Here is a 113289-nt window from a genome sequence, read left to right as displayed (position 1 = left end):
CATAGTCCGCCGTCAGGAAGAACCAGCTGTCGCCGCCCTGTTTGACCAGCGCACCGCCGGTGCCGACGGCAAGAGCATGGGTGTCATAGGCCCAATGGAAGCCGTAGGGCGAACAGGCCTTGCCGGTGAGATCCGTCGTCGCTGCACCAGTGACGATATCAACCTTCTTCTTTTCCTTGGCGATAGCCTGCACCGCAAGCGCCACGGAAGACGTCGTCAGTTCCATGATGGCATCGACCTGTTCGGTGTCATACCACTGGCGAGCAATGTTGGAGGCGACATCAGGCTTGTTCTGATGGTCGGCATCGACGATCTCGATCGGCATGTCGAGCACTTTGCCGCCGAAATCCTCGACTGCCATCTGAGCAGCTGCGACGGAGGACTTGCCACCGAAATCGGCGTAGACGCCCGACTGGTCGTTCAGAATGCCGATCTTGACCTTACCATCGGAAATTGCTGCGCTCTGGGCAAACACGGCGGTGCTGCTTGCAAGCAAAAATGCAACGGAAGCAATGAAATTCTTTCGCATAGTTCTCTCCTCCCAGAGATTGGCCAGATTGCGAATCTGTTCAAATTTGGCGACCCGCCCTCCTCAAAGCGGCCGCTCCGTCCCTACGATCACGGAATTTCGTCCATGAGGCAACTGGCGGTTTACATCTAATTCCAAACAGTATCTGTTCGTTTTTGAACAGAACCTGTCATAAGGCCGCTACAGCGACAGTCAAAGCGCTCTCCTTTGCAGGCCGCATTAGACCAAAGACGTAGACGGATGGGCGATACCGATGAGCCACGCTTCGCAATTTACTTGGGACGATCTGCAGTTTTTTCTAGCCGTTGCCCGCACTGGCCAGCTTTCGACGGCGGCGCGTCAACTGCGCTCCAGTCACGCAACGGTCTCACGGCGCATCGACCGGCTGGAATTTGCGCTGAAGGTAAAGCTTTTCGAGCGAAATCCGCGTGGCTACGTGCTCACTGCCATGGGCACGCGCTTCGTCGAAACGGCCGAGAAGATGGAGCAGGAAACGGAACGGCTGCGGGCCGATCTTGCCGACGGTTCGCTCAGCCAACGCGGTCTCGTGCGGCTCAGTGCACCGGAAGGTTTCGCCAACTTCTTCTTTGCGACAGTCTTGCCGAAATTTGCCGCTCGCCATCCGCATCTCGCGCTCGAACTCGTCACCATTCAGCAGATCATGTCGCTCTCGCGCAAGGAGGCGGATATTTCCGTCGTCCTCGACGAGCCGAAGGGCGGGCCCTATTTTGCGGAGAAGCTTACGGATTACCATCTGCAGGTCTACGCTTCCCGCGACTACCTGGCGCGCGCCGCGCCGATCAGGACGCGGGACGACCTGCTGAACCACCCTTTCATCAGCTACATCGAAGAAATGATCTTCGCGCCGGGGCTCGATTATCTCGGCGATGTGCATCCGCGCATCAAGCCGCAATTCCAGAGTTCCAGTATCTTTGCCCAACTGACAGCGACCAGAAACGGCCTCGGCCTCGGCATTCTGCCCTATTTTTTTGCCTGCCGTTATCCCGAACTGGTGCGCGTGCTGCCGGATGACGTCGATCTCAAGCGCCATTACTGGATCACCTGCCATCGAGATCTCAAGCAGGCGCCGCGCGTGCGCGCCGTCATCGACTTTCTGCGGGAAGCCGTGCGCAGCGACGAGGCGTGTTTCATCCCGCCCTATATTACTGCGACCGGCGTAGTGAGAAAGGCGAAGACCGAAACCTGATTATTTCAGGAATTCAGCGCGGTGTGGGGTGAACGTGTCGATCAGCCGGCCCTTTTCCAGTGCCTTGACGCCATGGACGAGATTGGGCGGCACGATGAAGCTGCCGCCCTGCTTCAGCACTTCAGTGCGCCCGTCGATCGTCACCTCGAAACTGCCTTCGGCAACATAGCTCGCCTGGATATGCGGGTGGGAATGTGCGGCCCCGACGGCACCTGGCTCGAAGGCGACTTCCACCATCATCATCTCGGGCAGATAGGTCATGACGCGACGAGTCACGCCCGGCTCTGGATTCACCCATTCGGCGCCCTCGGCCGAGACGAAAAGATCGCTCGATGACATGTCTGCCTCCTTACCCCAGAATCTATCTGGCCAGAATCCATCGCGCGCAAACTGGCGCAGCGGCCGTCATTTGAAAAGATGACTTCCGCATCATTGGTGCAATAATCGCTTCAGTTGACGTCGTCGGCTGGCAGGTCTATGGCGGCCTTAAATCAGGTATGCCTCAACAATGGCGCCTGGAAAGCGGTGAGGAGACTGGACATGCAGCATACGCGCGAGGTTTTCGACTGGGTTGATCCCTTCCGGCTCGTGGAGCAGCTGACCGACGAGGAGCGCATGGTGCAAGAAACCGCCCATGCCTATGCGCAGGAAAAGCTCGGCCCGCGCGTCCTCGAAGCCTTCCGCCATGAGAAGACGGACCCGGAAATCTTCCGCGAGATGGGCGAGCTCGGCCTTCTCGGCCCGACGATCGATCCGGAATACGGTGGCGCCGGTCTCGGCTATGTCGCCTATGGTCTCATCGCCCGTGAGGTCGAACGGGTCGACAGCGGCTATCGCTCGATGATGAGCGTGCAGTCCTCTCTCGTTATGGTGCCGATTGATGCTTTCGGCTCCGAGGAGCAGAAGAAGAAATATTTGCCGAAACTAGCAACCGGCGAATGGATCGGTTGCTTCGGCCTTACTGAACCCAATCACGGTTCCGATCCCGGTTCCATGGCGACTCGGGCGAAGAAAGTCGATGGTGGGTATAGCCTGACTGGCTCCAAGACCTGGATTTCGAACGCACCGATCGCCGATGTCTTCGTCGTATGGGCGAAGACCGAGGATGGGCTCATCCGAGGCTTTATTCTGGAGAAAGGCGAGAAGGGCCTCTCGGCGCCGAAGATAGAGGGTAAGGTCGGGCTACGTGCCTCTATCACCGGCGAAGTCGTCATGGACGATGTCTTCGTGCCGGAAGAAAATCTGCTGCCCGGCGTCAGCGGCCTCAAGGGGCCTTTCACTTGCCTCAACTCGGCCCGTTTCGGCATTGCCTGGGGCGCGCTCGGTGCAGCCGAAGCCTGCTACGCGACGGCCCGGCAATACACGCTCGACCGCCAGCAATTCGGGCGGCCGCTGGCTGCCAACCAGCTCATTCAGAAGAAGCTCGCTGACATGGCGACCGAGATTTCACTCGGCCTGCAGGGATGTCTGCGCCTTGGCCGCATGAAAGAGGAAGGCCATCCGCCGGTCGAGCTGACCTCGATCCTCAAGCGCAATTCCTGCGGCAAGGCGCTGGAGATTGCTCGCGCCGCCCGCGACATGCTGGGCGGCAATGGCATTTCGGATGAGTTCGGCGTTGCCCGCCACCTCGTCAATCTCGAAGTGGTCAACACCTATGAGGGAACGCATGATATTCATGCGCTGATCCTCGGCCGCGCCATTACGGGTATTGCGGCCTTTTCCAACTAGTTCGGTCGCTCACGAGGCGAATTGCAACGAAGTTAACAATGTGCAACTTTTCCTCTACCGCGGCAGCAAGCCAGCGGTTCAAGGGGGATTTGCCTATGTTTTTGCTATTCGCACTCCTCATCGGCATCGTTGCCGGTTTTCGCGCCATGACTGCGCCGGCTGCCGTCGCCTGGGGCGCGGCGCTCGGTTGGTACGATCTCTCTCAGACGCCGCTTGCTTTCATGGGCTATCGGTGGACGCCGTGGATTTTCACAATACTCGCTGTCGTTGAGCTCATCACCGATCAGTTGCCCACCACGCCGTCGCGCAAGGTGCCGGTCCAGTTCGGCGCTCGCATTGTCATGGGTGCGCTCAGTGGCGCCGTGATCGGCGCGGCCAGCAGCTTGCTCTTCGGCGGCCTGATCGCCGGCGTGATCGGAGCCGTTATCGGCACCTTCGGCGGCGCGGCCGCCCGCGCCAGACTTGCCGCCTCTTTTGGTCAAGATCGCCCGGCAGCCCTGATCGAAGACGCAGTCGCCATCATCGGCGCCATCATCATCGTGGCGGTAAGCTGATGGAAACCTTTGACGCAATCTTCATCGGCGCCGGCCAGGCCGGTCCGTTCCTCGCCGCCCGCATGGCGGAAAAGGGGATGAAAGTGGTGCTGATCGAACGCAAGTTCCTTGGCGGCACCTGCGTGAATGCCGGCTGCATGCCGACAAAGACGCTCGTCGCAAGCGCGCGCGCCGCCCATGTGGCGCGACGCGGGGCCGACTACGGGGTGCAGATATCAGGCGAAATCGGCATCGACATGAAGACCGTGCGCGGTCGCGCAGAGGCGGTCATTCTGAATGCCCGAAATGGTCTGAGCGGCTGGTTCGCCGACATGAAAACCATGACCGTTATCTACGGCCACGCCCGCTTCACCGGACCGAAAGAGATTGTCGTCAATGGCGAGACGCTGACGGCACCGAAGATTTTCCTCAATGTCGGCGCGCGCCCTGTCATCCCTGATATGCCGGGCCTTGCCGATATCGACTATCTCACCTCTACCGGTATCATCCATCTCGACAGCCTGCCTAAACATCTCGCCGTCATCGGCGGCAGCTATATCGGCCTTGAATTTGCGCAGATGTACCGGCGCTTCGGCTCGGAAGTGACCGTCATCGAGCGCGGCCCGAAGCTCGCCTCCCGCGAAGACGAGGATATCTCCGACGCGATTGCCGATATCCTGAGCTCCGAAGGCATAAACATCCATACCGACGTCAAGGATATCAGCTTCGCCAGGAATGGTGATGGTACGACCGTTACCATCGACTCCAAGACGATCCGGGCAAGCCATGTGCTTGTTGCAACCGGTCGCGTACCGAACACCGACGATCTCGGACTCGATGCAGCCGGCATTGTGACCGACAAACGCGGCTACATCACCGTCGACGACCGGCTTGCCACGAATGTGGACGGCATCTGGGCGCTTGGCGATTGCAACGGCCGCGGAGCCTTCACGCATACGTCCTACAATGACTTCGAGATCGCCGCCGCCAATCTGCTCGATGGCGGAGACCGCAAGCTTTCAAGCCGTATTCTCGCCTATGCTCTCTATATCGACCCACCGCTCGGCCGCGTCGGCATGACGGAAAAACAGGCCCGTGCCACAGGCCGCAAGATCATGGTCTCGACCCGACCGATGAGCCGGGTCGGCCGCGCCAACGAGCGCGGCGAAACCAAGGGCTTTATGAAGGTGATCGCCGATGCCGCAACCAAGGAAATTCTGGGAGCGGCGATCCTTGGCATTGAAGGCGACGAGGTGATCCACGGCCTTATCGATGCGATGAATGCCGGCACGACTTATCCGGAGCTGCAATGGTCCGTGCCGATCCACCCGACGGTTTCGGAACTGATCCCGACGCTGCTCGGCGACCTGAAGGCGGTCTGATCGGTATTGCCGACAGATGCATAACAATCAGGCGGAGACCGGCCATTGAATATCGAACTGCTGATCGGGAATTATGGCCTTCCCGCGCTCTTTCTCGGCACCGCCTTTGAAGGTGAAACCGCCGCCTTCCTGGGCGGCGTCATCGCGCATCGTGGTTTGGCAACCTATTGGGCGGCCTCGATGGTCGCCTCGGCGGGGTCCTTCGCTGCCGATCAGATGTGGTTCTTTGCCGGTCGGTATGCGGCCCAATGGAAAATTGTGCGCCATGTGATGGAAACGCCGGCGCTGGCGCGTGTCACGCAGCTTCTCGAAAAGTATCCGACCGGATTCATCTTCGCGTTCCGCTTTCTGGTGGGATTGCGGACGATCAGCCCGATCGTCATCGGCACGACGCGCATATCGGCGCAAAGGTTCCTGGTGCTGAACCTGCTTGCAGCACTCGTCTGGGGGCAGCTTTTTACCGCACTCGGCTATGTCTTCGGCCAGGGAATTTCCCAGATCTTCGGTCGCCTTCCGCTGCACCACCATCTGCTGATCGCACTCGGCGCCGCAGCCGTCATCACGGGCGCGGCGCTGGTGCTTCGCAAGATGAAACCTGGCCTGAGGAAGCCGTAAGGGCCTATTCCATCACGATCTGCAGCTTGACGTCATCAGGTCGTGCCTCGACCGCGCGATCGAAGGCCTTGATGGACTCCTCAAATGTAAAAGTCTCTGAGATCAGCGGCTTCAGGTCGACGCGGCCCGATCCGAGAAGTGCGATCGAGCGTTCATATTGGTGCGCATAACGGAATACGGTCTCGATGCGGATTTCCTTGGTCGAAGCCGTCGAGACGTCGAAACCAACAGGATTGACCGGCAGACCGACGGCGACGATGACACCGCCCGGCCGCGGCAAGGCCATGATCGTCTCCCAAGCCTTCGGCGAGCCGGAGCATTCAAAGACCACATCCGCGCCCCAGCCATCGGTCAGCCGGCGGACTTCCTCGGCGAGGTTCTTCTCGCGGATATTGACCGGAATAACGCCCTGGTACTGCGCAGCAATATCGAGCTTCGGCTGGGCAAGATCGGCGACAATTGCCCGGGCGCAGCCGCCGGCAAGTGCCGCGATCGCTACCATGGTGCCGATCGGACCGGCGCCGAGGATGACGGCGGTGTCGCCAGGTGCTATCTTCGCCTTGGTCGCCGCCTGCATGCCGACCGCGAAAGGCTCGACCATTGCGCCTTCGGCGAAGCTGACATTGTCGGGCAGCTTGAACGTATAGTTGGCCGGGTGCACGACCTCAGGCGTCAGCACACCGTGGATCGGAGGCGTCGCCCAGAAGGTGACGGCCGGATCGACATTGTACATGCCAAGCCGGCTTGCCTTGGAATTGGGATCCGGAATACCGGGTTCCATGCAGACGCGATCACCGACCTCCAGATGCGTGACACCGGCACCGACCTCGACGACCGTGCCCGCCGCCTCATGACCGAGCACCATCGGCTCGTTGACGATGAACGGGCCGATCTTGCCGTGCGTGTAATAGTGGACATCCGAGCCGCAGACGCCGACGGTGTGGATCTTGATCTTCACCTGCCCCGGTCCAGTCTCCAGAGGCAGATCGATATCGCGAAGCGCAAGCTCATGCTGGCGCTCAAGTACCAGCGCACGGACTTTGGTCATAACCGGTTTCCTTCCCTATGGCTCCCGCGATTCATGGGGCGCCGTTGCGGCGACTATAAGACCGTAAGGCGCAGCAGTTCAATCATATCAAACAAGCTTTTGCTCAATATATGACGAAATGCTCACACACTTATCACCCGAAAGATAAGTCCGCCCTAGACGTCTGTATGATTTCGCCACGGTGCGCCGAGGACTACACTTTTGCGTAAGGATGACGGCGAAATAGAAGGAGAAAGCCATGAGGCACGACAACGACAATGTCGGCAGGAACCCGATCTCCTACTCGCGGACGACAAGACAGCTCCGTGAATTCTGGCGCAACCTCTTGAATGAGACTGTCGCCGTATTCCAGCAATACCGCCAGCCGCAGCCCCTTCACCAGCCGGTGCAGGTTGTCGCACGCGTAAGGGATCGAAATCACCCCTCACGGCGTTATTAGGCATGCGCCAGCATGGCGCGGCGGGGCATGACGCTCCCGGCACCATGCGGACGGCAATATAAGGAAGACCGTCATGAAATCGATCGTGTCATTCTGCCTGTTCGCATCCATCCTCTTTGCCGCAAACGTGGCGTCTGCGGCGATCGAGGAAGCATCCCTTCCGCCGCCCCAGCAGGAAGAAAAGCTGGTGCCGGCCAATCTTGAACTTACCTTCACCGGCCCGATCGATCTTGCCCGCTCGACGGCGATTCTGCTCGATGCCCAGGGCCTGGTGCTTCCTACGGGCAAGCCCTTCCTCTCTGGTCCTGAAGGATCGGTCTTCAAGGTCCCGCTCGATCCCGCGATGGCCCCTGGTGTTTACACGCTCAATTGGCACGTCCTCTCCATGGATGGCCGCAGCGCTGAAGGCCACTATCAATTCCGGGTCGATCCCTGAGCCCTTATGTTATTGGGTTACCTGATGTTGCGCCGTGCTCACCGGGCACGGCGTTTTATATCGGCCCGCAGTCGACGCCGGAATTCCGGCTTTGCGCACAAAGGCGTTTATAAGATTCTTATATTGATGCTTCCCGCCCAATCTCGAACCTTTATGCACTTTAGCCGCATATTAATGTCCGAGAGATCGGAAAGATCATCTCCACGCCAGAAAGCATAAAAGGTGCCAACCCGCCGGGATGGCGCCCTTTGTCTTGTCTGACTCCAAGAATAACAAACCGGAGTCAAGATCGATGATGGATATAATTCTACTCGGCACTGCAATCATATTTTTCGGGCTTTGCTTTGCCTACACGTGCGCCTGCGACAGGCTGTGACAGGAGAAACATTGATGACCCTCGATTATGTCTTGAGTGGTGCCGTGACCGTGTTTCTCACCGTCTACCTCACCTACGCTCTCATCCGCCCAGAACGTTTCTGAAAGAGCCGGCGCTTTTGATTGAAGCAGCCGGATACTGAAAGTTTCCTCCCATGACCCTCAACGGATGGCTTCAGATCCTGCTCTACTGCGGGATCATCCTCGTGCTCGTCAAACCGCTCGGCGGTTACATGACGCGTGTCTTCAATGGCGAGCGCACATTCCTTTCACCGGTCCTCGTTCCAATCGAACGGGGACTTTACGCCGTTGCCGGCACCAGCGAGCACGAAGATCAGCACTGGACCTCCTATGCCTTCGCCATGCTGATGTTCAACCTGCTCGGCGTCATCGTGCTTTACGCGCTTATGCGTCTGCAGGGCGCGCTGCCCTATAACCCGGCCGGCATGGCCGCGGTGCCTGAGCAGCTTTCATTCAATACCGCCGTCAGCTTCGTCACCAATACGAATTGGCAGAATTACGGCGGCGAAAGCACCATGTCTTACCTGACTCAGATGATGGGCCTTACGGTTCAAAATTTCGTGTCGGCTGCGACTGGCATGGCAATCGCCGTAGCCTTCATCCGCGCCTTCTCGCGCGCATCGGGCAAGGCGATCGGCAACTTCTGGGTCGATGTGATCCGCGCCACCCTCTATATCCTGCTGCCAGTCTGCATTGTGCTGACGCTTGCCTATGTCTGGCTCGGAGTTCCGCAGACGCTCGGCCCTTATGTTGATGCGACGACGCTTGAAGGCGCCAAGCAGACGATCGCTGTCGGCCCCGTTGCCTCGCAGCTCGCCATCAAGATGCTCGGCACCAATGGCGGCGGTTTCTTCAATGTCAACTCCGCTCATCCTTTCGAAAACCCGGATGCGTTCTCCAACCTCATCCAGATGGTCTCGATCTTCGCGATCGGCGCGGCACTGACCAACGTCTTCGGCCGCATGGTCGGCAACCAGCGTCAGGGCTGGGCGATCCTGGCTGCGATGGGCGTCCTCTTCATCGTCGGCGTCGGCATCACCTATTGGGCAGAGGCTGCCGGTAACCCGTTGATGCATGCCTTCGGCCTGCAGGGCGGCAACATGGAAGGCAAGGAGGTCCGCTTCGGCGTTGCCATGTCCTCGCTATTTGCGGTCATCACTACGGCCGCATCTTGCGGCGCAGTCAATGCCATGCACGGTTCGTTCACCGCACTCGGCGGCCTGATTCCGCTCATCAACATGCAGCTCGGCGAAATCATCGTCGGCGGTGTCGGTGCCGGCTTCTACGGCATTCTGCTCTTCATCATCGTTGCCGTCTTCGTGGCAGGTCTGATGGTCGGCCGCACGCCGGAATATCTCGGAAAGAAGATCGAGTCGAAGGAAATGAAGATGGCCGTTCTCGCCATCCTCTGCCTGCCGCTCGCGATGCTGGTCTTCACTGCCATTGCCACCGTGATGCCTTCGGCTGTCGCCTCCGTCGGCACCGACGGCCCGCACGGCTTCTCCGAAATCCTCTATGCCTACACGTCGGGTGCGGCCAACAACGGTTCGGCTTTCGGCGGTCTGACGGGTAATACGCCCTGGTACAATATCTCGCTCGGCATCGACATGCTGATGGGTCGCTTCCTCGTCATCATTCCGGCGCTTGCCATTGCGGGCTCACTGGTTGCGAAGAAGACGGTTCCGGCCTCGGCGGGCACCTTCCCGACGGACGGCCCGCTCTTCGTCGGACTGCTCGTCGGCACGATCCTGATCGTTGGCGGCCTCACCTTCATGCCGGCGCTGGCTCTCGGGCCGGTCGTCGAGCATCTCGTTGGCCTTGCGGGCCAAACGTTCTGAGGGCTCAGCCAATGCTCGTGCGCCACAGGCTGCGAAAAGCCTTCCATCCACGTCCCGGTCTGCCGGGGCGTGAAGCCCAGCGGATGCCGCGCGCTTCCGACATCATCCTGGTGATGATGGCAGGCCTGCTCGTCGTCGTCTGCGCAGTCAGAATTTTACAGGGCTGACCGGCCGGCCGGTTCGCCATCCTCGTTTCAAAGCTGGAGTCTCTTATGAGCCAGGCAAAATCCGCGAGCATCCTTGATTCTCGCATTCTCATTCCGGCGGTGGGTGCCGCTTTCACCAAGCTCAACCCGCGCACCCTCGCCAAGAACCCGGTCATGTTCGTCGTGGCCACGGTCTCGGCACTGACCACAGTCCTGTTCCTGCGCGATCTCGTTTCAGGTAGCGGCAATCTCGGCTTCTCCTTCCAGATCAACCTCTGGCTCTGGTTCACCGTACTCTTTGCCAACTTCGCCGAAGCGGTAGCCGAAGGCCGCGGCAAGGCGCAGGCCGACTCGCTACGCAAGGCGCGCACCGAAACCCAGGCGAAGCTCTTGACCGCCAACAACGGCAGCGGCTACCGCATGGTGCCGGGCACGAGCCTGAAGGTCGGCGACGTCGTTCTCGTCGAAGCCGGCGATATCATCCCCTCGGACGGTGAAGTCGTCGAAGGCGTCGCCTCGGTCAATGAAGCGGCCATCACCGGTGAGTCCGCGCCAGTCATCCGCGAATCCGGCGGTGACCGCTCAGCTGTCACCGGCGGCACGCAGGTTCTCTCCGACTGGATCCGCGTACGCATCACTGCGGCCGCCGGCTCGACCTTCCTCGACCGCATGATCTCGCTCGTCGAAGGTGCCGAGCGCCAGAAGACGCCGAACGAAATCGCGCTCAATATTCTGCTAGCAGGCATGACGCTCATCTTCGTGCTCGCCACGGCGACGATCCCGAGCTTTGCGGCCTATGCTGGCGGCTCGATCCCGATCATCGTGCTCGTTGCCCTTTTCGTCACGCTGATCCCGACTACCATCGGTGCGCTGCTCTCGGCGATCGGTATCGCCGGCATGGACCGCCTCGTCCGCTTCAACGTACTCGCCATGTCCGGCCGCGCCGTCGAAGCCGCCGGTGACGTCGATACGCTGCTGCTCGACAAGACCGGTACGATCACGCTGGGCAACCGCCAGGCAACCAGCTTCCGCCCGGTCCGTGGCGTCTCCGAACAGGACCTCGCAGATGCGGCCCAGCTTGCCTCGCTCGCCGACGAAACGCCAGAAGGACGTTCCATCGTCGTACTCGCCAAGGAAAGGTACGCTATCCGCGGTCGCGATATGGCGGGCCTGAAGGCCACTTTCGTGCCCTTCACCGCTCAAACCCGCATGAGCGGCGTCGACCTCGAAGGCTCCTCGATCCGCAAGGGTGCCGTCGATGCGGTGCTCTCCTATGTCAATGGTGACGCTTCCTCGAAGAACGGCGCCGAAGTCGTTCGCGAATTGCAGTCGATCTCCGACGAGATCGCTAAGGCCGGCGGCACGCCACTTGCCGTTGCTCGCGACGGCAGGTTGCTTGGCATCATCCAGCTCAAGGATATCGTCAAGGGCGGCATCCGCGAGCGTTTCAACGAGCTGCGCCGCATGGGCATCCGCACCGTCATGATTACCGGCGACAATTCGATGACGGCAGCGGCAATTGCAGCCGAAGCCGGCGTGGACGACTTCCTCGCCCAGGCAACGCCTGAGAACAAACTGCAGCTGATCCGCGAGGAGCAGGCCAAGGGCAAGCTGGTCGCCATGTGCGGCGACGGCACGAACGATGCGCCGGCTCTCGCTCAGGCTGACGTCGGCGTTGCCATGAACACCGGCACCGTTGCAGCCCGAGAAGCCGGCAACATGGTCGACCTTGACTCCGACCCGACGAAACTCATCGAGATCGTCGAGATCGGCAAGCAGCTGCTGATGACTCGCGGCGCGCTGACGACCTTCTCGATCGCCAACGACATTGCCAAATATTTCGCCATCATCCCCGCGATGTTCCTGACCTTCTATCCGCAGCTCGGCGTGCTCAACATCATGGGTCTCGCCACGCCGCAGAGCGCCATCCTGTCGGCGATCATCTTCAACGCGCTGATCATCATCGCGCTCATTCCGCTCTCACTGAAGGGTGTCCGTTACCGCCCGATCGGGGCCGGTGCGCTGCTCTCCCGCAACCTGCTGATCTACGGTCTCGGCGGCATCATCGTCCCCTTCGTCGGCATCAAGGCGATTGACATCGCCATCACCACTGTCGGCCTCGCCTAAGGAGATATCCAATGCTTAAAGAACTTCGCCCGGCAATCGTCATGATCGTTGCCACCACGGCCATCACCGGTCTCCTCTATCCGCTCGCCATGACGGGAGTCGCCCAGGCGCTCTTCCCTTCTCAGGCGAACGGCAGCCTCATCGAAAAGGACGGGCAGGTCATCGGCTCCAGACTGATTGGCCAGGCCTTCACCAGCGACAAATATTTCCACGGCCGGCCGTCCGCCGCCGGCGATGGCTACAATGCCGCCGCCTCCTCCGGCTCCAACCTCGGCCCAACCAGCCAAAAGCTGATCGACCGTGTGAAGGGCGACTATGAAGCTGCCAAGGCAGCCAACCCCAATGCCGAGGTTCCCGCCGACCTCGTCACTGCTTCGGGCAGCGGCCTCGATCCGCATATCTCGCCCGATGCCGCCTACTTCCAGGTTCCGCGCGTCGCCAAGGCGCGCGGCGTCGATGAAGCCAAGGTCAAGGCGCTGGTCGATGCAGCCGTCAGCGGCCGCGAACTCGGCGTGCTCGGCGAGCCGACCGTCAATGTTCTGGCGTTGAACCAGAGCCTTGATGCTTCTATGACTCAGTAAAGGTTGAGAGCCCCGGAGCGCTGCAGGCGGGCCGGGGCTTGCTCGTAAAGAAAGACCGAACTGCATGCCAGACGACAACCGCGACCAGGCCGGCAGGCCCTCGCCCGATGCGCTCCTCGAAAAGGCCCGGGCGGAGTCGCGCGGGCGCCTCAAGATCTTCCTCGGCGCTGCACCGGGCGTCGGCAAGACTTATGAAATGCTCGTCTCCGGCCGCGCCAAGATGTCCGATGGATTTGATGTCGTTATCGGTGTTGTCGAGACCCACGGCCGCAAGGAAACCGAGGCGCTGCTCGCCGGGTTCGAGATCGTTCCGCGTGTGAAGATCGCCTATCGCGGCCAGTCGCTCGAAGAGATGGATCTCGACGCCATCCTTGCCCGCAAGCCCGACCTCGTTCTTGTCGATGAGCTTGCCCATACCAATGCCGAAGGCAGCCGCCATCCGAAGCGCTATCTCGACGTCAAGGAACTGCTTGACCGAGGCATCGACGTCTATTCGACGCTGAACATCCAGCATGTCGAAAGCCTGAACGACGTCGTTTCGCAGATCACCCGCATCCGGGTGCGCGAAACCGTACCGGATTCCGTGATCGACATGGCCGACGATATCGAAATCATCGACCTGACGCCCGACGACCTGATCAAGCGCCTTCATGACGGAAAGGTCTATGTGGCAAAGACCGCCGAGCGGGCGCTGACGAACTACTTCACGCCCGGCAACCTGACCGCATTGCGCGAACTTGCACTGCGAAAGACCGCCCAGAGGGTCGACGACCAGCTGCTGACCCATATGCAGGCGCATGCCATTTCCGGCCCATGGGCTGCCGGCGAACGCGTGCTGGTGTCGATCGACGACCATCCCCGCTCCGCCTCGCTCGTGCGCTACGCCTCACGCATGGCTGCGCGCCTGCGCGCTCCCTGGGCAGCCGTCTACATCGAGACCAACCGCTCCATCAATCTTTCAGAAACGCAGCGCGATACGATCGCCGCCACTTTGAGGCTGGCTGAGCAGCTCGGCGGCGAGGCCATCACCATTCCCGGCCGCGAGGTGACCGAGGAACTGGTGCGCCACGCCACCGCCAACAATGTTACCCACATCGTCATCGGCGCACCAAAGAAGCCAACATGGCGCGAATGGTGGAGCCGCTCGACGACCGACGAGCTCATCCGGCAGGCCGGCGATATCAGCGTCCACGTCATCTCCGGGAACGAGAAAGACACGGCTTCGCAGCGCGGCGTCAAGGCGGCCCCGAGCGTCCCGACGCTGAATTTCAGGGCCTATCTCGTCTCGACAGCCTATGTCGCGATTGCGCTGGCTGTCGGTGTGGTGCTCGATCAGGTGCTCGACGTGCGCAATCTTGCGCTCGTTTTCCTGATGGCGGTTCTGACCTCAGCCGTCATCCATGGCCTACGGCCGGCACTTTATAGCTGTATCCTCAGTGCCCTCTCCTTCAACTTCTTTTTCCTGCCGCCGCGCTACACGCTGACGATCAGCGATCCAGAAAGCGTGCTGGCGCTCTTCTTCTTCCTCGGCGTCGCCATTATCGCCTCAAATCTCACGGCGACGGTGCAGCGTCAGGCGGCGGCTGCCCGTCAAAGGGCGCGGACGACCGAAAATCTCTATCTCTTTTCCAAGAAGCTCGCCGGAACCGGCACACTGGATGACGTTCTCTGGGCGACCGCCTTTCAGCTCGCCTCCATGCTCAGGGTGCGTGTCGTTCTGCTCCTTCCCGAAGAAGGCTCCATCGCGGTCAAGGCCGGCTATCCGCCTGACGATACGCTTGACGATGCCGATATTGCCGCGGCTCGTTGGGCGTGGGAGCACAATCATGCCGCCGGGCGCGGCGCCGATACGCTGCCGGGCGCCAAGCGCCTCTATGTGCCGCTGCGCACCGGCCGCACGGCGGTCGGCGTCATCGGCCTCGACAGCGACCGTCGCGACGGCCCGCTACTGACGCCCGAGCAGCAACGTCTTCTGGATGCCCTGGCGGATCAGGCAGCGCTCGCCATCGAACGCGTACAGCTCGTCGCCGATGTCGATCGCGCCAAGCTTGCGGCGGAAGCAGATCGCCTGCGTTCGGCCCTGCTGACGTCCATCTCGCATGATCTGAAGACGCCGCTCGCGGCGATCCTCGGCGCGTCCGGCACGCTCCGCGACTATTTCGATTCCATGACTGCGGAGGACCGCACTGACCTTCTCTCGACCGTCGTCGATGAATCCGAGCGCCTCAACCGCTTCATCGCCAATCTGCTCGACATGACGAAGATCGAATCCGGTGCCATGGAGCCGAATTATGCGCTGCATTATGCCGGCGACATCGCTGGCAGCGCACTGCGCCGCGCTGCCAAGATTCTCGACCGTCACCGGACGGAAATGACGATCCCCGCCGACCTGCCCATGATCCGCGTCGATCCCGTTCTCTTCGAGCAGGTCCTCTTCAACCTGCTTGACAACGCCGCAAAATACGCGCCCGAGGGCTCCGTCATCCGCATCGAAGGTTGGGCGGATGCCGATAATGTCGTCGTACAGGTCTCCGACGAAGGTCCTGGCATTCCTCCCGTAGACCTCACCCGTGTCTTCGACACCTTCTACCGTGTGCGCAAGGGCGATCAGGTACGCGCCGGCACCGGCCTCGGCCTTTCCATATGTCGGGGCTTCATCGAGGCGATGGGCGGGACGATCACGGCCGGCAACCGGACCGACCGGTCCGGAGCCGTTTTCACCATCCGCCTTCCCAAACCGAATGGCATTCCAAAACTGGATGAACTCAAATGACCGGTTCAGCCGTCAAGATTCTCGTCGTTGACGACGAGCCCCCGATCCGCAAGCTTTTACGCGTCGGCCTCACTGCGCAAGGCTATGAAGTTCATGAAGCGCCGAATGCCGGGGCGGCCCGCCAGTCCGTCAAGGACGACCAGCCCGATCTCATCCTGCTCGATCTCGGCCTTCCCGACATGCCGGGCCACGACCTTTTGCAGGAATGGCGCGAGGGCGGACTCATCATGCCTGTCGTCATCCTCTCAAGCCGTACCGACGAGGCTGGCATCGTCAAGGCGCTGGAAAGCGGTGCCGACGATTATGTGACGAAACCCTTCGGCGTCAACGAACTGGGTGCCCGTATCCGCGTGGCACTTCGTCACCGGCTGCAACAGCAGGGAGAAAAGGCGATTTTCCAGACGGGAGGCCTGTCGATCGATCTCGTCAAGCGCATCGTCAAGGTGGACGGCAAGGAGATCAAGCTGTCCCCGAAGGAATACGACATCCTACGCGTGCTCGCCCAGCATGCCGGCAAGGTGCTGACGCATCAATTTCTTTTGAAGCAGGTGTGGGGTCCGGCGGCAGACGTGCAGTATCTGCGCGTCTACGTGCGCCAGCTGCGGCAAAAGGTCGAGCAGATCCCGGACCAACCGCACTATATCACCACCGAGACCGGTGTCGGCTACCGGCTCCGCGAGCCTGACTGATACCTGCCGACAACAGCATCGGGAATGAAATGAACCTCTCCAACATCATCCGGCCGGAACACACCTTCATCGGCCTGTCGGTGGCGACCAAGTGGCGCGCGCTACAGGCGATTTCCGAAAGGGCAGGCAAGGCTTTCGGCATTGACGGCCAGACCGTCCTGAAGGCGCTCGAATCACGTGAAAAGCTAGGCTCTACCGGCATCGGTAACGGCATTGCCGTTCCGCATGCGGCGATCGACGGCATGACGAGCCCGCGCGGTCTGCTGATCCGCTTCGCTCAGCCCCTGGATTTCGATGCGATCGATGATATCCCGACTGATATCGCCTTCGTACTGCTTTTCGGCGAAAACAATCGCGGGGAATATTTGAACGTGCTTGCCGCTATCGCCCGCAGGCTTCAATCGGAAGGCGTCCTGGCCGCCATGCGCAAGGCCAGAAATGTCGATGAATTCTATTCGGATTTCATCGCGGATTCGCGCGTGTAAGAAAAAACGCTTTGACGCACCCGACCTTCTCCCCGCGGAAGCGGGGGGAAGGCAAATCGAGAACCAAGGGGCCGATGCGGCCCCTGTTATTAGAAGTCGCGCTGGAAACGCAGGAAGCCGAAGACTTCGTCGTCGCCGTCTTCTTCGTCGTGATACTGAACGCTGAGCTTGCTGCGCAGATCTTCAGCGATCTGATAGTCGACGGTGACGCCGGTGGTGTAGGCACTGCCGCCAGTGAAGTCGCCATCAGCATCGAGCTCGATCTTGTCGAAGTACTGGAACGCGGGGGTAACGGCCCACTTGTCCGTGATCTTCATCTTGTACTCGGCAGCGATCGTCCATTCGGACTCTTCGTAGTAGTAGTTGGCGCCGCTAGCCCAGATGCCAGCGAGGCCGAGCGTGCCGGGGCCGATGTCGGCATAGACGATTGCGCGGATAGCGCCTTCTTCGTTGTCGGTATCGTAACCACCGAGGAGGTAGCCGCTGAACGCGCCGCTCTTGAAGGAAACCTGAGCTGCTACGCCGAAGTTGTTCGGGCCTTCGCCCGGCTTCTCTGCATAGGCTTCTTCAAGTTCGTCGACCGAGATACCGGCAGCGAAATTGCCAGTCTCGTACTGATAGCGGATCGAATTGTGGGTCGTCTCGTTGCTGGAGAGCGTATCCGTCTCGCCGCTCAGATCGTCATCCCACCAGCTGTACTGCTTACCGGCGCGGAAGCCGGCGATGTCGAGGTAGCCTTCATCGAGCAGAGTTTCCTGATCGGTGGCGTTGTCAGCATTGGTACGCAGCGTGATAACGCCCGTGAGCGTGCCGTACTCGGTGTCGTTCTTGGTCTGGAAGGTAACCTGACCACGAGTCCAGAAGTTCACGTCGGAATCGCCGGAGACGTTTTCGCCGAAACGAACTTCAGTACGGATATAACCGCCGATCTGAAGGCAGGTTTCGGTGCCCGGGATATAGAAGTAGCCGGTCCCGTAGGCGTCGCAAACGCGAACATATTCTACGGGCTCCGGCTCGGCTGCGACGATAGCGTCGGCTGCATGCGCTCCGGAAACCGCTGCAAGGGCGGCAACAGAGCCAAGAAGGATAGTTTTAATAGACATCAGAAAGACCTTTTACGGTTTGAAAGAGGCAAGCAGTGCTTCAAGGACACCCCCACCATCGGTCGCCGAATCCCAACGACCGGAAGTCCATGTAGGCATTTCAAGGCGTCAGCGCTGTAAAAGAAGACTAAAAATCGACACACCAATGTCGCTTTGTGGGTCGAACTGTGGCAGAAAAAACACGGTAGCGCGACACGGCGCCGCAATTGGCCGCGGCCAACTGGCAGAATGTCCGATCCGCGATCCGCCATTCAAATGGGATGGCTTTCTAAGATTGATCCGGAGAACCGGAACAATCTTCGTTTCATTATACGACTTAGTTGATAGAGTTTGCGGCATAACCACGGAGGGTTCCCATGCAGACTTTCAGGCTCACCCGGCTGATTGCGGCCGCGCTCATGGCGGGCAGCTTTGCGATCGGAAGCGTTGCGCCGGCATTCGCAGATCAGACGCTTCTCAACGTCTCCTACGATCCGACACGCGAATTATATAAGGACTTCAATGCCGCTTTCGCTGCGAAGTGGAAGGCCGACAGCGGTGAAACGGTAACGATCCAAGCTTCTCACGGCGGCTCCGGCGCCCAGGCACGCTCCGTGATCGACGGCCTTGATGCCGATGTCGTGACCCTTGCCCTCGAAGGCGATATCGACGCGATCGCCAAGGCGACCGGCAAGATTCCGGCCGACTGGAAGAGCAAGTTCCCTAATAATTCCACCCCTTACACCTCGACGATCGTCTTCCTCGTGCGCAAGGGCAATCCCAAGAGCATCAAGGATTGGAGCGATCTGATTAAGGATGACGTTCAGGTCATCACGCCGAACCCGAAGACCTCGGGCGGCGCTCGCTGGAACTTCCTTGCAGCCTGGGCATGGGCCAAACAAGCGAATGGTGGCGATGAAGCCAAGGCTCAGGACTATGTGACCAAGCTCCTGCAGCACGTTCCGGTTCTCGATAGCGGCGCGCGTGGTGCCACGACCACCTTTGTGCAGCGCGGGCTTGGTGATGTTTTGCTCGCCTGGGAAAACGAAGCCTATCTCTCCCTCGAAGAACTAGGTCCCGACCAGTTCGAGATCGTAACGCCCGCTTTCTCGATCCGCGCCGATCCGCCGGTCGCAATCGTCGACGGCAACGTCGACAAGAAAGGCACCCGCAAGGTTGCCGAAGCCTATCTGAATTATCTCTATTCGGATGAAGGCCAGAAGATCGCGGCAAAGCATTATTACCGCCCGATCAAGCCGGAAGTGGCCGATCCGGCAGATATTGCCCGGTTCCCGAAGCTGACGCTCGCCACCATCGACGACTTCGGCGGCTGGAAAGATGCACAGCCGAAATTCTTCGGCGACGGCGGCGTATTTGACCAGATCTACAAGCCGGCCCAATAATAGGTCTTATGAGCGCAAATAACCCCACGCGGTGGCGGTTCAAGCGGCCGAGCGTCATTCCGGGTTTCGGATTGGCGCTCGGCCTTACCTTGATCTGGCTGACCCTTATCGTCCTTATCCCGCTGTCCGGCCTTGCCTGGCGGTCGAGTGCTCTCGGTTGGGAAAAATTCCTCGGCATTGCCTTCGACCAACGAACGCTGAGCGCGCTGCGCATCAGCTTCGGCTGCGCCCTCATCGCCGCGTGCCTGAATGTCGTCTTTGGCGTCATGCTTGCCTGGGTGTTGGTGCGCTACCGGTTCCCCGGCAAACGCATTATCGACGCCATGGTGGACCTGCCCTTCGCCCTGCCGACGGCGGTTGCCGGCATTGCGTTGACGACACTCTACGCGCCAAATGGCTGGGTCGGACAATTCCTGACGCCGCTCGGCATCAAGATCGCCTTCACGCCGGCCGGCATTGTCGTCGCCCTTATCTTTGTCGGTCTGCCATTCATCGTCCGCACCGTCCAGCCGGTGATGGAGGAGATCGACAAGGAAGTTGAGGAGGCGGCCGCGACACTCGGCGCCAATCGCTTCCAGACGATTGCGCACGTGCTGCTGCCGGGCCTTAGGCCCGCGGTACTGACCGGTTTCGCGCTCGCCTTCGCCCGCGCCGTCGGTGAATACGGCTCCGTCATCTTCATTGCCGGCAATCTGCCGTTTAAATCGGAGATCGCGCCGCTCCTGATCGTCATCAAGCTCGAAGAGTATAATTATGCAGCAGCGACAGGCATTGCGGCGATCATGCTGATCATTTCCTTCATTATGCTGCTCGTCATCAATCTTATTCAGAGTTCGAGCAGACGGAGGTACGGTTATGGCATCTAACGCTATTCCAAACTCCACGTCGGCTGAGCCGCGTCAACTCCATTCGGCGGTCACCGAAGGCAAAGTCGCCCGTATCACACTGGTCGTCATCTCCCTGCTCTTCCTGTTGTTGATCCTGCTGCTGCCGTTGGCGGCGGTCTTCGTCGAGGCCTTCCGCAAGGGTGCAGGTTCATTTCTCACGGCTCTCCAGGATGCAGAGACTTTCTCAGCCATCCGCCTGACGCTGATCGTCGCTGGCATCAGCGTGCCTTTGAATCTTACGTTCGGCGTAGCCGCCGCCTGGGCGATCGCCAAATTCGAATTCAAGGGTAAGGCGTTCCTGACCACACTGATCGATCTGCCCTTCTCGGTTTCGCCTGTTATCTCGGGCCTCGTCTTCGTGCTGCTCTTCGGCGCCAATACCTGGCTCGGTCAGTGGCTCTCCGCCAACGATATCAAGATCTTGTTTGCGCCGCCTGGGTTGATCCTCGCCACCATGTTCGTCACCTTCCCCTTCGTTGCGCGCGAGCTTATCCCGCTCATGCAAGAACAGGGAACGCAGGATGAAGAAGCGGCCCTTTCGCTTGGTGCGAGCGGCTGGCAAGCCTTCTGGCACGTCACGCTGCCGAACATCAAATGGGGCCTGCTCTACGGAGTGCTTCTCTGCAATGCCCGTGCCATGGGCGAATTCGGCGCCGTGTCGGTCGTATCGGGCCATATTCGTGGCCAGACCAATACGATGCCGTTGCAGGTGGAAATCCTCTACAACGAATATAATTTCACCGGGGCCTTCGCGGTTGCTTCGCTTCTGGCTCTGCTTGCCCTCGTCACGCTTGTTTTGAAGACGCTGCTGGAAATGCGCTATAGCGCCGAAATCGCCGCCAGCCGGCGGCACTGAAGGAAATAGAATGGAAGTACGCGTCCAAAACCTACGCAAGGAATTCGACCGCTTTCCGGCGCTGCACGATGTCTCGCTCGACATCCGCTCCGGCGAACTGATCGCATTACTCGGCCCCTCGGGCTCCGGCAAGACTACACTGCTGCGTCTCATTGCCGGCCTTGAAAGCCCGACCGAGGGCCAAATCTTCTTCGGCGTGGAAGATGCGTCGCGAAAGACTGTCCAGCAGCGCAATATCGGCTTTGTGTTCCAGCACTATGCACTTTTCCGCCATATGACGGTGCTCGACAACGTCTCTTTCGGTCTGAAGGTGCGCAATGCCGCCCGTCGTCCGTCGAAGGCCGACATCCGCAAGCGCGCTTTGGAGCTGCTCGATCTGGTGCAACTCTCTGGTCTTGAAAAACGTTATCCGGCGCAGCTTTCCGGCGGCCAGCGTCAGCGCGTGGCCCTTGCCCGAGCGATGGCGGTCGAACCGAACGTTCTGCTGCTAGACGAGCCTTTCGGCGCGCTCGACGCACAAGTGCGCAAGGACCTGCGCAAGTGGCTGCGCGAAATCCATGACCGCACCGGCCATACGACCGTTTTCGTCACCCACGATCAGGACGAGGCGATGGAACTTGCCGATCGTGTCGTGGTCATGAGCCAGGGTGCGATAGAGCAAGTCGGCACGCCCGACCAGGTCTACGACAGCCCCAACTCACCTTTCGTCTTCGGCTTCGTAGGCCAATCCAACTGCCTGCAGGTAGAAGTCGCCGACGGCGATATCCGCTTCGAAGGCCGTTCGCTCGGTCTTAACGCGGAGGGCGAAGCTGATGGCGCTGCGCAGCTCTATTTCCGCCCGCACGATGTCCGGCTTTGCGAATCCGCCGAAAACTGCATTGCCGGCCAACCGGTCGCAAGCCGGCGCGTCGCAGGCACCCGCCATATCGAACTCGATATCGGCAAGGACCGGCCGCATATCGAAATCGAACTGCCGCCGAGCGAAGCCGACAGGTTGGATCGCTCACGGGTTGCCTTCAAGCCGATCCGCTGGAAGCTTTTCCGCAATTGATATCACTGCAATCTGGTTCCCGCCAGAATCGTATTTGGGCGGGAACCCTTTGTTATTTTTGTTATCTCCGGTTGTTTGTATTTTTGTCACATGCCGGGTAAAACGTTTTCGCTGAATCGAAAAGGGCTGGACTAAATCCAATAGGAGGCACCTAGCGTTGAGGGCGGAGATTTCCTTTGGAAAATCCCTGGTTGGGATTTTGTTCGTAGGATTAGCAGCTGCAAGCTGCACAACCACACCGAAACCGGCGGCAGCGCCGGTCAAAGCCAAACCGAAACAGGCTCAGTCGGCAAAAGTCACCTTCAATTATACCACCAAGGATCGCGACTGCCTCAAGCGAGCGATGTATTTCGAATCGCAGCATTCGGATGAGGCCGGCTATATGGCGGTAGGCAGTGTCGTCATGAACAGACTGACCTCCGGCGCTTATGCCGACTCCATCTGCGGCGTGGTGGCGCAAAAGAAGCAGTTTGCACCCGGCGTGATGACGCGCGAGGTCAAGCCGCAGGCAGAGCCCGAACTTGCAACTGCGGCCGACGCGATCCTGAGCGGCGAACGTCATCCGGCTGTTGGGGATGCGATGTTCTTCCACACTGCGGGATTGAAATTCCCCTACAATAATATGCATTATGTGACGGTCGCAGGCGGCAACGCCTTCTACGAGAAGCGCGATGAAGACGGCACGCTCGAGACGCCGCCGCCGCTGCCTTCTTACGAAGTCGCGATGAATTACGTGCCGGGTGAGAGCATGCTGCCGCCGCAGTTTGCGGTGCTGATCCCGTCAGAAGTTCCGGTCCCGATCCCTTCTCCGGATCCCGCGCCGACGGCAAGCATCAATCCGTTGCCGATGCCTGCGGCGGTAACCGCGATCGAGCCTGCCCCCGGCACGCCAATCGCCATCCCGACGCCACGCCCCGCCTATGACAGCGTGATGTTGCGGCCAAGCATTCCAGCGATCGGCGGCTGATCCGCAAAGGAAGAGCGCTGAAGCGCGTCGCGATCTTTCAGATCCTCCCGCCGCGCCTTAGGTCTTTGTTTTACGCCTGTCGTTGGCACAAAATAGCCGCGCACTTTGTGCAACATGCTCTAGGCTCGCTCCTCCCAGACCTTGGCGAGCTCCACAATCGTGCTGACGGCCTTTTCCATGTCCTGGCGGCTGATCCATTCCAGCGGCGAATGGAACGCGTGGCCGCCGGCGAAAATATTCGGGCATGGCAGGCCCATGAAGGAAAGGCGCGAGCCATCCGTACCACCGCGAATGCTGCCCCGCACCGGCGTCATCCCCGCCCGGCGTACCGCCTCAACGGCGTTTTCGACGATTTCAGGACGACGGTCGAGCACCACTTTCATGTTGCGATACTGCTCCTTCACGTCAAAGCGATAGGTCGAGCCCGGATAGGCCTTCATCACATCCTTGACGATCGCTTCAAGCATGGTTTCCTTTTCCGTCAGACCTTCGTCGGTGAAATCGCGAATGATGAGGCTGATCGCTGCCTTTTCCATCGAGCCGGCCACACCGGTTGGATGAATGAAGCCCTGCTTCCCCTCCGTCGTCTCAGGCGCGATCTCCTTCGGCAGCCGGTCAATGATCGTGCCGGCGATCTTGATGGCGTTTTCCATCCGGTCCTTGGCGAAACCGGGATGAATCGCCACGCCGGTAATGACGATATCGACGCCATCGGCCGAAAATGTCTCGTCCTCGATATGGCCGGCGGTTTCGCCATCCATCGTATAAGCGAAATCCGCGCCAAGCTTCTCCAGATCGACCTTGTTGACGCCGCGGCCGACCTCTTCATCAGGCGTAAAAAGTATCTTGATCGTGCCGTGCTTGATCTCGGGATTGTCGACGAGGATCTTTGCCGCGGCCATGATTTCCGCCAGCCCGGCCTTGTCGTCAGCACCAAGCAAGGTCGTTCCATCAGTGGTGATGATGTCGTTGCCGATCTGATGGTTTAACTGGGGATGTTCAGAGACGCGAATTACGCGGCTCGGGTCGCCGGGAAGCGGTATATCTCCGCCGGCATAGTTCTTCACTATCTGCGGCTTGACGTTCGTGCCGGTGAAGTCAGGCGCTGTATCCATATGCGAGCAGAAACAGATGACCGGCACGTTCTTGTCAGTATTGGCCGGAATGGTCGCATAGACGTAACCATGCTCGTCGAGATGTGCATCCGAAAGACCGATCGCCAGGAGCTCCTCAACCAGAACCCGGCCGAGATCTTTCTGCTTCTCGGTGGTCGGCTGTGTCGAAGAGGAAGGGTCGGATTGGGTGTCGATGACGACATAGCGGAGAAAGCGGTCGAGAACGGTGCCTGTCATAATATCCATTCCAGGGGGATCATCGTCTGATGATATAGCCTCCGCGGGCTCTGCAACGAAAGCCTTTTCCGCTCGAAGCGCATTGTGAGTACATATTCAATCGACGCGATTACCCTCGCCGTTGAACACATGCAGGTGCTTGGCCGGAAAGGCGACGTTGACCTTCGGTCCCGCGCTCAGCGCTTCACGATCAAGCGTAAAAATCTTGAACGGCAGGCCATGCAGCGAAAGGTGCAGGATGATGCCGAAGCCCGTCGGCTCGACGAGTTCGACATCGGCAGCAACTCCTGCGCCGTCGCCGCTCATGACGACATGTTCCGGCCGGATGCCGAGCGTGACTCTTTCGGCGTTCGACAACGGCAGTGACTTATCGAGCGGCACGACCGTGCCGTCTTTCAGCTTCACGCCGCCTGCCTCATAGCTCGCTTCGAGGAAATTCATGCCCGGTGAACCGATAAAACCTGCAACGAAGAGATTGGCGGGACGGTCGTAGAGCTCCAGGGGGCTTCCGACCTGCTGCACGACACCGCCATGCATGGCGACGATCCGGTCCGCCAGCGTCATCGCCTCGATTTGGTCGTGGGTTACATAGATCGAGGTTGCCTTGAGATCACCATGCAGTTTCTTGATTTCAGCACGCATCTGCTCGCGCAGGCGCGCATCGAGGTTCGACAGCGGCTCGTCAAACAGGAAGGCTTTCGGCTGACGCACGATGGCGCGGCCCATGGCGACGCGCTGCCGCTGGCCGCCAGAGAGCGCCTTCGGCCGGCGTTCGAGCAGCGGATCGAGGCCGAGCTTGGAGGCAGCGCCTGCGACAGCACTGGCGATCTTTTCCTTCGCCGTCTTCCGGAGCTTCAGGCTGTAACTCATATTGCCGGCAACATTCATGTGCGGATAAAGCGCGTAGGACTGAAACACCATGGCAATGTCGCGATCCTTCGGATGCAGCTCGTTGACGCGGTTCCCGGCGATACAAATCTCGCCGCCGGTCACGTTCTCAAGGCCCGCGATCATGCGCAATAGGGTGGATTTGCCGCAACCCGACGGGCCGACGAGCACAACGAATTCGCCATCCTTGATTTCCAAGTCGACCCCGTGCAGCACCGGGAAATGACCGTAGGATTTTTGGATATTCTTGATATCGATCGATGCCATGTGACTAACCCTTGACCGCGCCGGCCGTCAGGCCCTGAACGAGATAACGCTGGATAAGCAGGAAGAAGAGGCCGGCCGGAATGAGCGCCATGACGCCTGCCGCCATCATCTGTCCGAAATCCACGGAGAATTTGGAGACGAAAGTAAGAAGGCCGACCGGGAAGGTCGCCGCGTCGTTGCCGTTAATCAGCATCAGCGCAAAGAGCAGTTCGCTCCAGGCCGCCGTAAAGACGAAGCCAAGGGTTGCCGCAATGCCCGGCAGCGTCAGCGGCAGGATGATCTGCCGGAAGGCCGTAAACTGGGTGGCGCCGTCGATCATTGCCGCTTCCTCGAGATCCTTCGGAATGCCATCGAAGAAGGATTGCATGAGGAAGGTCGCGAAGGGCACGTTGAAGGCAGTGTAGACGATCACGACGCCGGTCAGGCTATTCGTCAGGTGCAGCGGCGACAGGATCTTGAAGATCGGCGCGACCAGCATGACGAGCGGGAACATCTGGGTCAGCAGCATCAGCGCCACGATCCAGTATTTTGCCCGAAAATTGAAGCGCGACAGCGCATAACCCGACAGCGACGCACAGATCGTCACCGCTACCGCGGTAGAGGCCGAGACGATGACGCTGTTCTTGAAGAAGGTCGGAAAGGCGCTGTGCTGCAGCACGAAGCTATAGTGTTCCCATGTGGTCCGCGACGGCCACATGCGCACGCCCTCTGTGTAGAGCAGGTCGTTCGGCGTGACCGAAACCTTCAGGAGCCAGAAGAGCGGAAAGAGCGCGAAGATAACATAGACGAGGATCGCCAAGCGGTGCGCGACAGTGGAGAGAATGGATCGTCTCATCGGCTCAATCCCTGGCAAGCAGGCTCTGCCGCAGCAGGATGATCAGCATGGAATAGGCGAGAAGCAGTACCAGCAGCACCAGCGCAATCGCCGAGGCATAGCCGAAATCGAGCCGCTTGAAGGCCTGGGTGAAAATGTAGCTGGCAACGATCTGGGTTCTGTCGGCCGGCCCGCCGCCGGTCATGACGACGATGAGATCGGCGAAATTCGAGATCCAGACGGTGCGCAGCATGACGGTGATGGCGATCGTCGGCGCCAGGAACGGAAGGGTGATCGACCAGAAACGCTGGAACCACCCGGCACCATCGATCGAGGCCGCCTCATAGAGATCGCGCGGGATCGCCTGCAGGGCGGCCAGCAGCGTTATCGCGAAGAAAGGGATGCCCCACCAGACATTGGCAATGATCGGTCCCCACATCGCATATTGCGGATCGGAGAGGATATTGCCCGGCTCGCCCATCAGCCCGAGCGCAAAGAGCCAATGCGGCATCGGTCCGATGACCGGATTGAAGAGCCAGGCCCAATTGAGGCCAGCGAGAAAGGACGGCACGGCCCAGGGCAGGAAGACCAGCGCCTGGACGACACCCCTCCCCCAGAAAGGCTTGTCGAGCAGAAGAGCGAGGACGAGGCCGAAGAAGAATTGCAGGATGACCGAAGCACCGGTCCACCAGAGCGTGTTCTGCAGCGCGCCATAGAAGGCTTTATCGCGCGAAAGCTCGCGGAAATGCTCCATCCCAACGAAACCGCCTGAGAAGGGATTAAGGAGCTGGATATCACGGAAGGCATAGGAAACGCCGACCACCAACGGCACCAGCATGACCGCGATGATCAGAATCAACGACGGCGCGCTGTAGAGATAGGGCTCCGATGCATCGGCCAGCCGGCGCAGCCATGGCCGGCGGTCGTGGGGCATCTCAAGCGTGTCGGCAGTGATGGTCATTACCGGTACTTCCCCTTGCGGCGCTTCCGCGCCGTCTGTCGCTGCATGAGCGGCGGCGGAAGATCTCCGCCGCCGTTTACGATTTGTGCCTTACTTCTTGGCGAGGAACTTCTGCTGGGCCTTGGTAAGGTAGTCAGCCCACTGGTCGGCAAGGTCCTTGGCGGAGATGTCACCGAGCAGTGCCTGCTGCGAGGTCTTGATTGCCATGGAATCCTTGAAGAAGGCGAATTCCTCGAGGTAGGTCGGCATGACCGTCGGCACGGTGTCCTTGTCGGCCAGTTCCTCGAACCAGCCCTTGAACTGGTCACCAGCGTAGAAAGGATCCTTCTCGGCTGCCGTATAGGCCGGCAGAGCGCCGATCTTCTTGTTCCACTCGATATTGCCTTCAGGACCTTCGAGCGTAGCGATCAGCTTCCAGGAGAGATCCTTGTTCTGGCTCGTCGTGAACATTGACCAGCCGCCATAACCGATGGTCGGATAAGACTTGCCGGCCGGCCCCTTCGGCAGCGGAGCAACGCCGAAATCGTCCTTCTTCATGCGCTCGGCAATGGCGATCAGTGCATCGGGATCCTGGTCGAGGAAGGCGCAAGTACCCGAATAGAACCCGGCGACGACCTCGTTGAAGCCCCAGTTGACGCTATCCTTCGGCGCATAGCCCTTCTTGTAGAGATCGACCATCCACTCGATGCCCTTTGCCCAGCCTTCGCTGTTCATGGTCGAGGTGCCGTCATCCTTGAAGTACTTGTTGTCGCCGGCCATGGAGGCGGCGAAGATCATCCAGCCATTGAGACCGCCCGGACCGCCGCGCATGCAGTAGCCGTATTTGCCCGGCAGCTTGGAAACCGCTTCGGAGGCCTTGGTGAACTCCTCCATCGTTTTCGGCGGTTCCTTTACACCTGCTTCTGCAAGCAGCTTCTTATTGTAGAACATCGCGCGCAAATAGAAGCCGTAGGGCAGCATATAGGCCGTGTTGTTGACGTCGCGGCCGAGATCAAGCGCACGCGGCGTCAGTTCCTTGGTGTGCTCCCACTTTGCAAGATAAGGCTCGAGGCTTTCGAGCATGCCGTTATTGGCATAGAGCGACAGCCAGGTATCGGGCATTTCCATGACGTCAGGCACGTCGCCGGCCGAGACCATGGTCGCAAACTTCTGGAAGGCTTCGTTCCAGGGCAACGAGATGATGTCGACCTTGGTGCCAGGGTTGGCGGCTTCGAACTTGGCGACGATCGACTTCAGAGTTTCGGTGCGCTCGGGACTGGTGATGACTTCCACGAGCTTCAGCGTCGTGTCCGCGAAAGCCGTGCCCGCCATCATCGTGGCGAAGAGCGTTGAGAGAATAAGCTTTTTCATTTTCGGTTCCCCTCCGGTGTTGTTTGTGAGGTTTCAGTTATGAGGCGGCTGAAATCGCCTCCTCGATATCCCTCCACAGGGCCTCGGTTCCTTCGAGGCCGATATGGAGGCGCACAGATCGCGGGCTGATGCCGAAGGCTTGTGCGGAATTCGGTTGTGCCTTTTGCTGCAGCACCACCTCACCCGGTACGATCAGGCTTTCATGTCCACCCCAGCTTACACCCAGTTTGAAAAGCTTGAGGTGATCGGCGAAGGCTCTGACATCTACACCTTCGCGGAATATGAAGGAAAACAGCCCCGACGTGCCGTTGAGGCCGGCAGGCAGGCGGTTGGCAAGACCCGGATGGCAGACCTGCTCGACCGTATCCAGCGCCTGCAGGCGCTGCGCGATCGTCATGGCGGCGGCCTCATGCGCCCTCATGCGGATTGGCAGGGTACGCAGGCCACGGATCAGCAACCAGGCATCGAAGGGAGAGAGCTTGCCGCCGAGATAGGGATAGGATTCGGCCTTGATGCGGGCAATCATCTCCTTGGAACCGGCAACAACACCGGCAACGACGTCGCTATGGCCGCCGAGATATTTGGAGGCGGAATGGATGACAAGATCGATGCCCAGCGTCACCGGACGCTGAAAGAACGGACTCGCCCAGCTGTTGTCGATCATGGTGACGACGCCGTGTCTCCTGGCAAGGGCTGCCAGCGCGCCGACATCGTGAGCTTCCATCACCCAGCTCGTCGGGCTTTCCATGTAGAAGATTTTCGCACCCGGCAGCGCCTTGGCGACCGCCTCTTCATCACGACCGTCGACATAAGTCACCTCGACCTTCATGCGCTTGAGGATCGTGCCGAACAGCCGGAAGGCATCCGGATAGACATGCTTGACAGCGACGATGCGGTCGCCCGGCTCCACGAAGCTCAAGACGGCGGACGAGATCGCCGCCATGCCGCTCGCAAAACCCAGCGCATCCTCGGCCCCTTCGAGCTTTGCCAGCATCTCCTCGAACATGCGCACGGTCGGGTTGAGCCCACGCGTATAGATCGGCCGTACTTTTTCGCCGCGATAAGAGGCGATCATGTCATCATAATCGGAGAATGTGAAAAGCGATGTCTGGAAGATCGGCGGAACGACCGCTTCGGCGAAGTTGCCTTCGTCGTGAGCGGTGATCAGCGAAGCAAGGTCGAACGGTTCGAGGCCGTCAGTCATCGGGACATTTCCTTGATATCTTCCTCGACCACGTCGAGGATCTTCATTGTCTCGCGCCGCGCTGCCTCGGTGTCCTGGGCGGCAATGGCGTTGAAAAGGGTACGATGAAAGGGAAAGGAGCGGCGGGCAAAATCCTGCCGGTCGAAAGGATGATCCCAGAAGCGCTCGAAGGTCTCACGCATCTGTTCGAGAAGTTGGCGGAACAGCGGATTGTGCGTGGCGTCGTAGACCGCGAGATGAAAGGCCAGATCCTCCGGTCCGGACGCGCCCTTGGCGATGTGCACCCGCTCCATTTCGTCGAGTTTTTCCTCGATGACGATGAGGTCCTTAGCTGTGCGCCGGCGCGCAGCCACCATGCCGGCCTCGCATTCGATGCCACGGCGAACCTCCAGTGTCTGCAACAGCACGTCGCGCAAATGCGTCGTATCGAGCGACAAAGGCATATGAACGGTCTCGCGGGAAACCGGTTTCAGCAGGTAGGTTCCGCTGCCCTTACGCGTCTCGATCACGCCGAGGGCCTGGAAATGCCGGATCGCCTCACGAATGGTAGACCGCCCGACGGCGAGAGCCGCCATCAGCTCACGCTCCGCCGGCAGCCGGTCCCCCGCCTGAAGCCGGGCATCCTCGACATAATGCGCCAGCGCATCCGTCACCTGACGCGCGCGATCGATCGCCGGAAGCGGCCGGATCACCGGCCTGTCGCTACCATTTGCCTTCATGGTTCCCCAAGTTCTTTTCTAAGGCAGTCGACGCATAATTGGTCTGACATCTTAGCATTTCTCAAAGCGTGGTGGACGTCAAGCCGGCATTTGATGAATGTGGTTCGGCCTGTCCTTTCGAACCGGTGAACGGGCCTCGTGCAGCTCAAGCAAGTGCTGGGCGAGAGGGATACATTGATCGTCAAAACCGCGAGGAGGCTGAACTCCTGTCAGCAACTGATTTCGGAGAGACATGCGTTATTGAATACCGGGCGACCGTCGAAGCAGTGGGGGCAGCCGCACGCGGGTGGCCGGCTTACGACCATCCAGCCAGTAGAACGATCACGCCCGGAAGGTCTTGCCGAGCTCCTTGTCGGCGAGACTATAGTAGTGGCGGAAATTGTACACGAGCGGTGACCATTTGTCGGGAGCCAGATGATCGGTCCCATCGACGATGAACTCTTCATCGGCGTGCACCTTCAGGACTTCGACGACCGCTGCGAGACCGCCGCCCAAGACCGCAATCTTCTGGCCGCCGAGCTCGTGCATCGATATCACTTTCGCTTCCATCTGTATCGGGCACTCGCGAACACGGACCGGCCGGACAACTTCACTCCCAACGCGAGTGAGTCCTGCCGCGGCGAACTTGTCCTTCTCGGTGCGAAATTGTTTCGTTTTCTCTTCTGGCACAGGATCCTTGCCTGTCAGCGGTGCAAGCTTTTCGACGACCTCCCACATGACGGGCGACGGCAGGTTCACAACGCACTCCCCATGCCGCTCGAGATTCTCTGCCATCTTCGCATCTTTCAGGACGCCGAGCGTCATCGTCCAACCGAGCGTCCAGAAAGAGGATATTGGCGATAGATTGGTGCTGCCGTCCTCGTTCAACGTACTGACGATGGCGACTGGCGTTCCGAAATACAGGATCTTCGGTTCGATGGATCTCACGACGTCCTCCTGAAGGTTTCGACTCCGGAACCATAGCGAAGTTACTCGAAGAATAGTTCGATGCCGATCGAAGCTTGGGTCATCCGAGTTGTCGGGTCTGGCGTGTCGGTAATCCGCATCGGCAACGTCTAGTGTTGCGGCCTAGTTTCCGGGTTCTTCCACATGACACCAGACCTATGATCTTTGTTCATCGACATCCAAAAGAGGCGTCCGGCGCTAGATACGGCCTCAGGCTGTCAATGCTGACGATAGTTTGAGGTGATCTTGCGGGCCAAGCGCCATATGAATGGGCATCGCCGCTTTTACCTCAGAGCCCGTCGAAAGGATCGCCATCATGTCTATCCGCAGAGCATCCCTTGCCATCGCCGCGAGCGCCATCATGCTGTCCAGCACAGCTTTCGCTCAAATGCCGCAGCAGCAACCGGATTCGAAGGCCTTCAAATTCGGGTCCTTCGATCTCGTTGCCTTGCACGACGCCCAGTTCGTGTTGCCGAACGATGGCAAGGTCTTCGGCGTCGGTCACAGTCCGGAAGAGACCGCCAAGGTCCTGAAAGACGCCGGCGCGCCGACGGACAGTGTGACGCTGAGCGTCGACGCCCTGCTCATCAAGATGCCGGAGCATCTGGTTCTGATCGATACGGGCACTGGCGGCGCGCTACAGCAGAGCCTCTCGCAGGCCGGTTACAAAGCTGAGGACGTCACCGATGTGCTGATCACCCATTCGCATCCCGACCACGTCGGCGGTCTGGTCAGCAACGGTAAGCTCGCCTTCCCGAACGCAACCATACGGATGTCATCGGCCGAGTGGGAGTTTGCCAAAAAGAACGACAAGCTTGCCGATCTCGTCAAGACGATCGGCAGCCACGTTAAGACATTCGAGCCGGGTGCCGAAGTCGTCCCCGGCATCACTTCGGCGGACCTGCCGGGACATACTCCCGGTCACGTCGGCTATCAGATTGTCTCCGGGAACGAGAAGATGATTGATATTGGCGACACGGCTCACAGCTCCATTGTGTCGTTGGCCAAGCCGGAATGGCCGATCGGCTTTGATAACGATGCGGCCACGGGTGAAACGAACCGGATGGGGACGCTGAAAAAGCTTGCCCAATCACAAGAGCTCATCTTTGCCCCTCATTTCCCGTTCCCCGGTGTCGGCCATATCCAGTCGGACGGCGACCACTTCAAGTGGGATGCCACACTCGCGGCTAGTAAGTGAGGCAGGCCGGAAGACCCCGCGATATAAAGATAGCAACGCGCCGACGGATGTCGGGCCGTTCTTTCCCTGCCGCTGTGCTCGACGCGGATGACGTCTCTGTCTATGGCTTTCATGATCGGGCAAATGTCCGGTGTCGTGATCACCGTTGTCGTCGACAAGATTGCCCAGACGCGCTTGCTGATCGAGGCGAGCGCGCGTTTCGTGATACAGGTGCCGACCGTTGCTCAGCTCGCGCTGACGCGGGAGTCGGTAACCGTAGCCTCTATGAGGAGCCGGACAAGCCGCAGAAATCGGGAGTGTCGATTTTTGACATGCCTGAACATGATCTGCCGTTCGTCAAAGGCTGCTCAGCTTGGCTGGCCTGCGAACTGATTGTCGAGCCCGATAACCAGGAGGTCTACGATCTTTTCATCGCTGACGCCACGACGGCATGGGCCGACGGCCAGGTATTCAGAAACGGACACTGGCACTTTGAAACCGTCGGACCGGAATGGCGTAGCCTGCACCATGTCGCCGGTGGCCACTTCTATTCCATCGGCGAGGCACTTTCGATTGAAGCCGAAGCTGTCGATACTCCGTCGTCTCCATTCTGAGATGGTCGATCTATCGTAGGATTCCTGTGACGCCTCAGTCGCGGAGCCGTTGCGGCGCCAGCGATTGCGTTTGTGCATAGGCGAGCGGTGAACGGTTTCCGGGCAGGTTCTCATCAAGGATCAGTGTCTTGATGTCGTCGGAGCGGACGTCGAGCGCGATCACCCGTTCGAGCTTGTCCAGCGACCAGACGGAATAGCCAAGCGCGCTCGAGTAACCGCAATCATCCCCTTGTATTTCCTCGGCCTCGACCGGCAGATACATGATCCGCGGCTTCGGGAGTTTGTAGCAGTGCCCCTCATAGGCATAGCCGTAGATCACACCGATGCTCACTATGTCGACCTTCCCGGCATCGATCAGAATGTAGCAGTCACCCACTTTAAGCCTGATTCCATCCACATCGGTTTCGCCAGTGCCATCCGGAGCATCGCCAGGTGGACAATGTTCCTTTCGTCCATAGAGACGAACCTCACTCGGATTGAACGGCAGATTGCCTGTCCCAATAAACGGTTTGTCAGAGCAGCAGCTCATTTCCCCCTCCTCTTCCGGCTCATCTCGAGCGGATGATTTCACGCCATGCAAAGTTTTCCTCTAATTGTGCGGCAGTCTGTAAATCGGCAGCCGAGATGATTGCTAACGCGGCGTCCCCAAGACGCATCGTGTCCGGATCAAGTCTGTGAAGCGCAGCACCGATTGCCGCTCCGACTGAGTCCCTCGCCTTGATCAGAGCTAGCTTGAAGAAGAGCGGTCTGTCCCGAAAGGCTTCGGCTGTCGTTTGCCGAAACCAGGCAAACTCGTCCTGCGTCAGATCGCGAAGACTGACGGAGAGAAGACGATGATCGGCGCAACCACTCGCCACCAGTTCCCGATGATAAAGTTCGACGATCGTATCAAAGATCGCACCGAGAAAGGGCAGCGAACGATCATGAGCCTCGCTTGTGACTTCCGACATTCGTCGGAAGTTGGTTGCAAGGCGGATTTGGGTCTCCGGGCTTGTCTCGGCAAAGCGATTGAGCTCGTTGTACAGCAGGAGATTTCCTTTCGTCCGCCGCAGCAGCCGATCGATGGCGGAATCGAAATGCAAAAACGAAATCAAGGATATGCTGTCCGAGATCGCTTCGGAGAATGGAAAGAAATCCGCATCCCGGGAGGGGTTGCGTGGAAACCCCGTCTGCGAGAGCGTGACGAGGTGGCCGATCTCATGGGCAATCGTATCGAAATTCAATGCATAGGGCGATTGTTCACCGCCGGCTTCCGAACAGCCGAGTTCGAGAAAGCCGAAGCCCGCATGCGCGTTGTTCCAGCGGACGAAGGGAACGATTTCCAGCCTCGGATAGAATTCCGAAAAGAACCAACGCAGCGGTCGCGCGAGATAATTGCGCCAGACATCCAGAACAAAATGAACGCATGCATAGGCATGGACACCCAGATAATCACGTGATCTTGGGTCCAGGCTGTCAAAATGCCGGTCCGGGCCTGGCTGGACAGGCCGCCGCAGAGGGCCGCGAAAAGGCGGCAAATCGTTGAAGCCATAGGGTTCTTTGTCGAACAGCGGATCGGCGACATACATCAATATGTCACTAGGGCCATCACCGATCTCGTTGGGCGATATCGATAGCAAGATCCGGTCCGGCTGCTCATAACCAAGGATAAAAGGCGGCTGAGGAAATATCCAGCATCGCGTTCCGAGCGCCGGCGCAGGTTTCTTAAGTGATATGTCAGGATACAATTCCATTAGCTCAACTACTCTATGAGATGAGTTATATGGCAATTACTATTATTAGTAGTTTCTAATTAAATTGATGTCAATAGATCCTGCTTCCAGATCGCGCAGGAAAGTATTGGTTGACGTATAAGGTAATTTTGCCGGTTTTAGTTTCGTCAGGGTGGGCGCCAGCCGTAGCGCCAAGCTGGCATCAGCCTTCTTCTGTGCGATCAGATGGCTGCGCAACAGAGCCGCTTTGTCTGCTGGCCATTGTGCAGCAGCGAGGACATTCCGAATGGACCGTTCACGAAAATTAAGCCTCCTGGCTGCGGCAATACCCGCATCCATCTCGGCTTTCGAAATCAGGCCGCGACGAAACAGTACCTTAAAACTGCGCTGCAGATCGACCAGCGCCTCGGTCAAAGCCGTGAAGCCGAGCTCCGGAGGACCACATTGGACAGCGACGGCATCTTCCGCCGTGAGCGGCCACCGCCTGTACCAGCGATAGATGAGACCCACGCCGATCATTCCGAATAGATCCAGCTCGGCGGCGCGAAGCGCACCCATGCTCGCTGAACCGATCATTACGATACCCTGCGACAGCGCCCAGAGAATTTCCTTGTGACGGACGGCCGGTCTGTCCTCGAAAAGACCGTCTATCAAAACCATCGCTCTCGGGCGAAATGCGTGAGCGGCGAGAATGATATCCCCCTGAGAAACAGGCTGCAGGTAGATGGCGTCGAGAATGCTCCGGGCATCCGGCAAGCGGAGAGTGGGGCCAAGGAAAACCAGGATTGGACCGGTTTCGCTCTGATCCATCCCTCGCCCTCACCGCTCGACCGCAAAAGCACGCATGCCTGCAAGGACCGTTCGCACGCAATGCACATTCGGATCGTCCTCCGAAGCGATCGGAACGGCGAGAACCGGTCCCAGTCCGGCGTCAACGATCTTTTCCACGAGATCGGCGAGATCGGTGATGGTGGGCAATGCGCCTGCAAAATCGCCCGATGTCGTAGCTTCGCCAAGGATCAGATTGCGGGCGTCGGCCAGCATGGTCTCGCTTCGCCTTGCATAATGTCTGCGCGTTTGATCGTCTCGTGCGCCGGATATCGCGCCGGCCCGGGCCGCCAGTGCTTCCAGCAGCGCGCCGAACGCCGCCTTCTGCAGATCGAGACCAGCACAATAGCCCTCCGTCGGAAGGGCCAACATAGGTTCGCCTTCGCCGGACTCGATCGTCTGGCACCAGACGACCGGAATCCCTGCCGGCGAAGGCGCAAACCAGAAGGCAACCAATATTCCGAACCCGGTGAGGCGTGACAGAATATCCTGGACTGCGGCACCCAATCCTGACACCGGCAGCCTCATCCGGTCCATGAATCCATGAGTTTCGAATGCCCGGGCGATCGCATCGCGTTCTATGCACTCCAGGAGCCCATGCAGTAACGCGCCGAAGTCTGACCGGTGGCAGGCAAGGCCCGTCGTGGTGCGCAGGAACACGCCGTCACTGGCCGGCGGCGGATCGGTGTAGATCGTGTGCACAAGCTCGAATGGAACGGGCGCCGTAGCGCCTGTTGCCATATCGACACCCATGATCCAGGCGGTCTCGCGGTCACGCCAGTTCAGGCGAGTTGCGGGGAGGCAGAAACCATCGAAGCAGTTGGCTCCGATTATCAACTCTTCTGCGGTGGACAGGAAAACACGGGAGGGTTGGATCGCCTCGGCATAGAAACGCTCGAGCGATTCCATGATCGCTCCGATTGCGGCAGATATTCTGGACATCCCGCGGCCGAGCGAGGTGACTTCCGATAACGCCGCCGGTCGTATGGCCTGGATGACCGGAAACCCGATCCGGTCGAGACCGGTCAGATCGCCGATACGTGTGATGCTCGCCCTACGGCAGAGCGGCAGCAGAGAACGGAAATAAGCCTCGGTATCCTCGATGTCCGATTGAGAGGGCACGGACATGCTCCCGTCTCTGATCCCGGCATAAAATGCCGCGAGCATTTCAGTCGTGTCTGTGCAGGAGACTTCAGAACTCGCCTGCAAGGCCGAGCTCCTTCACTGACCTCTGCGCCCGATGCAGTAAGGCGACCGCACCCTGTTCCTCGGCTATGGTAATCGCTGTCCTCAGATCCGCAAGAACGGCCGGCTTCTCCGCCTTTCCGCTCGATAGTAGCAGCGCGCGGCGGCGGTGAAGCTCGGCAAGCCAATAAGCATGGCCTGTCGCCCTCGCTTCACGGATAGCGTCGGTGACGACCTCTATCGCCGCCTGGTACTTATGCGCACGGCCGAGCATGGTCGCATGCATGTAGAGATAGATTGGCAGATCCGCGACTGTCCCGAGCTCCCTCAGAAGCGCCAGGCCTTGACGGAACATCTCGTGGCCGCGAGACAGGTTTTCAACATGCGCAGTTGCCCATCCCTGAAAGAGCAGGGCCAATGCCGACAGGGATTGCAGTTCGTGCTTTTTCGCAAAATCGCTCATCCTGCCGGAAATCTCGATCAGGCGAACATGGTCGTTGCGATAGAAAGCCGACACCGCCTCCGTATCCAGCGAGTGCGCCTTGCTCGGCATATGCGCGATGCTGTCCACAAAGGCGACCATGTCGGCAAGAGCCTTGCTGGAGGCCTCTGTTTGGCCCGTCAGCCAAAGGGACAAGGCCAGCTGTCCGAGACCACATACCTTCGCGTCATGGCCGCCGAAGGCATTGCGGCTCGCTTTCGCCGCCTCTTCATCGTAAAGCGCAAGCCCGACCCGTACCGCATTTTGTGCCTCCTGCTGCCGTCCGACATTGAACTCTATCGCCCAGATCGAATGATTGACCTGCAGCTCGACCTCGCGATCGTCAACTCCTGACAGCATTACCTGAACTTCGCGGGCGCGGCTGTGCATCTCCATGAAGTTTTGCCCCGTCAGCCACCAGCCCCAATAGACCGGAAACCATTTGGGCTGATCTTCTTTCGGCTGGCGGCGGGCGATCTCGACGCCTTTCTCGTAAAGGGTTCTCGCCGGCGCCGAGTTAGGCCCGACGGTTGCTGTCAGGAGTGGTCCAAGCTCGGTCAAAACAGAGAGGTACAATCCATCGCCAACACCTTCGGGCATGGCCTCGCACAGCGCCAGGGCGCGTTCGAAATGGTGGCGCGCCTCCACCATGGCGGAACGGCTGGCATGCTCCTTTCCTGCCGTTACGAACAGCGAGATCGCATGTTCGCGAAGGCCTGCAGACTCAGCATGCTGGGCAAGCGCACCCGCATCCAGCCAGTTGGCGATCGAGCGGTTGCTGTTTGCTGCCGTGAACAGACGGCGATGAAAAAGCTGTCGTTGCGTCTTGAGAAGGCCGTTATAGATCGTTTCCTGTATAAGAGCATGACGAAAGCCGTATGCGACGCCGCCATGGGCACGCATGCGGGTCAAAAATCCGGTCTCGCAGAGAGTCTCGGCGGCATGCAGAAGGGATCTCCTGCTCGCATCCGGCAATAATTCGCGAAGCAGCGAAACGGTAAAGCGATCACCGGCGACAGCTGCAGCCCGCACCACATCTTTGGCCGAACCCAGTTTTTCGAGCCGCGAGTCCAATATCCCCTCGAAAACGGAAACATGGTTGCGCGACGTATTCGGAGCTGCGCGCATCGCATCCTCAGAGGCGGCTTCGGACGCCCACTGGCATATCTCTTCGATGAAAAGCGGCACGCCGCCGGATATGCGCTCAGTTACTTCGAGCAGTTGCGGCAGCACGTCCTGGCGGTCCTTCGGCCAGCGCGCGGCAATCGCCTGCAGCGTTTCATCGTGATTGAGCGGGCCGAGCGAAATATGCTCCGCCTCAACCTCATCGAACATGCCGGCATAAGAGCCCGGTCGGCATGTAACAATCAGAAGGGCGGGAAGCGTCGGCACAAGCCGTGCCGCCTCGCGAAGAAGATGCTCCGAGGTCGGATCGATCCAGTGAATGTCTTCAACCGCAATGACCAGCGGCGCTTGCGCGCAAATGGTGCTCAAAGCCTTTGACAGCGCTTGCCGTGCACGTTGCTGTATCGTCCTGAGGGAACTGTCGGAAAGAGCTTCATTGCGTCCCTCCGCACCAAGCAGATGGCAAAAAATGCCGATGACTTCAGCGTCATGGATGCCCTGACGCGCGAACTGGGCGGCGACCGCATCTATTGTCAGCCGCCCGCCGGCGTCATCCGGACGGCGCTGCGGAAAACTGTTCAGCAATGGGTGAAGCGTCGAGCGAGATCCTCCTGGCAGACATTGAAAGAGCAGCGATTTTGCTTGCTGCGCATGGATCATTCGCCGAACCTGCCGAAGCATCCGCGATTTGCCAATGCCAGCCTCGCCACTGATGACGAGCACACCGCCCTTGCCGCCTGCGGCAGCGTCGCAGGCCCTCCTGACCCGTTCCAGCTCATTGACACGACCGACGAAGGTACCGTCCAGCCTCCCGAATGCGTGGAAGCGGTCGACTTCCCGTTTATGGCCGATCGCTCTCCAGACATTTTCCGGCTCCGAGAAGCCTTTTAACAGGCGTGTGCCTTCCGATATGAAGGCGTGCGAGCGACCAGCGAGATTTCGGGTCTCGTCCGAAACCAGCACGGTGTTTGGCTGGGCAGCGGCCTCCAGCCGTGTCGCAAGAGCGAGTGCGGCACCTGTGACGGGCTCATGTATCCAGTTCTGCACCTGCGCGTCTCGGATCAGGGCAACCGAGGTCGCGACGCCCACACGCACCTGCAGATCTTCGCGAGCGAGATCCCGGCCGAGGCGCTGACATGCTTCTACGATTCCAAGACCGGCTCGGATCGCTGCCGACGCTGCATCCCGCGGTCCGAGCTCGATTGGAAAGAGAGCCACTCCACCATCCCCGGCTTCGAGCCGGATGACGCCGGAATGCGCGATAACGGATTGACGCGCCGCCTGAAGGAAGGCGGCCATCAGATCCTGATAGTCCTCGATATCCATCAGATTGAAAAGGTTCGTGGAGCCGACCAGGTCATAGCAAAGCGCGGTGACCACCCGACGCTCACCGTGTTTTTCTGGGGAGCGGCTGTCGCTCGCCGAGATATGTATAGACTGCCCTTGCTTATCGATTGGCGTGTCGCGAGTCATACGCGGCTCCTGCCTTAAGCGTATCGATAATCCCATCTATTCTACACGACGATACCACACGATATCAGTATTGTCGGCGGACAAATGCACGAGTCCGGCGGTCCTGCAGATGACGGACTGGGAATGTCGAAAGTCCGCAATCAAACCGAGCAGTTTCAAAAGAAAAGCGGCGGCCGAGGAGGCCACCGCTGGCAAAATCCGGTCAATTTAACGCGTAGAGCGTGGACTCAGGCGACGTTCTGCCGCTTCGGCAGTTTCCAGCCCGGACGAACGAAATGGCATGTATAGCCATTCGGAATGCGTTCGAGATAATCCTGATGCTCAGGCTCGGCTTCCCAGAAGTCGCCGACGGGAACGACTTCGGTCACTACCTTGCCCGGCCAAAGGCCAGAAGCATTGACATCGGCGATCGTATCTTCGGCTGTCAGCCGCTGGTTTTCATCCATATAGAAGATCGCCGACCGGTAACTCGTGCCAATGTCGTTGCCCTGGCGGTTGACGGTAGTCGGGTCGTGGATCTGGAAGAAAAACTCCAGGATGTCGCGATAGCTCGTCTTTTGCGGATCGAAGATGATCTCTATCGCTTCGGCATGATTGCCATGGTTGCGATACGTTGCGTTACGGACTTCGCCTCCGGTATAACCCACGCGCGTTGAAATAACGCCGGGAAAACGTCGAATTAGGTCCTGCATTCCCCAGAAGCAGCCGCCAGCAAGTACTGCACGTTCTGTTGTCATAGAGATGTCCTTTCCAATGCGCGAGATGGACGGGAGTTGTCAGGTGCGCTTCGCTGACGCCTATATGGGTACTCGGCTCAATGATCGCCAGCCCGCACAGCAGCGGCATCGATCTTTGATGAGACACATTGCGACTTCAGGCAACTCGCCTGCTACCGCATAATCTCTGCGGAATGAGATTGACCGGCAAGACAGGTCAAAGCACTCTGAGCCGAATTTCGCCCTGTCCGCCGTCCGGTCGGCGTTTCGCCTCACAATTTCCGGCGTCTCTCAAAATCGCGCAAGGGCTTTAGACATGGCACCAGAAAGAAGGACAACCCTAGAGCTCGATACGAAGGCCGTTCAGCAGATCGTCCAAAACCTTGATGCGGATTTAGTCGCCGGCGGCTTTGCTCGTCTTCATGGCGGCAGCACGGAAATTTACAGGATCGACCTTGCCAACGCTGACTACGAACCGCTGGTCCTCAAGATTTATCCTGACGACCCCGAATGGGGACCGGCGAACGAAAAACTTGTGGCAGGTTGGATCAGGAAGCTGACGCCGCTAGCGCCAAAGTGGCTGGAGATCGACGAGTCGCGAAGCCTCTTGCCATTGCGCTACGCCTTGTTGCCCCTCCTGCCCGGCCGCTCGTTGCGCGACTGGATGGCCGAGACGGATATCGAGCAAGCCTATCGTCAGATGGGCGCGCTGCTGAGAAACATTCACGCAATGTCGATGCCAGCCTATGGCTATCTTCTCGGCTACGGGATCAACAGGCCGATGCCGACGAATGCGGATTATATGACGTCGGCGTTCGAAGACGTTTTCCGGCGCTTCCGCGATTTGGGCGGCGATGCCGATCTTGGGCGCCGTTTGCAGCTGCTGTCAGAAGCGAACTTCGGCCTTCTACAGCAAAGCAGCGGTGCCGTCCTCTGCCATGATGACTTTCATCAGGGTAATGTGCTGGCTCTACGCAACGACTCAGGCAGGCTGCAGCTCAGCGGGCTCATCGATTTCGGCAATGCGCGGGCAGCAGACAGGTTCTTCGATCTTGCCAAGGCCCTTTTCTGTTCGGCACATGAAGACCCACGCAGCTACAAGCCCATCCTCGAAGGTTACGGCTCTGTCGATCACCCCGATATAGGACGGACGCTTTGGCTCTATACGCTTTTCCATCGGCTCAGCATGTGGTGCTGGCTGATGAAGCTCGGGCTTGATCCGGCAACAGAGAATGGTCCCGGTGGGCTTCTCCGAGACCTCCACACGATGGTGCGAGTATCCGACCCAGGCATCACTTCGCAAACAGGGTCTTGAACTGCGACGGCTGGCATCGAAGATACTGATTGGCTGCCTTCACCTGCCCGCCAAGCTCGGCGGCCGCGTGCCACGGCCAGCGCGGATCATAGAGGATGGCCCGGGCAAGCGCGATTAGGTCTGCATCGCCGGTTGCTACGATTGCCTCAGCCTGCGTTGGCTCAGTGATCAAGCCAACGGCGACAACCGGCATTTTGACGGCGCCTTTGATCGCCCGGGCAAGCGGCACCTGATAGCTCGGGCTGATCGGGATCGCCTGCGAGGGATGCAGGCCGCCGCTCGATACATGGATGGCGTCGCAACCGTGTGCTTCCAACATTCTAGCAAATTCGACGCTCTCGGAAATGTCCAGCCCGCCCTCGACCCAGTCGGTGGCGGAAACGCGCATCGTCACCGGCCGGTCAGAGGGAAAGGCGTTCTTGACTGCATCGAGGACTTCCAGCGGAAACCGGGCCCGATTTTTCAGCGAGCCGCCATATTCGTCGGTTCGCTGGTTCGACAAGGGGGACAGGAATTCATGCAGCAGATATCCGTGAGCACCGTGGATCTGAACGGCATCGATGCCGATCTTTGCGGCCCGCCGTGCGGCAGCGGCAAAGGCATCGCGGACGCGCTTCATGCCATCGCGGTCCAGCGCAGTCGGCGGCACATAATTTGGATTAAAAGCAACAGCGGAAGGTGCCTCAGTCTGCCATCCGTTCGGATGGTTTGGTGGAAACTGACCGCCGCCTCGCCATGGGACCTCGCTCGAGGCCTTGCGGCCGGCATGCGCCAATTGCACGGCAATAGGCATGTCGGACCATTTCCTGAGACTTTCAAGCGTGCGAGCCATAGCCGCTTCAGAGGCATCATCATAAAGCCCGACGTCTGCGAAGGTGATGCGCCCCTCCGGCACGACGGCAGTCGCCTCGATCGTCAAAAGCGCAGCACCGGAAAGCGCCAACTGTCCAAGATGGATCAGATGCCAGTCCGTCATGCAGCCGTCGACGGCCGAGTACTGGCACATCGGCGCGATCACGATGCGGTTGACGAGCTCGATATTGCGTACAGCGAAAGGCGAAAACAGCACGGGTTGGGGCATGGCATTCCTCGAAGCAGAATTCAGTCGTCTTGGCTTATAACACTCTGTCGGAGTTTTACGACGGTTAGCAGAGCATCCATATCAGGAGCTTTTGTTGATAGCGTTCCGGTACGGTTCCAGAAGAGGAAGAAGAAGTCGTCAACCGCAGGCTAATTGCCACCGAGCAATCGCATCCACGGGCCGATCAGCTTAGCTTCCGCTGCATTTCCTCTGCAGGTATTGCCTGTGTCATGGCTGGATACTATGCCAGTGATGTCGCAGGTCCGATCTGGCGCGCTATCCGCCGAGACGAGAGGTCGTGATCAGTACAATACCAATGCTCAGCACATCCGCTGGCACGCCGAAAGCCCGAGCCCTGACCAATCGGCCGGGGGGCAACAAATCAGGGAGCTTCAATGGTCGAAAAGATTGCACCCACCGCGCCCACCGCTGCTCCCTCGGCCACCCATATAAATCACAGCACCTCCATCGGCTCCGAGCCCGATAATGCCTGGGTTGCCGAACGGCAGGCGGAGATCACTGCCGGCAAAGAGAAAAAGGGCGAGTATCACGCCGCTGCTAGCGATCACAAACGTGTCGACGAAGGTGATGATCGGGCAGCAGATCGGCATCTCGATCATCATTCTGCGCACCCGCACGCGGATGACGTCAACCCGGACGAAGAACGCCTCTCCGGCGAAAGCGAACGTATAGGCACCGGCAATTTGGACGAGGATGTGCCTTTCGGCGACCATATCGGTTACCTGTAAGTGATTGCTTTTCCATACTGACGATTGCCGCCTGACCGCCCTCTATCAGAAGCCGGCGCACTGTTGACGCCGCCGCGTCATCTTATCCCCACGGGCGTCGCGCAACTATTAGTGAGAAAACCTTTTCCCACTTGACAAGTGTTTTGGGAAAAGCTTTTCTCATCGCAAGTTCGATGGAGGAGCGACTGGACACAGCGGAAGGAAAAAGAGGCAGAATCACCATTCATGACGTCGCGGCGGCTGCCGGTATCAGCATCTCCACGGCATCGAAGGCCCTCAACGATACAGGGCGGATGGGACTTGAAACGCGTGAGCGGGTCAAACGCATTGCAGCCGAGATCGGTTACAGGCCAAATGCCCTGGCAAGGGGGCTGCTCAGCAAGCGCAGTTTCACAATCGGGCTTCTGACCAACGACACCTACGGCCGTTTCACGCTGCCGGTCATGGCGGGCATATCGGATGCTCTCGTCGATCATGGTGTTTCGGTATTTCTATGCGCGATCGAGGAGGATCCTGCACTCGGGCAGATTCATGTGGAGGCGATGCTCGACAAACAGGTCGACGGCATCATTGCGACAGGAAAGCGTCTGGATAGACGGTTGCCGATCGATCTGTCCAATTTGAACGTACCTGTCGTCTACGCCTTTACAGAGGGAGCGCCCGGGACCGTGACGTTTCGCTCCGATGATGCACAGGGCGCGCAACTTGCCGTCGAGTGGCTGGCAAAGCTTGGGCGCAAGCGCATCGTGCATGTCACCGGGCCAGAGAGTTTCTTCTCGGTGCGCGAGCGCGCCGATGCCTATTGCAGGGTTGCAGGAGAAGAGCGGCCGGTCCTGTTCGGGGTCTGGTCGGAAAGCTGGGGCCACGAAGCCGTCGCGAAATTGTGGAGCGGCAGCGGCGAAAAGCCCGACGGCATCTTCTGCGGCAATGATCAGATTGCGCGCGGTGTCATCGATGCGCTGCGCGAGCGCGGCATCCGCGTGCCGCAGGATGTTTCGGTGGTCGGCTTCGACAATTGGGAGATTGTCGCCGCCCAGACGCGTCCGCCGCTGACAACGGTGGATATGGAGTTGAAGGAACTTGGGCGGCAGGCGGGGTTGACCGTTCTGGCGCTTGCTGAGGGCCGCCCGGTGGAGCCTGGCATCAGGAAACTGCCGTGCCGTCTCGTCGTGCGGCAATCATGCGGGGGAGACACCCCCAGAATATAGCAACGGCGCGAAGGAGACGCGCCTTATTGGGAGGAGAGCCATGATGAAGCGTCTATTGGTGGCAACCAGCCTTGCCACCCTCTGCCTGGTCTCGACGGCATCGGCCGCTGAAAAGATCGAAATGTGGGTCCGTTCGGGTATCGGCGATGCCTTCAAGAAGGTCGTCGAGTCCTACAATGCGAGCCACGAAAATCAGGTTGTCGCAACCGAAGTACCTTTTGGCGAGCTCGTGCAGAAATACGCAACGGCAATCGCCGGCGGCCAGGCGCCCGACGCCCTGTCGATGGACCTGATCTACACCCCGGCCTTCGCAGCGGCGGGTCAGCTCGAAGACCTGACCGACTGGGCAAAGAGCCTGCCCTATTTCAATTCGCTGTCGCCGTCGCATGTCAAACTGGGCACCTATCAGGATAAGATCTACGGTCTGCCGCTGTCGGTTGAGACCTCTGTCTTTGCCTGGAACAAGGACCTCTATAAAAAGGCCGGCCTTGACCCCGAAAAGGCACCCACGACCTGGGAGGAAATCGAGGCGAATGCCGAGAAGATCCGCAAGCTCGGTGACGACACCTACGGATTCTACTTCTCGGGTGGCGGCTGCGGCGGCTGCATGATCTTCACCTTCACGCCGCTCGTCTGGGGTGCAGGCGCCGATATCCTTTCGGAGGACGGCAAGACCGCGACGCTCGATACGCCACAGATGCGCAAGGCCGTCGGCTACTATCGCGATATGGTCAAGAAGGATCTCGTTCCTGCCAGTGCTGCCAGTGACAACGGCACCAACTTCCTGACCTTTACCAATGGCAAGATCGGCCAGCAGAGCCTCGGCGCTTTCGCCATCGGTACGCTCGTCACGCAATATCCTGACATCAATTTCGGCGTGACACTGATCCCGAGTGTCGATGGCAAGGCGTCGTCGTTTGCCGGCGGCGACAATTTCGTCATTACCAAGGGCACGAAGAAGCTCGATGCCGTCAAGGAATTCCTCGAGTATATCTATTCGATGGATGGCCAGAAGGTCATGGCGAAATATGGCAGCCTGCCGACCCGTGGCGACATTGCCGACCAGGTTCTTGCCGGCCTCGATCCGCGCATGCAGGTGGGCCTCAAGGCGATCTCGGTCGCCAAGACACCCTACACGCTGCAGTTCAACGACCTGATAAACAGCGCGAACGGCCCCTGGGCAACCTTCACCAACGCCGCGATCTTCGGCGATGACATCGATGGCGCTTTCTCGAACGCACAGTCCGAGATGCAGTCCATCATCGACAGCGGCCAATAACTCTCCCGGCCGTGGGCCGGGGGACGGTGGCAGTTCCCCGGCCGATACAAGACTGACAATAGCTAAGATGCGGAGGTTTCGATGACCGGTTCCGGTCCACAGCGTACGCGCGCTGTCCGAAAGCGGCGGAGGTCGCAATGGCGCGGCTTTCTTTACATCGCGCCAGCCATGGCGCTCGTCATCGTCTTCTTCGTCATGCCCGTCCTCTTCACGGGCTGGATGAGCCTGCACAATTGGCCGCTGATGGGTGCTGCTCGCTGGATCGGCTTTGCCAATTATACCCGCATGTGGAACGACAGCCGTTTTATGGCGGCGCTGAACTTCACCGCCTATTACACGGTCATCGTTACCATCGCGATCTTCGCGGTCGCCTTTCCGCTGGCGATCTTCGCCGAGAGGGAACGCCGCTTCGTCAGTACCTACCGAACGATCATCTTCCTGCCTGTCGTGGTGGGGCTGGCGACTGCGTCACTGCTCTGGGTCTGGCTTGCCAATGTCGATAGCGGCTTCTTTGGGCCGGCGCTTCGCGCCCTCGGCCTCGTCGAGCGAAGCCCCAATATCATGGCCACTTTTGATACCGCTTTTGCAACCATCATCGTCATGGTCGTCTGGAAGATCGCCGGCTTTACGATGATCATCCTGTTGACGGGGCTGCAGGCCATTCCATCCGAACTGACGGAGGCGGCCCGCATCGATGGCGCCGGCCGCTGGCAGCGCTTCCGGCATCTGACCTTGCCGCTGATGCGCAAGACGATTGCGCTGGCGCTGATCGTCTCGGTTACCGGCTCGATCCTCGCTTTCGATCAATTCTACATCATGACGTCGGGCGGACCGCAGAACAAGATGATCTCGGTCGTCTACTACATCTTCAACCAGTCCTTCGTATCCTTCAACCTCGGTTACGGATCCGCCCTTTCGATCGTGCTTCTGGCGATTCTGGTTGCGATCTCCATCGTTCAGCTCTGGCTGCTGCGTGTTGGGGAGGAGCGTTGATGATCTCCTCCAAGCAACGCCGCGCCCGCAAGCGCTTCAGATCGCAATCGGCCTATCATATTGCCGGTATCGCCATCTCGATCTTCTTCCTGGCCCCGTTCATCATCACGCTGCTCGCCTCGTTCCGGCACGGGACCGAGGCAAGCCTGCCGCCGCTACCACCATGGCCGACGACCGGAGTCAGCTTCGACGCCTATGCACTGCTCGATACGTTCGGCGCCGGCATCTGGCAGCACATGATCAACTCGCTCTTCGTTTCACTGGCAACGGTACTGCTGACGGTAGCCGTCAGCCTGCTCGCCGGCTACGGCTTCTCGCGCTATCGCTTTCCCATGAAGAACGCGCTCTTCGTGCTGATCATCGCCACACTGATGATCCCGTTCCAATCGATCTTGACCCCGCTCTTCATCATCCTGGCGAGGCTCGGTCTCAACAATTCGCTGCTGGGGCTCACCCTCGTCTACGTCACGTTGCAGTTACCCTTCTCCGTCTTCATGATGCGCAATGCCTTTGACACCGTGCCGAAGGAAATCGAGGAGGCGGCGCGCATCGATGGTGCGCGGGATCTGAGGTTGTTGATCCGCGTGCTCCTGCCGCTGGTGCTGCCAGGCATCGCGACGGTCGCTATCTTTGCCTTCCTCAATGCCTGGAACGAGTTCCTTGCCGCTCTCGTCCTGCTTTCCAGCAATGAGAAATACACGCTTCCCGTCCTGATGACGGCGGTGCGCGCCGGGCGCCTCGGCGCCATCAACTGGGGCGCGGTACAGGCGGGTGTCATCGTCATGACGATCCCCTGCCTGATCGTCTTCCTGCTTCTGCAACGCTACTACATGCGCGGGCTCATGGCCGGCGCGGTGAAATGATGACTTTTCAACGAGATGGATGAAATTATGAACAAGCCGAAGAGAGACCGCCAGTTCCGTCCCCTGCCCGTGCCAAGCGTCGAGCTGCACGGCCTGTTTGGCGATCGTCAGGATGCGATCTGCGATTCCACCGCCGAAACGCTACTCGACCGCTGCGTTGAGGCCGGCATGCTACAGGCGATCGACGTGACTCAGCCGAGCCCGGGCGTTGTCATTCCGATCGGCCCCTGGGGCGGCTCGACGCAAATGTTCTGGGACAGCGATCTCGGCAAGTCGATCGAGACCGTTGCCTATTCGCTCTACCGTCGGCCCAATCCAAAGCTCGAAGCCCGCGTCGACGAAATCATCGACATGTATGAAAAGCTGCAGGACAAGGACGGCTATCTGAACGCCTGGTTCCAGCGTGTTCAGCCCGGCCGGCGCTGGACGAACCTGCGCGACCATCACGAACTCTATTGCGCCGGGCACCTGATTGAAGGCGCCGTCGCCTATTATCAGGCAACCGGGAAGAAAAAACTGCTCGACATCATGTGCCGCTATGCCGATTACCTGATCACCGTCTTCGGCCACGGCCCCGGCCAGATCCCCGGCTATTGCGGCCACGAGGAAATTGAATTGGCGCTCGTCAAGCTGGCGCGCGTGACCGGCGAGAAAAAGTATCTCGACCTCTCAAAGTTCTTCATCGACGAGCGCGGCACCGAGCCGCATTTCTTCACCGAAGAGGCCATCCGGGACGGCCGCAGCGCTGCCGACTTCCATCAGAAAACCTATGAATATGGTCAGGCGCACCTGCCGGTGCGCGAACAGAAGAAAGTCGTCGGCCATGCGGTGCGCGCCATGTACCTCTACGCCGGCATGGCCGACATCGCCACCGAATATAATGACGATACCTTGACCGCAGCCCTCGAAACCCTCTGGGAGGACCTGACGACCAAGCAGATGTACGTCACCGGCGGCATCGGCCCGGCAGCCGCAAACGAAGGTTTCACCGACTATTACGACCTGCCGAACGAAAGCGCCTATGCCGAGACCTGCGCCTCGGTCGGTCTCGTCTTCTGGGCAAATCGCATGCTCGGTCGCGGCCCGAACCGGCGCTATGCCGATATCATGGAGCAGGCGCTCTATAATGGCGCCATGGCCGGCCTTTCGCTCGACGGCACGCGCTTCTTCTACGAAAACCCGCTGGAGAGCGCTGGCAAGCACCATCGCTGGATCTGGCACCATTGCCCCTGCTGCCCGCCGAACATCGCCCGCCTGCTCGCCTCTGTCGGCTCCTACATGTATGCGATTGCCGAAGACGAAATCGCCGTGCACCTCTATGGGGAAAGCAAGGCGCGCTTCGATCTCGCGGGCGCCAAAGTCGAGCTTTCGCAGCAGACGCGTTACCCCTGGGATGGCGCGATCCATTTTGACCTGACGCTCGACCGCCAGGCTCATTTCGCGCTGTCGCTGCGTATCCCGGAATGGGCTGACGGTGCGGCGCTTTCCATCAATGGCGAAAAGCTCGATCTGGCATGCGTGCTGACCGACGGCTATGCACGCATCGAACGCGACTGGAAAAGCGGCGACAAGGTCGATCTGTCGATCCCGCTCGTTGCGCGCAAACTTTTCGCCAACCCGCTGGTCCGCCAGGATGCCGGCCGCACCGCGCTGATGCGTGGTCCGATGGTCTATTGCGTCGAGGAGACCGACAATGGTGCTGGACTGAACGGCATTACGCTCTCCGCCGATGTCTCGCAGGCAAAGACCTCGGAAATCTCCGGCCTTCGCGGCGCGGTCGCCCTCGAACTTCCCGTCAGCCGTGATACGGCCGATTGGGGTTCTGCCCTCTACCGCACCTCTCCACCGGCAGCAAAGCAGGCGAGCGCACGTTTCGTGCCCTATCCCTTCTGGGACAATCGCGAGCCGGGCGAGATGCTCGTCTGGGTCAGATCCGGCGAGGCGCGTGGTGCATAAAATGACGGATACGGGCGTTGTACTGACCGAAATTCGCAAGAGTTTCGGCAATCTGGAAGTCATCCATGGCATCGACCTGACCATATCAGAGGGATCCTTCGTCGTCTTCGTCGGCCCCTCGGGATGCGGAAAATCGACGCTGCTGCGCATGATCGCCGGGCTGGAGGATGTCACCGACGGCGAGATCGAGATCAAGGGACGCAATGTCACCGATCTCGATCCTTCCGATCGCGGCATCGCCATGGTCTTCCAGTCCTACGCGCTCTATCCGCATATGAGTGTGCGCGACAATCTTGCCTTTGGCCTGAAAATGGCCGGAACGCAGACCTCGGAAATCGAGGCCCGCGTCAAGGCCGCCTCGGCGATCCTGAAGATTGACCACCTACTGGACCGCCGGCCCGGCCAGCTCTCCGGCGGCCAGCGGCAGCGCGTGGCGATCGGCCGCGCGATCGTGCGCAAGCCGGATGTCTTCCTGTTCGACGAACCGCTGTCGAATCTCGATGCGGAGCTGCGTGTCTCGATGCGCATCGAGATTGCCAGGCTCCACCGCGAGCTCGGCAACACGATGATCTACGTCACGCATGACCAGACTGAAGCCATGACGCTTGCCGACAAGATCGTTGTGCTGCGCGATGGCTACATCGAGCAGGCAGGAACGCCGCGCGAAATCTACGAGCGGCCGAACAATGTCTTCGTCGCGGGCTTCATTGGCTCTCCCCGTATGAATCTCTTGGAGGCAAGCTGGGAAGGCGACGGCACTATCAAGGTGGCCGGCAACCGGATTCGCTCGCCGATCGGCGGGGCCGGCCTGAGCCAGGGACAAAAGATCACTCTCGGCGCGCGCCCCGAACATCTAAGGATTGCCGTAGGACCGCAAGACGAAGCCCTTCAAGCTACGGTCGATTTTGACGAATATCTCGGTGGTACTCAATTCCTCTACTGCCAGCTTGGCGACGGTCAGCCGCTGACCGTCGAATATAGAGGCTCCTCTAACATCGCCACCGGCAGCGAGCTTGCCTTCACCTGCGATCCCGTTCATCTGCACGTCTTCAATACCGAAGGCATGCGGCTCGACAAGTAACTGCGGCCGGCTGTAGGCTCGGTTTTCGTCCACATGATCGTCGCCAAGGCTCCGGCAGATCGGGACAAAGGCTTTCGCTGGAGGACAGCATCTACCTGTCGCGCTGCATTGATCGTATTTCTGGATTTTGAGGCCTCGTCCCTTAGCAAGAAAAGTGTGCCGATCGAGGTTGCCTGGGCATTCGAAGACGGCCGCTCGCGTTCTATCCTGATCCGGCCCGCGGCCGACTGGAGTGATTGGGCAGAAGACGCGGAAGCGATCCACGGAATCTCGAGGGAGTTGCTGGCATCCCAGGGCCTGCCAGTAAATCAGGTGGCCACGGAGATGATCGAGGTTCTGACGGGGCATGATCTTTATGCCAGCGCGCCGTCGTGGGATGGAAAATGGCTGAGCATTCTCCTGCGCGCCAGCGGCTTTCCACGGCATGCCTTGAGACTCGGCAAGTCGCGCGACGTATTTCTGGCGACGGCGCGGGAAATCATTGGAGCAGCAGCTTCCGAAACGGAGACATCGAAGCTGGTTGACAAGATCATCGAGGAAAGCAAGGCGGCGGTCCCCGTGCATCGCGCATTGGCCGACGCTACACTTGAGCTTGCCCGATGGCGGTTAGTGCGCGAAGCAGCTCGAAAGTGGACGGTACCCGATTAAAAATCCGAGGAAGCCATTTCTCTGTCCGACGTCCGCTTCCGGTGGCGCTCGGAGGATCCATGTCCGCCGGCCGCACAGGTATCAATGCTTGCGTAAACTATCGATCATCCATTTGGTAGAATCCGCCGCGGCAGTCGACAAGCGATCAAAATTACGGTGACCAGCCAGTAGGCGCCGTTGGGAACTGTGAGGTCCAACAACTGACGCAGCCAGCCGCCACGAATTTCCTCTTCGGCAAACACCTCGTCCAGAAGCGCAATGCCCTCATCTCCATCATGATGGACGCCCTTCGCCGTATCACCTTCACATCGGACGACAAAGATAACCGCCGCCGACGCTATTGAACGCTCACGCAGCTTATCGGGATTTTCGCGCATTCATAATCCTGCACCTGGGTCTATATAGATCTCTCCTTACTTGAGAAGCAGGAGTACGGTGATGCAGAAGCGTAAACTCGGCAGTCAGGGACTTGAAGTATCGGCCATCGGTCTCGGATGCATGGGCATGAGCCAGTCCTATGGTCCGGCCGATGAGACAGAATCCATCGCTACCCTTCACCGCGCCATCGAGCTCGGCTGCACTTTCCTCGATACAGCCGAGGTTTATGGACCCTATAAGAACGAGGAACTGCTCGGCCGTGCGCTGAAGGGCCGCCGTAGTGACGTGACGCTCGCCACCAAGTTCGGCTTCCGCCTGAAGGACGGTAAACAGGTGGGCACCGAGCGCGACAGCCGGCCGGAAACCATTCGCAACGCCGTCGAGGGCTCGCTCAAACGTCTTGCCACCGACCATATCGACCTCATTTACCAGCACCGCATCGATCCGGCCGTCCCGATGGAAGACGTTGCCGGCACCGTGGCCGAGCTTGCCAAGGAGGGCAAGGTTCGCTACTTCGGTCTTTCAGAAGCCGGTGTTGCCAACATCCGTCGTGCCCACGCTGTCTTCCCGGTTTCGGCTGTGCAGAGCGAATATTCCCTGTGGGAACGCAATCTTGAAGCCGACGTGATCCCGGCCCTGAAAGAGCTCCGCATCGGCCTCGTGCCTTTCAGCCCGCTCGGCCGCGGCTTCCTGACCGGCGAGGTCAAGCGCGCCGAGGATTATCCAGAAGGCGATTTCCGCCGCGGTGATCCGCGCTACCAGGGCGAGAACTTCGATGCGAATGTCCGCGCTGCCGAAGCCGTCCGTTTGGCTGCATCCTCGCTCGGCGTCAAGCCTGGTCAGGTGGCGCTCGCCTGGATCCTGCACAAGGGCAGCGATTTTGTCCCGATCCCCGGCACCAAGCGTCGCACCTATCTGGAAGACAATGTCGCCGCCGCCTCCATCGCGCTCAGCGCCGAACATATGAAGGCGCTCGATGAAGCGCTTGCTCCCGGAAAGGTTTCGGGCAAGCGCTACAACGACACGATCATGACGACGATAGACCGCTGAGCGCAGTCAGGCGTCGATATCGGTCGACAGCGTGATCTCCTTCTGTGCTTCCAGCTCGGCGAGCCGCTCGGCCAGAGCCTTGCGGATCGACTGATAGGTCGTGCTGCCGAGCGCAAGCCTTTTGAGTGCCGGTTGTTTTTCGGCCGCCGCGACCATCGCGTCGGCCATCTTCATCGGGTCGCCCAGGATCTTGAACGAGCCGTCGGCAATTGCTCTGCGCACTTGGCCGGCCGGCGTGTCCTCGTAAACATCCATCTGCGGCGGCCTGACGAGACCGGCGCCAAAATCCGTTCCCGCCGGTCCTGGTTCGGCAATGGTGATGTCGATGCCAAAGGAAGCGACTTCCTGCGCCACGGCCTCGATGAAACCTTCGATCCCCCATTTGGTGGCGTGATAGAGGCTGAAATTCGGATAAGCGATCTGTCCGCCTTCTGAAGCGACCTGAAGGATGCGACCGCCGCCCTGCTGACGCAGATGCGGCAAGGCTGCACGGATCACCTGGATGGAGCCAATCAGGTTGGTATCGATCTGATGACGGATCTGCGCATCGCTCACCTCTTCTGCAGCGCCAAACAGGCCGTAGCCGGCATTGCTGACGACGACATCGATGCGCCCCATCTGTTGAAAGGCGGCGTCGACGACTGCACGAACGGCTCGGTCGTCGGTGACGTCCAGGCTCGCGACCCAGAGCCGTCCGCCATACTGCGTCTCAAGGTCAGCCAGCGCCTCCCGCTTGCGCAGCGTGGCGGCCACGCGATCGCCGCGCGCCAGCAGCTTCTCGGTCATGATCCGGCCGAAACCCGAGGATGTGCCTGTGATGAACCATGTCTTCGTCATCGTCTCTACCTTTCTGATGCCGCTGAATCCCGGCTTGATGACAGCAAAGATAGAGGTGATTATTAATGTGATAATCCGCTCAAACCTGCATGAGTTGTTGAAAAATACCCATGAGTTACCGGCCCACACTTGATGATCTCAACGCCTTTGCGGCAATCGTCACATACCGCAGCTTCCGCAGGGCGGCCGGCGAACTTGGCTTATCGCCTTCGACGCTGAGCCACATGATGCGCAACATGGAGGCGCGCATGGGCGTGCGCCTGCTGCACCGCACGACACGCAGCGTCGCAGCCACCGAAGCCGGCGAAATGCTTCTCGACAGGCTGAAGCCCGTGTTGCGGGATCTTGATCTGGCGCTCGACGCGGTCGGCGAATTCAGCGGCCAGCCGAGCGGTACTCTGCGTATCAATGCCAGCGAGATTGCCGCCCGCGTGCTGATGAATACAGCCATCCCTCTTTTTCTCGAACGTTATCCCGCGATAGCGCTCGACGTGGTGACCGAAAACCGGCTGGTTGATATTGTCAACGAAGGCTTCGATGCTGGCATTCGCCTGCGAGAATCCGTTCCGCTTGACATGGTCGCGGTAGAATTCGGAGGGGAGGCACGCTTCCTCGCGGTTGCCGCGCCCACCTATCTGAGAAATCACAAATTACCGATAACACCGGAGGATCTGAGGCATCACCGCTGCATTCGCCTGCGCATGCCGAGCGGCAAGCTCTATCGCTGGGAGTTTGAAAAACACGGGCAGGAAGTGACCATGGAAGTGTCCGGCGCACTGACGCTCGATCATGTGGGACTGATGGCGGAAGCGGCTGCAAAGGGTCTTGGCATTGCCTATGTGGCGGAAAGGGTTGCCCGGCCCTATCTTGCCAGCGGCGAACTGGTCTCCATTCTTGACGACTGGTGTCCGCCGATTCCTGGCCTCTGCCTCTACTATTCCGGTCACAGGCACGTGCCACAAAGTCTGCGCGCGTTTATCTCCATCCTGACGGAAGTGGAACGGCACGGCGGCTAGCGGACGCTTCTCTGGCCATCATTGCTGCCCTGCCTGCCTTGCCTGTTCCGCAGCGCGGTAACGGGCCGGTGTTATGCCCCGTCGTGCCTTGAAAGCCTTGCCAAAGGCTGCTTCGGATTCATAACCGACCTCTGCAGCAATATCTGCAACCGTTCGCCGCGTCCGAACGAGCAAGTCGCTCGCCAGCATCATCCTTATATCGGTCAGGAATGCGCCGACTGTCATTCCCGACCGCTCTCGGAATTGGCGGGCGTAGGTGGCCCGCGACATGGCCGAATGGCGGGCAAGCTTATCGATCGTCCAGGCAAAAGCCGGCGTGGACATCATTGCCGCCGCGGATTTGCCGAGCCTCGCATCAGCAAGCAACTGCAGCAGACCCGAGGATGCGACAGGCGAAGTCTTGCCGGCCCTCACTGCCATGATGAAGAGCGAGAGGCAGGTTGCAGCGATGATCGCCAATGCTCCTGGCTTCTCCTCAGCCGTTTCCCTATAAACCATGGCGACCATGGTCTTCAGCAGTTCCTCCGATTCCGCGACGAGCGATACGTGAAAGACGTCGGGAAGGCTGTCGAGTAACAGGGCGGCCGCCCCCGGGGCGCAATCGAAATGGCCGCAAAGGAGGTCGACATCAGGCTCGCCTTCGCCGTTTTCACGCAAGAGTAACATACCGCTCACGGTAATACGCAGAGGCTGCGCCTCGCCCCGTGGTCGTAAGCCGACGATCACATGCGCATCCCCCCGCGGCAACAACAGGAAATCGCCGGACCGCAAGGTGACCTCACGACCGGAACCGAGGCGAATGAGGCAGTCGCCGCCGAGGATCAGATGAAACGGCAATGTGCCCGCTGGAACGGGCTCGTGGTCGATTTGAAATGCGCCCTGCAAGCGGCAGCGGATATCGAGCGTCGGCCGCAGGCGGGCAAGTTCGATAAGGCGGCTTAAGACATCCATGAGACGATCGCGCTAGAACATGAGCTTTCTAAGCATTCAAAGTATCGCTGCTCAAGGTCATAGTCGCTTCCAACAGCTGAGGCAATGATGCCGTCGCTGATTACAGATGGAGTGACTTCCATGTTGGACTGGAAAGAATATCGGGACGAGCTCTTTGGCCGGATCGGCGAACTCGCCAAGGTCGTGCCCGAGACGATTAAGGGCTACCAGACCCTTTCAACGGCTGGCCAGAAGACCAATCATCTGGACGCCAAGCAGCGCGAGCTGATCGCCCTTGCCGTAGCCGTTACCGTCCGTTGCGACGGTTGTATCGTGGTGCATACGACCGAGGCTCAGAAGGCGGGCGCCACCAAGGAGGAAATTGCGGAGGCCCTTGGCGTCGCGATCTCTGTGAATGCTGGTGCGGCCCTTGTTTATTCAGCCCGCGTCATGGACGCTGCAGACGCCATCGCAAAGTAATCGTACCGCCTGTCTCGCCGGCAGAGCCGTAATCCTGCCGGACAAACCCGGAGAAACCAAATGTCGCTGCCCCGCATACCTGCTGCATTCTTTGGCATTGTTCTCGGTGTTGCCGGGCTCGGCAACAGCTGGCGCGCCGCCGCCGTCTGGCCTGTCGCACCTGACGTGGGCGAGACGATCAATCTGCTTGGCTTCGCCATCTGGCTCGTCCTCATCGTCCTCTACGCCGCAAAATGGCTCGTCGCGCCCAACGAGTCGATCGCGGAACTGGAGCATCCAATCCAATGCTGCTTTGTCGGTCTTATTGGTGTTGCAACCATGCTGGCCGGACTTTCCATCCTCCCCTATTCACGTATCGGAGCCGAAGCACTTGCTTTGGCGGGGTTTGCAGCCGCGTTGTTTTTCCTGCTGTGGCGAACCGGGCTGCTGTGGCGTGGTGGACGTGATCCGGTCAGCAACACGCCGGTTCTCTATCTGCCGACCGTCGCCGGTTCTTTCGTGACGGCAATAGCAGCCGGTACCCTTGGATACGCCGACTGGGGCCAGCTTGCCTTCGGGGCGGGCTTCTTTTCCTGGCTCGCGGTCGAATCCGTGCTTCTGCACCGGCTGCTGTTGGCGCCGGAGCTTGCCGCACCGCTGCGCCCCACGCTCGGTATCCAGATCGCTCCGCCTGCTGTCGGCAGCGTCGCGTACCTCAGCGTCACTACCGGCGCGCCCGATATGCTCGCGCATGCAATGTTCGGCTATGCCATCCTACAGGTGCTGATTATCAGCCGTCAGTTGCCCTGGATCATGCAGCAACCCTTCGCAGGCTCTTACTGGGCCTTCACCTTCGGACTGACGGCGCTTGCGACTGCCGCCTTGCGGATGACTGCACGCGGCGATACCGGAGCGATCGGCCATCTGGCTCCCGTAATCTTCGTGCTGGTCAATATCGCACTTGCGCTGATTGCGATCGGTACGCTGTGGTTGCTGATAAGGGGCAAGTTCCTTCCCGCACCCGTCCGGGCTTAAACGCCCGGACGTCCGGCAGCTTTCGCCAATTCCTGCCGCAGGTCGACCACCGCCTTGATCGGCAGGTGGTCGGACGCCATGCGGGCGAGCGGGGTGTCGTGCACCTCCACGGCGGAGATGATGCCATTCCTATTGGCAATGATGCGGTCGAGCGCCAAAACCGGCAAGCCGGCAGGAAAGCTCGGAACGGCGGGCGGTAACGGACCGAAGGCCATCTGGAAGGTATTGAGAGAGGAGCGGTCGCCGAGCCGCCATTCATTGAAATCGCCAAGAAGGATGGTCGCCATCTCGTGGCGATCGCTGATGAGATCGACCAGCGTCCTTGCCTGTTGTGCCCGCGAATGGCGCAGGAGCCCAAGATGGGCCGCAATGATGCGTAGCTTGCCGCCGGTCTCAAGCTCTATCTCCGCAACCAGCGCGCCGCGCGGCTCCAGCCCCGGCAACGTCACCTGATGCACATCATGCACCAGACCCTTGCGAACGAGTACAACATTGCCGTGCCAACCATGCGCTTTCACCGACCCTGAGATCGGAACGGGCACAAGGCCGGTCTCGCGCTCCAGCCGGGCGAGATCGAGAATGCCGGTACGCTCGCCGAAGCGGGTATCGGCCTCCTGCAGTGCAATGACATCCGCATCGATTTCATGGATGACACGGCTTGTGCGTTCCGGATCGAAGCGTCGGTCGGTGCCGACGCATTTATGGACATTGTAGGAGGCGATCAGCGTGCCTTCGCCGCGGGGCTTTGGTCCCGCCCTCCAAATCTCGACGCGTTTCTTCCTGTTTCTGATAGAGGCGATGATACTCGCGGGAAGGCTGTCTTTCTTTTTCGCTTGCATCGGGAGGAATGATGGCTCCATTGCTCGAAAAGCTCTTCTTCACGATTATAGGCAGCACGACAAAACTTGCCATGCTGCAGTCGGCAAAACTCGGTCAAAGATAGGGCGAGCCCAGCCACAACACCTTTTCGAGAAGCCGTACCAGGAAGGGCCGCGACCGCAGCCCCTCGAGCGTAACCGGCGTCGCGGACTTGATAGCAGCGTCGATGCGCTCATCGATTTCGGCAGCAAAGCCGGCATTCAGCACTTCGAGATCGACCTCGAAATTCAGCCGCAGCGATCGCGGATCGAGATTCGAGGAGCCGATATAAGCCCAGGTTCCGTCGATGGAGAGCAGCTTGGAATGGCTGAAGCTACCAGTCGAGCGCCAGATGCGGCAGTAGTTCTTGACGATCTGATCGAATTGCGCCGTCATCGCCCGGTCAACCAGTACGAGGTTGTTGGCGGCGGGCACGACGATATCAACTGCCACGCCACGCCGGGCCGCCGTCGTCAGCGCGCTAATCAGCTCCCGATCCGGCAGAAAGTAAGGCGACATGATCCGGATCGACTGGCGCGCTACAGAGAAGGCGCCCATCAACATCTTATGGTTCGTCTCAACGCTCCGGTCCGGTCCGGAAGCAACGACGCGCATGAAGACCGGATCGCCGCGCTTGCGCTCCGGTCGGTCGATGCGCCAAGCCTCGCCGTTCAGGACTTCGCCTGTCGTAAAACGCCAGTCTTCAGCAGCAACGTCAAAGAGATCGGCTACTGCCGGACCGCTGACGCTAAAGTGCGTGTCATGGGCAAAACTCTCGCCGACCGTTTCCTCGCTGAAGCCCTCGCGGATATTCATACCGCCCGTCAATGCGATCTTTCCATCCACGATCAGGATCTTGCGGTGTGTGCGCAGGTTTGCATAAGGCAGCCTCAAGCCCATGATGACGTTGCCATTGAAGACATCAACCGTCACCCCGCCCTCTTGTAAATGACCGAGAATACTCGGCACCGAATAGCGCGCGCCGACCGCATCGATCAACACGCGCACCTCAACGCCGCGTTTGACGGCTGCAATCAGTACATCGGCGATGCGAAGCCCTACCCTGTCGCGGTCGAATATATAGGTTTCGAGCAGGATGCTGCGTTCGGCGGTCTCGATGGCCGTCTTCATCGCTGCATAGGCCTCGTCACCATTTTCCAACATGTCGACGGTGTTGCCGGTCGTCAGCGGGTAGCGCGTGATGCGATCACCAAGCGTCTGCAAAGCAGCAAAGCGTCGGCCGAACTGGCTGATGACGGCATCCGACTCCGCATCGAATTTTTCGAGTTCGTGCAGATCGGCAGCCGGCAGCAATGCGTCACGGCGAAGGCTCAGCGACTTGCGGCGGATGCGGTTGATGCCGGCAATCATGTAAAGCAGCGCGCCGACGATGGGCGAGAGAATGATGACACCGACCCAGCCGATCGCCGCCCGCACCTCTTCCTTGGTCATGGCAGCGTGGATCGCCGCCGCTGCCCCCATGGCAATCGAGATGACGAAGAGGATATGCGGCCAGTAGGTCGACAAGAGTTGGAACATCGTGTCCAGAAATTGTGAGTGTGGCCGGTATCAGTTGCACGAAAACCCTAATTAGCGGTATCAACGCACCAGTCGAGCGGCGTGACTCAAAAAATATCCGCGAACCGCGACTTTCCATAGCCTTTGGGAAACAGCAGCTTTTTATACATCACTTCGTCTGCGCTCGTACCGATGGTGCTATTGGACGACGAGGCGTTCGCTGTCGGAACGCTTTTCCCGACAGGTATAGGAATACATGAACTGGATTCCGAGCTCCAGCAGAAGCTCCGCCGTCTGAAGCTCGCATTTGGAAAGATCGCGTCCACAGCCGCGGATCGTACAGGCTATCGCTTTCGAGTCTCGGGCAAAACGCGTGTCACCATCTTCTTCTGCTTCTTGCCCGAAAGCTTCAAGGGCTTCTACGACGACATCCGCCATGCTCGCACGTTCCTGCAGCGTCATGTCTGCGAGTGCTCTAGATAAAGCCTGCACGTAATACCTCTCTTTCACGCGCACAATAGAACAGCGCTACGCTGTTCGGCGCGGCATTAGGACAGAATATGAGGGAATATGTTCGAATCCTTATATGAGTTCTCGAGCAACGAGCACAACCACCGAGTTCTGCTAATTCGTCAAAGCAGCATAGAGCCTCATGCAGGGCGTCGAGCCAACGGAAGTCCTTTCAAATTCGATAGCCGGCACAAACTTTTCGTGTTTCGACGCGTTACTTATCGGTCAGAAGCACGCGCGGGGACAGGATGCCACGAGAGTTTCGTTTCGATTTGCTTGCCAAGAGTGGCTATGTGGCCCGCGGCATCGTCTTCCTCCTCGTCGCCGGGCTTGCTCTCTTCTCAGGCGTAGCAGGCGGCCGACCGGAGACAAAATCGGCACTTTCAACCTTGCTGGAGCAACCATTCGGCCGCATTTGGGTTGGCCTCATCGGCCTCGGGCTTCTGGGGTTCGTCGCCTGGAGGCTTGCTCAATCGCTCGCAGACAGCGACGGACATGGCTCCGGCGGAAAGGCTATCATGATCAGGATCGCTCTATTCGGAAGTGCAGTGATCTACCTTGGGCTCGCGGCTTACGCGCTTGGGCACGCCTTGCTTTTTGCCGGCGGCAGTGACGAGCCGGGCGAAAAAGGGCTTGCGGCATGGATCATGTCGAAGCCATCAGGATCTTACCTGGCGATCGCGGTCGGCGTCGGTTTTATCATTGGTGGCGGGATTACTGCTGCCAAAGGATTGACGAAGAAATTTGAACGATATTTGCGCATTCCTGACGGGGGCCTTCTCGCTTCGATCTGCATCTATGGCCTTGTTGCGCGTGGGCTTGTCTTTGCGGTTACTGGCATTCTCTTTGCCTATGCGGGCTTTCGCGTGGATCCGGATCAGGCCGGCAGCATCGCCGACGCGCTGCAGTGGCTGAGGCAACTGCCCTTCGGCTCGATCCTCTATATCGCAGTCGCCGTCGGTCTTGCCGCATTCGGCTTCTATAACCTTGTCGAAGCGCGTTATCGCGTGGTACGGAAACCGTCTCTGGATGATGTCAAACGCGTGCTGCCGACGCGTACTATCTAACGGCAGCTGTTTGGGAATTCAGTCCCTTACGGCCTTGGACAGTACGCCTCATTCGGCTTCGATATCGATGGCGAAAATGACGGAATGCGGGGGCAGCTCTCGATTCTCTGAAGGCCTTGCTCCTCTGCTGTAGTGCTCGTAGATTACCGTCCCGGGAACCGACGGCAGGTCCAGCGGCTGTTCTGCCAGATTGGCGCGCAACCCCAACGTCAGGTTCGAAAATTTCCACCATACGGCAACACCTCCTTCAGGTGCTTCTAACGCTCCGCTCGCAATGACCCAGCTCTGCCGCAGCAGCGGCACGATATAGGTTCTGCGCAGCTTCAGGAGCTCGGCGACAAAAGCCAGGCTTTTCCGACCCTCTTCGCTCTCCCGCCATTGCCAATCGAGTTTCGAATTCTCGAAGGTCGAAAGGGCATTCGGATCGGGCAGATCGGCCACGGCTCTGCCGGCCTTCAATCCGCCGAATCCTTCAGCTTCCGCCATGCGCCCCTCGCGCACGATTTTTGCGAGCTCACCCCCATAATCGGTGAAGAAATGGAAGGGACGCCGCTCCCCATACTCCTCCCCCATGAAGAGAAAGGGGACGTGCGGCGAGAGCAGGAGTATCGCCGTCAGCGCGTCCAGCATATCGGGATCGGAAAGGCTCACCAGCCGCTCGCCGAAGGCCCGGTTGCCGATCTGGTCGTGGTTCTGGAGGAAATCGACAAAGGCAGTGGGCGGCAGATAGCGACGCTCGCCGACAGGCAGTTCCGGCGGATCGGTGCGATCTGGATAGATGAAACCGTGCTGAAGCGCCAGCCGAAGCTTATGCCAAAGCTGATCGGAGAAAGGCTCGTAATGGCCAATGGTTTCCCCGGTCGCGATGATGTGCGCGACATGGTGGAAATCATCGTTCCATTCCGCCTCGTAGTTTTTGGGAGCGCCGTTCTCGTCACGGGCCAGCAACTCCACGAGATTGCGCTGATCTTCGACGATGAGATGCACTCTCCTATCGGCGAAGGCGGCGTTTACTTCGTCGGCAACGGCTAAAAGCACATGCTTTTCAGAGGTGTCATGGATCTGCTCCACGGCATCGAGCCTGAGCCCGTCCAGCCGGAACTCGCCGATCCAGTAGATTGCATTCTCGATGAAAAAGCGCCGCACCGGCTCCCGCTCGAAGTCGATTGCTGCGCCCCAGGGCGTTTCGCGGTCTTTGCGGAAGAAGCTAGGCGCATAGCTGTGGAGATAATTACCCTCGGGTCCGAAATGATTGTAGACCACGTCGAGTAGTACCATGATACCGAGACCGTGCGCGGTATCGATAAAGGCCTTGAAATCGGCCGGCGCGCCATAAGCGGGATGCGGCGCGTAGTGCAGTACACCATCATAACCCCAGCCTCGATCGCCAGCAAACTGCGCGACAGGCATGACTTCGATAGCCGTGATGCCGATTTCTGCAAGATGCTTCAGCTTGTCCGCCGCAGCCCGGAACGTACCCTCGGGCGTAAAAGTACCGATATGGATTTCGCTGATGACCGCCTCTTCCCAGGGGCGACCATGCCACTGGAAATTCTGCCAATGATAGGTGGGATCAACGATCAGCGAGGGGCCATGCACGTTACCGGCCTGCGCTCGCGCAGCCGGATCAGGTACGGCCTTTCCATCCGGCAGAACGAACATGTACTGATCGCCCGCGGACGCTTCCGCCGCGATTAGCTCGAACCAGCCGCCACCGATATTCTCCATGGGAACATCGCGGCCGCGATGCCGCAGCGCAATTGCATCTTCGCCAGGCGCCCAAAGACGAAAACGCGCGCTCCCGTCTGCGAGTAGCATTACGCCCCAGGTTCCGGCGCTTTCCATGATGATGTCGGTCTTTGAAATCTGGTTCATCCCTCACCCCGCGTAACTTCCAATCAGCATCAAATTCCTGAAGCTGTTGGTTGTTCCGAACAGACAGGAACAATGCCCGGCGCAATCGGTTGAGGGTGAAAGCCAAGGAATTGCCGCCATGAACGTCGCATCGAAATTTGGACCTGCCTTCACGCTTGAAAGCGCTGACGCCACCAACCTCGATCAGCTTAGACACCAAGCGGAGGGCTGCACGCGCTGCGAACTCTACAAGAACGCCACGCAGCTGGTCTTTGGCGAGGGATCGCAAAAGGCCGAGATCATGCTTGTCGGTGAACAACCGGGCGACAAGGAGGACATCGCGGGACGCCCCTTCGTCGGACCGGCAGGTCGTTTGCTCGATCTCTGTCTGGAGGAAGCAGGGCTTGATCGTTCACGCTGCTACGTCACCAATGCCGTCAAGCACTTCAAGTTCGAGCCGCGCGGCAAGCGCCGCCTGCATTCGAAACCCAATGCCGGGGAAATCCAGCGGTGCTCCTGGTGGCTTGGAGCGGAGATCGAGATCGTGCAGCCCAAGCTGGTCATCGCGCTAGGAGCGACAGCACTTTATTCTCTTCTCGGTGCGAAAGTGAAACTGACGCCCGAGCGTGGGCATATCCTGACGCCGGCAAATCATCCCCCGGTTCTCGTCACCATTCACCCTTCCTTCCTGCTGCGGATTCGCGAATCTGACGACGCCGATAGGCAGCGCGCGATTTTCGTCGAGGACTTGCATAAGGCTGCGCAATATCAAGGCAACTAGCACTGGCTGTTGCCTATAAATATTGCAGCGCAAAAATATTCCCGACGCGGGTGACGAATAGGCTTGAAAGCGGCTCCGGAGTCTGGAACTTTTTCCCCAGTATCGCGTTCGAACGACGGCATGTTGTGACTGGAGATCAGCGATGGCAGAAGCTCGGGAAGAGTGGATAAAAAAACGTGCATATGCCCTTTGGGAAGAAGAAGGGCACCCGACAGGGCGAGACTCCATCCATTGGGAACAGGCAAGGGCCGAGCATGATGCGCTCAAGGGGGCCTCGAAGTCTGCAAACGGGAAGGAAGTGAAGCCTCGGGCGAAACGGGCGGCCGCCGCCAAGACAGCAGAGTCCACCAACGGTGGCGAAGCCAAGGCGAAGGCCAAGCGGACAGCGACGAGCACCAAGGCCGGCGGCATTGTCAAACCGGCGCCGAAACGCACGGTCGCTCGCAAGTCGGCTTCCTGACGAGAAGCATTCAAAATTTAATGAAAAAGGGTGCTTAAGCGGCACCCCTTAACCCTTTGTGTCATAAGTTTGAATTAGTTGCGCGCTATAAATTCTCTGAAGCGGGGGGACCACAAACCGAATGAACCGTCTGTCTGGACAGCTTTATAAAAAAGTTGCGTCCACCCCTCGAAACGGGGAACAAGGACATCTTCTGACTGTTTGTGGGCAAACAGGGGAAGTTACCATGAACAGCCATTTTGCCTGCGCCATGAACACCCCAGCTCCTGCGGCTGCCGGCCGGGCTTTGGCAGTACTGGTGTGAGGCATGGAGATGTCGCTGCTTCTGATCGCCGCTTTGCTCTACATCGTCTTTGCGCTGGGGCTTATCCTTTTCGTCGATAATATGGTCGGCGTATTTTTTCGTGATCCGCATAAACCGATCCAGCTTCGTTCCTTTGCTTTGAGCCGCACTTTTATCGCCTCGCAGAAGCTGGACCAGGAATGACAATATAAATAACCTTTTTGCGAGTAATCGGACATCTTGCCCGGTTAAGGATATTTGAAGTTCACCCTTTCCCTCGTGCCGCACGCCTCTATTTTGTCGCCATGGACCGGCAGATCCGGCGATGATGATGCCTACAGGAATGAAAGCGATTTTTGATGGCACGGGTTGGGGGCCGCTGGCCGGAAGGCAATAGCGAAATCGGAAATTTGCTGCGCCGAAACGGCCTGAATGCAGCCGGCATCGGGCCAGTCGAAGCATGGCCAAGTTCACTGCGGCATATCGCCGAAATGGTCGTCAATTCCCGCCAGCCGAAATTCGTCGCCTGGGGTCCTGAGCTTGCCTTCATCTACAACGACGCCTATGTGGCAATCTTCCCGGACCGGCACCCTGCTGCTCTCGGAAAACCCTTTCAGCAGGTCTGGTCCGATATCTGGCCTCAGTTCCAGCCGATCGTGCAGGCGACGCTCGACGGCCAATCACAACTCTACAAGGAACTTCTCGTTCCGATGCAGCGCGAAGGCCGGACGGAAGACGCTTGGTTCACCTTCTCCTACACGCCGCTGCGGGACGATCACGGCAAAGTCGCCGGCATTCTTTGCGCCACCATGGAGGTGACGGATCAGGTGCTTGCCAAGCGGCGCGAGCGAGCCGCGCTGGATGAGTCACGGGAAAAATCAGCCACACTTGCCGTCGTCAACCGCGCAGGAGCGGCGATCACCGCGGAACTCAATGTCGACCGCCTGACGCAGATCGCCGTCGATGCCGGCGTTGCGTTGGCAGGCGCCGAATTCGGCGCCTTCTTCTACAATGTCGATGATGGCGAAGGTGGCAGCTACATGCTCTATGCGCTGTCGGGCGTCGATCGCAGACATTTCGACCGGTTCCCCATGCCGCGCAACACCAAGGTCTTCGCGCCGACCTTCAACGGCGAAGGGGTGATACGCTCGGACGATATTCTGCTCGATCCGCGCTATGGACAGAATGCGCCGCATTCCGGCATGCCGAAAGGCCACCTTCCTGTCCGCAGCTATCTCGCCGTGCCGGTCAAGTCACGCGACGGCAGCGTCATTGGCGGACTGTTCTTCGGTCATAGCCAGCCAGCCCGTTTTTCGGATGCGGTGGAGGCGAGCCTCGTCAGCCTGGCGGGCCAGTCTGCCGTTGCGATCGATAATGCCCGGCTCATCCGCGCCGCCGAGGTGGAAATCGCCCAGCGTCGCGAGGCCGAAGACCAGCTCCGCAAGCTGAACGAAACGCTCGAGGTTCGCGTCGCGGCCGAAATCCTCGAACGCCAGCAGGCAGAAGCAGCCTTGCAGCAGGCGCAAAAGATGGAATCGATCGGCAAATTGACCGGCGGCGTGGCGCATGACTTCAACAATCTGCTGCAGGTCATATCCGGCAATCTGCAGCTCCTTGGCAAGGACGTGGCGAATAGTGGCCGGGCCAAGGAGCGCATTTCCAACGCGCTGTCCGCCGTCGAGCGCGGATCGCGGCTCGCCAGCCAGCTCCTCGCCTTCGGCCGCCGCCAGCCGCTGGAGCCGAAGGTGATCAATATCGGCCGCCTTGTCTCGGCCATGGACGACATGCTGCGCCGCTCGCTCGGCGAAGAAATCGAGGTGGAGACCGTGGTTTCCGGCGGCCTCTGGAACAGTTTTGCCGACCCGATCCAAATTGAGAACGCATTGTTGAACCTTGCAATCAATTCACGCGATGCAATGGATGGCGCAGGCAAACTGACGATCGAAGTGGGCAATGCCTTTCTCGACGATTCCTATAGCCGCATTCATCCGGAAGTCGCTGCCGGCCAATATGTCGTCCTTGCCGTCACCGATACAGGCTCCGGCATGACACCTGAAGTCATCGAGCAGGCTTTCGAGCCGTTCTTCTCCACCAAGCCGGAGGGCAAGGGTACAGGCCTCGGCCTGTCCATGGTCTACGGTTTCGTCAAACAGTCTGGCAGCCATGTGAAGATCTACAGCGAGGTCGGCGAAGGCACGACTGTCAAGCTTTATCTTCCCCGTTGCTTCCAGAGCGAGGACCGAATCGCCAACGGCGACAACGTTCCCGCAACCGGCGGCGCCGAGACGATTCTGGTCGCCGAAGATGATGAAGGTGTGCGCGCAACCGTGGTCGAGATGCTGACTGATCTCGGCTATTACGTACTAAAGGCCAAGGATGCGCAGAGCGCATTGACCGTTATCGAGAGCGGCGCGCATATCGATCTGCTCTTTACGGACGTCGTCATGCCCGGTCCACTGAAGAGCCCGGAACTCGCGCGCATGGCCCGCGAGCGCCTGCCCAATATTGCCGTGCTTTATACGTCAGGCTATACCGAAAATTCGATCGTCCATGACGGCCGGCTTGACCCCGGCCTGGAGCTCCTCTCCAAGCCCTATACACGGGAGGCCCTGGCGCGAAAGGTCCGCCACGTCCTCATCAATCGGGCTGAACGACACCAGACCAATCCGGTGGCTCTGCCAGGCAGCGGACGGCTGCGCGATGTCGCTAAGGCCAACCTGAAGCTTCTACTGGTCGAGGATGATGTTCTCATCCGCATGGATACTGCCGAAATCCTGCAGGATCTCGGATATGACGTGATCGCGCCGACAGCGGTGAACAGGGCGTCGAATTCTTGCGCACGACCGATATAGACATCATCGTTGCCGATGTCGGGCTGCCGGGCATGTCCGGCCCGGCCTTTGCGGCTCTGGCGCGCGAAGCCGTCCCTTCGGTCGGTCTCGTCTTTGCGACCGGCAACAGCAACCTGCCAGACGCGAACCGTTTTTCCGGCTCCGTGCTGCTGCCGAAGCCGTTTTCCACGGCCGCACTCGACCACGCAGTAAAGACCGCCGCACGCCAGCGCCCCATCGTTTAGTCCTGATAGCCTCAGGCGCCTCGAGTTCTCGATATTTCCAAATAGATCGTCGCCATTCGTACCGTTGTCGTCGCGGACAACCAGTTCGGTTGGCAGGCCGCGGCAGTCAGGACGGCCCCGGAACTTTTTGGATGGCCAGCGGTTGGACCTCATTCGAACCAGAGGAGGCAGCCATGCCGAGAGGTGACAAATCCGCTTATACTGACAAGCAGAAGAGGAAGGCCGAGCATATCGAGGAAGGCTATGAGGACCGCGGCGTATCCCAAGAGGAGGCCGAACGCCGGGCATGGGCAACCGTCAACAAGGAAAGTGGCGGCGGCAACAAATCAGGCTCTGGTCGCGGCAAGAAGGATACGCACGAATCCTCCAAAAAAGGCGGCCGCATTGGCGGTCATGCTTCGGCATCCCGGTCGAAGGAAGAACGTTCCGCGTCCGCAAAAAAGGCAGCCGCGACCCGCAAGCGCAACGAACACCACGCCCATCACTGACGGCGTCGTCAAACACCAATAATCCAGCAAGCGGCCTAGCGCCGCTGCTGTTAAGGACAGTCACCATGGCGAAAGGAAAGACGAAATGGTCACAGGATGTGACCGATAACAGCGACGCCTTAGATCTTGAGAAGGGGGTCTTCACATCCGACGATCCGAAGAAGATTGCAGATTCACTCAAGCATTCAGCCGAAAGCAGCCCTCGGCGTAAATCCAGCCCGTTCCGCTCGGCCATGTCGATGCTGAATTTCTACATCAACCGCGCCGGTAAGCAGTTGACGAAGAAGCAGAAGAACACACTTGAAAAGGCGAAGGAAGAACTCCGCAAGGATTTCGGCCGCGAAGCCAGACACTAAGCAATTACGAGGGCAAATGACTTACGAACTTTACTACTGGGACGGCATTCAGGGCCGTGGCGAATTCGTGCGGCTGGCGCTTGAGGAAGCGGGCGCTGATTATATTGACATCACCCGCCAGTCGGGCCACGGGCGTGGCACCGGCGCGATGTTCGCGATCCTGCAAAGCGACAGCGAAGCACATATCCCTTTTGCCCCGCCTTTCCTTAGGGATGGCGATCTTATTATCCCGCATGTCGCCAACATTCTTCTCTACCTCGGTCCGAAACTGGGACTGGCGCCCGGCGACGAAAGGCTGCGCTATGTCATCAATGGGTTGCAGCTGACGATCACCGATTTCGTGGCCGAGGTCCATGACACGCATCACCCCATCGCCACCTCGCTCTACTACGAGGACCAGAAGGAAGAGGCCAAAGCGCGCTCGGCCGATTTCATCAAGGAGCGTATCCCGAAATTCCTCGGCTATTTTGAGCGCGTGCTACGGCAGAATCCGGATGGTTCCAAACATATAACCGGCGATACGCTGACTTACGTGGATCTGTCGCTTTTCCAGATCGTCGAAGGACTGCTTTATGCATTTCCGAAGGCGATGAGCAATTACCGCAACAAGTATCCGCTGCTTGCCGCCCTGCATGACAGCGTCGCGCAGCGCCCCAATATAGCCAGCTATCTAAGGTCGGACCGCCGCCTACCCTTCAATACCGACGGGATTTTCCGCCACTATCCGGAACTCGACATCGATATGTCGTGAGCGGCATCTCCATTTTCGGGAGCGATGGGCGGCTCCATCCGGTTTGCCGCGATCTCAAATCGGAAATATCGAAGAGATCGGGAAGCCCTGCCGCCTGTCTTCTTGAACCCGAAACTCGCAGTCCCCGGTCGCGGGTTCTTTTTACTCGGGAATGATGTGGTGCATCAGGAAATCCAGCATGCGGTTCTCATCCGCCCGAAGCCCGCGCAGGGGTTCGATACCGGCCTCCTGCAGCGTCTCATCTTTGGCCGAAAGTGCAATGATTGCCGGGTGGATATAACTGGAGCGCGCGATCGCCGGCGTATTGTGCAGGACCTCGGCCGCAGCTTCTGACATCTCTTTGACAGTCGGCCGTCGCCCCTCTGAGATGGCACCGCGTGCTGCGCCGAAAGCGGCAAGCGAACCCGCCCACGTGCGGAAGGTCTTGGCTGAAATGGCAATGCCGGAGATTTCTGCAAGATAGGCATTCAATCGACCAGAATCGATCGGCTTCAATGTTCCGGTCTCGTCCTTCCAGACGAAGAGCTGCCTGCCCGGCAGGTCGGCGATTTCTTCCAGTATCTTTTGCAGACGCGGATGCTTGAGGCTGCGCTGTACGCGCTTGCCGCCTTTGGCGCGAAATTTCAGCTCGATGCGGCCGTCGACGATCTTCAGATGGCGCTTCAGCAGCGTCGTTGCACCATAGGTGTCGTTTTCCTTCACATAGGCCTGATTGCCGACGCGCAAATGCGCCTCGTCGAGAAGTATCGTCAGCGCCGCAAGTACACCGTTGATATCCTCAGCACCAGTATCGAGATGGCGCAGGACCGTGCGGCGGATCTTCGGCAAGGCGTTGCCGAATTCGATAAGCTGGTAAAACTTTCCGGCGCTGCGAAAGGCCTGCCAGTCCTTGTGATAGCGGTATTGTTTGCGGCCGCGGGCATCAAAGCCGGTCGCCTGAAGATGACCGTTTTCGTAGATGCAGATCCACACATTTTCGTAGGCCGGCGGCAGGCCGAGCGCACGGATGCGTGCCCGTTGCATTTCGTCGGCCAGTGTTTTCCCGTCTGGCAATGTATAGCTGAAGCCCTTGCCCTTTCGTCGTCTGCGGATACCCGGTTCGGTATCGCTGACATAGATCAGACCAAGCTCGGTGACGTCGGCATTCATTGCGGACTATCGACCTATCACTTGCCTCGCCGCCCGAAATGGAACCACCTGCGGCGTTCGGCCTTGCTTGCACCTTTTGGCGGCTTGGTCTGCCCCTTCGGCGCAAACGCGGCGATGCTTTGAGTATAAACCATCACGGGACTTTCTTGCTCATGGAGCTTGAAGGCGTCCTCCTCCGCGCCGGTATCCAGGACACGCGCCCATTGCTTCAGTCCATTGACCTCAGGCAAGTGCACCTCGCAATCTCCACCCGCATTGAAGACCAGATAGAGATCATCCATTTCTTCGCTATCGGGAGAATACGCGCTCTTCGACAGATAGACGCCAAGCACTCGAAGCTCGTCGTCGTTCCACGCACCCTCGTCCATGAAATTGCCGTCCGGCTTGTACCAGGCGATTTCGATACGTCCATCCTCAGTGCTGTCGCCTGTCAGAAAACGCTCCTGCCTGAGCACCGGATGCGCCTTGCGGAACGCGACGACCTTGCGGCAGAAATCGAGGAATGGATCATCGAGACCATCCCATTTCGTCCAGCCGATCTCGTTGTCCTGGCAGTAAGCATTGTTGTTGCCACCCTGGCCATTACCGACCTCATCGCCCGCAAGGATCATCGGGACGCCCTGCGATAACATCAGGGTCGCCATCATGTTGCGGCGCCGCCGCGCCCGCAGCCTGTTGATGTCCTCGTTATCGGTCGCGCCTTCGGCACCCATATTGTCGGAGTGATTGTCCGAATGGCCGTCCCTGTTATCCTCGCCATTTGCCTCATTGTGCTTGTCGTTGAAGGAAACTGTGTCCATCAGCGTGAAGCCGTCATGAGCCGATAGCAGATTGACCGATGATGTCGCACCACGATCCGAATGGTTGAACTGGACCGCCGAGCCAGTGATACGCTGCGCAATTTCCGACACCATGCCGCCATCGCCCTTCCAGAAGCGGCGCACATCGTCGCGGAACTTATCGTTCCATTCGCGGAAGGGAGGCGGGAACCCGCCAACCTGATAACCACCCGCGCCGACATCCCAGGGTTCTGCGATCAGTTTGACGCCGGCAAGGATCGGGTCCTGGCGGATGGCGCCGAAGAATAGACCCTGCCGGTCGAATTCCAGATCCTGGCGACCGAGTGTGCTGGCGAGGTCGAAACGGAAGCCGTCAATATGCATCACGCCAACCCAGTAACGCAGGCTGTCCAGCACCATGCGCATGACCATGGGATTGGCGACATTGAGCGTATTGCCGGTGCCTGTCGTATCGAACGTATGGCGCGGATCATCGGGCGAGAGGATGTAATAGCTTGCGTTGTCGAGCCCGCGAAAGGACAGCGTCGGTCCCTTCTCGCTGCCTTCAGCCGTATGGTTGTAGACGACGTCCATAATGACTTCGATGCCAGCGGCATGGAACTTTTTCACCATGGTCTTGATCTCGGTGATCCTGTCGCCCGAAAGATAACGGGCCTGCGGCGCAAAAAATCCGAGTGTCTGGTAACCCCAATAATTCGTCAGCTTCTTCTCTTCCAGATACCGGTCATTGGGGAAAAACTGGATCGGCAACAGCTCGATCGCCGATATGCCGAGCTTCACGAGATGGTCGATGATCGGATCGCTGCACATGCCGAGAAAGGTGCCACGCAGCCTGTCGGGCACTTTGGGGTGCAGCATTGTCAGTCCGCGGACGTGCGCCTCATAGATAATCGTCTCCGGCCATGGCCGCCGTATTGCTTCTTGACCCGCCCAGTCGAAATCCGGATCCTGAACGACGGCCTTGACCATGTAAGGCGCGCTGTCGCGCTCGTCGAAGGAAAGATCGTCCTTGCCGATCTCATATCCATACAGCGCATTGTCCCATTTGAGATCACCGATCACTTGCTTGGCATATGGATCAAGCAGCAGCTTGTTGGGATTGAAACGATGGCCGTTCTTCGGGTCGTAAGGGCCGAGGGCGCGGTAGCCATAGACCGTGCCCGGACCGAGGCCGGCTATGTAGCCCGACCAGATGTCGCCCTCACGCTTCGGCAGCGGCAGCCGAGCGATCTCCTTCTTGCCATCTGGGGAAAACAGGCAGAGTTCCACCTGTTCTGCATGAGCGGAGAAAACCGCGAAATGCGTGCCCGAACCGGTATATTCCGCCCCCAGCTCCGGTTTTAAGAAGTCGAGTTCGGAAAAGGAAAAGCTCATGACGCCCCGCTTGATGAATGTCCAAGCGGGAAACGTCATTCCAATACGAAAGTTCCGTAAATTCCGATCTTTCGGCCCTGATCAGGGCATCAGCTGGCCGCCATTGACCTCGATGATCTGGCCGGTGATGTAGCCTGACAGCGTCGGAGAGGCGAGGAAGAGATAGGCGCCGACGCAATCTTCCGAAGTGCCGACGAAGCCCATCGGGATCGATTTGCGCTGCATCTCCATCTGCTCGTCATTGGTATAACGCTCATGGAAAGGGGTGGCGATGACACCGGGCGCGACCGCATTGACGCGGATTTTATCGGCGACGAATTCCTTGGCATGCCCATGGGTAATCGTCGAGACGAAGCCCTTTGACGCCGCATAGAGAATGGCGCCATTGCCGCCGCCATTGCGCGCAGCGATCGACGTCGTGTTGATAATGAAGCCGCCCTGTTTCTTCAGCCAGGGATGAGCAGCACGCGTGGCTGCCAGCACCGAGCGGGCATTCAGGTTCATGACCTTCTCATAATGCTCATCGGTATATTCCGAGGTCGGCTTGCGGCCGAGCATGCCGCCGGCATTGTTGATGAGGCCATCGAGATGACCGAAGGTCTTCGCCGTCTCTTCAACGACGCGTTCCGTTTCGCCTTCCCGCGACACGTCGCCCTGCACCAGATGCACCGTGCCGCCGGCTGCCTTGATCTCATCAGCCAGTTGTTCGGCCGGTTCGCGGCTTGAATTGTAGTGAACGCCAACCTTGGCGCCCTGTGCGGCGAAGGCGCGTGCAACGGCAGCGCCGATACCGGTGGAAGCGCCGGTAATCAGCACCGCTTTGCCAGCGAGGTCCGGAATTTTAATGGATGCAAGCAATTGAGCAAGATTTGCCATGGCGACGATAGCCTCCCGAAAAACCAAGGACATAGGTGATAAAATGATATGCACCAGTCTTAACAGGGGAAACCACGAAAGGGCAATGCACGAAAGAGTAAGATGCGGGCACCTGCGGCAACAGGAGCCGCCGTTGACAAATGACCGGCAGGCCATAGTCTCCGGTTCGGATCATTACGAGGCAATCGCTGTTTGAGGGGAAAAGATGCTGAACCGTGCGCGACGGCTGCTTTTTCTGGGCCTTGCTCTTGCCTTTCCCGCCTTTGCGCCCGCGATGGCGCAGACGCTAGACACCATAAAACAGAGCAAGACAATCCGCATCGGCTATATTACCGATGAGAAGCCCTTCTCCTTCAAGAAGGCCGATGGCAGCCCCGCGGGCTATACGATCGATCTCTGCCGTCGTATCGCCGACGAGGTTGGCCACAATGTTTCCGGCCTCAAGAAAGAATATGTCGAAACGACGCTGGCAGACGGTTTTGGCGCGGTGGAGAATGGAAAGGTCGACCTGCTTTGCGGTGCGACCACGATCAATCTCGAGCGGCGCGAAAGCGTCGATTTCTCCCAGCCGGTTTTCCTGACCGGTGCAAGCGCACTGCTTCGCAGGGACTCGCCGGATTATCTGCAGGTTCTCTTTCTCGACAAGCAACCAGTCAGCGCCGTCGACCTGAAATCGCCTGCCCAGAGTTCGATTGGGGTGCGCGCCGGCACGACGACGGGTGCGACGCTGCGCGATGCGATCGGACCAGATGTGCCGCAGACGCGCATCGTCGATTTCGCCACCCACGAGGACGGGTTGAAGGCGCTGGAAGACCGCAGGATCGATGCCTACTTCGCCGACCGCGCCCTTCTCATCGGCCTTGCCGATCGGGCAAACAATCGGTCGGCGCTGGAGCTTGGCAGCCGGCTTTTCACCCACGAACCCTATGGCATTGCGGTGCGGCGCGACGATTCCACCTTCCGGCTGCTTGTCGACCGCACCCTGACCGATTTCTACACATCGAACGATTTCCCGAAACTGCTCAAAACCTATTTCGGTGCCGAGGCACCAGCCCTTCGCAGCGAGATCATGATGCAGTCGATCCCGGAATAGCCCGCCTCAGACCCTTTCGAGCGCCACGGCAATGCCTTGGCCGACGCCAATGCACATGGTCGAGAGCGAATAGCGGCCGCCGATTTCACTGAGCTCCAGAGCGGCCGTCCCGGTGATCCGGGCGCCCGACATGCCGAGCGGATGGCCGAGCGCGATGGCGCCGCCATTGCGGTTTACGCGCTGATCATCATCGGCAATGCCGAGTTCTCGCAGCACTGCGAGCCCCTGGCTGGCGAAGGCCTCGTTGAGCTCGATCACATCGAACTGTTCCTGCTTCAAGCCAAGCCGCGCCATGAGCTTGCGCGACGCCGGTACTGGGCCAATGCCCATGACGCGCGGCGGAACCGCGCCAGCGGCACCGCCAAGAATACGAGCGATCGGTGTCAGGCCATATTTCTTCGCCGCCGCTTCCGAAGCGATGATGAGGGCAGCCGCTCCGTCATTGACGCCGGAGGCATTACCGGCCGTCACCGTGCCGCCCTGGCGGAAAGGCGTCGGCAGCTTACCAAGCGCTTCCATGCTGGTTGCGCGTGGATGCTCGTCCTTCTCGACCACAACAGGATCGCCCTTGCGCTGCGGAATGGTCACCGAGATGATTTCCTTCGCGAGCCTGCCGCTTGCCTGAGAGGCAGCCGCCTTGGCCTGCGAGCGCACGGCAAACGCGTCCTGATCCTCACGGCTGACATTGTAATCCTCGGCAACATTCTCGCCAGTTTCCGGCATGGAATCGACACCATACTGTTTCTTCATCAGCGGATTGACGAAGCGCCAGCCGATGGTCGTGTCGTGAATTTCAGCCGCGCGCGAAAAGGCCGTATCGGCCTTCGGCAAAACGAAGGGTGCACGCGACATGCTTTCCACGCCGCCCGCAACCATCAGTTCGGCTTCGCCTGACCGAATGGCACGCGCCGCGGTCATGACGGCATCCATACCCGAGCCGCAGAGCCGGTTGATCGTCGTGCCTGGAACGGAGACTGGCAGACCGGCGAGCAACAGCGACATACGCGCGACGTTTCTATTATCCTCGCCTGCCTGGTTGGCGCAGCCGAAGATGACGTCGTCGACGGCTTCCCAATCGACGGACGCATTCTTCGTCATCAGTGCCTTCAGCGGGATGGCGCCAAGATCATCGGCGCGGACCGAGGATAGCGAGCCGCCGTAGCGGCCGATTGGCGTGCGGATATAATCACAAATGAAGGCTTCGGTCATGGACTTGTCCTCAGAGTTCGGGAACGACGAGGTCAGCAACCGCCCCCTCGATATGCAGCGGCGCGCCGGTCATGGCCTGCAGTTCCTCGACCGACATGGCGGCAAGCTTTTCGCGCAAAACGAAGCGTCCTTCCCTGATGTCGATGACGGCATGGCTCGTGTAGATGCGGGTGATGCAGCCTACCCCTGTCAGCGGGAAAGTGCATTTTTCCACTAGCTTGGGTTCGCCGTTCTTGGTCACATGCTCGGTGATGACGCAGACCTGCTTGGCACCGTGCACGAGATCCATGGCGCCGCCAACGGCAGGTACGCCCTTGGCGCCGACACGCCAGTTGGCGAGATCGCCGTTCTGGGCGACCTGATAGGCGCCGAGGATCGCGACATCGAGATGACCCCCGCGTACCATGGCGAAGCTGTCCGCATGATGGAAGAAGGCCGCACCCGGCTTCAGCGTCACCGCTCTCTTGCCGGCATTGATGAGATCCCAGTCCTCCTCGCCGGATGGAGGCGCCTCGCCGAAATTGAGGATACCGTTTTCTGTGTGGAAGATCGCCTGCCGGCCCGGCGGCTGATATCGGGCGACCATTTCCGGAAAACCGATACCGAGGTTCACATAGGCGCCATCGGCAATATCCTGTGCCGCGCGCCAGGCGATCTGGGCATTGGAGAGCTTGATGTCTTCTCTGGCGTCGACGGTCATACGTAGGCCACCCCGGCTCGAATGAGCTCTTCTTCCTGTTGCGGATTGGCGATCTCGACCACACGATCGACGAAGATACCCGGTGTCACGACCTGCTCTGGATCGATGCCGCCGGCCGGAACAATGGTAGAGACCTGGGCGATGGTCCTGGCCGCTGCCATGCACATCAGCGGGTTAAAATTGCGGCCGGCCTTGTTATAAGTGAGGTTGCCGTGGACATCACCGACATTCGCCTTGACGATCGCAAAATCCGCCTTCAGCCACCGTTCCTGCACGTAATGCCGGCCGTCGAACTCGGTGATGACCTTGCCTTCTGCAAGCTCGGTACCGTAACCGGTCGGTGTATAAAACGCCGGAATACCAGCACCGCCGGCGCGGATGCGTTCTGCAAGCGTGCCCTGCGGCACGAGTTCCAGCTCGATCTCGCCAGCCAGATATTTGTCGGTAAAGGCACGCGGATCGGATGAGCGCGGAAAGGAGCAGATCATCTTCCTAACCATGCCGGCATCGATCATCGCGGCGATGCCGATGCGGCCGTTGCCGGCATTGTTGTTGATGACCGTGAGGTTCTTCGGCCCCTTGTCGATCAAGGCGTGAATGAGCTCGATCGGCGCGCCCGAACCGCCGAAGCCACCAATCATCACCGTAGCTCCATCACCGATTTCGGAGACCGCGTCTGCCGCGCTCCTGATTGTCTTGTCCATGCTGGATCTCTCCTTGCCGGATGAGGCCTCGTCATGCCTCCCATCTGCAAGGCATAGATCGAGAGCCCTCCAAACGGCAAGCACTTTGTGCGATATATGATATTTGTTCATATATCGCACAAATTCCAGGCGTCCGCCTTTTTGTCGTCCTGCCTAACCTTTGATCGCCCCCGCCGTCATCGAGCCCGAAATTTGTCGATACATCAGCAAACCGAGGAAGATGGGCGGCAGAGCGCCAAGGATCATGACCGCAGACGCTGTGCCCCATTGAACGCCGCCGCCGCTTGCCGCAAAGAAGAACGATGCACCGACCGTCATCGGAACTGCCTTGTTCGTCGTCAGCATCAACCCGAAGAGGAACTCGTTCCAGGCGGTGATGAAGCCGAAGATGAAGGTCGTCACCAGCGCTGGCCGCACGACCGGCCGGATAACGCTGATCATTATCTGCAACGAACTCGCCCCGTCTACCCTCGCCGCCTCGTCGAGTTCCAGCGGAACGTCGGATATCGCGTTGACAAGGATGACGAGCGCCAACGGCGTGTTGACGATGGTCAGGATCAGGCCGAGACCAAGTCGAGTGTCGAGCAGGCCGAGAAACTGGTACATCATGTAGAGCGGGATCGCAAAAATGATGAGTGGAACGGCCCGTAGATTGATGACGACAGGCAGCAGCGTGTGTTTGCCGACCTCGCTCCTTGCGATCGCATAGGCTGCTGGAAAGGCAAGCAAGATCGCAAGCCCAGTGCCGATCAGCGAGGCGACGGTACTGTTCCAGAGATAGGAATAGATGTTGAAGCGATCAGTCTGCGTCAACACGCGAAGGTAATTTTCAAAAGTCGGCTGGTTGATCCACAGACCGGGATTGGTCGAAAGCTCGCGCGCGCTTTTGAACGAGGTCATGAGCGTGACGACAACCGGAAAATTCATTGCCAGAGCGGCAACGGCAAAGATGAGCCAGCGCAGCGTGTTCATCATGGCTCATGCCTCCTGCGGCCGGCGAGCCAGTTGAGACCATAAAGGACGACCAGCGACGTGAGAAAGAGGACGACGGAGGCCGCCACTGCCTTGCCGATCGCGCCCTCCTTGAAGAACGCCTGATAGATATAGATCGACAAGGATGTCGTGGAGCCGCCCGCACCACTGCCGGTCAGCGCATAGACATTGTCGAAGACGCGAAAACCGTCGATAAAACGGATGAAGAAGGCGATCACCAGTGTCGGCAGCATCAATGGAAGCTCGATAAACCAGAGAATCTTCATAGCCGACGCTCCGTCGAGTGCGGCGGCTTCCCGCACGTCGATCGGCACTGCGACATAGGCCATGTAGAAGAGCAAAAAAGCAAATGGCGTCCATTGCAGCGTTTCCACAACGATCAGCGTCCAGAATGCATGTGAAACATCGAGAAAGGCCGGGCTGTCGCCGAACCAGGCGAAGAGATAATAGGGCACGGGCCCGGCAAATTCGTGAAGCACCAGACGATACATGAGGCCGATCATCGCCGGCGCGACCATCAACGGCAGCATAAGCGGCGCCATCAATGCCGATCGCTTCGTTAAGAGCGGCGCCAGGAAGATCGCCAGAAACAATCCGAGCAGGCATTCGATAAGTGCCGTCAGGATGCCGAAACGCAAAGAAAAGAACGTTGCGCGCCAGAAATCACGATCGGCAAGCACGGCAAGGTAATTGCCGAAGCCGCTCAGTGTCGGACTTCGCAAGGTCTGGAAGTCGACGGTCGAGACTGAATAGATGAGGTTGATAACTGCGGGAAAACCGAGAAACAGCAGCAGGAATCCCACGAGCGGCGTGAGATAGGCTCTTCCCTCGACACGTTTTATGATCGCCATTTCAATCCGCCGGATGGGCCGGACGCCGCGCGGTAGGCGAGGCGTCCGGTGGGTCTCACTTCTTCAGGAGGTCCTGCATTCCGGCTTTGGTATGAGCCAATGCATCTTCAAGGTTTTGCTGACCTGACCAGTAGCCGGTGAATTCTTTCGCCTGCAACTCATAGACGGAGAGTGCATTCGCCGAGGTCGCACCGTTCATCACATAACCGTATTTGCTGGCAAATTCCCCGAGCTTGACCAGATCCGGACGTTCCTTGGCGACTTTTGCCACAACGTCAGGCGTGAGGGCTGGCGAACCTCCCTTTCGGGCATAGAGCAAAGCGGCATCCTCGGTCGCCAGCCATTTCAGGAATTTGACGGCGCCATCCTTATTCTTGGCGTTCTTGTTCAGACCGAGGCCAAGGCCATGGATATGGTCAGCGCGACCTTCCGGCCCGGCCGGCGGCGCTACGATACCGGTGACATCAGCAACGGCGGGATTTTTCTCGGCGCTGGTGAGATCTGCGGCAGCGGCGTTCCATTGAAGTGCTGTCGCCGCCTGCCCGGAACCGAAAGCAGCATTTGTCTCTGCATATTCGTAGCTCAGCGAATCTTTGGGCGAAGCACCGGCGTCGTAGAGTTTTTTGTAGAGTTCGAGGCCGGTCTTGTAGGCGTTGGAATCGACTGTGATATTGCCCTCCTCATCGGTCCAGTTTCCACCGTAGGAGCGCGGCAAGGACTGAAACACCATCATGTTGAAGAGCAGGTTCTTCATCTGCAGGACGGTGCCGTAACGCACAGGGCTCTCGGAATTCACCTGCTTGGAGAAATAAAGAGCAGTCGCCGCCCAGTCATCCCAAGTCCAGCTGTCCGGATCCTTCGGCTGCAGTTCCTTGTTCAGATATTGCTTGGCGATCTCCGCGTATTTTTTCTTAGCCGCATCATCCTTCATCAGCGCATCGATCAGATCCTTGCGGTAATACATGAAGTGCAGCGACAGGTCCGTCGGCACTCCGTACTGCTTGCCGTCGAACTGCATGGTCTTCAGCACGGATTCGCCAAACGTCTTCGCTGCGCCCTCGCCGAGATCGACAGGTTCCATGTAGGGTGCGTAGCGACCGATCGAGTAGGTGGCGACGAGATTGATGTCAAACGCGGTCGAGCCCGCTGCCATGTCGGCCTGCAGCTTGTCGAAGAAGCCCTCTCGGTTGAAGAACAAAAGCTCGACCTTGTCGGCGTCGCTGATGCCGGGTGTCTTATTATATTCTTCCACGGTTGCGCGGAGCGCCGTTTCTTCCGAGCCGCCCGGCCAGCCGAGAACGGTGACCGTCGCATTCGAGGTTCCCGGCAGAGCAACGCTTGCGAGAAGCACGGCAAGCGCCGATAGGCTTGTTCTGTTCAATGTCATCGTAGTTCCCTCTTTTTTGTTAGCTTCGGATCGATGTTTTCTGGAATTCATCAGTCACGCTGAACTGCAAGGCTCGCCACGCCAATGATACCGGCACGGCTACCGAGCCTGGCGGGCACGAGATTGGGTGTGAGCCTGGGATCGACACCCGCAAAGAAATGACGCATGCGGTCGAGATAGCCTGCTGCAAGGCCGATACCGCCGCCAATGACGATTTGCTTCGGATCGAGCATCATCTGGATGTCGCGGCAGAGCGTAGCCGCACGAAACGCCGATTGCGAGACGATCTCGGCAGCCCAGGCCTCGCCTCTGGTGGCATGGTCGAAAACCTCGGCTGCGGTTCCCGGATATCCTGCTTTTGAGGCCTCGGCGGCGATCCAGCGGCCGGACGTCTGATCTTCGAGCGGCGATTGGCCTGCCGACGGGCCGCGGATCAGCCCGAAATGGCCGGCGAGCCCAGTAAGAGCCCGACCATTGACGATAATGCCGCCGCCGATGCCGGTCGAAATGGTGAGGAATACCAGATCGCCACCATTGCCGGCTCCAAACCGATACTCTCCCCAAGCGGCCGCCTGTGCATCGTTGATTGCAAAGGCCGGCTTGCCGAAAACCTCCCTTGCCTTGTCGACCAACGGGTACCGGTCGGGAATGCCAAGCGTTGCCGGATTGAGCGCCGACCAGCATCCATCCTGAATGAAGCCGGTAACGGCGATGCCGACATGGGAGTAGCGATCCGCCCACGGCTGAGTAGAATCTGCAATGCCGGCAAGCCATGCATTCGGACCTGATTCCCGTGCTGTCGGCACGGTCATTTCGTCCAGCACTTCGCTGCCTCTGATCAGCGCTGCCATCGTTTTCGTGCCGCCGATATCAATCGCAAGGACCGTCTGCAGGCTGTTGGCGTCGTAAGCTGCCGCGACGGCATCGCGGAACCAGGCCGTCACATGTTCGGTGCGGGTAATCGCCGAGCCCACCACCACGGCGAAAGCTCCGGCTTCGGCGGCACTTGCTGCCTGCTCGGGCGTGCGGATGCGACCCTCTGCAATGACATAGGGTGTGAGTGCGCGCATTGCGGCGACCAGATCGATATCCGGATCGACGGGCTCCGGCCCGCCGACATAACCGGAAAGGGTCGTGCCGACGAAATCGACCCCGGCCGCCAAAGCGTTACGCGCGTCTTCGAGGCTCGAGCAGTCTGCCATCGTCAACTTGCCTCGTGCCTTCACCGCCGTCACCAAGGCTTCGACTGCCGCCGGCCGTACGCGATCCGTAGCGTCGAAGGCGACAATGTCGGCACCGGCATCAGCGAGCGCTTCGGCATCGGCAACGAATGGCGTGATCCGCACAGGACTGTCCTCGAGGTCCCGCTTGACGATGCCGATGATCGGCACGGTCACGGCGGGACGTACGGCTTTTACGTAGTTGACGGATTCGATCCGTAGCGCCTTCGCACCAGCATCGACGGCGGCCCTTGCAAACCCAATGACGAATTCGGCCGTGTCCGTCGGCCCGCCGGGTACCGGCTGGCAGGAAACGATAAGACTTTTTTTGATGTCGTCGCGCTGCAATCGTGACACTCCATTTCCGGCATCACGATAATTGGAAAGTACCAGATTACAACCAGTTTATAACTGGTATCATCGCGTCAGCTCGAATACGAAGTCGTAAACGTCGCCCTTGTAGCGGCTTTCGCAATATTCGACGATCTGCCCATCGCCAAGAAAACAGCGGCGCTCTGTCATCAGCAGCGGCGCCCCGGCTTCGCAATGGAGATACTGCGCATCCTCGGCGGAGGCTGCTCGCGAGCGCATGCGCTGAACGGCGCGCTGCGGGAGAAAACCGCGGGCTTCCAGCGCCTGATAAAGAGAGTCGCCCACCAGATTTGCCGAAGGGATAAAGCGAACCGGGACGGTTGATGTCTCGACCGCGATCGGCACGCCATCGGCCGTACGGATGCGCTTCATGCGCAGGATATTGCTGTTCCCGGCGACCCCGAGCGCCATCATCTCCGTGGGGGAAGGTCGGCTTATCTGCTTGGAAAGCCATATACATCCTGGCGTTAGGCCACGCGCGAGGATATCCTCCGAGAAACTGGTGAGCGTCGAAAGCGACTTTTCGACCCTGGATCCGACTTCCGTTTTAAAACCGTGGCGGCGATTGAGAAGACCCTCTTCCTCAAGCAGTGCCAGTGCCTTGCGTATCGTTACCCTCGAAAGCGACAGCGTCTCGGCAAGCACCCGCTCTCCCGGCAATACGGCACCTGCCTTGAGGGTGTTTGAGCGGATCGCAGTTTCAATCGCCGACTTCAGGCGCTTGTAGAGCGGCAGCTGGGATACCGGTGCCTCCAATTCCTTTCTGATCACCTCGATCAGTTCGTCCGTAGCCATGGGTTTCCAATGCCTTTAAATTTTTTCTGTGAAATCCATCTGGATCTATACTGGTATTAAAGTGATAGGGCAATCGCCTGACCGGCGAGCGCTTATCAACAAGAGCCGAAACCTGCCCATTTGACAGATATCCTACAAGTGGATATGTAGCTCTTCATCTTATCGGCGAGGCGAAGAGAAGATCGGACATGGTTTTGAAATCGATGAAGCCGCTGACACGCGCACCGCTGCTGCATGTATCCGTGCAAGAAAGTCTGCGCGCTTACATCCATGATAACGGTCTGGCGCCGGGGACGCTGCTGCCGGCCGAAGGAGAGCTTGCCACGCAGCTCGGCGTCAGCCGCAATTCGCTGCGCGAAGGCATCAAGGCGCTGGAATCCCTCGGTGTACTGGAGACACGGCGCGGTGTCGGCATTTTCGTGAAGGCTTTCTCCTTCGAGCCACTCCTCGACAATCTGGCCTACGGACTTGGCGGGGCGTTGCGGCAGATCGAAGAAGTGATCGAAATCCGCCGCACGCTTGAAGTGGGATTGATCGGCAAGACGATCGAGATGATCGGCGAGGAAGACATCGCCGAGCTGCGCGCGACCGTCAATCGTATGCGCGCCCATGCGGAGCGCGGTGAAACTTTCGCCGAAGACGATCAGCTGTTTCATCGGCTGTTGTTTCGCTGCCAGCATAATGAAACGCTTGTCCGACTGATCGATGTCTTCTGGCTCGCTTTCTACAAGGCGTCGGATTTCGTGAACCTCGAAAACGTCGATCCAATGGCGACTTGGCGGGATCACGCGGCGATTGTCGATGCAATCGAGGCGAAGGATCTGGAGGAAGCGCGCAGGCGCATGGATCGTCACTATGAGGGCATTGCCCGAGTCATCGCCAATAACAAGACAAGTTCAAACGTGGGAGGAACACATGAAAAGACTGTCTAGATTATCCGTAGCCGCGCTCGGCGTCATGCTCTCGACCGTTGCCGTTCCGGCAGTCGTGGCATCCGGTATCGCAACCCAGGCGCAAGCCGCCACCCTATCCGGCGGTTTCGACGTCGGTCCCGGTGGTTTCCAGGGCAATTTCAATCCGCTTGCCGCGACCTCCGGCTTCACCTGGCTCAGCATTTATTACGAACCGCTGATTACCTATGACGAGAAGCTGCAGAACGTCGTTGGCGCACTGGCAAGCTCCTATGAGGTCAGCCCGGACCAGAAGACCTACACGTTCAAGCTTGCGGACGCCAAATGGCACGACGGCAAGCCGTTCACCGCCAAGGACGCAAAGTTCACTATGGGCCTCGCGATGGATGCCAAAACCGGCTCGGTGCTCGCCGCACGCCTGAAAGCCATATCGTCTGTCGAAGCGCCTGATGACCGCACTCTCGTCATCAAGCTCAGCGAACCGAGCGGCAGTCTGCTCGATGCGATGACGAAAGTGATGATGCTGCCGGAGCATGCGCTCTCCTCGATACCTGCCGACCAACTGGCGAAGAGCACGTGGTGGTCCACCACTCCGATCGGTACCGGTCCGTTCAAGTTCACCAAATATGTCTCGGATCAGTATGTCGAACTTGCCGCCAATACCGACTACCGCGGAGGCAAGCCCGCACTGGAACGCGTCATCAATCGCTATTTCGCCAATCCTGCTGCCGCGATTGCAGCGCTGAGGTCCGGCGAGATTCAGTTTACATATGTCGATTCCAACGACGTGCCGACCTTCAAGGACAACAAGGACTTCAGGGTCATCGAAGGTGACTCCTTTGTAGTCAACTATCTTGGCTTTAATCACGATTCTCCGATCTGGAAGGATGTGCGCGTCCGCAAAGCGGTGATGTACGCAATCAATCGCGATGCCATCATCAAGAGCCTCTACGGCGGCGCAGCCAAGCCGGCCAACTGCGCTTACGTTGCCGAACAGCTGATACCGCAGGGTATCGACACCTATGCTTACGATCCTGAGAAGGCCAAGCAATTGCTGACCGAAGCGGGCTGGGATCAGATCAACGGCGCCAAACCGATCACGCTTCTGACCTATTACACCACGCCGCTGGCGACCAATGTGCTTGCCGCAGTCCAGGCCATGCTTGCCCAGGTCGGCATCAATATTGTCCCTCGGGCTGTCGATACCCCGACCTATAACAGCATCGTGCTGAACCCCAAGCCGGATATCGCCCAGTTCCAGATGGTCTATGCCGGGCTGCAGAACGGGCCGGATGCTGGAAGCATCAATGTCGGTCTTAATGAGAAGCAAATTCCGCCGGCTGGACCGAACGTGGCGAGAGTTCGCATGCCTGAACTCACCAAAGCGCTCGATACTGCGATTGCAGAGCCGGACAGCGCCAAGCGGAATGCCGCCTATCAGGACGTCTGCAAGGTGATGAACAGCAACCTCCCCTGGGCCACGCTCTGGGTCGCAAATCGCTATGGCGTCGTCTCCACCAAGGTGAAGGATTTCGTCTGGACGCCGGCGCCGGGCGGCGGCCCCTACCAGGCCGACCCGCAGAAATGGTCGATCGCCGAATAGGCATTCCGCGAAGCTAAGGGGTGGCTTCGGCCACCCCGACAGACGGATTTACTATGCTCCGATACAGTCTCAGACGTCTGATGATAGGAATAGGTATGCTCGTTGCGTTGAGCATGCTGATCTTCCTGATGCTGCGCCTGGCGCCAGGCGATCCGATCGATGCCTATATCGATCCGAACATACCAATGTCGCCGGCCGACCTCGCCGATCTGCGCAGACGCCTCGGCCTCGATCAGCCACTGCCCATCCAGTATCTTGGCTGGCTGCAGCAGGCGTTGATGGGCAACCTCGGTTATTCGATCAAACGTGTCGACCAGCCTGTTCTGGGTCTGGTTCTGTCGCGCATTGGTCCCACTGTGCTATTGATGGGCACGTCATTGGCCTTCGCTATCGTTGCCGGCATCGCCTTTGGAGTGATCAGCGCGGTCCGCCGTAATTCTATCGCCGATCTGTCCCTGTCGGTCGTCGCGCTTGCCGGCATTTCGAGCCCGGCATTTCTTAGCGCTCTGATCGGCCTCTATGTTTTCTCGGTTCGCCTGCACTGGATGCCTTCGGGAGGCATGCTGACTCCGGGCGAGGAATTTTCAGTGGGCGATCTCCTTCACCACCTGATCCTGCCCGCCGCACTTCTGTCCGTTGCGCAAGGCGCGTTGATCATGCGTTATATGCGCGCTTCGCTGCTCGAAGTCCTGAACCAGGATTACGTTCGCACGGCTCGTGCCAAGGGTGTCCCCAGGTTCTGGGTGATCACCAAACATGCATTGCGCAATGCGCTCCTCCCGATCGTGACGCTGGTCGGCTCGACCATCGGCCTTGCGATCGGCGGCGCCATCTTCATCGAAAGCGTCTTCAACTGGCCGGGAATGGGCCTTCTATTGGTCGATGCCGTGCAGACCCGCGACTACCCGGTCATCATGGGGGCAACGCTCGTCATCGGCGCTTGCGTCATCGTCGTCAATCTACTGACCGACATCACTTATGCGGTCGTCGATCCGCGCATCAAGGTGGGCTGACATGTTGGCACGCTCTCCTCAACATCGCAGCCCGGGGCCACTGGCCCGCGCCTTCGAACGCTTTCTGCACAATCACGCCGCCGTCGCCGGCGTCTGCATCGCTGTCCCCTTGCTGCTGCTGATCCTCTCCTATCCGCTGTGGTGGACTTTCCAGCCGAACGACATCGATCTTCTGGCGATGAACAGCGGCCCGACGGTGACGCACTGGTTTGGAACCGACGGTGTCGGCCGTGATGTGTTTGCGCGGGTGCTGGAAGGCGGCCGGATTTCACTGCTGGTTGCCGTTGCATCAACAGCACTCTCTGCTGTGATCGGCTTTCTCTTCGGGGCTATCTCCGCGCTGGCAGGACGCTGGGCCGATGCGGCTTCCATGCGCTTCGTCGATCTGGTCATGACCCTGCCGCCCGTCATCTTTCTGCTTGTGCTTGCTTCGATTGCAGGGACCGGCATCTGGCCGACAGTGCTGGTCATCTCGCTGCTCTCGTGGCCGCTGCTCGCACGCATGGTCCGCTCCCGACTGCTGGAATTGCGCGAGCGCGATTTCGTCATGGCCGCACGCGGCATGGGCGCCGGCATCGGCCATCTGCTCTTCCGCCATGGCCTGCCGAACTCCATCGATATCCTCGTCGTCTATGCCACGCTGCAGATCGCCAATGCCATTCTGCTCGAAGCGGGCCTGTCCTTCCTCGGTCTCGGCATTGCACCGCCGGCGGCAAGCTGGGGCAACATGCTGAATGCAGCCCGCTCGACGGCGGTGCTCGAGCAATATCCGTGGCAATGGCTCTTCCCCGGCGCTGCGCTGATCCTTGCCGTACTCGCAATCAACTTCATTGGCGATGGCCTCCGAGATGCCTTCGACCCCCGTGCCGAACTGAACTGATAATCGAAAGAAAGAGAAAATGACCAAATTCAAGGGTGTTGTTCCCCCCGTCGTCACGCCACTCAATCCGGATCTCACCGTCGACTATCCCTCTTATACACGGGTGCTGGAACACCTGATCGATGCCGGCTGCCATGGCGTTTTCGTGCTGGGTTCGACAAGCGAAGTCATCTTCCATGACGAAAAGACGCGGCGGGAAATCATCGAGCATTCCGCCAAGGTGGTGAACGGGCGCGTGCCGTTGATCGTCGGCGTCATCGATCCGACCACAGATCGTGTCATCGCCCATTCGAAGGTTGCAAAGGCCGCCGGTGCCGATGCGGTGGTCGTCACCGCACCCTTCTATACGGTAACCAGCCAGTCCGAGATCCTCGATCATTTCCGCTATATTCGCGACGCCGTGGATGTTCCCCTGGTCGCCTACGACATTCCCGTCTGCGTGCACGTCAAGCTACAGCGGCAGACAGTGGTCACGCTCGCCAAGGAAGGCACAATCATCGGCCTCAAGGATTCCAGCGGTGATGACGGCAACTTCCGCTACGCACTCCTCGACCTTGCCGAACACAAGGACGTCTTCTTGATGACCGGTTCCGAGATCGTCGTCGATAATGCCCTTCTGATGGGTGCGCATGGCGTGGTGCCCGGTATCGCCAACGTCGATCCGCACGGATATGTCCGCCTTTGGGATGCCGCCCAGCGTGGTGACTGGGCCGCTGCGAAGAAAGAGCAGGAACGGCTTTGCCGCCTCTTCGAAATCGTTTGGGTCGCGCAGGGCCGTGTGAGTGGTGGCGCATCCGGTATTGGCGCGTTCAAAGCGGCCATGCGCAGCCTTGGCATCATCGATTCTGCCCTCATGCCGCGACCACGCGCCGCTCTGAACGATGCCGAAACCGCACGGATCGACGAGATCCTGCGCGCAACCGGCCTGCTGAACTGAGAGGGCTGATGGAACAGACCGCCGAACCCGTACTCGACATCAAGGGACTGCGAACGGTCTTCCGCGTCCGCGGCAGCGAGATCACGGCGGTCAACGATATCGACCTGACGGTCGCCGCCGGCGAGACGCTTGCGCTCGTCGGCGAATCCGGCTCCGGAAAATCGGTTACGAGCCTGTCGGTTATGCGATTGCTGAGCCACAATATCGGTGTAATCGCCGCCGGCAGCATCCGTCTGACGACGCGGTCCGGCACGGTCCAGGATCTTGTTTCCCTTGACGAGGAGAGCATGCGCAGGATCAGGGGCGACGATATCGGCATGGTATTCCAGGAGCCGATGTCGAGCCTCAATCCCGTTTTCACGATCGGCGACCAGATTGCCGAACCGATCCGCATTCACCGCGGTGCCAATCGCAAGGCCGCAATGGATGCCGCCGTCACGCTGCTTGAAAGCGTCGGCATACCGGACGCCAGACGCCGCGCCGGTCAATATCCGCACGAGCTCTCTGGCGGCATGCGACAACGCGCGACGATCGCCATGGCGCTGGCCTGCGATCCCGCGCTGTTGATTGCCGACGAGCCAACGACGGCGCTCGACGTAACGATCCAGGCGCAGATCCTCGATCTGCTTCTCAAGCTGCAGCGCGAGCGCGGCATGGCTATGCTCTTCGTCACCCACAATCTCGGCGTGGTTGCCGAAATCGCCCATCGCGTCGCGGTCATGTATGCGGGAAGGATCGTCGAAGAAGGACCGGTCGGCGAGGTTTTTCGCAATCCGAAGCATCCTTATACGATGGGCCTGCTCGCTTCCATGCCGCGCCTTGGAGACGCGTCACGGATGAAACAGGCAGGAGAAAAGCTCGCGGCCATTCCCGGCATGGTTCCGAGCCTGATGAATATGCCAAGCGGCTGTGCTTTTTCCCCGCGCTGCAAATTTGCGATCGATGCCTGTCGCGCCGCCGTTCCCGCGCTTGAAGAGATCAATTCGCAGCATCGCAGCCGCTGCATCAGATGGCAGGAGATCTAGATGAGCGAACCGCTGCTCTCCGTCCGCGACCTTTCGAAACACTATACGGCCCGCGGTGCGCGGCTGAATATCCTGCAAGGCATCTCCTTCGATATCGGCAAGGGTGAAGTCGTCGGGCTTGTCGGCGAATCCGGTAGCGGAAAGACCACGATCGGACGCACCGTCCTTCGGCTGGTCGAACCTTCATCGGGCAGCGTCCGCTTCGACGGGAGGGAACTGACCGCCCTTTCCGCCTCGGCGCTCAGGCGGCAACGGCCGCGCATGCAGTATATTTTTCAAGATCCCTTCGCGAGCCTGTCACCGCGTATGACGATCGGCGAAATCCTCACGGAGGGTTTGAAGATTCAGGGGATCGGATCGGCACGCGACAGGCTTGAACGAGCCCAAGCCGCCCTGACCCAGGTCGAGTTGCCAGCCGATGCGATCAATCGCTACGCCCATGAATTTTCGGGCGGACAGCGCCAGCGCATTGGTATCGCCCGCGCCCTGACCCTCTCGCCCGAATTCATCGTCGCCGATGAGCCCGTTTCCGCCCTCGACGTTTCGATCCAGGCGCAGGTAATCAACCTTTTGCGCGAATTGCAGCAACGGCTCGGCCTTACCATGCTGTTTATCTCGCATGACCTCGCCGTCGTCGAATATATCTGCGACCGGGTCATCGTGCTCTATCTCGGCCGCATCATGGAGATCGCACCGAGCGCAGACCTTTATGCGAGGCCGCAGCATCCCTATACGCGCGCCCTGCTCTCCGCCATTCCGTCACCCGATCCGGATGCCCGGCGCGACCGGCAGATCCTGAAAGGCGATATTCCGAGTCCAGCCAATCCACCCAGCGGCTGTGTCTTTCGCACACGCTGTCCGAGTGCGCTCGATGCCTGCGCTGGTGCGGTTCCTCAATTGCGGGAGGTCGCGCCCGGCCGGTTCAAGGCCTGTATCCGCGACGATCTCGATTAAACTGAAACCTCATGGAAAAAGACAGATGAACCCGACGAAGCGGCATCCACTCATCGGCGGCAACTGGGCGAGCCTGCTGCTGCCGATTGCGGCCGACGATAGCATCGAATTCGGCAAGCTCGGCGAGGAAATCGACATCCTTATCGACGCCAAAGTCGATGGCATTTATTCGAACGGGACCGCCGGTGAATTCCACAATCAGACCGAGGAGGAGTTCGACAGGATACAAACGTTGCTGGCCGAGCGCTGCAGCGCATCCTCGATGCCGTTTGTGATTGGCGCCTGCCAGCCGGACCCGCTGATCATGCTCAACCGAGTCCGCCGAGCCAGCGCATTCGATCCCGCAGCCATTCAGGTGATATTGCCCGATTGGTGGCCGCTAACCGATGCCGAAGCGATCGATTTCCTGAATCGTGCTGCGGAAACGGCCGACGGCATCCCGCTCATTCTTTACAATCCGCCGCATGCAAAACGCGTTCTGACGCCCAAAGAGCTGGGCGCGGTCTGCGCGTCGGTGCCTGGTGTAATCGGCATCAAGCTCGCCGACGGCGACAGCTCCTGGTATACAGAGGCTCGTCGTTATCTTTCAGGCAGGTCTCTTTTCGTTCCCGGCCATCATCTCGCAACCGGCATGAAAGAGAGTGTGGCGGCAGGCTCATTTTCCAATGTAGCGTGCCTTAGCCCCCGCGGCGCGCAAAAGTGGACGGCATCGATGCGGAGTAATCTCGATGCCGCACTCGATCTCGAGCGCCGGATCTGCGCATTCATGGACAATCATATTGTCCCCTTCCGCCAAAACATGGGTTTTTCGAACGCTGCGCTCGACAAATTGCTGAGCGCAATCGGCAATTGGGGACCGGTAGGGACTCGTCTGCGGTTCCCTTACCGATCGATCGATGCTTCGGAAGCCGTGAGGTTGCGAAGCCTCGCAATGTCTGAGCTTCCCGATTTATTTCACTGAGCACAATTTGAGGAGTGTTGGAGGTCGTCCGGACTGGGCGAGCCATGAACGAGCATACGTCGCGCCACTTGCCAGTCCCGGCGCTAACCGTTTCGACAAGCCCTAATACCCGGCGCTCGACAAGATAGACACGGCAGGTGGAGAAAGCTTCAGTCGAAAAAGTCCGCATCCTCTTCGCTAAGATATTTCCTGGCTCCTTCAGCGTCGATATCGAGGCCCAGCCCAGGCGCTTCCAATAGATCCACCATGCTGTCTTTCACGATCTGCCGCGGCAAGCCGATGACCAGATCCTCCCACCAGGGGTCAGAGGCGCTGGGATATTCGAACGCGACGTAATTTGCCGGCAATGTGGCGCAGACATTGATCAGTGCGCCGAGGCCCAGCAAACCGTTAGCGGTGCCATGCGGCGCCATCAGGATTGAGTGCATATAGGCGTGCTCGGCGACCCATTTGAGCTCGGCAATCCCGCCAATATCGGCTGGATCGGGACCGATGACGCGTACCGCCTGCGTCTCGATCAGTTCCTTGAAATTGTGCCGCAGATAGATCTGCTCACCAGTGTGGATCGGCGTCGAGGTGGAGGTTGTCAGTTCCCGATAGGCCTGCGGATTGACCCACGGCACGTAGTCGCCAGTCAGCATATCCTCGAGCCACATCAAATTGTACTTCTCGACCGCGCGAGCGAACTTGATCGCATCGGGCAGCATCCAGCCCGGGCCGCAGTCGAGCGCCAGGCTGACTTTGTCGCCCAGGACCTCCTTCATCGCGATCACACAATCGAGCATGTGATTGAAACCGCGCTCGCTGATCATGCCCTGATCCATGGCGCCGTGATAGCCGGCCTTCTTCTGCGTCACGCCGTAATGGAAGCCTTCGATAGTGTCCTTCATGTTGGAGTGGAACGAGATTCCTTGCTTGACCATGAAGAAGTTCTGCGGCTGCTCCATCATCCATTTGACGTCAGCGGCGTAATCCTCCGGCCGGTCGCCCGTACGTTTCTGGCGGATCGAGCCGTTGTAGACGCGCACCTTGTCCCGCACCTTGCCGCCGAGCAGCTTATAGACAGGCACGCCCGCGGCCTTGCCGGCAATATCCCACAGCGCATGCTCGATGGCGCTCACCGCCGCTCCATACGGCTTGAAAGAGCCGCGTTGGCGGATCTTCAGCATGACTCTCTCGACGTCGGTCGGGTCCTCGCCGAGCAGCGCCTCGCGGAAATGCAGCACGAAGGGCTTGAGGTAGGACTTGGTGAATTCGACTTCGCCCAAGCCATAGAGGCCCTCGTCCGTGACGATGCGGACGATCGGGTGTCTGCCGATAACGGCACAGCGCAGATCAGTGATCTTCATCTTCGTTCCTTTTTTGCTTCAGCTCCAGGTGCGATCCCAGGAATACTCGTCGTCCCAATGATCCGTAGGCCGCCAAATGCCGGTGACACCCGGTTGCAAATGCTGCGAGATCACCTCGTCAACGACATCGTCAATTCCCAGGCCCGGCTTGTCCGGAACGGTGATGAAGCCGTCCTTCACCAGCGGCTTCGGAAGGCCGGTGACGATATCGTCCCACCAGTCAACATCCGCCGAGTGGTATTCGAGCGCCATGAAATTCTCGGTCGCGGTCGCGACATGTGCGGCGGCCATGGCGGCGATTGGACTTTCTGCCATGTGAATCGCCATGGCGACACCATGGTCCTGCGCCATGTCGCCGATCTTCTTGGTCTCCAGGATGCCACCGCTGGTGAGCAGGTCAGGATGGATGACGGAGACGCCGCCGCTCTTGAGCAGCGGCTCGAAGCCCTCCTTGAGGTATATATCCTCGCCAGTGCAGATCGGCACGGTGGTGGCGTCCTGCAGTTGCCGGTATTGCTCGGTATACTGCCATGGGATCACATCCTCGAGCCAGGCTGGCACGTATTTTTCGATTCGCCTGGCGAGGCGAATGCCATTCTGCATCGATATATGACCGATATGGTCTATCGCGAGCGGCACATCCATGCCGATGACCTCTCGAACCTCGGCGATATATTGCTCGAGCAGGTCGAGGCCCTTGTCGGAAAAGTGCAGGCCGGTAAACGGGTGCGGGATGTTGTGCAGATCGTAGGCAGCGTTGCGGAGACGCCGCTCTTCATTGGTTTTGAGGGGCCCGCGACGGGGACTGTCGCGGTATCCTTCCAGTGAGCCGGCAGGAAACACGACCGCACCGGGCACATCCGCGATCTGCATCAGCCCCAGATCCATCTTGAGGAAAGTGAAGCCGAGCTCCATGCGCTGCTTAAGGCGCTTACCGGTCTCGGTACCACTCGGCACGGTGGCATCGGTATCGCAATAGACGCGCACTTTCTCCCGAAACCGGCCGCCGAGCATCTGGTAGATGGGCACGCCATAGGCCTTGCCGGCAAGATCCCACAACGCGATTTCAACTGCCGAAACGCCGCCGCCTTGCCGGCCGTGGCCGCCGAACTGCTTGATCCGGCGAAACAGGCGGTCGATGTCGCACGGGTTTTCGCCAAGCAAGCGGCTCTTCAGCATCAGCGCGTAAGTGGCGCTGGCACCGTCGCGCACCTCGCCAAGCCCGACGATGCCCTGGTTCGTGTAAATCTTGAGCAGGACGGAGGTGAACGGCGCGCCGACAATCTCGGCTACCCGCATGTCGGTAATGCGAAGATCGGACGGCTTGGAATGCGTGTTCACCCGATTGAGCGCCTCGTCGGCTCCATATGCCTCTGGCATGGCTTGTCCTTGTTCTGGTGGGTGCTCGTCGCCGCGCACGCTCGGGCGGCATGGAGCGTTGTTGGCTAGTCGAGTTCTATCTCGTGGTTTTGAAGGTAGTCGCGGTTCATTTCAACGCCGAGGCCAGGCTTGGACGTAAGCTTGAGGCTGCCGTTCGATATATCGAGCGGTCTGTCGATCAGGTGATCGTATTTGCCCAAATTCCACTCCGACGTTTCGAGTTTGTAGAAATTCGGAACGGTCATCATGACCTGTGCTCCCGCAACCACGTTGATCGGCCCTGCGGCGTCATGCGGCGAGACCGGGATGTAATAGGCTTCGCAGAGGGCAGAAATCTTCTTGAGTTCGGTAATGCCGCCGGTCCAGGTGACATCAGGCATGATGTAGTCGGCGAGCTTGTTTTCGAGCACCGGCACGAAATCCCACTTCGTGTGGCCGCGCTCGCCCCACGAGATGGCGGCGCTGACCTTCTCACGGACCTGTTTGAGAGCGTTGAGGCTTTCCGGTGGACACGGCTCCTCGAACCAGTCGATCTGACCGGCTTCCTCGAGGCTGCGACAAAGGCGAATGGCGGTGGGAACATCGAACCGGCCATGAGCATCGATGAGGATATCGACATCCGGGCCTGCCGTTTCGCGGATCAGAGCCGTGAGTTCGGCGGCTTCACGCTCATCCTTACGGGTCATAGTGCCATCGAGATAGCCGTCCCGCTGTTCGCGAGGCAGTCCATCGGCGGTGCGGCCCTGCTGGGGGAAGGGATCGAACTTGAGCGCAGTGTGGCCGGACTCGACGATGTCTCTGATTTCACGGACCACAGCCTCTTTGCTGGTAAACTTGCGCTGATTGGGATGGGTGTAGAGCGCGATTTCATCGCGTACCGGTCCGCCCAACAGCTCATAAATCGGCTTACCCAGGACTTTGCCGCGGATGTCCCAGAGGGCTATGTCAATGGCGCTTACGCATTCGACTGCGGCGCCGCGACTGCCCATGTAGGTGAAGCTGCGGAATATTTTGTGCCACAGATATTCGATACGCCCCGGGTCCTCGCCTGTCACAGCGGCACCGATTTGCCGTAGGATCGTGCAAAGGGCGCGATTGGCAAGCCTTGTCGTGGTAGTGATTTCTCCCCAGCCGCTCACCCCCTCGTCGGTCGTCACTTCGACGAACAGAAACTCTCCCCAATAAGAAGCATCGGATTTGATGAGCCACGGCCGAACGCTGGTGATTTTCATCTCAACTGTCCTATCTGAAGTGGTCGGGATAACGATATTCGAGGTGCAATCTATCCTGCCCGAGCGGCATTACGCGCACGCATGTGTTCGAGGATGTGCCTGCCTGAGCCCTCGACATGGCGTGCAATGAGTTCGCCAGCCTCGTGCGCATTTCCCGCCTTTACATGTGCGATGAGCTCGCGATGTTCGCTAAGGATCGCAGCACGCCGGGCGAGGGTGAAGTTGAAACGTCGGCTCACGGCTCGAAGTACTTCGCGATGCTTCCACCAAAGCTCGGCGGCGTGGCGGTTGTAGTGCTTCTGATACATGACGGTGTGGAAGGCCGTATCCAGCTCGCTGTGCCTGATCGTATCGGCGAAGTCGTTCTCTTCAATCAAGTCTTGGATGCGTTCGAGTTCAGCAATGTCCTCGGCGGTGGCCATATTGACGAACCATCGCGTCAGTGCCGGCTCGATCAAGACGCCTATCTCGTAAATGTCGCGGACAAAATCCTGATCTATGGGCCGGACGCGCGCTCCGCGGTTGGGAACGAAGGTGACAAAGCCCTCCCCGCGCAGCAGCTGCAGAGCCTCGCGCACAGGGTTGGTGGAGGTGCCGTGGCGCCGGGCGAGATCGGTGATAATGAGCCGTTCGTTGGCAGCGAGCCGCCCTTCGATGATGTCCTCCCTGATCAATTGATAAACCGAGGCGCCCTCGCTGGAGGCCCCGATAGCATCGATCCCGTCGGGTGGCTGCGCTCTAAAATCATCTGTCTCGGCCAAGATTGTCCCCAATCAATACACACATTGCTCGGATATCATGCAAGGCTGGCGTAAACAATGTACGATTTCTTTTATTGACAGGCAATCTGTGATCTGGAAACGTATGATAAGGTCGAAGGGATACATTAGAGGGGAAATCCCGCGACCGGGGAGCAAAGACCGCTCGCTCTGACGCAGAGCGGCATGGGAGAAAACCTGGGAGGTTACCTATGACGAGGATTTCACTCGGCAATGCCGTATTGCGTGGGACTGTATCCACCGCTTTGATGGTATCGTTGATGTCCGCATCGGCGCTGGGAGCGTCGCTCGACCTGAGCAAATGGTCGCCGCAATATGTGCGCTCAATTGCCGGCACGCAGGATTTTGACACGGCGGCCGATTGCGCCAAAGTCACGCCGCTCGACTACAAGGGGCGACTGACATTCTGGTATCAGGGTGTGTTCGAGGGCGATCCCGACCTCCTGCGCCAGTATTACAAGGACTTCTTCGCGACCTTCCGCAAAACCTATCCAAACATCCAGCTTGAGGAACAGGCCCTCACCTATAACGACCTGCTGGACAAGTTCCGGACCGCCCTTCTTGGCAATGCTGCGCCCATGGCGGTCCGCCTGCAGATCCTGGGCGGCACCGAATTCGCCTCAAAGGGCTATCTGCAGCCACTCAAACCCGAGGATGTAGGGTATTCGACCGAGGATTTCTGGCCTGGCGCAATGAAGGCTGTAACCTGGAAGGGGGTGACCTACGGCATCCCCACCAACAATGAGACGATGGCCTTCATCTGGAACGCTGACATCTTCAAGCGCGCAGGCCTCGATCCGGACAAGGCTCCGGCAACATGGGACGACGTCGTCAAATATTCCAAGCAGATCCACGACAAGCTCGGCATTGCCGGTTACGGCCTCGTGGCTCGCAAGAATGCCGGCAATACGCCGTACCGCTTCATGCCGCAGCTGTGGGCCTATGGCGGCGGCGTCTTCGATGAAGCCGCTGCCAACCCGACCTATCAGGAAGTCGAGCTCAATAGTCCGCAGAGCAAGGCGGCATTACAAGCCTCCTACGATATGTATGTTCGCGACAAGTCGGTTCCGGTTTCGGCGCTCACCAACCAGCAGGCCGACAACCAGCCCCTCTTCCTCGCCGGCCAGCTCGGCATGATGATCTCGCATCCGTCCGACTACAACGTCATGCTCGACCTGCAGAAGAAGGCGACGGATACAGACAAGGTGAAAGCACAGACCGTCATCGACAACATGCGCTATGGCCTCATTCCGACCGGCCCCGACGGAAAGCGTGCCGTCGTGTTTGGCGGCTCCAACATTCACATCCTGAAGCCCGAATATGTCGAGGGCGGCAAGGTAGACGAGCCGGCTGCAAAGGCTATGGTCTGCATGTGGACGAGCCCCGAATGGTCGCTGAAGATGGCCTATGCCGGCTCGAACCCGGGAAACCTTAACGGCTTCAAGACCAAATGGATGAAAGAACGGCTTGATAGTATCAAGTTCCTTGATGTCACTACGTCGATGCTGCCATACGGCATCCCGTTCCCGGCGCTGCCACAGTCCCCCGAGATCATGAACATCATCATCCCGGACATGCTGCAGAATGCTCTGACAGGAGCCATGACCGTCGACCAAGCCGCGGACGACGCAGCCAAGAAGGTAAAAAGCCTGATGGACGGCGGACTCTAGTCCAGGCCTGACGATCTGACCGGCTGCGCCTCGATAGCAGCCGGTTTCTTCCGAAGAACAAGGGCAGGGTACAGTGACGATCTTGACTGGGAAGGCCGAGGCTCGCCGAAGACTGCAACCCGATGGGTTCGGCACGCTACGAAAGATTTGGGAGCATCGCGCTGACTACGCGTACGTGCTTCCTGCGATCGCCGTGATGCTCATCGTCATTGCCTACCCTATCTACTACACGATCGAGCTATCTTTCTTTAATACACCACCTGGCCTGCAGCTCCGGGACAAGATTTTCGTCGGCTTCGACAATTACGTCGCCATCCTCACAAGTCCGGTGTTCTGGACGGTCACCTCGAACACTCTTATCTGGACACTGGGATCCACGTTCATCTCATTTGTCCTCGGGTTTGCCAGCGCTCTGGCGCTCCATCGCGACTTTCTCGGCCGTGGCATCCTGCGCGCCGTCCTGATCATTCCCTGGGTCATTAGCGCAGTCGCCGCTTCCTATATCTGGAAGTGGATCTACCATTCGGACTTCGGGATCATTGGCGCGGTGTTGGTCGGCCTCGGATGGGCCGACCGGCCGCCGAATTTCATCGACAGTGTCAGCACGGTGCTGCCCTCGCTGATCGTCGTCAATATCTGGCGAGAGTTTCCGTTTGCCATGATCATGATGATGGCTGGCCTGCAAACGGTTCCCGACCAGTTGCTGCGCGCCGCCAAAGTCGACGGAGCCAATGCATGGCAGCGGTTCTGGCACGTTACCTTTCCGCACCTGAGAAACGTCTCGACGGTGACGATCCTTCTCTTGGCAGTGGCCAACTTCAATTCTTTCATCATCCCCTGGATCATGACCGGCGGCGGACCGTCGAACGCGTCGCATATCTGGATCACCCACATCTATGAACTCGCCTTCGGCCGCCAGCGCTGGGGGGTGGCAGCCGCCTATTCGGTGCTCTTGTTCCTGATCCTGATGTCGCTCGGCTACTTCTACGTCCGTGCCCTGACCGGCAACGAGCAGAAGGAGGGGAGCGAATGAGCACGATTGCCGGGACTGCCGATCGTGACCAGGCGCCTCGCCGCATACGCATCGATGGATGGCGGTGGGGCGGACGCATCTTCCTTGTGTTCATGCTGCTTTACACCGCGTTACCGATGGTCTGGATGCTGAGCACCTCGATCAAGTCCGGCTTTGCGGCCATGCAATTCCCGCCGCAATTGTGGCCGGACCAACCCACGCTCGCCAGCTACCAGAAGCTGCTCGATCCGCAAAACAGTGTCGGCCAGGACTTCCTGCGCTTCTTCTGGAATAGCCTTTTCGTCTCCACAGCCACGACCATCCTTTCGGTGATCGTGGCAGTTCCTGCGGCCTACGCGTTTTCCCGCTTCACCTTTCCGGGCCGGAACTTTCTGTTCTTCGCGGTCTTGCTTCGGAACATGTTCCCGGCAGTGATCTTTCTCGTGCCGCTCTTCATCCTGATGCGCGCGATCGGGCTGGTGAACACGCATGGGTCGCTCATCCTCACCTACCTTACATTCGGCCTGCCGCTGGCAATCTGGCTCCTCAAGGGTTTCTACGACAACATTCCGGTGCAACTCGAGCAGGCGGCGCGCATCGACGGGGCGACGCGGTTCCAGGCCTTCGTCCTGATCGTGATGCCGCTCTCGGCGCCAGGTATCATCGCCACGGCGATCTATTCCTTCATCGGCGCATGGAACGAATATATCTACGCCTACACCTTCCTCTCCAAGAACGAGCAATTGACATTGCCGGTCGGCATCCAGCGCTTCTTCTCGGAAAATACAACGGACTTTCCGGGTCTGATGGCGGCCAGCTTCATGATGAGCGTGCCCGTCGTGGTCCTGTTCCTCGTCCTGCAACGATACTTCGTACGGGCGCTTACGGAAGGCGCAGTCAAGCACTAGGGGAGTTGCCGTGGCCCACGTGGTCCTCAAAAATCTGGTCAAGACCTATGGCAGCTTCAAAGCTGTCAACGACGTTTCGCTGACGGTCAACGACGGCGAATTTGTAGCGCTCGTCGGCCCTTCAGGCTGCGGCAAGACAACCACACTCAATCTTGTGGCGGGGCTCATCCCCACCACATCTGGCGACATCGTCATCGGAGACCGGGTGGTCAACGATCTCGACCCCAAGGACCGGGACATCGCAATGGTGTTCCAGAACTATGCGCTCTATCCGCAGAAATCGGTCTACAAAAATCTGGCGTTCCCGCTGCAGATGCGCAAACTGCCTAGGGACGAGATCGACAAGAAGGTCAAGGAAGCAGCGCGCGTGCTCGACATGACGCAGCTGCTCGAGCGCAAGCCACGCGAACTTTCGGGCGGTCAACAGCAGCGCGTGGCTCTCGGCCGTGCCCTCGTTCGCGATCCTGCAGTCTTCCTGATGGATGAACCGCTCTCCAACCTCGACGCAAAGCTGCGCGTGCAGATGCGGTCGGAGATCAAGCGTTTCCACCAGGACCTCAAGGCAACGATCATCTACGTGACGCACGACCAGCTCGAAGCCGTAACCATGGCCGACAGGATGGCGGTGATGAATGGCGGCTACCTGCAGCAATACGATTCACCGGCGCAGGTCTTTGCCCACCCCGTGAATATGTTCGTCGCCAGCTTCGTCGGCAGCCCGGCGATGAGCCTTGTTCCGCTGGAGGCATCAACGGCAGACGGCAGCAATGTGCTGACCAGCGCAGAGGGCTGGCGCCTCGAGCTCTCGCCACACAACGCTCGGAAGGTCGCGAGGGCAACAACCAGGAAAGTCGTGCTCGGCGCGCGTCACTCGACGATCAAGCTGCACAAGAGCGCGGTGCCTGGAAGCGTTCCAGCCAAGGCCTATACGGTGGAGCCGACCGGAGACGTCACCTTCGTACAGGCGTTCCTATCCGGCGCCATCGTCAATGTCAGCGTGCCGCCGACCATTGCCGTCGCGCCGGACGAACAGATTTGGCTCGAATTCGATCAGGAGCGGATGCATCTGTTCGACGGCGAAACTGAAATGGCCCTCAAGGCCAGCTGAGATCCAGCGGATGCGTGCAAAACGAGGGCGTGGATGACGTCGAAGCTTAAGATCACCGCGATCAAGCCCTATCCAGTATGGGTGGGGACGCGCAACCAGATGCTGGTCAAGGTGGAGACAGACAGCGGCATTTTCGGCTGGGGCGAGAGCGGCTTGAGCGGCCGCGAGAAGGCCGTGGCCGGCGCGATCGAGCACTATCGCGAGTTTCTCATCGGCCGTGACCCGATGCAGATTGGCCGGATCTGGCAAGAGATTTATCGCAGCCAATATTTCGAAGGCGGGCGTGTTCTGCAGGCGGCGATTTCCGCCATCGACATTGCCCTTCACGACATCAAGGGCAAGGCGCTAGGAGTGCCGGCCTACGACCTGTTGGGCGGCAAGCAGCGCGACCGCATTCCCACCTTCGCCTCGACGGGTGACGAGGCCGAGGGCGATGTCGCCATCGAACGAGCTCGCGAACTGCGCGCACAAGGATGGCAGGCGATCCGCTTCTTCCCTATCGGTCAGAACAGCAAGGACGTGTTTGAGCCGCGAGAGTCGATCGGCGCGACCGCAACCATGCTGAACAAGGCGCGGGAGGCGCTGGGCGACGACGTCGTTCTCGGCATCGACTATCATCATCGCCTGTCGGTGGCAGAGGCGGCGAGTTTCTGTAACAAACTCAGCCGTGGCGTGCTTGATTTCCTCGAGGAGCCGATACGAGACGAGACGCCCCAGGCCTACGAATCCCTGCGCACGATGACCGACATCCCGTTCGCCATCGGCGAGGAATTTGCCAGCAAGTGGCAATTTCTGCCCTACATCGAGCGTGGCATCCATCAATTCAACCGGCTCGATATTTGCAATGTTGGCGGGCTCACCGAAGCGATGAAAGTCGCTGGCTGGAGCGAGGCGCACTATGTGGACCTGATGCCGCACAATCCCCTCGGCCCGGTCTGCACGGCCGCGACAATCCATTTCGCCGCCGCGGTAGCGAATTTCGCCTGGCTCGAGACCAGGGCGCCCGAAGCAAAGCTCGGCTTCGATAATTCCGACTTCTTCCCCGTGCAGCCACGCCTCGACGGTCCCGACTATCCGGTCAGTGACCTGCCGGGGCTTGGCGTCGAGGTCAACGAAGAGGCGGTCAAGGCGGAGAGCTTTCGTTTCTGGGAAGCGCCTCACCTGAAACGCCGCGACGGTTCTGTCACAAACTGGTAGTTACATCCACCGGAGCCTAAAATGACGCATACGCCCGACATTACACGACCGCCCAAAGAACTGATCGACGCTTTGAAGGAAATCGGCGCCGCGACGGTCTCCGGCACGCTTGGCCACATGGGCTTCCGCAATCCGCACATGGTCGGTCCCGTGCCGCAGAATCGTGGAAAGTCGATCGTCGGGCCGGCCCTGACACTACAATTCATGCCGCAGCGACCGGACCTCTTCACCGAGGGGGAATATGCCAATCCGGAGACGCAGTTGCATCGCCATGTGCTTTATCACGCGCAGGAGGGCGACGTTGTCGTTGTCGACGCGCGCGGCGACATGAGCTCGGGCGTCTTCGGCGATATGATGTCGACCTATTTCAAGGGCAGAGGCGGCGCAGGCATCGTGATCGATGGGTGCATGCGCGATCGGCCCAATGTCGAGAAGCTGGATCTCCCTCTGTGGCTGCGCGGCTGGACGCCCAACTATCATGTGCAGACCGGCATCTATCCCAACGCCGTCAACGTCCCCATTGCCTGCGGCGGTGTCACCGTGATCCCTGGAGACATTATCGTCGCCGACGATGATGGGGTGGTCGTCGTTCCAGTCGCAATGGCCTCGAAGGTAATCGAGGAATCGCAAAAGCATCACGAGTGGGAGGAGTTCTCGCGAGCGAAGCTTATGGAGGGTGGATCGTTGCAGCGCTACTATCCGCTGCATAACGATGCCCGTGGAGAATACGAAGAGTGGCGTAAAGCAAACCGCTTGGGAACAACTTAGCCAGATCGCCCAAGGCGGGTGAATTTTCCGGATATGGCCGGCGTTCATGGGGGTTCCGAGGCATGACCGCCGCCGCGTTCGTAAGGATACCGCGCCTTGCAGGTTGGAATATCCAGAGTTGGCTATCTTGCCCAGGAGTCGACGGATGTCGCGACCGAAAACCAGGAATTTTTAAGAGAACCGATTAAAAAGGCGCCGAAACAGGCTCCGCTTGACGACGACTTGCGGTTCTTCGAGGACCGTCTCCTTGGGCAAAGACAGCAAATCGGCAGCTCGATCACTCAGCGACGCAACATCAACACCTTCCGCCGAAAGCTCCACCCAGATCGCTGCGCCATCCGGTCCAACGACCTCGTATCTATGGACTCGAGCGTGAAGGATAAGCTGACGAGCTTTCAATGCAGCGGTTTCGGCATCTTCAGCTTCTACGAGTACTGGGTGCGGCGTGATCTTGAAATAGGACATCCGCCTCTTCTACGAGTGTTTGCAGCTCGGCTTCAAGTGCAGGCGTAAGCTGTCATTCGTCCTTCAGATGCGCTGGTCATCTTGGTAGGCCCTGCGGGCGCCGACTGTGAGTTGTCAGATACGGCCACGACGCGCTTGCCATCGGCAAGCGGCGATGCCTCCAACACTGGAATGCGAGGTCAGATGCGAAATCCTCTGTGCTTTCAGACGTTCTGGTGACGTCATCAATCGTCTCACATTTCGCCCTTGACAGTCACACCGTAGATACTGTTTATACGCATTAGCTGCTAATACGCATTAGCAATCAAAGGAAGATGGGGGAAGTATCCGTGGCAGGCACTAAGCGCTTGACGCAGCATGATATTGCGAAACTAGCCGGCGTCAGCCAGGCAACAGTTTCGCTTGTGCTAAACGGTGCACCGACGGCCTTGGCGCGCATTCCCGAGGAGACGCGCGAGCGCGTCCAGGAGGTCATTCGCAAGACGGGATATGTCGCCGATCCAATCGCTCGTCGGATGGCCAAGGGTCTCAATCGCATTCTCGGTGTTTTCACCTACGAGCCGGCCTTTCCGAGCGAGCAGGCGGACTTCTTTGCGCCTTTCCTGCTTGGTATCGAGGAAGAGGCACAAGTGCAGAATTACGACCTGCTCCTCCTGACCGGCGCCGGTGTCGGCCGTGAGCGCAAGATCTTTGCCGACGGCAACCGGCTGCGCATCGCCGATGGCTGCCTCGTCCTCGGTCGTGAATTCGATCGGGCCGAACTCAAGCGGCTTGTAACGGGCGATTACCCATTCGTGGCGATCGGCCGACGTGAGGACGCTGGCGGGCCTGTTCCTTACGTCGGCGGCGATTACGCTAGCGCCACGCGGACCTTGGTCGAAAAGGCGTTCGCACTCGGACATGAGCGGCTTGCCTTCATCGGTCCAAGCGGATCAGCCGAGTCCATCGTCGATCGCTGGCGCGGTTTTTCGCACGCGATAACGGGAAGAGTGGAACTGGTTTTGCACGTGGACGAGGTCGGCCGGAGCGCCGTCGAGACACTCGATGCGATTGTCGCAAGCAGCGCGACGGCAGTGTTCTTCGTCGAATTGGCCGATGCGGTGCGTGTCGAGGCGGCCGCACGCGAACGCGGCCTGTCCATTCCTGGCGATTTCTCGGCCGTGGTGCTCGGCAGCCATGTCCGGGCAGAGCGCAGCCACGTGCAGTTCACCTCGTTCAACATTCCGCGTGAGGAAATGGGGCGGCAAGCGACCGCGATGCTGGTGCGCCGCATCGAGGGTGCCGCGCCCGTCGAACAAATTCTTCTGACCTGCGAACCCGTCGAGGGCCAAACCCTCGGACCAGCAAAGAAACGGACCTGAAAACGTGACAGACATGGCAGCAAAAGAGATGCGTGCAGATATTCTGGTGGTGGGCGGCGGCCTCGGCGGCGTTGCGGCTGCGCTCGGCGCCTGCAGAGCCGGCAAGAGCGTCATCATGACCGAGGAATTCGACTGGATCGGCGGTCAATCGACGAGCCAGGCCGTGCCTTCTGACGAGCATACCTGGGTCGAGCAATTCGGTATCACGCGCTCCTATCGCCGCCTGCGCAATGGCGTGCGGCAATATTATCGCGACAATTATCCGCTGACTGAGGGCGCCCGCGCCTGGAGCGATCTCAATCCTGGCGGCGGCTGGGTGAGCCGCATCTGCGCCGAGCCGCGCGTCACCTTGGCGGTGATGGAGGCGATGCTGATGCCCTATCGCGGCGCCGGCAGACTAATGGTGCTGCAGCCCTACCGTCCAGTCTCGGCAGACGTCGAAGGTGACAGCGTGCGCTCCATCACTGTGCGTCATCGCGATAGCGACCGCGAGATCGTCATTTCGGCCTCCTACATTCTTGACGCCACCGAACTCGGCGACCTGCTGCCGATGACCGGCACCGACTATGTCAAAGGCTTCGAGGCGCAGTCCGACACCGGCGAACCGAGCGCCCCTTCCGAAGCCCAGCCGGACAATGTCCAGGCGGTCTCGGTCTGCTTTGCCGTCGATTGCGTTGACGGCGACCAGACGATCGACAAGCCTGACAATTATGACTACTGGCGCAAGTATCAGCCACATTTCTGGGGTGGTCCGCTGCTCGGTTTCACTGCGCCGCACCCTCGCACGCTGGAATTCACCACGCGCAGCTTCACGCCTAATGTCGATGACAACCCGCTGCTTGTCGATGCCGACCAACGCAAGGGCGGCGGTGATGAAAATCTCTGGCTCTTCCGCCGCATCGCGGCGCGGGGCAATTTTCAGCCTGGCTTCTACCAGTCCGACATCTGCTTCGTGAACTGGCCGATGATCGATTACATGGACGGAACCATCATCGACGTGTCCGAGGAAGACAAGGCGCGGCATCTGAAATCGGCGGCCGATCTTTCCTATTCCGTCTTCTATTGGCTGCAGACCGAAGCGCCACGCATCGATGGTGGGCAGGGTTACAAGGGCTTGCGGCTTCGCGGCGATATCACCGGCACAGAGCACGGCCTCGCCATGGCGCCCTATATCCGTGAAAGCCGCCGCATCAAGCCGGTCACCCGTATCACCGAACAGGATCTCTCCTATGCGGTGCGCGGCGACAAGGGCGCGGTCAGCTATCGCGACAGCATCGGCATCGGCATGTACCGCATCGACCTGCACCCCTCGACTGGCGGCGACAACTATATCGATGTGCCATCCTGCCCCTTCGAGATCCCGCTTGGCGCCCTGCTGCCGCAGCGCATGACGAACCTGATTGCGGCCGGCAAGAATATCGGCACCACCCACATCACCAATGGCTGCTACCGCCTGCACCCGGTCGAATGGAACATCGGCGAAGCGGCCGGCATGCTGGCCGCCCACTGCCTCGACAAGGGGCTCAAGCCTCATCAGGTCCAGGAAAACAACGCGCATCTCCACGATTTTCAGAAGGAACTCGTCCGGGAAGGCATCGAGATCCGCTGGCCGGTCATCTCCGCCTACTGAGGCGTCATCAGCATAACCAAACTTTGGAGGAGGAACGGGAATGAACAGGAACAGAAGACTGAAATCGGCAATGGCGGCACTTGCACTGACGGTGCCGCTCGCCTGGAGCGGTATCGTCAGTGCTGAAGACGCCGTCAACCTGCGCATGACCATCTGGAGCGCAGCAGAACCGCATCTGAAGCTTTTCAACGAGATCGCGGCCAACTTCAAGAAAGATCATCCGAACGTCACCGTGACCTTCGAGTCGCTGCCGTTCGACACCTATACGACGGCGCTCACCACCCAGATCGCCGGCGGCAATGCGCCTGACATGGCCTGGATCTTCGAAACGGCCGCCTATGACTTCGTCAATTCCGGCGCGCTCTATCCGCTCACCGACACGCTTAAGGCAGCACCGGGTTACAATCTCGACGAAGTGAGCACGACGGCGACCGAGCGCTGGCAGAAGGACGGCACGCTCTATGCCTACCCCTTCTCCACCTCGCCCTTCGGCGTTTTCGTCAACAATGACGTGATCAAGGCAGCTGGCGCCAAGACGCCCGCCGAAATGATCGCTACCGGCGAATGGACCTGGGACAACGCGATTGCAACAGCTTCCGCCGTCGGCAAGACTGGCAAGGGCGGCCTGATCGTCCGCGACTTCAACTATCAGATGTGGCAGAACCTCGCATCGATCTGGAACGGCTTTGGTGCTGCACCCTGGAGCGCCGACGGTAAGACCTGCACGATGACCGAAAAGCCGATGGTCGATGCGGTCAACTTCATCCATGACGCGATCTTCGACAAGAAGGCGATGCCCGGCCCTGGCGAAAATGTCGATTTCTTCGCCGGCAATGCTGCCATGACCATCACCCAGATCAGCCGCGCATCGCTCCTGCCGAAGGAGAAGCCCTTCTCCTGGGATCTGGTGCCGCTGCCCAAGGGACCTGCTGGCGATTATGCGCTGATCGGCCAGGCCGGTATCGGCGTCATGCAATCGGGGAAGAACGCCAAGACAGCCGCGGAATTCGTCGCCTATATGACAAACCCGGAAAACTCGGCCAAGCTCAGCCAGTTCTTCCCCTCTGCCCGCAAATCGCTGCTCAACGCGGAAGTGCTGAAGAAGACCAATCCGCTGCTCAGCCAGGAGCAGATCGATAAGGTCGTCATTGCCGGCATTGCGACCGGCAAGGTGATCCCTGGCCATACAGGCTTTGCCCAGATCCAGCAGACCGTACGCTCCGGCCTTGACGCCGTCTGGCGCCCGGATGCCGATGTTGCCGGCACGCTCAAGACGGTCTGCGGTCAGATCGGCCCGCTGCTCAAGCGCTGAGGAGACAAAGGATGGCTGTCGCACAAGACAACGCAACACCGGAGGGCCGGTCCTCGTCGCCGTTCTGGACGGTTGCGCGGCGCGACAGCCTTGCCGGCTTCCTGTTCATCGCTCCGCAGCTGATCGGCATAATCATCTTCGTGCTGGTCCCGCTCGGTCTCGTCTTTTGGTATTCGCTGCACGAGTGGAACGTGCTCGCCAATACGTTCACCTATACGGGCGCGCAGAACTACCAGATGCTCATCGAGGACCCGAACCTGGTGCAGGTGCTGGGCTCGACCGCGATCTTCTCCGCCGGGCTCGTGGTACTCAACCTGTCGCTAGCCTTGTTGCTCGCGGTCCTGTTGAACCAGAAGCTTGCAGGCATTACCATCTTCCGGACGCTGTTCTTCTCGCCGGTGGTCGTGTCGCTTGTGGCCTGGACGATCGTCTGGGGATTCCTGTTACAGAAGAATGGCGGCATCAACGGCATGCTACAGCTTTTCGGGGTCGAGGGACCGAACTGGCTGCGCAGTGAAACCACAGCGATGATCTCGGTCATCATCGTCCAGGTGTTCAAGAATGTCGGCCTCAACATGATCCTGTTTCTCGCGGCCCTCCAGGGCGTACCGAACGAACTCTACGAGGCGGCCCGCATCGATGGTGCTCCGCGCTTCAAACAGTTCCGCCGCATCACCCTGCCGCTGATCAGCCCGACCATCCTCCTGACGTCGATCATCACCATCGTCGGATCGCTGCAGGTCTTCGCGCAGATCGCAGTGTTGACGCAGGGCGGGCCAGGCCTCTCGACGACGGTGCTCGTCTACTATCTCTACCAGCAGGCCTTCCAGTTCCATTTCTTCGGCTACGGTTCGACATTGTCGATCCTGCTCTTCCTGATCGTCGCGCTACTGACCTTCGCCCAGTGGCAATTGCGCAAGAGGATCGTATTTTATGAAAGCTGAGATCTCTCCGCGCATGAAGGTTTTTCTTTACGGGCTGATGTGCGTGCTGCTCATCCCCTTCGTCTTCCCGACCTGGTGGATGGTCACCTCCTCCGTGAAGCCGATCAGCGATATTTTCGCCTTCCCGCCGCAGATCGTGCCGCAGAGCTATGACTGGACGACCTATAGCAAGGTCTTTGAGCTGCAGCCGTTCGTGACGCAATACTGGAATTCTGCCTATATCGCCGCCATCGTAACGATCGGCACGATGATCGTCTCATCGATGGCCGGCTACGCGTTTGCTCGTATCAAGTTTCCCTTCGCCAACACGATCTTCATGATCGTGCTGCTCGGGCTATTGATCCCTTCGGAAGTGACGATCGTGCCGCTCTTCCAGATGTTCCTGAAGGCCGGCATGGTCAACACGCATTGGCCACTGATCCTGGTGCCGATCTTTGGTGCGCCGAGCGTCTTTGCCACATTCGTCATGCGGCAGTTTTTCGTCACGCTGCCGGCCGAGCTGGAAGAGGCGGCACGCGTCGACGGCCTTGGACGTTTCAAGATCTTCCGCAAAATCGCTCTGCCGCTTGCAAGGCCGGCGCTGGCTTCGGTGGCGATCTTCACCTTCCTGCATTCCTGGAACCTCTACCTGGAGCCGATCGTGTTCCTGTCGAGCGCGGACAAGTTCACTCTGCCCCAGGCGCTTACCCAATATACCGATGCCTATGGCGGGCCGATGTGGAACATCCAGCTCGCTGCCGCAACGCTGACGGCACTACCCGTCCTCATCGTCTTCATCATCGCGCAGAAGCATTTCGTCGAAGGGCTCGCGCATACCGGCCTCAAGGGCTGAAGAACCGGATTTTCCAATGGCTGAAGTTACCCTTTCCCGCGTCCGCAAGAGCTATGGTGCTCTCGACATCATCCACGGCGCCGATCTCGGGATCCGTGACGGCGAATTCGTCGTGTTGGTCGGTCCATCCGGCTGCGGCAAGTCCACGCTGCTTCGGATGATTGCCGGGCTCGAGACGATTACCGGCGGGACGATCCAGATCGGCGGCCGAGTGGTCAACGATCTTGATCCCAAGGATCGCGACATCGCCATGGTTTTCCAGAACTACGCGCTCTATCCGCATATGACGGTTGCGACCAATATGGGTTTCTCGCTCGAGCATCGCGGCACCAGCAAGACAGAGATCACCGAACGCGTGAATTGGGCGGCTGACATCCTTGGCCTGTCCCATCTTCTCGATCGCTATCCGCGCCAGCTCTCCGGCGGCCAGCGCCAGCGTGTCGCGATGGGCCGTGCGATCGTTCGCAATCCGCAGGTCTTCCTTTTCGACGAACCATTGTCGAACCTCGACGCCAAGCTACGCGTCGTCATGCGTGGCGAGATCAAGAGCCTGCATCAGAAGCTCAAGACAACGACGATCTACGTCACCCATGACCAGGTCGAGGCTATGACCATGGCCGACAAGATCGTCGTGCTGAATGCAGGGCGGGTGGAGCAGATTGGGGCGCCGCTCGATCTCTACGACCGCCCGGCCAATCAGTTTGTGGCCGGCTTCATCGGATCGCCATCCATGAATTTCCTGAACGGCACAATCACCGACAAAGGCTTTGCGGCACCCGGCATCGTCCTGCCGTTGCCGCAAACCGCACCTGGACTGGAAGAGCGTAAGGCTGTTTACGGTATCCGGCCGGAACATTTCGCACTCGATGACGCTGGCGTGCCGGCGGAGATCGTCCTGGTCGAACCGATGGGCTCGGAAACCCAAGTGACGATGAGGCTCGGCAAAACGCAGGTGACCGGCGTCTTTCGCGAACGTGTCTCGCTCTCTTCCGGCGCGACAATACGCGTTCGCCCGGAGCTTTCTAATATCCACCTCTTCGCCGCCGATGGTGGCCAGCGTCTGAACTGAGGCCGTTCCCATGCCGACCTATCCGGAAACCAGGCTTACCAGGGCACTACGAAACGGCGAATTTCCTGTCATCGTGTCGCTTGCGCGTCATGATCTCGAGCTCGCCAAGGCGGCCATCGAGGCGGGTGCATTTGCGATCAAGGTCCATCTCAACGCCTATCATCGCGCCACTGGCACGACCTTCGGCAGTTTTACCGAGGAACGGCCGTTCTTCGAGGAACTTGCGACGCTTGGCGTTCCACTTCTCGTCATGGCCGGGCAGGAAAATGTTCCGAGTCCACAGGAGATGGACGCGCTCGCCGATCTCGGCTTCGAGGGCTTCAATCTCTATTTCAGCGATATGCAGCCGCATCTGCTACAGTCGAAGCTGCGGCCCATTCCCGCGCTTGGAGAGGCGAGCACAGATGATGATTTGCGGCGGATTCTTGCCATTCCCGGCGCCATGATGGAGGCTTCGGTGGCTTCCTTTGCCGATTACGGAAAGCTGCTCGACGAGACCGATCTCTCCCGCTACCGGGCGATCGCGAGCAAGGCGGGCATACCGGTCATCGCCCCAAGCCAAAAGAGGTTTGTGCCGGATGATATGACGAAGCTGAGGGATGCAGGTATCGCAGCTCCTCTTCTTGGCGTCATCGTCACCGGCACGACGCCGGAGAGCATGAGAGCGGCAGTACAGCCGATCGTCGCTGCGACCAGGCACTGAAACTCACCGCCGCGTGCTGGTCATGAAGGATGGCCGCTTCATCGACGAGCTTTCAAAAAGCGATCTCGAAACGGGAACGACCCACGAAACCTACTCCCGCGAGCTGTTCGAGGCCAGCTTCATGTAACAGTCATGACAGGCCCGGTCGGCATTCATCGACCAAGGCCACGAAGCGGGGAGCGCAGCGCATCGATCCGAAAGTATCGGCCAGGGGGCCTGACCAAGACTAGGCCGCCATTTGCTCGCAGCTCTCGGCGCATCTGCGACATGCCTCAACGCAACTTTCCATGTCGCCGATACGTTCGCAATCGGCAGCGCATTGGCGGCAGATTTCCGCGCACTCGCGGCACGTGTGCTTATGATGTTCCGTACCGATAAGCATGAAATGCGCCGACGTCCGGCAGATCTCCACACACGCCATCATCAGCTTGAAATGCGCTGGCTCGACGTGTTTGCCACCCAGCTGCAGGCAATGTCCCGTGGCCGTCGACAGGCATTCGCTGTAGCAAGCCAGGCAGGCCTCGATGCAAGATTTCATGTCCGGCGAAATGTGCTGCATTGGTTGATTTCCTTCTCTTCCGATGGCTTGAAAGTCGGTAGATCTACAGCGCCGGCAATTGTTCCCCGAGCGCGTCACATGGTGCAGACACCGTCCTTTCCTGCATTGGCCGATCGATCCGGTTGCGGGCCGCTTCTGCCAGCGGCAAACCTTACTCGCCGCAGCGACGGATCAGTGCGACGCGTGCTGCGGTTTTCCTTTGCGCTTGGTCGAGGCGAACTCTTCCAGTTGCTTCTCACTCATGGAATCGACCATTTGTCTGGAGGCACCCTTGAGCTTGCTTTTCGGTGTATCGCCACGTTTGGCAGACAGGGCGGCGCCGGCCGCTTTCTGTTGGGCTTTCGATTTTGCGGGCATGGAGATTCTCCTTTCTGCGAGCGCCAACGATTGCCGACGACCAAAGTTCCCGCATTGGGTTCGAGCCACCCTCAGAGAGAGGCGAACCCAGCGTGTCGAGTGCGGATGCTGATCCGACGACCGACGCCGGCCGGCGGTCGGCCGCCGTCAAGGCTCAAAATTCAAAGCTTGAGTCGAATGGGAGAGACGAACTAATCTCCTCCCTTCACGAGAGGCCTCACCTTGCAACTTCGTCATCAAATCCTTGCGCTTGCGGTTCTTCCACTGGTGCTGGCTATCGCCCTGATCACAGCCTTTACCACTTGGCAGTCTTCAACTTTGGCCCAGAGCAGTATCGACGCGTTTGAACGCAACATGCTGCGGGCGAAGGAGACCGAGCTTCTCAATCTTACAAACCTGGCTCTGTCGGCGATCAAGGAGGTTTACGACAAAGCGGCGCCGGACGATGAGAAGGCGAAGGAGCAGGTACGACGGATATTGACGTCTCTCGACTACGGACAGGACGGCTATTTCTTCGTGTACGACTACGACGGCAACAATATCGTTCACCCTCGCCAATCGTTCAGGCCGGGACACAATTGGCTTGACCTCACTGATCCCGACGGTGACCAGGTGATCGCGAACCTTATCGCCAAGGCAAAAGAAGGCGGAGGATTGCATCAATATAAATGGGAAAAGCCTTCCAGCGGATCGATGGCCGACAAACTTTCCTTTGCCGCCGGCCTCGATAAATGGCGCTGGATGATCGGTACCGGCGTCTATCTCGATGACGTCTTTGCCCAGACCGCCACCGCCAAGGCGGACCTGAAGCAGAGCATCAGGCGCACCTTTGTCATCGTGACACTCATCGCCATTCCGTCGGTTCTCCTGGTCTTTGCGACCTGCATGTGGATCACTCTTCACGAACGCCGATTGGCTGATGGCAAACAAAAGCTGCTAACGCAGCGTATCATCGACA

107 protein-coding genes and 3 pseudogenes (2 of these 110 only partly in view) are annotated in these 113289 nt (G+C 59.2%); 66 read left to right on the top strand and 44 right to left on the bottom strand.

Features of this window, described 5'->3' with window-relative positions:
* Positions 1 to 529: the 5' portion of an ABC transporter substrate-binding protein gene (locus EV281_RS24060; RefSeq protein WP_132656762.1), read on the bottom strand. The gene continues 683 nt to the left of window position 1, outside the view; 529 of the gene's 1212 nt are visible here — the first part of the coding sequence; it begins with the start codon at positions 527 to 529; its stop codon lies beyond the left edge, outside the window.
* Between the two features lie 253 nt (positions 530 to 782).
* Here EV281_RS24060 and EV281_RS24055 point away from each other — a divergent pair, with 253 nt between their 5' ends.
* Positions 783 to 1736 (top strand): LysR family transcriptional regulator, encoded by a 954-nt coding sequence (locus EV281_RS24055; RefSeq protein ID WP_132656761.1) that lies wholly within the window; start codon positions 783 to 785, stop codon positions 1734 to 1736.
* On the opposite strand, the gene EV281_RS24050 is transcribed toward EV281_RS24055, so the two are convergent.
* The gene (locus EV281_RS24050) at positions 1737 to 2075 is read right to left on the bottom strand and encodes a cupin domain-containing protein (protein WP_132656760.1); all 339 of its coding nucleotides are present in this window, start codon (positions 2073 to 2075) and stop codon (positions 1737 to 1739) included.
* A 201-nt stretch (positions 2076 to 2276) separates the two neighbouring features.
* Between EV281_RS24050 and EV281_RS24045 the strand changes: the two genes are divergently transcribed.
* The 4 genes from EV281_RS24045 to EV281_RS24030 all read left to right on the top strand — a co-directional run bounded on the left by EV281_RS24045 (position 2277) and on the right by EV281_RS24030 (position 5994).
* On the top strand, positions 2277 to 3464 hold the full coding sequence (locus tag EV281_RS24045; RefSeq protein ID WP_132656759.1) for an acyl-CoA dehydrogenase: 1188 nt from the start codon (positions 2277 to 2279) through the stop codon (positions 3462 to 3464).
* Positions 3465 to 3559: 95 nt separating this feature from the next.
* The gene (locus tag EV281_RS24040; RefSeq protein ID WP_132656758.1) at positions 3560 to 4018 is read left to right on the top strand and encodes a DUF4126 family protein; all 459 of its coding nucleotides are present in this window, start codon (positions 3560 to 3562) and stop codon (positions 4016 to 4018) included.
* The gene (locus EV281_RS24035; protein WP_132656757.1) at positions 4018 to 5379 is read left to right on the top strand and encodes an FAD-containing oxidoreductase; all 1362 of its coding nucleotides are present in this window, start codon (positions 4018 to 4020) and stop codon (positions 5377 to 5379) included. The genes EV281_RS24040 and EV281_RS24035 overlap by 1 nt, the downstream gene beginning before the upstream one ends.
* Positions 5380 to 5424: 45 nt before the next feature.
* Positions 5425 to 5994 (top strand): DedA family protein, encoded by a 570-nt coding sequence (locus tag EV281_RS24030; protein WP_132656756.1) that lies wholly within the window; start codon positions 5425 to 5427, stop codon positions 5992 to 5994.
* A gap of 4 nt (positions 5995 to 5998) precedes the next feature.
* Here the strand turns inward: EV281_RS24030 and EV281_RS24025 are convergent, their stop codons facing one another.
* Complete coding sequence (locus tag EV281_RS24025; RefSeq protein ID WP_132656755.1) at positions 5999 to 7042, bottom strand: NAD(P)-dependent alcohol dehydrogenase; 1044 nt, start codon at positions 7040 to 7042, stop codon at positions 5999 to 6001.
* A gap of 238 nt (positions 7043 to 7280) precedes the next feature.
* Between EV281_RS24025 and EV281_RS24020 the strand changes: the two genes are divergently transcribed.
* From EV281_RS24020 to EV281_RS23980, 9 genes are all read left to right on the top strand, one after another.
* Entirely contained in the window at positions 7281 to 7481 is a 201-nt protein-coding gene (locus EV281_RS24020) for a hypothetical protein (RefSeq protein WP_132656754.1), read from the top strand.
* Positions 7482 to 7554: 73 nt separating this feature from the next.
* Positions 7555 to 7917, top strand: coding sequence for a copper resistance protein CopC (locus EV281_RS24015; protein ID WP_132656753.1), 363 nt, complete (start codon positions 7555 to 7557; stop codon positions 7915 to 7917).
* A gap of 390 nt (positions 7918 to 8307) precedes the next feature.
* A complete protein-coding gene (locus EV281_RS24010) occupies positions 8308 to 8397 on the top strand; it encodes a K(+)-transporting ATPase subunit F (RefSeq protein ID WP_007825856.1) in 90 nt (29 codons plus the stop codon).
* A gap of 50 nt (positions 8398 to 8447) precedes the next feature.
* Positions 8448 to 10151, top strand: a complete 1704-nt coding sequence (kdpA, locus tag EV281_RS24005; RefSeq protein ID WP_132656752.1) for a potassium-transporting ATPase subunit KdpA — start codon at positions 8448 to 8450, stop codon at positions 10149 to 10151.
* A gap of 212 nt (positions 10152 to 10363) precedes the next feature.
* A complete protein-coding gene (kdpB, locus tag EV281_RS24000) occupies positions 10364 to 12424 on the top strand; it encodes a potassium-transporting ATPase subunit KdpB (protein WP_132656751.1) in 2061 nt (686 codons plus the stop codon).
* Positions 12425 to 12435: 11 nt separating this feature from the next.
* Positions 12436 to 13005, top strand: a complete 570-nt coding sequence (kdpC, locus tag EV281_RS23995) for a potassium-transporting ATPase subunit KdpC (RefSeq protein WP_132656750.1) — start codon at positions 12436 to 12438, stop codon at positions 13003 to 13005.
* A 64-nt stretch (positions 13006 to 13069) separates the two neighbouring features.
* A complete protein-coding gene (locus EV281_RS23990) occupies positions 13070 to 15778 on the top strand; it encodes a sensor histidine kinase KdpD (protein ID WP_132656749.1) in 2709 nt (902 codons plus the stop codon).
* Positions 15775 to 16467, top strand: coding sequence for a response regulator transcription factor (locus tag EV281_RS23985; protein ID WP_132656748.1), 693 nt, complete (start codon positions 15775 to 15777; stop codon positions 16465 to 16467). Before EV281_RS23990 ends, EV281_RS23985 begins: the two co-directional genes overlap by 4 nt.
* 29 nt (positions 16468 to 16496) lie before the next feature.
* Positions 16497 to 16952: a PTS sugar transporter subunit IIA gene (locus EV281_RS23980; RefSeq protein WP_132656747.1), complete on the top strand. Its 456-nt coding sequence runs from the start codon at positions 16497 to 16499 to the stop codon at positions 16950 to 16952.
* Positions 16953 to 17041: 89 nt separating this feature from the next.
* Here EV281_RS23980 and EV281_RS23975 read toward each other — a convergent pair whose 3' ends face one another.
* On the bottom strand, positions 17042 to 18055 hold the full coding sequence (locus EV281_RS23975; RefSeq protein WP_132656746.1) for a porin: 1014 nt from the start codon (positions 18053 to 18055) through the stop codon (positions 17042 to 17044).
* Between the two features lie 356 nt (positions 18056 to 18411).
* On the opposite strand from EV281_RS23975, the gene EV281_RS23970 reads away from it, so the two are divergent.
* The 5 genes from EV281_RS23970 to EV281_RS23950 all read left to right on the top strand — a co-directional run bounded on the left by EV281_RS23970 (position 18412) and on the right by EV281_RS23950 (position 23198).
* Positions 18412 to 19437 (top strand): sulfate ABC transporter substrate-binding protein, encoded by a 1026-nt coding sequence (locus EV281_RS23970; RefSeq protein ID WP_132656745.1) that lies wholly within the window; start codon positions 18412 to 18414, stop codon positions 19435 to 19437.
* Between the two features lie 8 nt (positions 19438 to 19445).
* On the top strand, positions 19446 to 20303 hold the full coding sequence (gene cysT, locus EV281_RS23965) for a sulfate ABC transporter permease subunit CysT (RefSeq protein ID WP_132656744.1): 858 nt from the start codon (positions 19446 to 19448) through the stop codon (positions 20301 to 20303).
* Positions 20293 to 21180, top strand: a complete 888-nt coding sequence (cysW, locus tag EV281_RS23960; protein WP_132656743.1) for a sulfate ABC transporter permease subunit CysW — start codon at positions 20293 to 20295, stop codon at positions 21178 to 21180. Before cysT ends, cysW begins: the two co-directional genes overlap by 11 nt.
* A 10-nt stretch (positions 21181 to 21190) precedes the next feature.
* Entirely contained in the window at positions 21191 to 22231 is a 1041-nt protein-coding gene (locus tag EV281_RS23955) for a sulfate/molybdate ABC transporter ATP-binding protein (protein WP_132656742.1), read from the top strand.
* 157 nt (positions 22232 to 22388) lie between these two features.
* A complete protein-coding gene (locus EV281_RS23950) occupies positions 22389 to 23198 on the top strand; it encodes a cell wall hydrolase (RefSeq protein ID WP_132656741.1) in 810 nt (269 codons plus the stop codon).
* Between the two features lie 119 nt (positions 23199 to 23317).
* Here the strand turns inward: EV281_RS23950 and pepT are convergent, their stop codons facing one another.
* The 8 genes from pepT to EV281_RS23910 all read right to left on the bottom strand — a co-directional run bounded on the left by pepT (position 23318) and on the right by EV281_RS23910 (position 31680).
* On the bottom strand, positions 23318 to 24550 hold the full coding sequence (gene pepT, locus EV281_RS23945; RefSeq protein WP_132656740.1) for a peptidase T: 1233 nt from the start codon (positions 24548 to 24550) through the stop codon (positions 23318 to 23320).
* A gap of 96 nt (positions 24551 to 24646) precedes the next feature.
* Positions 24647 to 25705, bottom strand: coding sequence for a sn-glycerol-3-phosphate ABC transporter ATP-binding protein UgpC (gene ugpC / locus EV281_RS23940; RefSeq protein WP_132656739.1), 1059 nt, complete (start codon positions 25703 to 25705; stop codon positions 24647 to 24649).
* A gap of 4 nt (positions 25706 to 25709) precedes the next feature.
* Entirely contained in the window at positions 25710 to 26540 is an 831-nt protein-coding gene (locus EV281_RS23935; protein ID WP_132656738.1) for a carbohydrate ABC transporter permease, read from the bottom strand.
* A 4-nt stretch (positions 26541 to 26544) separates the two neighbouring features.
* Entirely contained in the window at positions 26545 to 27480 is a 936-nt protein-coding gene (locus tag EV281_RS23930) for a sugar ABC transporter permease (RefSeq protein ID WP_132656737.1), read from the bottom strand.
* A gap of 90 nt (positions 27481 to 27570) precedes the next feature.
* Positions 27571 to 28830 (bottom strand): sugar ABC transporter substrate-binding protein, encoded by a 1260-nt coding sequence (locus EV281_RS23925; RefSeq protein WP_132656736.1) that lies wholly within the window; start codon positions 28828 to 28830, stop codon positions 27571 to 27573.
* A gap of 37 nt (positions 28831 to 28867) precedes the next feature.
* Positions 28868 to 30034 (bottom strand): PLP-dependent transferase, encoded by a 1167-nt coding sequence (locus EV281_RS23920; RefSeq protein ID WP_132656735.1) that lies wholly within the window; start codon positions 30032 to 30034, stop codon positions 28868 to 28870.
* A complete protein-coding gene (locus EV281_RS23915; RefSeq protein WP_132656734.1) occupies positions 30031 to 30753 on the bottom strand; it encodes a FadR/GntR family transcriptional regulator in 723 nt (240 codons plus the stop codon). Before EV281_RS23915 ends, EV281_RS23920 begins: the two co-directional genes overlap by 4 nt.
* Positions 30754 to 31074: 321 nt before the next feature.
* Complete coding sequence (locus EV281_RS23910) at positions 31075 to 31680, bottom strand: flavin reductase family protein (protein WP_207896888.1); 606 nt, start codon at positions 31678 to 31680, stop codon at positions 31075 to 31077.
* Between the two features lie 334 nt (positions 31681 to 32014).
* Here EV281_RS23910 and EV281_RS23905 point away from each other — a divergent pair, with 334 nt between their 5' ends.
* Both EV281_RS23905 and EV281_RS23900 read left to right on the top strand, forming a co-directional pair.
* Positions 32015 to 32896 carry an MBL fold metallo-hydrolase gene (locus tag EV281_RS23905; protein ID WP_132656732.1) on the top strand — a complete coding sequence of 294 codons (882 nt, stop codon included), beginning with the start codon at positions 32015 to 32017 and terminating at the stop codon, positions 32894 to 32896.
* 47 nt (positions 32897 to 32943) lie between these two features.
* Complete coding sequence (locus tag EV281_RS23900; protein WP_245508349.1) at positions 32944 to 33489, top strand: hypothetical protein; 546 nt, start codon at positions 32944 to 32946, stop codon at positions 33487 to 33489.
* A gap of 34 nt (positions 33490 to 33523) precedes the next feature.
* Here the strand turns inward: EV281_RS23900 and EV281_RS32075 are convergent.
* The 6 genes and pseudogenes from EV281_RS32075 to msrA form a co-directional block, all read right to left on the bottom strand.
* Positions 33524 to 33835 (bottom strand): annotated as a pseudogene (locus tag EV281_RS32075) (hypothetical protein); the annotation flags it as partial.
* Positions 33836 to 34037: 202 nt separating this feature from the next.
* Positions 34038 to 35222 (bottom strand): hypothetical protein, encoded by a 1185-nt coding sequence (locus EV281_RS23890; protein WP_132656854.1) that lies wholly within the window; start codon positions 35220 to 35222, stop codon positions 34038 to 34040.
* Between the two features lie 45 nt (positions 35223 to 35267).
* Positions 35268 to 36011 carry a TfuA-like protein gene (locus EV281_RS23885; RefSeq protein WP_132656731.1) on the bottom strand — a complete coding sequence of 248 codons (744 nt, stop codon included), beginning with the start codon at positions 36009 to 36011 and terminating at the stop codon, positions 35268 to 35270.
* A 9-nt stretch (positions 36012 to 36020) separates the two neighbouring features.
* Positions 36021 to 37157, bottom strand: coding sequence for a YcaO-like family protein (locus EV281_RS23880; RefSeq protein ID WP_245508347.1), 1137 nt, complete (start codon positions 37155 to 37157; stop codon positions 36021 to 36023).
* A 64-nt stretch (positions 37158 to 37221) separates the two neighbouring features.
* Positions 37222 to 40293 (bottom strand): AAA family ATPase, encoded by a 3072-nt coding sequence (locus tag EV281_RS23875; RefSeq protein WP_132656730.1) that lies wholly within the window; start codon positions 40291 to 40293, stop codon positions 37222 to 37224.
* Positions 40294 to 40520: 227 nt separating this feature from the next.
* Positions 40521 to 41030 carry a peptide-methionine (S)-S-oxide reductase MsrA gene (gene msrA, locus EV281_RS23870; protein WP_132656729.1) on the bottom strand — a complete coding sequence of 170 codons (510 nt, stop codon included), beginning with the start codon at positions 41028 to 41030 and terminating at the stop codon, positions 40521 to 40523.
* A 295-nt stretch (positions 41031 to 41325) separates the two neighbouring features.
* Here msrA and EV281_RS23865 point away from each other — a divergent pair, with 295 nt between their 5' ends.
* Positions 41326 to 42324 (top strand): aminoglycoside phosphotransferase family protein, encoded by a 999-nt coding sequence (locus EV281_RS23865; RefSeq protein WP_132656728.1) that lies wholly within the window; start codon positions 41326 to 41328, stop codon positions 42322 to 42324.
* Here the strand turns inward: EV281_RS23865 and EV281_RS23860 are convergent.
* Positions 42302 to 43405, bottom strand: coding sequence for an NADH:flavin oxidoreductase/NADH oxidase (locus tag EV281_RS23860; protein ID WP_132656727.1), 1104 nt, complete (start codon positions 43403 to 43405; stop codon positions 42302 to 42304). The two genes, EV281_RS23865 and EV281_RS23860, sit on opposite strands and share 23 nt — an antisense overlap.
* A gap of 395 nt (positions 43406 to 43800) precedes the next feature.
* On the opposite strand from EV281_RS23860, the gene EV281_RS23855 reads away from it, so the two are divergent.
* The 8 genes from EV281_RS23855 (at position 43801) to EV281_RS23820 (ending at position 52182) form a co-directional block, all read left to right on the top strand.
* Positions 43801 to 44154 (top strand): hypothetical protein, encoded by a 354-nt coding sequence (locus EV281_RS23855; RefSeq protein ID WP_132656726.1) that lies wholly within the window; start codon positions 43801 to 43803, stop codon positions 44152 to 44154.
* 173 nt (positions 44155 to 44327) lie between these two features.
* Positions 44328 to 45362 (top strand): LacI family DNA-binding transcriptional regulator, encoded by a 1035-nt coding sequence (locus EV281_RS23850; RefSeq protein ID WP_132656725.1) that lies wholly within the window; start codon positions 44328 to 44330, stop codon positions 45360 to 45362.
* 40 nt (positions 45363 to 45402) lie between these two features.
* A complete protein-coding gene (locus tag EV281_RS23845) occupies positions 45403 to 46641 on the top strand; it encodes a sugar ABC transporter substrate-binding protein (protein ID WP_132656724.1) in 1239 nt (412 codons plus the stop codon).
* An 81-nt stretch (positions 46642 to 46722) separates the two neighbouring features.
* On the top strand, positions 46723 to 47634 hold the full coding sequence (locus EV281_RS23840) for a sugar ABC transporter permease (RefSeq protein WP_132656723.1): 912 nt from the start codon (positions 46723 to 46725) through the stop codon (positions 47632 to 47634).
* Positions 47634 to 48497 (top strand): carbohydrate ABC transporter permease, encoded by an 864-nt coding sequence (locus tag EV281_RS23835; RefSeq protein WP_132656722.1) that lies wholly within the window; start codon positions 47634 to 47636, stop codon positions 48495 to 48497. The genes EV281_RS23840 and EV281_RS23835 overlap by 1 nt, the downstream gene beginning before the upstream one ends.
* A gap of 27 nt (positions 48498 to 48524) precedes the next feature.
* Positions 48525 to 50453 carry a glycoside hydrolase family 127 protein gene (locus EV281_RS23830; RefSeq protein ID WP_132656721.1) on the top strand — a complete coding sequence of 643 codons (1929 nt, stop codon included), beginning with the start codon at positions 48525 to 48527 and terminating at the stop codon, positions 50451 to 50453.
* A 1-nt stretch (position 50454) separates the two neighbouring features.
* Entirely contained in the window at positions 50455 to 51534 is a 1080-nt protein-coding gene (ugpC, locus tag EV281_RS23825) for a sn-glycerol-3-phosphate ABC transporter ATP-binding protein UgpC (RefSeq protein WP_132656720.1), read from the top strand.
* A 108-nt stretch (positions 51535 to 51642) separates the two neighbouring features.
* Positions 51643 to 52182, top strand: a complete 540-nt coding sequence (locus EV281_RS23820; protein ID WP_132656852.1) for a transcriptional regulator — start codon at positions 51643 to 51645, stop codon at positions 52180 to 52182.
* Between the two features lie 104 nt (positions 52183 to 52286).
* Here the strand turns inward: EV281_RS23820 and EV281_RS31470 are convergent, their stop codons facing one another.
* Positions 52287 to 52559, bottom strand: coding sequence for a hypothetical protein (locus tag EV281_RS31470; protein WP_184327643.1), 273 nt, complete (start codon positions 52557 to 52559; stop codon positions 52287 to 52289).
* Positions 52560 to 52620: 61 nt separating this feature from the next.
* Between EV281_RS31470 and EV281_RS23810 the strand changes: the two genes are divergently transcribed.
* A complete protein-coding gene (locus EV281_RS23810) occupies positions 52621 to 53610 on the top strand; it encodes an aldo/keto reductase (RefSeq protein ID WP_132656719.1) in 990 nt (329 codons plus the stop codon).
* Between the two features lie 6 nt (positions 53611 to 53616).
* On the opposite strand, the gene EV281_RS23805 is transcribed toward EV281_RS23810, so the two are convergent.
* Positions 53617 to 54447: an SDR family oxidoreductase gene (locus EV281_RS23805; protein ID WP_132656718.1), complete on the bottom strand. Its 831-nt coding sequence runs from the start codon at positions 54445 to 54447 to the stop codon at positions 53617 to 53619.
* Between the two features lie 110 nt (positions 54448 to 54557).
* Here EV281_RS23805 and EV281_RS23800 point away from each other — a divergent pair, with 110 nt between their 5' ends.
* On the top strand, positions 54558 to 55463 hold the full coding sequence (locus EV281_RS23800; RefSeq protein WP_132656717.1) for a LysR family transcriptional regulator: 906 nt from the start codon (positions 54558 to 54560) through the stop codon (positions 55461 to 55463).
* A gap of 18 nt (positions 55464 to 55481) precedes the next feature.
* Here EV281_RS23800 and EV281_RS23795 read toward each other — a convergent pair whose 3' ends face one another.
* Positions 55482 to 56414, bottom strand: coding sequence for an AraC family transcriptional regulator (locus tag EV281_RS23795; protein WP_132656716.1), 933 nt, complete (start codon positions 56412 to 56414; stop codon positions 55482 to 55484).
* A gap of 120 nt (positions 56415 to 56534) precedes the next feature.
* Here EV281_RS23795 and EV281_RS23790 point away from each other — a divergent pair, with 120 nt between their 5' ends.
* Positions 56535 to 56873, top strand: a complete 339-nt coding sequence (locus EV281_RS23790; protein WP_132656715.1) for a carboxymuconolactone decarboxylase family protein — start codon at positions 56535 to 56537, stop codon at positions 56871 to 56873.
* Between the two features lie 60 nt (positions 56874 to 56933).
* Positions 56934 to 57887, top strand: coding sequence for a dicarboxylate transporter/tellurite-resistance protein TehA (gene tehA, locus EV281_RS23785; protein WP_132656714.1), 954 nt, complete (start codon positions 56934 to 56936; stop codon positions 57885 to 57887).
* Here tehA and EV281_RS23780 read toward each other — a convergent pair.
* From EV281_RS23780 to EV281_RS23770, 3 genes are all read right to left on the bottom strand, one after another.
* Positions 57884 to 58726 carry an endonuclease/exonuclease/phosphatase family protein gene (locus tag EV281_RS23780; RefSeq protein WP_132656713.1) on the bottom strand — a complete coding sequence of 281 codons (843 nt, stop codon included), beginning with the start codon at positions 58724 to 58726 and terminating at the stop codon, positions 57884 to 57886. The genes tehA and EV281_RS23780 overlap by 4 nt on opposite strands.
* Before the next feature lie 94 nt (positions 58727 to 58820).
* A complete protein-coding gene (locus EV281_RS23775) occupies positions 58821 to 60284 on the bottom strand; it encodes a phosphatidylserine/phosphatidylglycerophosphate/cardiolipin synthase family protein (protein ID WP_132656712.1) in 1464 nt (487 codons plus the stop codon).
* A gap of 177 nt (positions 60285 to 60461) precedes the next feature.
* A complete protein-coding gene (locus EV281_RS23770) occupies positions 60462 to 60755 on the bottom strand; it encodes a hypothetical protein (RefSeq protein WP_132656711.1) in 294 nt (97 codons plus the stop codon).
* A gap of 266 nt (positions 60756 to 61021) precedes the next feature.
* Between EV281_RS23770 and EV281_RS23765 the strand changes: the two genes are divergently transcribed.
* Positions 61022 to 61840, top strand: a complete 819-nt coding sequence (locus EV281_RS23765) for a DUF1206 domain-containing protein (RefSeq protein ID WP_132656710.1) — start codon at positions 61022 to 61024, stop codon at positions 61838 to 61840.
* Between the two features lie 48 nt (positions 61841 to 61888).
* Here the strand turns inward: EV281_RS23765 and treZ are convergent, their stop codons facing one another.
* Entirely contained in the window at positions 61889 to 63715 is a 1827-nt protein-coding gene (treZ, locus tag EV281_RS23760; protein WP_132656709.1) for a malto-oligosyltrehalose trehalohydrolase, read from the bottom strand.
* A 118-nt stretch (positions 63716 to 63833) separates the two neighbouring features.
* On the opposite strand from treZ, the gene EV281_RS23755 reads away from it, so the two are divergent.
* The 7 genes and pseudogenes from EV281_RS23755 to EV281_RS23730 all read left to right on the top strand — a co-directional run bounded on the left by EV281_RS23755 (position 63834) and on the right by EV281_RS23730 (position 69889).
* Entirely contained in the window at positions 63834 to 64475 is a 642-nt protein-coding gene (locus EV281_RS23755; protein ID WP_132656708.1) for a UdgX family uracil-DNA binding protein, read from the top strand.
* A 142-nt stretch (positions 64476 to 64617) separates the two neighbouring features.
* The gene (locus EV281_RS23750) at positions 64618 to 64935 is read left to right on the top strand and encodes a DUF2934 domain-containing protein (protein ID WP_132656707.1); all 318 of its coding nucleotides are present in this window, start codon (positions 64618 to 64620) and stop codon (positions 64933 to 64935) included.
* A 313-nt stretch (positions 64936 to 65248) separates the two neighbouring features.
* Positions 65249 to 65422 (top strand): hypothetical protein, encoded by a 174-nt coding sequence (locus EV281_RS31260; protein WP_165911946.1) that lies wholly within the window; start codon positions 65249 to 65251, stop codon positions 65420 to 65422.
* Between the two features lie 155 nt (positions 65423 to 65577).
* Positions 65578 to 68294: pseudogene (locus EV281_RS23745) on the top strand (response regulator).
* A 173-nt stretch (positions 68295 to 68467) separates the two neighbouring features.
* The gene (locus EV281_RS23740; RefSeq protein ID WP_132656706.1) at positions 68468 to 68782 is read left to right on the top strand and encodes a plasmid stabilization protein; all 315 of its coding nucleotides are present in this window, start codon (positions 68468 to 68470) and stop codon (positions 68780 to 68782) included.
* 65 nt (positions 68783 to 68847) lie between these two features.
* Entirely contained in the window at positions 68848 to 69138 is a 291-nt protein-coding gene (locus EV281_RS23735) for a DUF3175 domain-containing protein (protein WP_132656705.1), read from the top strand.
* 16 nt (positions 69139 to 69154) lie between these two features.
* Positions 69155 to 69889, top strand: a complete 735-nt coding sequence (locus EV281_RS23730; RefSeq protein WP_132656704.1) for a glutathione S-transferase — start codon at positions 69155 to 69157, stop codon at positions 69887 to 69889.
* Between the two features lie 141 nt (positions 69890 to 70030).
* On the opposite strand, the gene EV281_RS23725 is transcribed toward EV281_RS23730, so the two are convergent.
* The 3 genes from EV281_RS23725 to EV281_RS23715 all read right to left on the bottom strand — a co-directional run bounded on the left by EV281_RS23725 (position 70031) and on the right by EV281_RS23715 (position 74088).
* Positions 70031 to 71038, bottom strand: a complete 1008-nt coding sequence (locus EV281_RS23725) for a DNA topoisomerase IB (protein WP_132656703.1) — start codon at positions 71036 to 71038, stop codon at positions 70031 to 70033.
* A gap of 17 nt (positions 71039 to 71055) precedes the next feature.
* Positions 71056 to 73212: a glycogen debranching protein GlgX gene (glgX, locus tag EV281_RS23720; RefSeq protein ID WP_132656851.1), complete on the bottom strand. Its 2157-nt coding sequence runs from the start codon at positions 73210 to 73212 to the stop codon at positions 71056 to 71058.
* A gap of 81 nt (positions 73213 to 73293) precedes the next feature.
* Positions 73294 to 74088 carry an SDR family oxidoreductase gene (locus EV281_RS23715; protein ID WP_132656702.1) on the bottom strand — a complete coding sequence of 265 codons (795 nt, stop codon included), beginning with the start codon at positions 74086 to 74088 and terminating at the stop codon, positions 73294 to 73296.
* Between the two features lie 205 nt (positions 74089 to 74293).
* Between EV281_RS23715 and EV281_RS23710 the strand changes: the two genes are divergently transcribed.
* Positions 74294 to 75181: an amino acid ABC transporter substrate-binding protein gene (locus EV281_RS23710; protein WP_132656701.1), complete on the top strand. Its 888-nt coding sequence runs from the start codon at positions 74294 to 74296 to the stop codon at positions 75179 to 75181.
* Positions 75182 to 75187: 6 nt separating this feature from the next.
* Here EV281_RS23710 and pcaF read toward each other — a convergent pair whose 3' ends face one another.
* The 8 genes from pcaF to EV281_RS23670 all read right to left on the bottom strand — a co-directional run bounded on the left by pcaF (position 75188) and on the right by EV281_RS23670 (position 83412).
* Positions 75188 to 76390 (bottom strand): 3-oxoadipyl-CoA thiolase, encoded by a 1203-nt coding sequence (pcaF, locus tag EV281_RS23705; RefSeq protein WP_132656700.1) that lies wholly within the window; start codon positions 76388 to 76390, stop codon positions 75188 to 75190.
* A 10-nt stretch (positions 76391 to 76400) separates the two neighbouring features.
* The gene (locus tag EV281_RS23700; protein ID WP_132656699.1) at positions 76401 to 77090 is read right to left on the bottom strand and encodes a CoA transferase subunit B; all 690 of its coding nucleotides are present in this window, start codon (positions 77088 to 77090) and stop codon (positions 76401 to 76403) included.
* Positions 77087 to 77794, bottom strand: coding sequence for a 3-oxoacid CoA-transferase subunit A (locus tag EV281_RS23695; RefSeq protein WP_132656698.1), 708 nt, complete (start codon positions 77792 to 77794; stop codon positions 77087 to 77089). The genes EV281_RS23700 and EV281_RS23695 overlap by 4 nt, the downstream gene beginning before the upstream one ends.
* Positions 77795 to 77947: 153 nt before the next feature.
* Entirely contained in the window at positions 77948 to 78769 is an 822-nt protein-coding gene (locus tag EV281_RS23690; RefSeq protein WP_132656697.1) for a carbohydrate ABC transporter permease, read from the bottom strand.
* On the bottom strand, positions 78766 to 79638 hold the full coding sequence (locus EV281_RS23685) for a sugar ABC transporter permease (RefSeq protein ID WP_132656696.1): 873 nt from the start codon (positions 79636 to 79638) through the stop codon (positions 78766 to 78768). Before EV281_RS23685 ends, EV281_RS23690 begins: the two co-directional genes overlap by 4 nt.
* A 55-nt stretch (positions 79639 to 79693) precedes the next feature.
* Positions 79694 to 81025 (bottom strand): sugar ABC transporter substrate-binding protein, encoded by a 1332-nt coding sequence (locus EV281_RS23680; protein WP_132656695.1) that lies wholly within the window; start codon positions 81023 to 81025, stop codon positions 79694 to 79696.
* Positions 81026 to 81075: 50 nt separating this feature from the next.
* The gene (locus EV281_RS23675; RefSeq protein WP_132656850.1) at positions 81076 to 82593 is read right to left on the bottom strand and encodes a putative N-acetylmannosamine-6-phosphate 2-epimerase; all 1518 of its coding nucleotides are present in this window, start codon (positions 82591 to 82593) and stop codon (positions 81076 to 81078) included.
* Positions 82594 to 82662: 69 nt separating this feature from the next.
* Entirely contained in the window at positions 82663 to 83412 is a 750-nt protein-coding gene (locus EV281_RS23670) for a GntR family transcriptional regulator (RefSeq protein ID WP_132656694.1), read from the bottom strand.
* 188 nt (positions 83413 to 83600) lie between these two features.
* Between EV281_RS23670 and EV281_RS23665 the strand changes: the two genes are divergently transcribed.
* Genes EV281_RS23665 through EV281_RS23630 form a run of 8 tightly spaced genes read left to right on the top strand, consistent with a single transcriptional unit; the run spans position 83601 to position 91696 of the window.
* Complete coding sequence (locus EV281_RS23665; protein WP_132656693.1) at positions 83601 to 84344, top strand: FadR/GntR family transcriptional regulator; 744 nt, start codon at positions 83601 to 83603, stop codon at positions 84342 to 84344.
* A complete protein-coding gene (locus tag EV281_RS23660; RefSeq protein WP_132656692.1) occupies positions 84328 to 85926 on the top strand; it encodes an ABC transporter substrate-binding protein in 1599 nt (532 codons plus the stop codon). The genes EV281_RS23665 and EV281_RS23660 overlap by 17 nt, the downstream gene beginning before the upstream one ends.
* A 53-nt stretch (positions 85927 to 85979) precedes the next feature.
* Entirely contained in the window at positions 85980 to 86939 is a 960-nt protein-coding gene (locus tag EV281_RS23655) for an ABC transporter permease (RefSeq protein ID WP_132656691.1), read from the top strand.
* A 1-nt stretch (position 86940) separates the two neighbouring features.
* On the top strand, positions 86941 to 87819 hold the full coding sequence (locus EV281_RS23650) for an ABC transporter permease (protein ID WP_132656690.1): 879 nt from the start codon (positions 86941 to 86943) through the stop codon (positions 87817 to 87819).
* A gap of 19 nt (positions 87820 to 87838) precedes the next feature.
* A complete protein-coding gene (locus tag EV281_RS23645) occupies positions 87839 to 88756 on the top strand; it encodes a dihydrodipicolinate synthase family protein (RefSeq protein ID WP_132656689.1) in 918 nt (305 codons plus the stop codon).
* A gap of 8 nt (positions 88757 to 88764) precedes the next feature.
* On the top strand, positions 88765 to 89781 hold the full coding sequence (locus EV281_RS23640; RefSeq protein WP_132656688.1) for an ABC transporter ATP-binding protein: 1017 nt from the start codon (positions 88765 to 88767) through the stop codon (positions 89779 to 89781).
* A complete protein-coding gene (locus tag EV281_RS23635) occupies positions 89782 to 90735 on the top strand; it encodes an ABC transporter ATP-binding protein (protein ID WP_132656687.1) in 954 nt (317 codons plus the stop codon). It abuts the gene before it with no gap.
* A 25-nt stretch (positions 90736 to 90760) separates the two neighbouring features.
* The gene (locus EV281_RS23630; protein WP_132656849.1) at positions 90761 to 91696 is read left to right on the top strand and encodes a dihydrodipicolinate synthase family protein; all 936 of its coding nucleotides are present in this window, start codon (positions 90761 to 90763) and stop codon (positions 91694 to 91696) included.
* Positions 91697 to 91845: 149 nt separating this feature from the next.
* Here EV281_RS23630 and EV281_RS23625 read toward each other — a convergent pair whose 3' ends face one another.
* The 4 genes from EV281_RS23625 to EV281_RS23610 all read right to left on the bottom strand — a co-directional run bounded on the left by EV281_RS23625 (position 91846) and on the right by EV281_RS23610 (position 96418).
* A complete protein-coding gene (locus EV281_RS23625; RefSeq protein WP_132656686.1) occupies positions 91846 to 93045 on the bottom strand; it encodes a mandelate racemase/muconate lactonizing enzyme family protein in 1200 nt (399 codons plus the stop codon).
* Positions 93046 to 93063: 18 nt separating this feature from the next.
* On the bottom strand, positions 93064 to 94425 hold the full coding sequence (locus EV281_RS23620) for a mandelate racemase/muconate lactonizing enzyme family protein (protein ID WP_132656685.1): 1362 nt from the start codon (positions 94423 to 94425) through the stop codon (positions 93064 to 93066).
* 65 nt (positions 94426 to 94490) lie between these two features.
* Positions 94491 to 95657: a mandelate racemase/muconate lactonizing enzyme family protein gene (locus EV281_RS23615; RefSeq protein ID WP_132656684.1), complete on the bottom strand. Its 1167-nt coding sequence runs from the start codon at positions 95655 to 95657 to the stop codon at positions 94491 to 94493.
* Between the two features lie 50 nt (positions 95658 to 95707).
* A complete protein-coding gene (locus EV281_RS23610; RefSeq protein WP_132656683.1) occupies positions 95708 to 96418 on the bottom strand; it encodes a GntR family transcriptional regulator in 711 nt (236 codons plus the stop codon).
* 209 nt (positions 96419 to 96627) lie between these two features.
* Between EV281_RS23610 and EV281_RS23605 the strand changes: the two genes are divergently transcribed.
* The 6 genes from EV281_RS23605 (at position 96628) to EV281_RS23580 (ending at position 103099) form a co-directional block, all read left to right on the top strand.
* Positions 96628 to 98106, top strand: a complete 1479-nt coding sequence (locus tag EV281_RS23605; protein WP_132656682.1) for a sugar ABC transporter substrate-binding protein — start codon at positions 96628 to 96630, stop codon at positions 98104 to 98106.
* Positions 98107 to 98179: 73 nt separating this feature from the next.
* A complete protein-coding gene (locus EV281_RS23600; RefSeq protein WP_132656681.1) occupies positions 98180 to 99139 on the top strand; it encodes a sugar ABC transporter permease in 960 nt (319 codons plus the stop codon).
* A complete protein-coding gene (locus EV281_RS23595) occupies positions 99136 to 100026 on the top strand; it encodes a carbohydrate ABC transporter permease (RefSeq protein WP_132656680.1) in 891 nt (296 codons plus the stop codon). Before EV281_RS23600 ends, EV281_RS23595 begins: the two co-directional genes overlap by 4 nt.
* Positions 100027 to 100036: 10 nt before the next feature.
* Positions 100037 to 101134: an ABC transporter ATP-binding protein gene (locus EV281_RS23590; RefSeq protein WP_132656679.1), complete on the top strand. Its 1098-nt coding sequence runs from the start codon at positions 100037 to 100039 to the stop codon at positions 101132 to 101134.
* Positions 101135 to 101167: 33 nt separating this feature from the next.
* Positions 101168 to 102331: a mandelate racemase/muconate lactonizing enzyme family protein gene (locus tag EV281_RS23585; RefSeq protein WP_132656678.1), complete on the top strand. Its 1164-nt coding sequence runs from the start codon at positions 101168 to 101170 to the stop codon at positions 102329 to 102331.
* Between the two features lie 21 nt (positions 102332 to 102352).
* The gene (locus tag EV281_RS23580; RefSeq protein ID WP_132656677.1) at positions 102353 to 103099 is read left to right on the top strand and encodes a ribonuclease activity regulator RraA; all 747 of its coding nucleotides are present in this window, start codon (positions 102353 to 102355) and stop codon (positions 103097 to 103099) included.
* A gap of 171 nt (positions 103100 to 103270) precedes the next feature.
* On the opposite strand, the gene EV281_RS23575 is transcribed toward EV281_RS23580, so the two are convergent.
* Positions 103271 to 103564: a hypothetical protein gene (locus EV281_RS23575; RefSeq protein WP_132656676.1), complete on the bottom strand. Its 294-nt coding sequence runs from the start codon at positions 103562 to 103564 to the stop codon at positions 103271 to 103273.
* Positions 103565 to 103893: 329 nt separating this feature from the next.
* Between EV281_RS23575 and EV281_RS23570 the strand changes: the two genes are divergently transcribed.
* From EV281_RS23570 to EV281_RS23535, 8 genes and pseudogenes are all read left to right on the top strand, one after another.
* Positions 103894 to 104925 carry a LacI family DNA-binding transcriptional regulator gene (locus EV281_RS23570; protein ID WP_132656675.1) on the top strand — a complete coding sequence of 344 codons (1032 nt, stop codon included), beginning with the start codon at positions 103894 to 103896 and terminating at the stop codon, positions 104923 to 104925.
* 28 nt (positions 104926 to 104953) lie between these two features.
* Positions 104954 to 106555 (top strand): FAD-dependent oxidoreductase, encoded by a 1602-nt coding sequence (locus tag EV281_RS23565; protein ID WP_132656848.1) that lies wholly within the window; start codon positions 104954 to 104956, stop codon positions 106553 to 106555.
* Between the two features lie 40 nt (positions 106556 to 106595).
* On the top strand, positions 106596 to 107867 hold the full coding sequence (locus EV281_RS23560) for a sugar ABC transporter substrate-binding protein (RefSeq protein ID WP_132656674.1): 1272 nt from the start codon (positions 106596 to 106598) through the stop codon (positions 107865 to 107867).
* A gap of 11 nt (positions 107868 to 107878) precedes the next feature.
* Positions 107879 to 108811, top strand: a complete 933-nt coding sequence (locus EV281_RS23555; RefSeq protein ID WP_132656673.1) for a sugar ABC transporter permease — start codon at positions 107879 to 107881, stop codon at positions 108809 to 108811.
* On the top strand, positions 108801 to 109643 hold the full coding sequence (locus EV281_RS23550; protein ID WP_132656672.1) for a carbohydrate ABC transporter permease: 843 nt from the start codon (positions 108801 to 108803) through the stop codon (positions 109641 to 109643). The genes EV281_RS23555 and EV281_RS23550 overlap by 11 nt, the downstream gene beginning before the upstream one ends.
* 16 nt (positions 109644 to 109659) lie before the next feature.
* Positions 109660 to 110712, top strand: a complete 1053-nt coding sequence (ugpC, locus tag EV281_RS23545; RefSeq protein WP_132656671.1) for a sn-glycerol-3-phosphate ABC transporter ATP-binding protein UgpC — start codon at positions 109660 to 109662, stop codon at positions 110710 to 110712.
* 10 nt (positions 110713 to 110722) lie between these two features.
* Entirely contained in the window at positions 110723 to 111415 is a 693-nt protein-coding gene (locus tag EV281_RS23540; protein WP_132656670.1) for a hypothetical protein, read from the top strand.
* A gap of 10 nt (positions 111416 to 111425) precedes the next feature.
* A pseudogene (locus tag EV281_RS23535) lies at positions 111426 to 111542 on the top strand (ABC transporter ATP-binding protein); the annotation flags it as partial.
* Positions 111543 to 111641: 99 nt separating this feature from the next.
* On the opposite strand, the gene EV281_RS23530 reads toward EV281_RS23535, so the two are convergent.
* Positions 111642 to 111974: a four-helix bundle copper-binding protein gene (locus EV281_RS23530; RefSeq protein WP_132656669.1), complete on the bottom strand. Its 333-nt coding sequence runs from the start codon at positions 111972 to 111974 to the stop codon at positions 111642 to 111644.
* Between the two features lie 171 nt (positions 111975 to 112145).
* Positions 112146 to 112331, bottom strand: coding sequence for a DUF3008 family protein (locus EV281_RS23525; RefSeq protein WP_132656668.1), 186 nt, complete (start codon positions 112329 to 112331; stop codon positions 112146 to 112148).
* A 222-nt stretch (positions 112332 to 112553) separates the two neighbouring features.
* Between EV281_RS23525 and EV281_RS23520 the strand changes: the two genes are divergently transcribed.
* On the top strand, positions 112554 to 113289 hold the 5' portion of the coding sequence (locus tag EV281_RS23520; protein ID WP_132656667.1) for a cache domain-containing protein. 650 nt of this gene lie beyond the right edge of the window; the window shows 736 of its 1386 coding nt (coding positions 1-736); the start codon lies at positions 112554 to 112556; its stop codon lies off the right edge, out of view.

It is taken from the genome of Rhizobium sp. BK418 (assembly GCF_004341105.1).
Lineage (GTDB): Bacteria > Pseudomonadota > Alphaproteobacteria > Rhizobiales > Rhizobiaceae > Rhizobium.
The sequence above is the reverse complement of the archived record's forward strand: the minus strand, read 5'-3'. Positions and strand labels throughout refer to the sequence as shown.

Excerpts from the sequence above, each read along its gene's own strand:
- EV281_RS24055 (WP_132656761.1), top strand. The coding sequence starts at position 783 with ATGAGCCACGCTTCGCAATTTACTTGGGACGATCTGCAGTTTTTTCTA.
- EV281_RS24050 (WP_132656760.1), bottom strand. The coding sequence starts at position 2,075 with ATGTCATCGAGCGATCTTTTCGTCTCGGCCGAGGGCGCCGAATGGGTG.
- EV281_RS24045 (WP_132656759.1), top strand. The coding sequence starts at position 2,277 with ATGCAGCATACGCGCGAGGTTTTCGACTGGGTTGATCCCTTCCGGCTC.
- EV281_RS24040 (WP_132656758.1), top strand. The coding sequence starts at position 3,560 with ATGTTTTTGCTATTCGCACTCCTCATCGGCATCGTTGCCGGTTTTCGC.
- EV281_RS24035 (WP_132656757.1), top strand. The coding sequence starts at position 4,018 with ATGGAAACCTTTGACGCAATCTTCATCGGCGCCGGCCAGGCCGGTCCG.
- EV281_RS24025 (WP_132656755.1), bottom strand. The coding sequence starts at position 7,042 with ATGACCAAAGTCCGTGCGCTGGTACTTGAGCGCCAGCATGAGCTTGCG.
- EV281_RS24020 (WP_132656754.1), top strand. The coding sequence starts at position 7,281 with ATGAGGCACGACAACGACAATGTCGGCAGGAACCCGATCTCCTACTCG.
- EV281_RS24015 (WP_132656753.1), top strand. The coding sequence starts at position 7,555 with ATGAAATCGATCGTGTCATTCTGCCTGTTCGCATCCATCCTCTTTGCC.
- EV281_RS24010 (WP_007825856.1), top strand. The coding sequence starts at position 8,308 with ATGACCCTCGATTATGTCTTGAGTGGTGCCGTGACCGTGTTTCTCACC.
- kdpA (WP_132656752.1), top strand. The coding sequence starts at position 8,448 with ATGACCCTCAACGGATGGCTTCAGATCCTGCTCTACTGCGGGATCATC.
- kdpB (WP_132656751.1), top strand. The coding sequence starts at position 10,364 with ATGAGCCAGGCAAAATCCGCGAGCATCCTTGATTCTCGCATTCTCATT.
- kdpC (WP_132656750.1), top strand. The coding sequence starts at position 12,436 with ATGCTTAAAGAACTTCGCCCGGCAATCGTCATGATCGTTGCCACCACG.
- EV281_RS23990 (WP_132656749.1), top strand. The coding sequence starts at position 13,070 with ATGCCAGACGACAACCGCGACCAGGCCGGCAGGCCCTCGCCCGATGCG.
- EV281_RS23985 (WP_132656748.1), top strand. The coding sequence starts at position 15,775 with ATGACCGGTTCAGCCGTCAAGATTCTCGTCGTTGACGACGAGCCCCCG.
- EV281_RS23980 (WP_132656747.1), top strand. The coding sequence starts at position 16,497 with ATGAACCTCTCCAACATCATCCGGCCGGAACACACCTTCATCGGCCTG.
- EV281_RS23975 (WP_132656746.1), bottom strand. The coding sequence starts at position 18,055 with ATGTCTATTAAAACTATCCTTCTTGGCTCTGTTGCCGCCCTTGCAGCG.
- EV281_RS23970 (WP_132656745.1), top strand. The coding sequence starts at position 18,412 with ATGCAGACTTTCAGGCTCACCCGGCTGATTGCGGCCGCGCTCATGGCG.
- cysT (WP_132656744.1), top strand. The coding sequence starts at position 19,446 with ATGAGCGCAAATAACCCCACGCGGTGGCGGTTCAAGCGGCCGAGCGTC.
- cysW (WP_132656743.1), top strand. The coding sequence starts at position 20,293 with ATGGCATCTAACGCTATTCCAAACTCCACGTCGGCTGAGCCGCGTCAA.
- EV281_RS23955 (WP_132656742.1), top strand. The coding sequence starts at position 21,191 with ATGGAAGTACGCGTCCAAAACCTACGCAAGGAATTCGACCGCTTTCCG.
- pepT (WP_132656740.1), bottom strand. The coding sequence starts at position 24,550 with ATGACAGGCACCGTTCTCGACCGCTTTCTCCGCTATGTCGTCATCGAC.
- ugpC (WP_132656739.1), bottom strand. The coding sequence starts at position 25,705 with ATGGCATCGATCGATATCAAGAATATCCAAAAATCCTACGGTCATTTC.
- EV281_RS23935 (WP_132656738.1), bottom strand. The coding sequence starts at position 26,540 with ATGAGACGATCCATTCTCTCCACTGTCGCGCACCGCTTGGCGATCCTC.
- EV281_RS23930 (WP_132656737.1), bottom strand. The coding sequence starts at position 27,480 with ATGACCATCACTGCCGACACGCTTGAGATGCCCCACGACCGCCGGCCA.
- EV281_RS23925 (WP_132656736.1), bottom strand. The coding sequence starts at position 28,830 with ATGAAAAAGCTTATTCTCTCAACGCTCTTCGCCACGATGATGGCGGGC.
- EV281_RS23920 (WP_132656735.1), bottom strand. The coding sequence starts at position 30,034 with ATGACTGACGGCCTCGAACCGTTCGACCTTGCTTCGCTGATCACCGCT.
- EV281_RS23915 (WP_132656734.1), bottom strand. The coding sequence starts at position 30,753 with ATGAAGGCAAATGGTAGCGACAGGCCGGTGATCCGGCCGCTTCCGGCG.
- EV281_RS23905 (WP_132656732.1), top strand. The coding sequence starts at position 32,015 with ATGTCTATCCGCAGAGCATCCCTTGCCATCGCCGCGAGCGCCATCATG.
- EV281_RS23900 (WP_245508349.1), top strand. The coding sequence starts at position 32,944 with ATGTCGGGCCGTTCTTTCCCTGCCGCTGTGCTCGACGCGGATGACGTC.
- EV281_RS23890 (WP_132656854.1), bottom strand. The coding sequence starts at position 35,222 with ATGGAATTGTATCCTGACATATCACTTAAGAAACCTGCGCCGGCGCTC.
- EV281_RS23885 (WP_132656731.1), bottom strand. The coding sequence starts at position 36,011 with ATGGATCAGAGCGAAACCGGTCCAATCCTGGTTTTCCTTGGCCCCACT.
- EV281_RS23880 (WP_245508347.1), bottom strand. The coding sequence starts at position 37,157 with ATGTCCGTGCCCTCTCAATCGGACATCGAGGATACCGAGGCTTATTTC.
- EV281_RS23875 (WP_132656730.1), bottom strand. The coding sequence starts at position 40,293 with ATGACTCGCGACACGCCAATCGATAAGCAAGGGCAGTCTATACATATC.
- msrA (WP_132656729.1), bottom strand. The coding sequence starts at position 41,030 with ATGACAACAGAACGTGCAGTACTTGCTGGCGGCTGCTTCTGGGGAATG.
- EV281_RS23865 (WP_132656728.1), top strand. The coding sequence starts at position 41,326 with ATGGCACCAGAAAGAAGGACAACCCTAGAGCTCGATACGAAGGCCGTT.
- EV281_RS23860 (WP_132656727.1), bottom strand. The coding sequence starts at position 43,405 with ATGCCCCAACCCGTGCTGTTTTCGCCTTTCGCTGTACGCAATATCGAG.
- EV281_RS23855 (WP_132656726.1), top strand. The coding sequence starts at position 43,801 with ATGGTCGAAAAGATTGCACCCACCGCGCCCACCGCTGCTCCCTCGGCC.
- EV281_RS23850 (WP_132656725.1), top strand. The coding sequence starts at position 44,328 with ATGGAGGAGCGACTGGACACAGCGGAAGGAAAAAGAGGCAGAATCACC.
- EV281_RS23845 (WP_132656724.1), top strand. The coding sequence starts at position 45,403 with ATGATGAAGCGTCTATTGGTGGCAACCAGCCTTGCCACCCTCTGCCTG.
- EV281_RS23840 (WP_132656723.1), top strand. The coding sequence starts at position 46,723 with ATGACCGGTTCCGGTCCACAGCGTACGCGCGCTGTCCGAAAGCGGCGG.
- EV281_RS23835 (WP_132656722.1), top strand. The coding sequence starts at position 47,634 with ATGATCTCCTCCAAGCAACGCCGCGCCCGCAAGCGCTTCAGATCGCAA.
- EV281_RS23830 (WP_132656721.1), top strand. The coding sequence starts at position 48,525 with ATGAACAAGCCGAAGAGAGACCGCCAGTTCCGTCCCCTGCCCGTGCCA.
- ugpC (WP_132656720.1), top strand. The coding sequence starts at position 50,455 with ATGACGGATACGGGCGTTGTACTGACCGAAATTCGCAAGAGTTTCGGC.
- EV281_RS31470 (WP_184327643.1), bottom strand. The coding sequence starts at position 52,559 with ATGCGCGAAAATCCCGATAAGCTGCGTGAGCGTTCAATAGCGTCGGCG.
- EV281_RS23810 (WP_132656719.1), top strand. The coding sequence starts at position 52,621 with ATGCAGAAGCGTAAACTCGGCAGTCAGGGACTTGAAGTATCGGCCATC.
- EV281_RS23805 (WP_132656718.1), bottom strand. The coding sequence starts at position 54,447 with ATGACGAAGACATGGTTCATCACAGGCACATCCTCGGGTTTCGGCCGG.
- EV281_RS23800 (WP_132656717.1), top strand. The coding sequence starts at position 54,558 with ATGAGTTACCGGCCCACACTTGATGATCTCAACGCCTTTGCGGCAATC.
- EV281_RS23795 (WP_132656716.1), bottom strand. The coding sequence starts at position 56,414 with ATGGATGTCTTAAGCCGCCTTATCGAACTTGCCCGCCTGCGGCCGACG.
- EV281_RS23790 (WP_132656715.1), top strand. The coding sequence starts at position 56,535 with ATGTTGGACTGGAAAGAATATCGGGACGAGCTCTTTGGCCGGATCGGC.
- tehA (WP_132656714.1), top strand. The coding sequence starts at position 56,934 with ATGTCGCTGCCCCGCATACCTGCTGCATTCTTTGGCATTGTTCTCGGT.
- EV281_RS23780 (WP_132656713.1), bottom strand. The coding sequence starts at position 58,726 with ATGCAAGCGAAAAAGAAAGACAGCCTTCCCGCGAGTATCATCGCCTCT.
- EV281_RS23775 (WP_132656712.1), bottom strand. The coding sequence starts at position 60,284 with ATGTTCCAACTCTTGTCGACCTACTGGCCGCATATCCTCTTCGTCATC.
- EV281_RS23765 (WP_132656710.1), top strand. The coding sequence starts at position 61,022 with ATGCCACGAGAGTTTCGTTTCGATTTGCTTGCCAAGAGTGGCTATGTG.
- treZ (WP_132656709.1), bottom strand. The coding sequence starts at position 63,715 with ATGAACCAGATTTCAAAGACCGACATCATCATGGAAAGCGCCGGAACC.
- EV281_RS23755 (WP_132656708.1), top strand. The coding sequence starts at position 63,834 with ATGAACGTCGCATCGAAATTTGGACCTGCCTTCACGCTTGAAAGCGCT.
- EV281_RS23750 (WP_132656707.1), top strand. The coding sequence starts at position 64,618 with ATGGCAGAAGCTCGGGAAGAGTGGATAAAAAAACGTGCATATGCCCTT.
- EV281_RS31260 (WP_165911946.1), top strand. The coding sequence starts at position 65,249 with ATGTCGCTGCTTCTGATCGCCGCTTTGCTCTACATCGTCTTTGCGCTG.
- EV281_RS23740 (WP_132656706.1), top strand. The coding sequence starts at position 68,468 with ATGCCGAGAGGTGACAAATCCGCTTATACTGACAAGCAGAAGAGGAAG.
- EV281_RS23735 (WP_132656705.1), top strand. The coding sequence starts at position 68,848 with ATGGCGAAAGGAAAGACGAAATGGTCACAGGATGTGACCGATAACAGC.
- EV281_RS23730 (WP_132656704.1), top strand. The coding sequence starts at position 69,155 with ATGACTTACGAACTTTACTACTGGGACGGCATTCAGGGCCGTGGCGAA.
- EV281_RS23725 (WP_132656703.1), bottom strand. The coding sequence starts at position 71,038 with ATGAATGCCGACGTCACCGAGCTTGGTCTGATCTATGTCAGCGATACC.
- glgX (WP_132656851.1), bottom strand. The coding sequence starts at position 73,212 with ATGAGCTTTTCCTTTTCCGAACTCGACTTCTTAAAACCGGAGCTGGGG.
- EV281_RS23715 (WP_132656702.1), bottom strand. The coding sequence starts at position 74,088 with ATGGCAAATCTTGCTCAATTGCTTGCATCCATTAAAATTCCGGACCTC.
- EV281_RS23710 (WP_132656701.1), top strand. The coding sequence starts at position 74,294 with ATGCTGAACCGTGCGCGACGGCTGCTTTTTCTGGGCCTTGCTCTTGCC.
- pcaF (WP_132656700.1), bottom strand. The coding sequence starts at position 76,390 with ATGACCGAAGCCTTCATTTGTGATTATATCCGCACGCCAATCGGCCGC.
- EV281_RS23700 (WP_132656699.1), bottom strand. The coding sequence starts at position 77,090 with ATGACCGTCGACGCCAGAGAAGACATCAAGCTCTCCAATGCCCAGATC.
- EV281_RS23695 (WP_132656698.1), bottom strand. The coding sequence starts at position 77,794 with ATGGACAAGACAATCAGGAGCGCGGCAGACGCGGTCTCCGAAATCGGT.
- EV281_RS23690 (WP_132656697.1), bottom strand. The coding sequence starts at position 78,769 with ATGATGAACACGCTGCGCTGGCTCATCTTTGCCGTTGCCGCTCTGGCA.
- EV281_RS23685 (WP_132656696.1), bottom strand. The coding sequence starts at position 79,638 with ATGGCGATCATAAAACGTGTCGAGGGAAGAGCCTATCTCACGCCGCTC.
- EV281_RS23680 (WP_132656695.1), bottom strand. The coding sequence starts at position 81,025 with ATGACATTGAACAGAACAAGCCTATCGGCGCTTGCCGTGCTTCTCGCA.
- EV281_RS23670 (WP_132656694.1), bottom strand. The coding sequence starts at position 83,412 with ATGGCTACGGACGAACTGATCGAGGTGATCAGAAAGGAATTGGAGGCA.
- EV281_RS23665 (WP_132656693.1), top strand. The coding sequence starts at position 83,601 with ATGGTTTTGAAATCGATGAAGCCGCTGACACGCGCACCGCTGCTGCAT.
- EV281_RS23660 (WP_132656692.1), top strand. The coding sequence starts at position 84,328 with ATGAAAAGACTGTCTAGATTATCCGTAGCCGCGCTCGGCGTCATGCTC.
- EV281_RS23655 (WP_132656691.1), top strand. The coding sequence starts at position 85,980 with ATGCTCCGATACAGTCTCAGACGTCTGATGATAGGAATAGGTATGCTC.
- EV281_RS23650 (WP_132656690.1), top strand. The coding sequence starts at position 86,941 with ATGTTGGCACGCTCTCCTCAACATCGCAGCCCGGGGCCACTGGCCCGC.
- EV281_RS23645 (WP_132656689.1), top strand. The coding sequence starts at position 87,839 with ATGACCAAATTCAAGGGTGTTGTTCCCCCCGTCGTCACGCCACTCAAT.
- EV281_RS23640 (WP_132656688.1), top strand. The coding sequence starts at position 88,765 with ATGGAACAGACCGCCGAACCCGTACTCGACATCAAGGGACTGCGAACG.
- EV281_RS23635 (WP_132656687.1), top strand. The coding sequence starts at position 89,782 with ATGAGCGAACCGCTGCTCTCCGTCCGCGACCTTTCGAAACACTATACG.
- EV281_RS23630 (WP_132656849.1), top strand. The coding sequence starts at position 90,761 with ATGAACCCGACGAAGCGGCATCCACTCATCGGCGGCAACTGGGCGAGC.
- EV281_RS23625 (WP_132656686.1), bottom strand. The coding sequence starts at position 93,045 with ATGAAGATCACTGATCTGCGCTGTGCCGTTATCGGCAGACACCCGATC.
- EV281_RS23620 (WP_132656685.1), bottom strand. The coding sequence starts at position 94,425 with ATGCCAGAGGCATATGGAGCCGACGAGGCGCTCAATCGGGTGAACACG.
- EV281_RS23615 (WP_132656684.1), bottom strand. The coding sequence starts at position 95,657 with ATGAAAATCACCAGCGTTCGGCCGTGGCTCATCAAATCCGATGCTTCT.
- EV281_RS23605 (WP_132656682.1), top strand. The coding sequence starts at position 96,628 with ATGACGAGGATTTCACTCGGCAATGCCGTATTGCGTGGGACTGTATCC.
- EV281_RS23595 (WP_132656680.1), top strand. The coding sequence starts at position 99,136 with ATGAGCACGATTGCCGGGACTGCCGATCGTGACCAGGCGCCTCGCCGC.
- EV281_RS23585 (WP_132656678.1), top strand. The coding sequence starts at position 101,168 with ATGACGTCGAAGCTTAAGATCACCGCGATCAAGCCCTATCCAGTATGG.
- EV281_RS23580 (WP_132656677.1), top strand. The coding sequence starts at position 102,353 with ATGACGCATACGCCCGACATTACACGACCGCCCAAAGAACTGATCGAC.
- EV281_RS23575 (WP_132656676.1), bottom strand. The coding sequence starts at position 103,564 with ATGTCCTATTTCAAGATCACGCCGCACCCAGTACTCGTAGAAGCTGAA.
- EV281_RS23565 (WP_132656848.1), top strand. The coding sequence starts at position 104,954 with ATGCGTGCAGATATTCTGGTGGTGGGCGGCGGCCTCGGCGGCGTTGCG.
- EV281_RS23560 (WP_132656674.1), top strand. The coding sequence starts at position 106,596 with ATGAACAGGAACAGAAGACTGAAATCGGCAATGGCGGCACTTGCACTG.
- EV281_RS23555 (WP_132656673.1), top strand. The coding sequence starts at position 107,879 with ATGGCTGTCGCACAAGACAACGCAACACCGGAGGGCCGGTCCTCGTCG.
- EV281_RS23550 (WP_132656672.1), top strand. The coding sequence starts at position 108,801 with ATGAAAGCTGAGATCTCTCCGCGCATGAAGGTTTTTCTTTACGGGCTG.
- ugpC (WP_132656671.1), top strand. The coding sequence starts at position 109,660 with ATGGCTGAAGTTACCCTTTCCCGCGTCCGCAAGAGCTATGGTGCTCTC.
- EV281_RS23540 (WP_132656670.1), top strand. The coding sequence starts at position 110,723 with ATGCCGACCTATCCGGAAACCAGGCTTACCAGGGCACTACGAAACGGC.
- EV281_RS23530 (WP_132656669.1), bottom strand. The coding sequence starts at position 111,974 with ATGCAGCACATTTCGCCGGACATGAAATCTTGCATCGAGGCCTGCCTG.
- EV281_RS23525 (WP_132656668.1), bottom strand. The coding sequence starts at position 112,331 with ATGCCCGCAAAATCGAAAGCCCAACAGAAAGCGGCCGGCGCCGCCCTG.